Below are 106,401 nucleotides of genomic sequence, written 5' to 3'. Positions count from 1 at the left end.
GGCGTCCGGCACGGGTACGGCGTCGCGCCGCACGTGCCCGCCGGGCGCCCGGGCGCAGTGGTCCGCGGTCCCCGGCCCGGCGGTATCGCCCCCCGGGGGCGGCCGTCCGGCACCAGCAGGTCCGCGATCTCCAGCACGTGGTGTCCGGCCATCGCCGGCAGGCAGGTGCCGTGGGCCGGGCCGATGGCCGAGGCCCACTCGGCCGGGATGGCGGAGACGCCCCGGCCCGCGCCGGCCAGGGCACCGGCCACCGCCGCCGTGGTGTCGGCGTCGCGGCCCATGTTCACGGCCGTGAGCACCGCGTCCGTGAAGTCCCCGTCGGCCGCCGCGTACGCGCCGAAGGCGAGGGCGACCGCCTCGGGAGCGAGGTCGGTCCAGGGGTAGCCGCCGATGACCACCGCGGAGCGGACCGCGCGTTCGCCGAGGTGGGCCGCCGTCATCGCGCGGCGCAGACAGCGGGCCGTCCAGGAGTCCTCCGGGACGGCGGCCAGGGCCGAGGCCACGACCGCGACGGCCGGGGCCCCCGTCATCGCCGCCGCGACACCCGCGGCCACCGCCTGGCCGCCGTAGATGCCCTCGCCGTCGTGGCTGACCGAGCCGTCCACCGCCACCAGCCGGGCCGCCTCGGCGGGACGGCCGGCCGCGAACACGCCGTGGGGCGCGGCCCGCATGGCCAGCCCGTCGCTCCAGGCGTGGCGGTGCTGGGCGGAGATGGGGGCGGCCAGCCCCCGGCGCAGGTTCTCCAGGGTGCCGCGCTCGCTGAAGCCCGCGCCCCGGAACGGGCCCTCCTCCCGGTCCGCGATCCACTCGTGCCAGGCCGCCTCCACGTGGGCCGCGGTGAGCGCGGAGCCGTGCCGGGCCAGCAGCAGCCCCGAGAAGATCGCGTACTCCGTGTCGTCCGTGCCGGACGGCCGCTCCGTCACGTATCCCGTGATGCGGCCCCAGCGGGCGCGGATCTCGGAGGGCTTCATGTTCTCGGCCGGCGCCCCGAGGGCGTCCCCGACGGCCAGACCGAGCAACGCGCCGCGCGCCCGGTCGCGGAGCCCGGCGGCGTCCCCCGGGGCGGGGGCCGAGGGAATGCAGGCGGTGGATGCCATGCGGCCTCTCCTCTCAGGCGGCGCCCGAAGAGGCGCACAGCCCTTTGCGGAACTGTCCCCGGTCCGGCTCGCCGCGCAGCCTCACACGGCCCAGCGTCACCCGGTCGACATATGTGCAGTCAAGATCACGGATGAGCGCCGGAGGGCAAAAGCGCAGGTAAGCACAGCCTTTCCTTGCTGGCGAGGCGGAAATGACCGGCGTACATTCGGTGTTGTCGAAAAGTAGAACTCGTCCAAAAAGACCTGCTGGGGGACCCGTGGCCATCATCGAGACCGAGGCGTCGCTGCACGAGGCGCACCGCGACAACCACACGCACCGCGACGTGAACGGCGGCTGGCTGCGCCCCGCCGTCTTCGGCGCCATGGACGGCCTGGTCTCCAACCTCGCCCTGATGACCGGCGTCGCCGGCGGGGCGGCCGGCCAGCAGACCATCGTGCTCAGCGGCCTCGCCGGCCTCGCCGCCGGCGCCTTCTCCATGGCCGCCGGCGAGTACACCTCCGTCGCCTCGCAGCGCGAACTCGTCGAGGCCGAGCTGGACGTGGAGCGCCGGGAGCTGAGGAAGCACCCGCAGGACGAGGAGGCCGAGCTGGCCGCCCTCTACGAGGCGCGGGGCGTCGAGCCCGCCCTCGCCCGCGAGGTCGCCCGGCAGCTGTCCCGCGACCCCGAGCAGGCCCTGGAGATACACGCCCGCGAGGAGCTGGGCATCGACCCCGGCGACCTGCCGTCGCCGCTGGTCGCGGCCGTGTCGTCGTTCGGTTCGTTCGCCCTGGGCGCCCTGCTGCCCGTCCTGCCCTTCCTGCTCGGCGCCGGTGCGCTGTGGCCCGCCGTGCTGCTGGCGCTGGCCGGCCTGTTCCTGTGCGGTGCGGTGGTGGCCAAGGTGACGGCGCGCAGCTGGTGGTACAGCGGACTGCGCCAGCTCGTGCTCGGTGGCGCGGCGGCCGGTGTGACGTACGCCCTGGGCAGCCTGTTCGGAACGGCCGTAGGATGACCTGGCTCGAACTTATGCGTCAGACCGCATAAGTAGTCGTTACTCACTGGTTTCGAGTGTGTGGCCATCGGGCATGAGCCGTAAGCGCCGCGGGCAACGACGCCCGGCGCGCATGCGCGGAGAGGGCGGCGACGCCCCCTCCGCCCCCGGGCCGACGGGCAACGATCTGTTCGTCACGGCCCCCGCCCCCTTCTGTCGTCGGGATCCGGTACCCCGCCGAGACCCTTCGATGTCCGCATGGTGGAACGGAGTATCCCGGTTAACGAGAATCGTTCCATCATGTAACCTGCATCAAATTTTGCACCCACGCAGAGGGCCAACGTCGTCCCTCGGCACTTGCCCCATGCCACCTGACGACGACGGGAGAGCCGATGCGTACGCCGCGCCAGCCGTCCCAGCACTCCGCGAATGGCCAGAACCGGTCCTTCATGGATGCTCGCCCTGCTGCGCAGGGTATGTACGACCCCCGCAACGAGCACGACGCCTGCGGCGTCGGCTTCGTCGCCACCCTCACGGGCGAGGCGTCCCACACCCTGGTCGACCAGGCCCTCACCGTGCTGCGCAACCTCGAGCACCGCGGTGCCACCGGCTCCGAGCCCGACTCGGGCGACGGCGCGGGCATCCTCTCGCAGGTGCCGGACGCCTTCTTCCGCGAGGTGGCCGGATTCGACCTGCCCGAGGCCGGGGCGTACGCCGTCGGCATCGCCTTCCTGCCGGTCGAGGGGACCGAGGACGCCGCCACGCGGATCGAGGCGATCGCCGCCGAGGAGGGCCTCACCGTCCTCGGCTGGCGCGAGGTCCCGGTCGCCCCGCAGATGCTCGGCGCCACCGCCCGCTCGACCATGCCGGTCTTCCGTCAGATCTTCGTGACCGACGGCGCCTCGCAGGGCATCGCCCTCGACCGCCGTGCCTTCGCGCTGCGCAAGCGCGCCGAGCGCGAGGTCGGCGTCTACTTCCCGTCGCTGTCCGCGCGGACCATCGTCTACAAGGGCATGCTGACCACCGGCCAGCTGGAGCCCTTCTTCCCGGACCTGTCCGACCGCCGCTTCGCCTCCGCGATCGCGCTCGTGCACTCCCGCTTCTCCACGAACACCTTCCCGTCGTGGCCGCTCGCCCACCCGTACCGCTTCGTCGCGCACAACGGCGAGATCAACACGGTCAAGGGCAACCGCAACTGGATGGTCGCCCGCGAGTCCCAGCTCGCCTCCGACCTGTTCGGCTCCGCCGACCACGGACACGACGGCTCGTCCTCGGACCTGGAGCGGCTCTTCCCGATCTGTACGCCGGACGCCTCCGACTCCGCCTCCTTCGACGAGGTCCTGGAGCTGCTGCACCTCGGCGGGCGCTCGCTGCCGCACTCCGTGCTGATGATGATCCCGGAGGCGTGGGAGAACCACGACTCCATGGACCCGGCCCGGCGCGCCTTCTACCAGTTCCACTCCACGATGATGGAGCCCTGGGACGGTCCCGCCTGCGTCACCTTCACCGACGGCACCCAGGTCGGCGCCGTCCTCGACCGCAACGGTCTGCGCCCCGGCCGCTACTGGGTGACCGACGACGGCCTCGTCGTCCTCGGCTCCGAGGTCGGCGTCCTCGACATCGACCCGGCGAAGGTCGTCCGCAAGGGCCGCCTCCAGCCCGGCCGGATGTTCCTCGTGGACACCGCCGAGCACCGCATCATCGAGGACGACGAGATCAAGGCCGCCCTCGCGGCGGAGAAGCCGTACGCCGAGTGGCTCGAGGCCGGCGAGATCGAGCTGTCCGACCTGCCCGAGCGCGAGCACATCGTGCACACCCACGCCTCGGTCACCCGCCGCCAGCAGACCTTCGGGTACACCGAGGAGGAGCTGCGCGTCATCCTCGCGCCGATGGCCAAGGCCGGCGCCGAGCCGATCGGCTCCATGGGCACCGACTCGCCGATCGCCGCGCTGTCCGAGCGCCCCCGGCTGCTCTTCGACTACTTCACCCAGCTCTTCGCGCAGGTCACCAACCCGCCGCTGGACGCGATCCGCGAGGAACTGGTCACCTCCCTGCGCAGCTCGCTGGGCCCGCAGGGCAACCTGCTGGACCCGACGGCCGCCTCCTGCCGCAGCGTGTCCCTGCCCTTCCCGGTCATCGACAACGACGAGCTGGCCAAGCTCATCCACATCAACGCCGACGGCGACATGCCCGGCTTCAAGGCCGCGACCCTCTCCGGCCTGTACCGGGTGAGCGGCGGCGGCGACGCGCTGGCCGCGCGCATCGAGGAGATCTGCGCCGAGGCCGACGCCGCCATCGGCAACGGCGCCCGCCTGATCGTCCTGTCGGACCGCCACTCGGACGCCGAGCACGCCCCGATCCCGTCGCTGCTGCTCACCGCGGCCGTCCACCACCACCTCATCCGCACCAAGCAGCGCACCCAGGTGGGCCTGCTGGTCGAGGCCGGTGACGTCCGCGAGGTCCACCACGTCGCGCTGCTCATCGGCTACGGTGCCGCCGCCGTCAACCCGTACCTGGCGATGGAGTCCGTCGAGGACCTGGTCCGCGCCGGCACCTTCCTGCCCGGCATCGAGACCGAGCAGGCCATCCGCAACCTGATCTACGCCCTCGGCAAGGGTGTCCTGAAGGTCATGTCCAAGATGGGCATCTCCACCGTCGCCTCCTACCGCGGTGCCCAGGTCTTCGAGGCCGTCGGCCTCGACGAGGGCTTCGTGGAGAAGTACTTCAACGGCACCGCCACCAAGATCGGCGGCGTCGGCATCGACGTGATCGCCCAGGAGGTCGCCGCCCGCCACGCCAAGGCCTACCCGGCCAGCGGCATCGCGCCCGCGCACCGGGCGCTGGAGATCGGCGGCGAGTACCAGTGGCGCCGCGAGGGCGAGCCGCACCTGTTCGACCCGGAGACGGTCTTCCGCCTCCAGCACTCCACCCGCTCGGGCAAGTACGACATCTTCAAGAAGTACACCGACCGCGTGAACGAGCAGTCCGAGCGGCTGATGACGCTGCGCGGCCTGTTCGGCTTCAAGAGCGACCGGCAGCCGATCCCCGTCGACGAGGTCGAGCCCGTCTCCGAGATCGTCAAGCGCTTCTCCACCGGCGCCATGTCGTACGGCTCCATCTCCCAGGAGGCGCACGAGACGCTCGCCATCGCCATGAACCAGCTGGGCGGCAAGTCCAACACCGGTGAGGGCGGCGAGGACCCGGAGCGCCTGTACGACCCGGCCCGCCGTTCCTCGATCAAGCAGGTCGCCTCCGGCCGCTTCGGCGTCACCAGCGAGTACCTGGTCAACGCGGACGACATCCAGATCAAGATGGCCCAGGGCGCCAAGCCCGGCGAGGGCGGCCAGCTGCCCGGCCACAAGGTCTACCCGTGGGTGGCGAAGACCCGGCACTCGACGCCGGGCGTGGGGCTCATCTCCCCGCCGCCGCACCACGACATCTACTCCATCGAGGACCTCGCCCAGCTGATCCACGACCTGAAGAACGCCAACCCCCAGGCGCGCATTCACGTCAAGCTGGTCTCCGAGGTCGGCGTCGGCACGGTCGCCGCCGGTGTGTCGAAGGCGCACGCGGACGTCGTGCTGATCTCCGGCCACGACGGCGGCACCGGCGCCTCCCCGCTCACCTCGCTCAAGCACGCGGGCGGCCCCTGGGAGCTCGGCCTCGCCGAGACCCAGCAGACCCTGCTGCTCAACGGCCTGCGCGACCGGATCGTCGTCCAGACCGACGGCCAGCTCAAGACCGGCCGCGACGTCGTCATCGCCGCACTGCTCGGCGCCGAGGAGTTCGGTTTCGCGACCGCGCCGCTCGTCGTCTCCGGCTGCGTCATGATGCGCGTCTGCCACCTGGACACCTGCCCCGTCGGCATCGCCACCCAGAACCCGGTGCTGCGCGAGCGGTTCTCCGGCAAGGCCGAGTACATCGTGAACTTCTTCAAGTTCATCGCCGAAGAGGTCCGCGAGATCCTCGCCGAGCTGGGCTTCCGCTCCATCGAGGAGGCCGTCGGCCACGCCGAGGCCCTCGACGTCACCCGCGCCGTGAACCACTGGAAGGCGCAGGGCCTCGACCTGGCCCCGCTCTTCCACGTGCCCGAACTGCCCGAGGGCGCCGTGCGCCACCGGGCCGTCGGCCAGGACCACGGCCTGGAGAAGGCCCTCGACAACCAGCTGATCAAGCTCGCCTCGGACGCGCTGGGCGCCACGGACGCCACCGACGCCGCACCGGTGCGCGCCCAGGTCGCCATCCGCAACATCAACCGCACGGTCGGCACCATGCTCGGCCACGAGGTGACCAAGAAGTTCGGCGGCGCGGGCCTGCCCGACGACACCATCGACATCACCTTCACCGGCTCCGCCGGCCAGTCCTTCGGCGCCTTCGTCCCCCGCGGCGTCACGCTGCGCCTGGAGGGCGACGCCAACGACTACGTCGGCAAGGGCCTGTCCGGCGGCCGGATCGTCGTCCGCCCCGACCGGGGCGCCGACCACCTCGCCGAGTACAGCGTCATCGCCGGCAACACCATCGGCTACGGCGCCACCGGCGGCGAGATGTTCCTGCGCGGCAAGGTCGGCGAGCGCTTCTGCGTCCGCAACTCCGGCGCGCTCGTCGTCTCCGAGGGCGTCGGCGACCACGGCTGCGAGTACATGACCGGCGGCCACGCGGTCGTCCTCGGCGAGACCGGGCGCAACTTCGCGGCCGGCATGTCCGGCGGCGTCGCCTACGTGATCGACCTCGACCGGGACAACGTCAACGCCGGCAACCTCGACGCCGTCGAGACGCCGGACGACACGGACAAGGAGTGGCTGCACGACGTCGTGCGCCGCCACGCCGAGGAGACCGGGTCCACGGTCGCCCAGAAGCTGCTCGCCGACTGGCCGGCCGCCGCGGAGCGCTTCAGCAAGATCATTCCCCGTACGTACAAGGCAGTGCTCGCCGCCAAGGACGCCGCCGAGCGAGCCGGTCTCTCCGAGACCGAGATCACCGAGAAGATGATGGAGGCGGCGACCAATGGCTGATCCCAAGGGCTTCCTGAACCACGGGCGCGAGGTCGCCAAGACCCGGCCCGTCGAGGAACGCGTCAAGGACTGGAACGAGGTCTACGTCCCCGGCTCCCTGCTGCCGATCATCAGCAAGCAGGCCAGCCGGTGCATGGACTGCGGCATCCCGTTCTGCCACAACGGCTGCCCGCTCGGGAACCTGATCCCCGAGTGGAACGACTACGCCTACCGCGAGGACTGGGCGGCGGCGCAGGAACGCCTGCACGCCACCAACAACTTCCCGGAGTTCACCGGCCGCCTGTGCCCGGCCCCGTGCGAGTCGGCGTGCGTGCTCGGCATCAACCAGCCGCCGGTCACCATCAAGAACGTCGAGGTCTCGATCATCGACAAGGCGTGGGAGACCGGGGACGTCGCCCCGCAGATCCCCGAGCGCCTGTCCGGCAAGACCGTCGCCGTCATCGGCTCGGGCCCCGCGGGCCTGGCCGCCGCCCAGCAGCTCACCCGGGCCGGCCACACCGTCGCCGTCTACGAGCGCGCGGACCGCATCGGCGGCCTGCTGCGCTACGGCATCCCCGAGTTCAAGATGGAGAAGCGGCACATCAACCGCCGCATCGAGCAGATGCGCGCGGAGGGCACCCGCTTCCGCACCGGCGTCGAGATCGGCCGCGACCTCAAGGCCACCGACCTGAAGAAGCGCTACGACGCCGTCGTCATCGCCGCCGGCGCCACCACCGCCCGCGACCTGCCGGTCCCCGGCCGGGAACTCAAGGGCATCCACCAGGCCATGGAGTACCTGCCGCTGGCCAACAAGGTCCAGGAGGGCGACTTCGTGACGCCCCCGATCACGGCCGAGGGCAAGCACGTCGTCGTCATCGGCGGCGGCGACACCGGCGCCGACTGCGTGGGCACCGCCCACCGCCAGGGCGCGGCCTCCGTCACCCAGCTGGAGATCATGCCCCGGCCGGGCGAGGAGCGGAACCCGGTCTCGCAGCCGTGGCCGACCTTCCCGATGCTCTACAAGGTGACGAGCGCCCACGAGGAGGGCGGCGAGCGGGTCTACTCCGTCTCCACCACCCACTTCGAGGGCGACGAGGACGGCAACGTCCAGTGGCTGCACATGAGCGAGGTCGAGTTCGTCGACGGCAGGCTGACCCCGAAGCCGGGCACCGAGCGCAAGATCCCCGCCCAGTTGGTCACCCTCGCCATGGGCTTCACCGGCACCGACCGGGAGAACGGCCTGGTCGACCAGTTCGGCCTGGAGCTCGACGAACGCGGTAACATCGCCCGGGACGCCGACTTCCAGACCAATGTGCCGGGTGTGTTCGTCGCCGGTGACGCCGGCCGCGGCCAGTCGCTCATCGTCTGGGCGATCGCCGAGGGCCGCTCCGCCGCACGCGGCGCGGACCGCTTCCTGACCGGAGCCAGCGACCTGCCGGCCCCGATCCGCCCGACGGACCGCGCACTGGCGGTCTGACGGCCGGAACAGCCTCACAGTCGTCCCGCACAAAGGCGTGCGGAACACTGATGGCGCCTGCCCCGTCCCCGACCGGACCATGGGCAGGCGCCGTCGCATGCTCAGGGCAGCTTGTAGGTGTCCCCGTACATCTCCCACACCAGCGGCGTCCTCAGGTCCAGGTTCCCGGCCTTCAGGAACCGGCGCTGGGCCGTGTCGACGCGGGAGGTGTCGATGTCCGGCCGCTTGGCCAGCATCGCCTCGCGCCGGACGTCGAGGAACGCGTCCAGGTAGGCCTTCTCGGACCCGCCGTCGGCCGGCGTCTTCGCCTTCTTCATCGCACGCTCGCGCAGGCTGTAGAAGCCGTCCGCGTCGCTGTCGGGGCCGTGGAAGACCATCGCGTCGAAGTAGACGAACTGACCCAGCGTGCCGAGCCCGTCCAGCTTGGCCAGGCGCACCGACGGCTGGAAGTAGACCCGGTCGCGCTCCTCCTCCTGCGCCTTGCGGAACGCGGGGAGCCTCGCCTCCGCCTCCCAGGCGGCCGTGAAACCGGGATCGAGGCCCTCGTGGGAGTCGGTGCCGTCGACCTCGCGCAGGGCCGGCAGGTACTTCGCCAGACCGTTGTCCGGGTGGTCCTCGGTGTAGTGCTCGACCAGGGCGAGTAGATCGTGGGTGCCGGTGCAGAAACCGATGATCCCCGCGGTGTAGCCGTCACCCTGCCCGAGATCCTCGATGGTGCCGTAGGCGCTGCGCCAGTCGGTCGTCGAGTTCTCGGCGCTGGACACCAGCTGCTGCGCCAGCTCCTTCTTCGCCGGGGCGGCCAGCCCCGGCGGCAGGTCGGCGATCAGCTCGTCGTCCGCCTCCCGCTCCTGCTCGGCCCGGCTCTTGGCGTCCTCGCGGGCCGACTGGGCGGCGGCCACCGGCGGAGCGACCGGGGCGTCGGCCGAGTCCGTCGGCATGAGGAAGTACACCCCCGTGGCGATCACGGGGACGGCCGCGAGAAGCAGCACACCGGCACGTTTCACTGGGGAATACCTCCACCTGTCATTTCCGATACCTTGACCGCCGCCGACACCGCCAGCAGCACCACCACGCCCGCGCACGCACCCGCCTGCACCAGCGTCCGGCGCCCGTCACGGGGCGCGTACGCGAACGCCGCGGCCACCGCCCCGCCCACCAGCAGGCCGCCCAGATGGCCCTGCCACGAGGTCAGCCCGGCGGAGACCAGCAGCCACAGCAGCAGGAACGCCAGGAAACGGTTGACCGGCGCCATGTCGGCGCCCAGCCGCCGCGCCAGGACGTAGTACGCGGCCCCGAGACCGAAGATCGCGCCCGACGCGCCGACCGACGACCGGGCGGGGTCGGACAGGAGCAGCTCCAGGACGGAACCGCCGAGCGCCGCCAGCACGTACAGGACGGCGTACCGGATCCGGCCGAGCACCGGCTCCACCACCCGGCCCAGCTGCCACAGGCCGGCCATGTTCAGCACGATGTGCAGGAGGCCGAACGTGCCCTCGGTGGGCTCCAGGTGCAGGAAGGCGCTGGTGAGCATCCGCTCCCACTCGCCGGCGACGACACCCTCGGCGCGGAAGTCCCCGGGGAACACGCTCTGGTAGACGTAGTGGCCCCCGTCCGGCCCGACCAGGCGCGCGCCGACCATCGAGAACCGGTCCACGATCTCCGGCCGCACCAGCTCACCCAGGTACGCGAGGACGTTCAGCGCGATCAGGGCGCAGGTCACGACGGGCGTCGCCGAGACCCGCCCGCCGGCGATCGTCCGGGCCCGGCGGACCGACCGCGCGCCCTCCTTCACGCACTCCGGGCAGTGGTGGCCCACCGCGGCCTCGTGCATGCAGTCGGGACAGATGAAACGGTCGCAGCGGGTGCAGCGGACACGACACTCGACCGCGGGATGGCGGTAGCAGGTGGTGACGGTGGATTCGGGATCCACGGCCGGCTCCTCGGGACGGGCGGACGGTGAGCCGGTGGGGGCGGCGGCGAACAAAATATCGAAACACTGTGGACGGGCTGAGAGGCGGGGTCCGCCGTGACGCACGCCCGGCAGCCGGCCGCCGCCGCACCCGAGGGAGTCCGCACGGCCGCGACCAGTCCCACCACGGCGCGGGAGACCGCGCCCGCACCCGACGCCCCGCGCCCGCACCGGACGCCCCGCGTCCGCCTACGTGTCGCACTCCAGCACCGTCCGGCACAACCCGCAGCGCGCCCGCACCCGCCCCCGCACCGGCACCCCGATCCGCTGGTGGCACGTCGGGCAGGGGAACGACACCCGCAGCGGCCCGCGCGCATCCGGCAGGAAGGAGTACGGGGCGTCCGTCACGGGAGCGGCGTGCGGATCCAGCGCGTGCCGCCGGTCCCGGGCGTAACGGCGGCGCCCCGCCCACCCGGCCGCCGTCAGCGGCGGCTGCTGCTCGTCCCGGCGGGCCCGCGCCATGCCCTTGACGTACGCCGTGCAGGCCTGCGGACTGGTGAACCACACCTCCGGGTCCTCCCCGAACAACAGCGCCCGCTTCGCGAGCACGTACCCGAACTCCTCCGGCGTCAGGTACCCCAGCTTCTGCGACGACACCGCGTCCTCCCGGTACGCGTCCAGCAGCAGCCACCCCGCACCCAGGTACGCCGCCGCCGTGTCCGTGAGGATCTCGTTGTCCCGCGTCCCCGGGAAGGACAGGTCCAGGCGGTGCAGGTACACGTGCATCACCTCGTGGGCGAGGGCCGCGCCGATGTCCCGGCGATGGGTACGGAAGCGGTCGTTCAGTTCCACGAAGTACTCCGGGCCCGCCGCCAGCTCGACATGGGCCGCATGCGTCATCTCCCGGAAGGAGACGATCACCCGGGCGTCCGGCAGACGGTAGTGACGCACCAGCTCGTGGGCCACCCGCTGCGCCCCCAGGTACAGGTCGTCCGTGTCGCAGAACGCCACGTCGGCCGGGGCCACACTGGCCGAGAACGTCTGGACGGTGCCGTACGACAGGCGCCTGTACAGCGCCGTGACGGCGGCCCGCACCGTCTCCAGGTGCGGAAAGCCGTGCTCGACCGGTCCGCCGTTCGCCACGCCCGCACCCCCAAGACGCCTGACCCTGACTCCACTGTACGAGCCGCGTCCCGGCGCCGGGCCGCTCACGGCCTGAGACGGTGTGCGGCGGCCGGCGGGTCGCCCGTAGGGTGATCGCCCATGACCACCAGCAACACCGGTACCGGTACCGCCGACCACGCCGTCCGCGAGGAGCTGGCCCGGCTGCGGGACAGCATCGACAACATCGACGCGGCCGTCGTCCACATGCTCGCCGAGCGCTTCAAGTGCACCCAGCAGGTCGGCCACCTCAAGGCCCGCCACCAGCTGCCGCCCGCCGACCCCGCCCGCGAGGCCCAGCAGATCGCCCGGCTGCGCGCCCTCGCCGAGAGCGCCAAGCTGGACCCGGCGTTCGCGGAGAAGTTCCTGAACTTCATCATCGCCGAGGTCATCCACCACCACGAACGCATCGCGGAGGACGCGGACAACGGGGCCGGCTGAGCCGCCGCACCCGGTCGCGGGCGGTCGTGCCTCCCCCTCCGGGGAGGCACCCGGCGACACCGGGCCGCGCGTCCCACCCCGGCCCACACCCACCCCGGACGCCTCGCAACCGGCGCAGCGGCCCGGGGCGCGCGCAGGCGGGTGGCCGCCCCGGCGCGGACCGGACATACCCCGCGTACCGGTCCGCCCCTGTGCCCCGCCCACCGCATCAGGCAGCATGGCCTGCATGTCCGTACTCACGCGCGACGAAGCGCAGACCCGTGCCCGACTCCTCGACGTCCACCACTACACGATCGACCTCGATCTGACCCGTGGCGACGAGACCTTCGACTCCCGCACCGTCATCCGGTTCACCGTCCGCGCCGAGACGGGCACCACGGACACCTTCGTCGAGCTGAAGCCCGCCGAACTGCGCTCCGTCACCCTCGACGGCAGCCCCCTCGACCCGGACGCCCTGGACGGCAACCGCCTCCCCCTGAAGGGCCTCACCGCCGGCGAGCACGAACTGCGCGTCGACGCCGCCATGCGCTACTCCCGCACCGGCGAGGGCATGCACCGCTTCACCGACCCCAGCGACGGCGAGACCTACGTCTACACCCAGCTGTTCCTCGACGACGTCCAGCGCGTCTTCGCCGCCTTCGACCAGCCCGACCTCAAGGCCGTCTTCGACCTCACCGTCACCGCCCCCGAAGGCTGGACCGTCCTCGCCAACGGCATCACCGAACACACCGGCGACGGCCGCTGGAAGGCCGCCACCACCCCCCTGATCTCCACCTACCTCGTCGCCGTCGCCGCCGGCCCCTGGCACTCCGTACGCACCGAACACCACGGCCTGCCCTTCGGCATCCACTGCCGCCGCTCCCTCGCCCCCTACCTGGACGCCGACACCGACGAACTCCTCGAGATCACCCGGCAGTGTTTCGACCGCTTCCACGAGAAGTTCGAGGAGCCCTACCCCTTCGACTCCTACGACCAGGCGTTCGTCCCCGAGTTCAACGCCGGCGCCATGGAGAACCCCGGCCTCGTCACCTTCCGCGACGAGTTCGTCTACCGTTCCGCCGTCACCGACACCGAACGCCAGACCCGCGCCATGGTCATCGCCCACGAGATGGCCCACATGTGGTTCGGCGACCTCGTCACCCTGCGCTGGTGGGACGACATCTGGCTCAACGAGTCCTTCGCCGAGTACATGGGCTACCAGATCTGCGGCGAGGCCACCCGCTTCACCGACACCTGGACCGACTTCGGCGTCGCCCGCAAGGCCTGGGGCTACGACGCCGACCAGCGGCCCACCACCCACCCCGTCGCCCCCGAGAACGTCGACGACACCGCCTCCGCCCTGCTCAACTTCGACGGCATCTCCTACGCCAAGGGCGCCTCCGCGCTCCGCCAACTCGTCGCCTGGCTCGGCGAGAAGGACTTCCTCGCCGGCATCAACACCCACTTCGCCCGGCACAAGTTCGGCAACGCCGCCCTCGCCGACTTCATCGACTCCCTCGCCTCCGCCACCGAACGCGACGTCCACGCCTGGGCCGACGCCTGGCTGCGCACCACCGGCGTCGACACCCTCAGCGCCTCCGTCGACGCCGTCCCCGGCCAGTGGACCCTCGCCCTGGACCGTGCCGGGAGCCGCCCCCACCGGGTGACCGTCGGCGTGTACGACCGGGATCTCAGCGACGGACGCACCCTCACCCTGCGCGAGCGGTACGAGACCGACGTGCCCCTCGTCGAACCGGCCCCCCGCCCCGGCACCCGCCCGGCCCTGGTCGTCCCCAACGACCTCGACCTGACCTATGCCAAGATCCGTCTCGACGAGACCTCCCTGGAGACCGTCCTCCGCGGCCTGTCCGGCATCCCCGACGCGCTCACCCGCGCCATCGTCTGGAACAGCCTGCGCGACATGGTCCGCGACGGCGAACTGGCCCCTACCGACTACCTGGCCACCGCCGGCGCCCACCTGCCCGAGGAGACCGACCTCGCCCTGGCGCAGGGCGTCCTCGCCTTCGCGGCCGGGCACATCGCCGACCGGTATCTGCGGCCGGAGGAGCGGCCGGCCGCCCTGACCGCCCTCACCTCGCTGTGTCGGGACGTCATCCGCCGCACCGAGGACGGCGACAACCCCGGCCTGCGACTGATCGCCGTACGCCACTTCATCGACGTCGCCGCGCACCCCGACACCATCGCCGCCTGGCTCGCCGACGGCACCGTCCCCGGCGGACCCGAACTCGACCCCGAACTGCGCTGGCGCATCCTCGCCCGCCTCGCCGTGCTCGGCGCCGTCGACGAGGACGCCATCGCCGCCGAACTCGACCGCGACCCCAGCGCCACCGGCCAGGAAGGCGCCGCACGCTGCCGGGCCGCCCTGCCCCACGAGGACGCCAAGGCCCGCGCCTGGGACGCCATGTTCGGCTCCGACGACCTGTCCAACTACCTGTTCACCGCCACCGCCCAGGGCTTCTGGCAGCCCGAACAGGCCGACCTGGTACGGCCGTACGTCGACCGGTACTTCCAGGACGCGCCCGCCGTCGCGGCCCGCCGCGGCCCCGCCATCGCCGACGCCGCCGGCCGCCACGCGTTCCCCGCGCACGCCGTCGACCCCGACACCCTGCGGCTCGGCGAGGCGTGCCTGGACGACGCCGACCCCGCCCCGGCACTGCGCCGCAGGCTCGCCGACCACCTCGACGACCTCGCCCGCGCCCTGCGCGTCCGCGGAACCCAGGCAGGCTGACCCACGGCACGCGGCCGGCCCCGGACACCACCGGAGCCGGCCGCACCGCCGCCCGACACGCCACCATCCACCGAAGTACCCCCTTTCGGGTTCTGATCGCCGGGCTTCCCGGGCACGGGCACACATCCGCGTACACCCTGTAATTCCGTGTGATCCCGTCCCCGCGCCCGGAGGACAGCCCATGGGCATGCCGCCCCTCGCCTCGGGCCCGCACGGCCCCGACGCCCTGCGCCCCCTGTGCGACACCGTGCTCGACGCCCTGCACGCCGGCACCGCCGCACGCGGCGGACCACTGCCCGCCGGCGGCCCCGACGCCGTCACCGCCGGCATCCGGGACGCCCTCGGCGAGATCCTGCCCGACCAGGGCGACCCCGAGGCACTCCGCGTCCTCGTCACCGCACTCGCCGAAGGCGCCGCCGACCCCGCCCACCCCCTGTGCGCCGCCCACCTGCACGGCCCACCCCTCGCCGTCGCCGTCGCCGCCGACCTCGCCGCGAGCGCCCTCAACCCCTCCCTCGACTCCTGGGACCAGGCACCCGCCGCCACCGCCCTGGAAACCCTCGTCACCCGCGCCCTCGCCCGGCAGGCCGGCGCCGCCGACGCCCTCGTCACCACCGGCGGCACCGAATCCAACCAACTCGCCGTCCTCCTGGCCCGCGAGACCCACGGTCCCGGCCTCCGGATCCTCCACGGCACCAACGCCCACCACTCCCTGCCCCGCGCCGCCTGGCTCCTCGGCCTGCCCGAACCCGTCCCCCTCCCCACCCCCGCCGGCACCCTCGACCCCACCGCCCTCGACGAGGCCCTCACCACCCTCCCCGGCCCCCACCTCGTCACCGCCACCGCCGGCACCACCGACGCCGGCCTCATCGACCCCCTGCCCGAGATCGCCGCCCGCTGCGCCGCCCACGGCGCCCGCCTGCACATCGACGCCGCCTACGGCGCGGGCCTCCTCTTCAGCGACCGGCACCGCGACCGCCTCACCGGCCTCGACGCCGCCGACACCCTCACCCTCGACCTGCACAAACTCGGCTGGCAACCCATCGCCGCCGGACTCCTCGCCGTCAAGAACCCCGACGACCTCACCGCACTCCAACAGCACACCGACTACCTCAACGCCGACGACGACACCGACGCCGGACTCCCCGACCTCCTCGCCCGCTCCCCGCGCACCAGCCGCCGGCCCGACATCCTCAAGATCGCCGTCACCCTCAAGACCCTCGGCCGCACCGGCCTCGGCGCCCTCGTCGACGACGTCTGCGCCCACGCCCACGCATTCGCCGCCCTCGTCGACGACCACCCCGGCTTCACCCTGCACGCCGAGCCCACCATCAGCACGGTCCTGTTCCGGCCCGCACACGCCACCGACACCACCGTCGCCGCCGTACGCCGCGACCTGCTCACCACCGGCCGCGCCGTCCTCGGCCGCGCCCGCGCCGACGGCCGGCTCTGGCTCAAGGCGACCTTCCTCAACCCCCACACCCGGGCCGACGACCTGGCCCGCCTCCTCACCCTGGTGGAAGGACACACCCCACGATGAACACCCCCACGACGAACACCCCCACCCACCACACCCCCGACACACCCCGCGACCTCGTCGGCATCGGCATCGGCCCCTTCAACCTCTCCCTCGCCGCGCTCGCCGACCCGCTCCCCGCACTCGACGCCGTCTTCTACGACCAGCGCCCCGCCTTCCACTGGCACCCCGGCCAGCTCATCGACGGCGCCCGCATCCAGGTCCCCTTCCTCGCCGACCTCGTCACCCTGGTCGACCCCGCCAGCCCCTGGACCTTCCTCAACCACCTCCGGGCCCGCGAACGCCTCTTCCCCTTCTACTTCGCCGAACGCTTCCACATCCAGCGCGCCGAATACGACGCCTACTGCCGCTGGGTGGCCGAACACCTCCCCACCCTCCGCTTCCACCACCAGGTCGACGCCGTGCGCTGGAACCCCGAACGGAAACTCTTCGAAGTCGACCACACCCGACTCGACGCCGACGGAGAAGCCGAAGCCCTCGGCCGCACCCACACCCGCAACGTCGTCCTCGGCATCGGCACCGAACCCCACGTCCCCGCCCCGCTCCGCCCCCTCGTCGACGCCCCAGACGCCCCCGTGATCCACTCCGCCGACTACCTCGACCACCGCGACGCGCTCCTCGCCGCCGACCACATCACCGTCATCGGCACCGGCCAGTCCGGCGCGGAGATCTTCCTCGACCTGCTCCGCCACCGCCCCGCCGGCCGCGAACGCCTCCACTGGCTCGGCCGCACCGACGCCTTCGCCCCCATGGAGTACTCCAAACTCGGCCTGGAGCACTTCACCCCCGACCACACCCGCTACTTCCACGCCCTGCCCGAGCCCGTCCGCGACCGCCTCGTCGCCGCCCAATGGCAACTCCACAAAGGCATCGATGCCGACACCAGCGCCGCCATCCACGACGAGCTCTACCGCCGCACCCTCGACGGCGGCTGGCCCGACACCGTCCTCACCCCCGGCGTCCGCGTCCGCACCGCCGGCCGCCTCGCCGCCACCCGGATCGAACTCCACCTCGAACACACCCGGCAGAACACCCGGTCCCGCCTCACCACCGGTGCCGTCGTCCTCGCCACCGGCTACCGCGAACGCCCCCTCGACCACATCCTCGCCGGCCTCGACCCCTACCTGCGCCGCGACAACCGCCGACGCCCCCGCATCGACGAACGCTTCCGCCTCCTCCTCGACCCCACCGTCACCGGCAACGTCTACGTCCAGAACGCCGAGACCCACACCCACGGCGTCGGCGCCCCCGACCTCGGCCTCGCCGCCTGGCGCAGCGCCACCATCCTCAACGACCTCACCGGCCAGGAGCCCTACCCCCTGCCGACCCGGACCGCCTTCACCACCTTCGGCCTGGAACGCCAACGGCCCCAGATCCCCTCCGCACGCCACCACCGGGAACTCGTCCCCCTGGCGGAAGGAACCTGAGGCCGCGAACGCCGTCAGCGCATCAGAACACCGGCGTACCGTCCCGCGTCAACACCCAGTCCACCGAGGCGAAGTCCTTCGGGTCCAGCACACCCTTCGCCGTCACCCACTCGGCGATCCGCGTACGGATCTCCGTCGACTCCGACCACAGCTCCTTCGCCGACGCCACGTGCGGGAACGCACCCCCGCCATTGGCCCGGTAGTTGTTCACCGCCAGCACGAACTGCTGCGCGTCGTCCAACGGAACACCCCGGTACGCCAGGTTCCTGATCCGCGAACCGGCCGCCTGCGCGACGTCGATCTCGTACGTCAGCCCCGACACGTAGTCGTAGTTGTAGTCCGGACGACCGTTCGCGTTCGTCAGCTTCTCCACGTCCACCGGCACACCCGCCGCCGTCTGCACGTAGTACTCCGCCGAGAACTCCAGGTACGCCCGCAGCTGCGCCCCCGTCATCAGCTTCGCCACCAGCGTGTTGTCGTACACGTACAGGCTCGACAGGTCCCGGATCGTCACCTCGCCGGCCGGGATCTCCGACGTCCGCGAGAACGGCGACGCCTGCGCCAGCACCGGCAACGACGCGTACTGCGTACCCGCCAGCGCCTGACGGACCACGTCCTCCTGGACCTTGGTGATCAGATCGATGATCGGCGCGTCCTTGTACCGCGCCTCCACCGTCGTCAACGTCTCGGTGGCCGTCCCGACCACCTGGTTGACGTACGCCACGACCTTCGCGTGCTCGTCCGCCAGGAGCCTGCCGATCCGCGGATCGTCCTCCACCGTGCCGGAGTCGCGCAGCGACGCCCGCACCGACTCGACGTGCCACCGGCCCCGCTCGAAGACCAGATCGAAGTCGAACACGGTGAGCCGCTCGGCGAAGCACAGCGGCTCCGACAGCACCACCGTCCTGCCCGTCGCCTCGTTGACGACCTTCAGCTCCGGGATCTCCACGTGCGCGTGCCCCACGAGGATCGCGTCGATGCCCGGCACCTGCCGGGCCACGTTCGCCGCCGCGTTCTCCACGTACGGCACCTGGTCACCGTACGACGACGTACCCGACGAACCGGAGTGCGCCGACACCACCACCACGTCCGCACCCATCGAACGCAGCTTCGGCACCCACTTCGCCGCCTGCTCCTCCAACCCCGGGAACGCCAGCTTCCCCTGCACGTACGCCTTGTCCCAGATCGCGATGCCCGGGTTGGTCAGCCCCAGCACCGCCACCTTCACCGGCGGCGCGCCCTTCACCCGGAACGTCTTCATGAAGTACGGCGGGAAGGCGGGCTTCAGCGTCTTCGCGTCCACCGCGTTCGCACCCAGCAGCGGGAAGTCGCACTGCTCCTCGAACTTCCGCAGCGTCTCGATGCCGTAGTTGAACTCGTGGTTGCCGAGAGCCACCGCGTCGTACCCGATCGCGTTCATCGCCTGCGCCATCGGGTGGACCGGACCCCCCTTCGCGGTGATCGGGTCCACCTTCGCGTAGTAGTACGTCAGCGGCGTGCCCTGGATGGTGTCACCCGCGTCCAGCAGCAGGGTGTTGTGCCGGCCGCGCTCCTCACGGATCCGGTTCACCAGCGTCGAGATCCGGGCCAGACCCTGGGCGTTGCCCGCCGCGTCCGTGTACTCCGCGTCCTTGAAGTAGTCCCAGTTGAAGACGTGCCCGTGCAGGTCGGTCGTACCGAGCACTGTCAGCGCGTACCGCTTCGGCTTCTTGTGGCCCCGCTGCGTCCCGGCGACCCCGGCGGCCCCGGCGGCCCCGGCGGCCTCGGCGGACGGGACCGCCGCCGCACCGGCCAGCGCGACACCCGCCCCCGTCACGGCGGATCTGCTGAGGAACTTCCGGCGGTCCAACGACATGCTGACTCTCCTTGCGGACGACACGACACACCATCAACAACGCGCGTAGATTCTGTCCTGAACACGTCGCCTGTCAACAGTGGCCGGCGAGGCGGAGGCCGCGCACACACCCGAAGGGCGAAAGAAAGAGCGACCGCGGAATGCTCATCGGAGCACCCCGCCGCACAATTCGGCACTTGTCAACAAGCCTTCACCCAAAGGTGGTTGGACAGTCATGTGCGTCCAATTCGCTACCGATCGGTAACTCATAGGCTCGCCCCATGCGCCGAGCGAAAATCGTCTGCACCCTAGGACCCGCCACCGACTCCTACGACCAGATCAAAGGCCTCGTCGACGCCGGAATGGACGTCGCCCGTTTCAACTTCAGCCACGGCACCCACACCGAACACGAAAAGCGATACCACCACGTCCGAAAAGCCTCCGACGAGACCGGCCACAGCGTCGGCACCCTCGCCGACCTCCAAGGACCGAAGATCCGACTCGGCCACTTCACCGAAGGCCCCGTACTCCTCGAACGCGGCGACACCTTCACCATCACCGTCGAAGAAGGCACCGACGGCGACCGCCACACCTGCGGCACCACCTACGCCGGCCTCGCCACCGACGTCACCCCCGGCGAACGCATCCTCGTCGACGACGGCAAGGTCTGCCTCGAAGTCACCGACATCGACGGCCCCCGCGTCCACACCACGGTGATCGAAGGCGGCATGGTCTCCGACCACAAAGGCCTCAACCTCCCCGGCGTCTCCGTCTCCGTCCCCGCCCTCTCCAAGAAGGACGAGGACGACCTCCGCTGGGCCCTGCGCACCGGCTTCGACGCCATCGCCCTCTCCTTCGTCCGCAGTGGACGCGACATCACCGACGTCCACCGCATCATGGACGAAGAAGGCCGCCGCCTCCCCGTCATCGCCAAGATCGAAAAACCCCAGGCCGTCGAGAACATCGAGGACATCGTCGCCGCCTTCGACGGCATCATGGTCGCCCGAGGCGACCTCGGCGTCGAAATGCCCCTCGAACAGGTCCCGATCGTCCAGAAGCGCGCCATCAAACTGGCCAAGCGCAACGCCAAGCCGGTCATCGTCGCCACCCAGATGCTCGACTCGATGATCGACAACGCCCGTCCGACCCGCGCCGAGGCCTCCGACGTCGCCAACGCCGTCATCGACGGCACCGACGCCGTGATGCTCTCCGGCGAGACCAGCGTCGGCAAGCACGCGACCGACACGGTGCGCACGATGGCCCGCATCGTCGAGGCCGCGGAGGAGGACATCCTCGCCAAGGGCCTGCCCCCGCTGACCGACCGCAACAAGCCCCGCACCCAGGGCGGCGCCGTCGCCCGCGCGGCCGCGGAGATCGGCGACTTCCTCGGCGCGAAGTTCCTCGTCGCCTTCACCCAGTCGGGCGACACCGCCCGCCGCCTCTCCCGCTACCGCTCACCCATCCCGCTCCTCGCCTTCACCCCCGAACCGGCGACCCGCTCCCAGCTGAACCTGACCTGGGGCGTGGAGACGTTCCTCGGCCCGCACGTGGACTCCACGGACGCGATGGTCGACCAGGTGGACGAACTCCTGACGGAGTACGGCCGCTGCCGGAAGGGCGACGTCGTGATCATCACGGCCGGCTCCCCGCCGGGGGTGTCGGGCACGACCAACCTGGTCCGGGTCCACCGCATCGGCGAGGACGACAGCCCGAAGTAGTCAGTACTTCGGACCGACGTGGGCGTCCATCAGGGCTACGGAGGCTTTGCGGGCGACGGAGATGTGGAAAGGCGTGCCATTGCGCCTGCATTGGCTCCACTCGACGCCGAGACTGTCAAGGGTCGCGGTGTAGGGGCCGCGGATATCGGCGGGCACATGGGTGAAGAAGTACCGCGGATACTCATAGCGCTGCGCTCGCCGTTCACGATCCTCGTGGTCCAGTTGGTGATACGGCAGCCGTCGGAGTGGACTGGTCCGCGGATGAGTTCCCAGGGGTATGTACCGACGATCCGCTGCTGTCAGGGCTCGAGCGCGATCCGACGGTCGTACTTCTCGCCGGGGCCGTGCTGAGGGAAGACTTGGGTCAGTGCTGTGAGTAGCCGGTCACCGCGACGCACCCCTGCCTCTGGGCGTTGTGCACGCTCACACCAGGGCGTACCGCGACGATGGCGGCTTGGCACTGCTGAAGCAGTCCAGGCCACGCATCCGCGCAGGCGGTACGGAGGTGGCAGCCAGTGCGAGGGTGTGCGCTGATGCAGCCGTCCCCTAGGTACAGGCCGAGGAGGTGCGCGTACGCCCGGTCGTCGGCAGGCGGTCCCGGATCTTGCGGTGCCATGCGCGGTGACGGCGCCAGGCGTCCTTGCCACGAGCGTGAGCGCTTGCTTGCGTGTGCTCACGTCGTACATGCGAACACTGTGCGCGACCAACCGTGACTCTGGGCAGCGAAAAGTGGAGGACCACGCGAACGTGATCCTCCACTTGAGGTGCCGGGTGCGGGATTCGAACCCGCACGCCCTTTCAGGCAATCGCTTTTGAGGCGATCATGTCTACCCTTCCATCAACCCGGCGACATGGCTGATCGGAGTGTACCGGTTCACCGCAGTCAGCCGCAGCTAGGTAGGCTCTGAGAAGCAGTACCGCCTGCCCCGGAACAAGGAGCGCCCACGTGACCGCCCCCGAGTCGCCCCAGCCCGCTGACGTGCCCGAAGACGACGAGTCGCACGTGCCTCCGCTGACGACCCGTGTCGTCATCGCCGAGGACGAGGCGCTCATCCGGCTGGATCTCAAAGAGATGCTGGAGGAGGAGGGGTACTCCGTCGTCGGTGAGGCCGGTGACGGGGAGCAGGCCGTGGAGCTGGCCCGGGAGCACAGGCCCGACCTCGTGATCCTCGATGTGAAGATGCCCAAGCTGGACGGTATCTCCGCGGCCGAGAAGATCGCCGAGGAGAGTATCGCGCCGGTGCTGATGCTGACCGCGTTCTCGCAGCGCGACCTCGTGGAGCGGGCGCGGGACGCCGGGGCGATGGCGTATCTGGTGAAGCCGTTCAGCAAGAGTGACGTCGTTCCGGCGATCGAGATGGCCGTTTCGCGGTTCACGGAGCTGAAGGCGCTGGAGAAGGAGGTCGCGGACCTCTCGCAGCGGCTGGAGACGCGGAAGCTGGTGGACAGGGCGAAGTCGGTGCTGCAGACGCAGTACGGATTGACGGAGCCGGCCGCGTTCCGGTGGATCCAGAAGACGTCGATGGACCGGCGGATGTCGATGCAGCAGGTGGCCGAGGCGGTCATCCAGGACGCCGAGGAGAAGAAGGCGTCCAAGGGCTGACGCCCGGTACCTGACGAGGCCCGTGTTCCCTGTGCGGTGGGGGGCGCGGGCTTCGTCGTGTGGTTCGCACCGTTCCTGCACAGAACCGTCCGTCGCTGGAGTGGCGTCCTGTTCTAGGGTGCCGCCAGTCGTCGGAGTGGGGGAGGAGTTGTGGAGCAGGCAGGGACGGTGCTCGCCGGGCGTATCGCGGAGCGGCGGGCCGGGGTCGGGGATCCGCGGGCGTTGGTGGGCGAGATGCGGAGATCGGTGCTGCTGGTTCCGCTGGTCGACGGTGGTCTGTGGAGTGCGCGGTCGGGTGGGGTGCGGTGGGTGTGTGCCTTCACCGACGAGGCCGCGTTGGCGCGTTTCGCCCTGTTGCACGTGCCGGGTGGGCGGTCCGTGGACCATGCCGCTCTGCTCGGTGCCCGCATCGTCGACGAGGTCGTGCCGTCGTTGGGTGAGCCGGCGGGGCTCGCGGTGGACATCGCGACGGAGGGCGGGGCGATGTTCTTCCCACCGGTCGTCGGCATCGTGCCGGATCGGGCTGCGGTCGACACGGGTGAGGGGGTGCGGGCGTGAGCGGGGGCGGGCCGGATCTGCAGTTCGACAAGGCCGCGGTCGCGAAGTTCACCAAGGGGCTGGGTGCCACGATCGACCAGCTCGGTGAGATCGGTGACTCCACGGGCTCGGTGATGGGCAAGGGTTTCTCCGAGTTGGCGATGACCGGTATGGAGGCCGGGCACCACGGTCTGTCGACCGACTTCGAGGATTTCTGTGAGCGCTGGGAGTGGGGCGTGCGCGCCCTGGTCCACGACGCCAGTGAGATCGCCAACCGGCTGGGTCTGGCCGCGGGTACGCAGTGGGAGCACGACCAGTACGTCGAGGGTGCGCTGAAGGTCGGTGTGAACTCGGTGATGGGCGGTAATCCGCATGCGTCGGAGGAGGAGATCACCCAGCAGGGCTGGGGTGACGTGTTCACGCCGGATTATCTGGATCCGGACTGGAGTGCGCAGTCGTTCGAGCGGGCGGGGCAGGACATCTCGCAGACGTGGAAGGACACCGGTCGCACCGTTCTGACCGAGGGTGAGGGCGGGCGTCGGGTGGATCTGCTCAACCAGGCGCTCGGGATCTCGGACGATCGGTTCGACCGGGCGTTGGACGACACGTTCGGTCCGTCGCCGCAGGAGCGTGCGCAGCAGCAGGCGCGGCAGGGTGAGTCCGGGGGGAGCTGAGCGTGGGTATCGGTGGTTTCATCAGCGACATCACTCCGGACTCGGTGGAGAACGCCGTCGAGGACGGTGTCGAGTGGGTCGGCAACCGGGTCGAGGACGCCGGCAACTGGACGGCGGACCGGCTGGACGACGTCGGCTGGGAGTCCGGTGCGGACTGGGTGCGGGAGCAGTCCCGTTCGGTGGCGAACCGGATGGGTGCCGAGGTCGACGAGATGGATCTCGGGCAGACCGAGGACAAGACGAAGCTGGTGTACGGCAGTGTGTCGAAGATCCGGTCGACCGCTGAGCGGTTGCGGGGGTTCCAGTCGTCGTTCGACAGCGTGGGTGACGGGCTGAAGGGCCTGGATTCCTCGGAGTTGAAGGGCAAGGCGGCGGAGACGCTGCGGAAGGTGGTGGGTTCCCAGCCGCCGAAGTGGTTCAAGGGCGCCGACGCGTGCGAGGAGGCGGCTGCCGCGTTGGAGGCGTTCGCCACGACGGTGGAGTGGGCGCAGGGGCAGGCGCAGGCGGCGATCGACAAGTGGAAGGAGGGCGTCAAGGCGTCGGAGGAGGCGGCGGACGCTCATCGCAAGAAGGTCGACGACTACAACAAGGCCGTCGACCGTTACCACGCGCAGGCTCCGGACAAGCGGGATCCGTCCACGTTGCCGCCGTGCCCGGCGCCGACGTTCGACGATCCGGGCAAGGCGTTGATGAAGGAGGCGCAGGATCTGCTGGCGGAGGCGCGCAAGCAGCGCAACACCGCTGCGGAGGCTGCGCGCGGTGCGGTGCGTGCGGCTCGTGACAAGGCGCCGGAGAAGCCGTCGTACGCGGATCAGCTGGGTGGTGGTCTGCAGGAGGCGCGGATCATCGGTGATCATGTCGGTGGCGGCATCATCAAGGGCACCGCGGGGATCGTGAATTTCGTCCGCAGTGTCAATCCGATGGATCCGTACAACCTGACGCATCCGGCGGAGTACGCGACGTCGTTGAACAGTCTGGCGGCGGGGTTGGTGGTGGCGGCCAACGATCCGGTCGGTACGGGTAAGCAGATGGTCGGCGACTTCATGAAGGACCCGGCGGAGGGGTTCGGTCGTCTGATCCCGGATCTGGCGTTGACCGCGGCCACGGGGGGTGGCGGTGCGGCGGTGAAGGGGGTGCGGGTCGCGGAGGAGGCGGCCGATGCGGCGCGGTTGCGGCGGTTGGTGGACGATGCGCCGGAGGGCACGCACAACCGTCCGGACGGTGAGCGTGTCACGGACGGCACGGATCCGGTGGATCTCGCCTCGGGGCGGATGTTCCTGTCGCAGACGGATGTGGTGGTGGCCGGCATCCTGCCGTTGACGTTCACCCGGCGTACGGAGTCCGGTTGTACGGCGGGCCGGTTCATGGGTGTGTCGTGGACGTCGACGGTCGACGAACGGGTCGTGGTGGATCCGGTGGGTGTCGTCCACGTCACTGCCGACGGTCTGCTGATCACGTATCCGCATCCGGTGCCCGGGGTTCCGACGCGTCCCGTGTCGGGGGTGGGGCGGACGTCGTTGGCGCGTGAGGTCGACGGTGATTACACCGTCACCGATCTCGATACGGGTGTGGTGCGCCGTTTCGCCGCTCCGGTGGGTGTGGAACCGGGTGGTGACGCCACCTGTTGGCTGTCCCGTGTCACCGAGCGCAACGGCCATGCGGTGGACGTCGACCGGGCCGAGGACGGTCTGCCGCTGGCTCTGGTGCATTCGGCGGGTCACGAGGTGAGGGTGACGTGTGCCGAGGGCCGGGTCGTGGCCCTGTCCCTGGTGGGGGCGGGTGAGGGCGGCGCGGATCTGGTGCTGATGCGGTACGGCTACGAGGACGGCAATCTCACGGCCGTCACGAAGCCGTCCGGTGCCACGACCACGTTCGTCTACGACGAACGCCGCCGGGTGGTCGCCTGGGTCGACTCGAACGGGAGTCGTTACGACTACGCGTACGACGATCGTGACCGTGTCGTCGCCGAGGGCGGCGAGGCGGGTCACGTGCAGATCGCGCTGGCCTATACCGAGCCGGACCCGGAGACGGGTCACCGTACGACGACGTTGACGACGGCGGACGGTGCGGTCACCCGTCACCTCGTCGACCGTCGGTGCCGGGTGGTCGCCACCACCGATCCGCTGGGGCACACCGTTCGTTTCGGTTACGACGCTCGTGGCAATCTGCTGTCCCGTACGGATCCGCTCGGCCGGACGACCTCCTTCGCGTACGACGAGGACGGTCGGTTGGTCACCGTCACTCATCCCGACGGCAGTGAGCTGCGGGCCGAGCGGGGGCCGTTGGGGTTGCCGACGAGGCTCGTCGGGCCGGATGGCGCCGGCTGGTCGCAGGAGTTCGACGAGCGGGGCAACCGGACCGCTGTCACCGATCCCGCCGGGAACACCACGCGTCTCGTCCACGACGGGGCCGGTCGTCTGGTCTCCGTCACCGATCCGCTGGGTGCCACCACGGTCGTGCGGTGCGATGCCGCCGGGCGTCCGGTGAGGGTCACCGATCCCGCCGGGGGTGTCACCCGTATCGAGCGGGACGCGTTCGGCCGGGAGACGTGTGTCGTGGATCCGGTCGGTGGTGTCACCCGCTTCTCGTGGACTGCCGAGGGTCTGCTCGCCGCCCGGACCGGGCCCGACGGTTCCGGTGAGTCGTGGACTTACGACGGTGAGGGCAACTGTCTGACCCGGACCGATCCGGCCGGGGGTGTCACGCGGTTCGAGTACACCCACTTCGATCTGCTCGCCGCTCGTACCGGGCCCGACGGCGCCCGTTACGAGTTCGAGCACGATGCCGGGCTCCGGCTCACCCGGGTGACCTCGCCGCAGGGGCTGACCTGGGACTACGGGTACGACGCCGCGGGGCGGCTGGTGTCCGAGACGGACTTCGACGACCGTACGGTCGCCTACCGCCTGGATGCTGCGGGGCAGCTCGTGTCCCGGTCCGACCACCTCGGCGGGACCGTCGCGTACGAGTACGACGAACTCGGCAGGATGGTCCGCAAGGACGCGGGGGGCCGGGTCACCTCCTACCTCTACGACCGGGCGGGGCGGTTGGTCCAGGCGTCCGGTCCGGACGGTGAGCTGGTGCGCCGTTACGACCGGCGTGGTCTGCTCAGGACCGAGCTCGTCGACGGCAGGGCCCTGGATCTCGCCTACGACGCTGCCGGTCGCCGGGTGCGTCGGGTCACGCCGACGGGTCTGGTCACCACCTACGCCTATGACGCCGCCGGGCGTCCGGAGCGGGTGAGGGCCGGGGGGCAGGAGATCTCGTTCACCCACGACGAGGCCGGGCGGGAGCTGGAGCGCGTCTTCGGTGGTTTCCTCGCCCTGTCCTCGGCCTGGGACGAGGCCGGGCGGCTGGTCGCCCAGGACCTCACCGCCGGTGAGCGCGTCCTCAACAGCCGCACCTACGCCTACCGTGCCGACGGTCATCTCACCTCGGTCGAGGACCGGTTGGCCGGTGCCCGCAGTTTCGAACTCGACCCGCTCGGCAGGGTCACCGCCGTCCATGCGCGGGGCTGGACCGAGCGGTACGCCTATGACGCCTCGGGCAACCAGACCGAGGCGTCCTGGCCCTCCTCCCACCCCGGTCACGAGGCCACCGGTTCACGTGCCTACGTGGGCACCAGGATCGCCCGGGCCGGCGGTGTCCGCTTCGAGCACGACGCCCTCGGCCGGGTCGTCCTGCGCCGGAAGACCCGTCTGTCGCGCAGGCCCGACACGTGGCGCTACGAGTGGGACGCCGAGGACCGCCTCAGTGCGGTGACCACTCCCGACGGCACTCGGTGGCGCTACCGTTACGACCCGCTGGGCCGCCGCACCGCCAAGCAGCGGCTGGCGGCGGACGGTGAGACGGTCGTCGAGGAGGTCCGGTTCAGCTGGGACGGCATGACCCTGTGCGAACAGACCACGGTCGCCGAGACCGTGCCGAACCCGGTCGTCCTCACCTGGGACCACCGCGGTCTCGTGCCGATCGCCCAGACGGAACGCATCCTCACGCCGGACGCCCGTCAGGAAGAGGTCGACCGGCGCTTCTTCGCCATCGCCACCGACCTGATCGGCGCGCCCACCGAACTGGTCGACGAGTCCGGCGAGATCGTCTGGCGCACCCGCACCACGCTCTGGGGCACCACCGCCTGGGCGCGGTCCAGCAGCGCCTACACCCCGCTGCGCTTCCCGGGTCAGTACTACGATCCCGAGACCGGGCTGCACTACAACCTCTTCCGCCACTACGACCCGGAGACCGGGCGGTACACGGCCCCCGATCCGCTGGGGGTCGTTCCGGCGCCGAACCCGGTGACCTACGTCGACAACCCGTACAGTGCCGCGGACCCGCTCGGGCTCTCGCCGTATCCCCGGCGGCTCACCTACGAGGAGGCGTCGCAGAGGGCCAACCAGGCGCTCTCCGACAAGCTGGACGAGATGCACGAGACGATGTCCCGGAGCAAGATCAGGGAGTACGCGATGGGGTCGGCCGGTGTCGACGTGCGCACCGGCGAGGTCGCGGTGGGGCTGAAGAAGACCGGGGCCGGTGACTTCTGTGCGGAGGACCTGGTCCGGGACGAACTCGTCGGTAAGGGGGCGAGGCCGGAAGATATCATCTACAGCGTGCCTTTGAGGCCTCTGAAACGGGTGCCGGAAGCGGTGTGCGTGCGATGCGAAGGTCGCACTCTGCGCGAGCAGTTCGCACCGGGAACGACGTGGGAGAGTGACCTGCAGTGATCTTCTCGCAGACCTGGGACTGGGATTCCCTGGAGACGCTGAGTGTTCCGGCGGCCGAGCTTCCGGCGCATCTCGAGCGCCTGGTCGGGCAGGATCCCGACGAGCGGTCCCGCGCCGGTCGGCTTCTGTACTGCGAGGTCGCCAACCAGGGGCATCTGTACAGTGCCGCCGCGCCCTGTGTCGACGCGCTGACGCACCTGGCCCGGACGGGTACGCCGTTGACGCCGCAGGCCGTGAGCCTCCTCGAGTCGATCCTGAACGCCCGCAACGCGTCCGCGCGCGCCGGGCTGGAGGGCGGGTCCGTCGACGTCGCGGACTACAGCAGGGGCGAGATCCTGGCGGCACTGCCCGAGCTGCTGGGCCACGCGGACGGGTCGGATGCCGAGTATTTCCGTGAGGTCTGCTATCTGATCCCCCAGTTGGCCGATTCCTCCGACGAGGTGGTCGGTTTCCTGCGGAAGTCCGTCTCGACGCTCGAGGGGGAGCTGCGCCGAGTGGCCTCCGAGGCGCTGGAGGAGGCCGAAGAGGTGGTGGAGGAAGGGCACATGCCGTAGTGCCACCGCTCGCGGCGCCCGGTGACGACGTGGCATCGGTGCGAGAACGCGTGGCCGGCGACGCGTGAGGGCCGCCACCGGGGTGCGGTGGCGGCCCTCGTGTGCCGGGTGCCGTCGGTTCAGTCCTCGCCGAGGTAGGCCTTGCGGACCGACTCGTCGTGGAGGAGGTCCTGTCCGGTGCCGGAGAGGACGATCTTGCCGACCTCCATGACGTGGGCGTGGTCGGCGAGGGACAGGGCGGCCTGTGCGTTCTGTTCGATGAGCAGGATGGTGGTGCCCTGGGACTTCAGTTCGGCGATGGTCGCCATGATCTTCTGCATCATGATCGGCGAGAGGCCCATGGAGGGTTCGTCGAGCATGAGCAGTTTGGGCCGGGACATCAGTGCCCGTCCCATGGCGAGCATCTGCTGCTCGCCGCCGGAGAGGGTGCCCGCGGCCTGTTTGTGGCGTTCCCCGAGGATGGGGAAGAGGTCGTAGGCGCGCTGGATGTCCTTCTCGATGCCCTCCTTGTCGTTGCGGAGGTAGGCGCCGAGGCGGAGGTTGTCCTCGATGGTCATGCGGGGGAAGATGTGCCGTCCCTCGGGGGAGTGGGCGAGCCCCAGCGAGACGATCTTGTGGGCGGGGATCTTCCGCAGTGACCGGCCGTCGAACCTGATGTGGCCGGAGACCGGCTGGAGCAGTCCGGACAGTGTCCTGAGGGTGGTGGTCTTGCCGGCTCCGTTGGTGCCGATGAGGGTGACGACCTGGCCCGCGTCGACCGTGAACGAGATGCCCTTGACGGCTTCGATCTTGCCGTAGGCGACCCTGAGGTCCTCGACCTCCAGCAGTGCGGTCACTTGTCGTCCCCTTCTGTGGTGCTGTGCGCTTCGGCGGCCTCGACCTCGGCGGCCTCGTCCTGGCCGGGTGCGCCTTCGAAGGGGGTGCCGAGGTAGGCGGCGATGACGCGTTCGTCGGCCTGGACGACTTCGGCGGGTCCTTCGACGATCTTCTCGCCCTGGACGAGCACGGCGACCCGGTCGCAGAGGTTCATGATGAAGCGGATGTCGTGCTCGATGACGAGGATGGCGATGCCCTTGTCCCGGATGGCGAAGATGAGTTCTTCGGCGGCGCGGGTCTCCTGGGGGTTCATGCCCGCGGTGGGCTCGTCGAGGAGGAGCAGGCCGGGTTCGCTGGCGAGGGCCCGGGCGATCTCGAGCTTGCGCTGTTCGCCGTAGGGCAGGTTGCGGGCGAGGTGGTCGGCCTTGGCGGCGAGTCCGGTGAACTCCAGGAGTTCCATGGCGCGTTCGCGGGACGCCTCTTCGGCCCTCTTGAAGCCGGGCAGGCGCAGCAGGGCCGACCAGAGGCCTTCCTTGGTGCGGGTGTGCCGTCCGACGAGCACGTTCTCCAGGACGGTCATGTTGGCGAAGAGCCGGATGTTCTGGAAGGTGCGGGCGATGCCGGCCTGGGTGACCAGGTGCGGTTTGGGCGGCAGGACGGTGCCCTTGTACTCGACCTTGCCCTCGGTGGGGACGTACAGGCCGGTGAGGCAGTTGAAGAAGGTGGTCTTGCCGGCGCCGTTGGGTCCGATGAGGCCGACGATCTCGCCGCTGTTGACGGTGAGGTCGACGGAGCGGACGGCGGTGAGGCCGCCGAAGCGCATGGTGACGCCGCTGGCGTCGAGGACCGTGGTGGCGGTGGGTGCGGTGGTGGTGGTCATGGTGGTCACGCCCCTGCCTTCGCGACGCCGGTCGCGCCGTCGGGGAGCGGCTTGTCGTCCGGTACGTCGAGCTGTCCGGTGTCGTGGAACTCGAGCTGCTTCCTGCGGTCGGCGACCAGTCCTTCGGGGCGGAAGCGCATGAGGAGCATGAGGGCGGCACCGAAGAGGAGCAGCTGGTATTCCGCCATGAACTGGAGTTTGGCCGGGATGAGGTAGAGCAGTGCGGCGCCGATGAGCGGGCCGCTGATGGTGCCCATGCCGCCGAGGATGACGGCGGCGAGCAGGAAGGCCGAGTTGGGCGGCACGGAGCCGGCGAACTGGTACTGCTCGGGGGTGACGCTGTAGGAGACGTGGGACTGCACGGTGCCGGCGAGGCCGGCCAGGCAGGCGCCGAGGGCGAAGGCGAGGAGCTTGAGGCGGAAGCCGTTGATGCCCATGGCGGTGGCGGCGGTCTCGTCCTCGCGGATGGCGACCCAGGCGCGTCCGATGCGGGATTCCGCGGAGCGGCGGAAGACCATGACGACGACGGCCGTGAACAGCAGCATCAGCAGGTAGTAGTTGCCGGAGCGGGTGAGCTCGTGGCCGAGGACGTCGTGCGGCACTCCGAGGTTGAACCCGAGGATCTCCAGGTCGGGGATGTTCGGGATGCCGTTGGAGCCGTTGGTGACGTCGGGTCCGCTGTTGCCGTTCAGGTTGTTCATGGTGATGCGGAAGATCTCACCGAAGCCGAGCGTCACGATGGCGAGGTAGTCGCCGCGCAGGCGCAGGGTCGGGGCGCCGATCACCACGCCGAAGACCAGCGAGGCGAGGGCGCCGGTGAGGACGGCCGCCCAGAACGGGAAGTGCACGCCGATGCTCGACTGCGGGGAGCCGGAGACCAGGGCGGCGGCGTAGGCGCCGACGCCGAGGAAGGCGACGTAGCCGAGGTCGAGGAGGCCGGCGAGGCCGACCACGACGTTGAGGCCCAGGGCGACGGTGGCGAAGATCAGGATGTTCGCGCCGATGAGGGCGAACTGTTCGTTGCTCTGGGTGAAGGGGAAGCAGATCGCCGTGGCGAAGGCGGCCGCGAGGGTGACGTTGCGGTGCTTGGCGGTGAGGTCCGAGAGCTGCTTGAGGAGTCCTGCGCGGGTGACGGCGGTGAATCCGAACGCGGCGATGACGAGGAAGCCGATGAAGAGTTCGGAGTACTCGGTGCCGATGCCGTACGCGAAGACGTACAGGCCGACGCCGAAGCCGGCGGCGATGATCAGGATCTCGGCCCAGGAGGGGAGGTTCCCGGCGCGGCGGGGTTCGGGGGCGGTGAGGGCGTGGCGGATCCGGCCCCAGAGGCCCGGGGTCGGTTCGTCCTCGTCGTAGGGCTGGTCGGCCGGGAGGCCGAGGGCGCCAACGACGGCGACGAGGGCTCCGCCGCCGGAGACCCATGCGCCGGGTTCGAGGTTGACGAGACCGCCGAGTTCCTGGCTGATGGCGCCCAGGGCGTACCCGGTGGTGCCGAGGACGCCGAGGGCGCTCAGCAGGACGGGGCTGTTGGTGCCGCCGGGGGTGAGCCAGCCCAGGCCGCGGATGCCGTATCCGGAGAGGACGAACAGCAGGGTCAGGGCGGATCCGACGAGGGTGAGGACCTGCAGGCCGCCGGGGTAGCCGGTGACGGTCAGGTCGCCGGGGAACTCGTCGGTCCAGGTCCAGGCGAGGAAGGTGCCGGCGAGGGCGAGGGCCGAGCCGGCGAGGGTGGTCGCGCGGGCCGCGGCGGCGGGCAGCGGGACGATCGGAGTGGCGGTGGTCACCTTGGTGGTGTCCGTGGTCTTGTCGGTGGGAGTTTTGGTGGTCATGGGTATCACGCCCGATCCGCGACGCGTTCGCCGAGCAGGCCCTGTGGCCTGAAGAGCAGGACGAGGATGAGCAGGGCGAACGCCCACACGTCCTTCCATGCGCCGCCGCCGAAGAGGTCCATGCCGGGGACGTTGGCGATGTAGCCGGTGGCGAGGGCCTCGGCGACGCCGAGGACGATGCCGCCGAGCATGGCGCCGTAGATGTTGCCGATGCCGCCGAGCACGGCGGCGGTGAAGGCCTTGAGGCCCATCAGGAAGCCCATCCGGAAGCCGACCTGACCGTTCTTCAGGCCGTAGGCGACGGCGGCGATCGCGGCGAAGGCGGCACCGATGGCGAAGGCCATGACGATGATGCGGTCGGTGTTGACGCCCATGAGTTTGGCCGTGTCGGGGTCCTGGGCGGTGGCCTGCATGCCGCGGCCGGAGCGGGTCTTGGAGACGAAGAGGCCGAGGGCGACCATGCACAGGGGGGCGGCGATGAGGACGAACAGGTCACCGCGCTGGATGGTGGCGCCGAAGAGGTCGATGGGCTCGCCCTGGAACTGCGGGAAGGAACGGTCCTTCTTCGCCTCGGGGTACCACATCCACACGATCTGCTGGAGGACGATGGACAGGCCGATGGCGGTGATCAGGGGTGCCAGTCGCGGTGCGCCGCGCAGGGGCCGGTAGGCGAAGCGTTCCGCCGCGGTGGCGAAGGCGACCGAGACGACGACACCGCCGAGGATCATGAGGGGGACGGCGGCGCCGAGGGCGAAACCGTCGGGGAGTATGAGGAAGACGGTGAGGGCCCCGAAGCCCCCGACCATGAAGATCTCGCCGTGGGCGAAGTTGATGAGCTGGACGATGCCGTAGACCATCGTGTAGCCGATCGCGATGAGTCCGTACATCGCGCCGAGGATGAGTCCATTGGCCAGCTGTTGCGGCAGTTCGTGCACCGCAGGGCCTCCGTGGAGTGGTTCGGATACGGCGCCGCGCGGGAGCGCTGGTGGGCGCTCCCGCGCGGCCTGGATCAATGTGTGAGGGGTGTCCTGTCGTGCGTCCCCTTGCTCAGTCCAACTTGGGGGAGGCGCTGTACTCGGGCGCCCATGCGCTGCCCTTGACCTTGTACGCGGTCATCAGGGTGTTCGTGGTGTCACCGAACTCGTCGAAGGAGATGGTGCCGGTGACGCCGTCGAACTTGACCTTGCTCATGGCGTCCAGGACGTCCTTGCGGGCGTCGGAGGGGAGCTTGCCGTCGTTGCCGTCGACCGAGAGCTTGACGGCCTCGATGATGGACCAGGTGGCGTCGTAGGTGAGGCCGCCGTAGGCCTCGTACGCGTCCTCGAAGCCCTCGGCCTTGTAGTTCTCGATGAACTCCTTGGCGGAGGGGAGCTGCTCGACGGGCTTGCCGACGGAGGTGGCGAGGTCGTTCTCGGCCTTCTTGTTCAGCTTCGGGAACTCGGCAGAGTAGATGCCGTCGCCGCCCATGAGCGGGATGTTCTGGCCGCTGTCCTTGAGCTGCTGGCTCAGGGGGGCGGCGGCGGGGTACTCGCCGCCGTAGTAGAGGGCTTCGGCGCCGGTCTTCCTGATCTTGGCGACGACGGCGTTGAAGTCGCGGTCCTCGGGGTTGATGTGGTCGGTGCCGACGATCTTGCCGCCGAGCTTGGTGAAGTTCGTCTTGAAGGAGGCGGCGAGGCCGGCGCCGTAGGTCTTCTGGTCGTCGATCAGGTAGACCTTCTTCTTGCCGGCCTTGTTGTAGAGGTAGTCGGCGGCGAAGGCGCCCTGGACCTCGTCGGTGGTGGCGGTGCGGAAGAAGGTCTTGAACTGGCGGACGGAGTTGCCGGTCTTCCAGCCGTCGCCCTGGGTCAGTTCGGTACCGGTGTTGGCCGGGGACACCTGGACCAGGCCGGCGTCGTTGAACGGCTTCTGCATCTGCTGGGAGACGCTGGAGTTCAGCGGGCCGACGACGCCCAGGACGTCCTTGTCGCTGATGAACTTCTGGGCGTTCTGCTGACCGACGGAGGGCTGGGCCTGGTCGTCGAGGGCCTCGAGCTCGAACTCGACGCCCTTGACGTACTCCTTCTTGTTGGCCGTCTTCACCGCCAGCTCGGCGGAGTTGCGCATGCCGAGGCCGAGGGCCGAGAGGTCGCCGGTCAGCGGAGCGTCGATGCCGATCACGACAGTGGTCTTGTCGCCGCCGCCACTGCCGTTGCTGCTGTCGTCGTCGCGCGAGCCGCATGCGGTGAGCGTGAGCGATCCCGCCGCGAGTGCCGCGGTGAGGGCGATGAGCGAACGTTGACGCACGATCCAGTCCTTTCCCCTGACGGTCGCTTCCGGGTGGAAACGGCCGAGTCGAGCGCTGGGCCGAAATGAGAATCGGGCGGCGCGGTGACTGGCCGTGACTCTAAGCGTGTGCAGGGAACGTGGAGGAGGGTCTGGCCAAGGCTGTGACTCTCTTGTTATGACACGACGTATTGCAGAGCGGTACCGAGTGGGGGGAAGGGCGGAATTCTCGCCGTTTTGCCCTGTCCGGATGATGAGAAACCGCAGGACCCGGCATGGTGTGTTCAGGTGTATCGGGGGCTTTGGTGATGACCTGACTTTGTTGCCGAGGGCGACGGGCGGGGCCCGGGGAGGGGGGCCTGTCCCGTGTGTCGCAAGGGGGAGCCGCGCGTCGACATTGCGTGCGTATTACGTAGAGTTACATTCGGGAAAGAGGTTCGGCGCACCCGTCGCTTTCCGGTAATCCGCCTCGTGCGGGAGCGCGACGATCTTGTGGTGGATCCGGCGGCGGGACTTCTTTTGTCCGGAAAGAGGGGTGTGGGGTGGGGGCGGCGGAGAGGGTCGCGCGAGGCCGATTTATTCGTGTAATGGCCACCGGAATACGGAGTTCCGGTAAACCCGATCATGAATCCCAGGTTCCGGATTTATGATTCGGGGGCTGTGGCCTGCGGTTTCGAAGAAGTGGATCAAGGTGACCCGGCCGGACCACCGCGACGGTGCCGGTCGCCGGACCGTCCTGCGCACGGCCGCCGCGGACGGTCGGACACCCCCGCCCCGCCCGGGAGCCGCCCCGCCCCTGCCCTCGCACGCCGGGAGACCCGCCGGCCCGGAGGGGGCGGTGCGGTGCGGGGCCGTCATGCCCCTCGCACCGCACCGCCCGCGGGATCAGCCCGCGCCGCCCACGCCCTCCGCGTCCTTCGGGGTCACGTCGCGCAGCAGGCAGGTCAGCCGCGCGGTGCACACCCGCCGGTCCGCCTCGTCGGTGATGACGACCTCGTACGTCGCCGTGGACCGCCCCCGGTGCACCGGCGTGGCCACCCCGGTGACCAGTCCGGAACGCGCGCCGCGGTGGTGGGTGCAGTTGAGGTCGACGCCGACGGCGATCTTGGAGGCGCCGCCGTGCAGCATCGACCCCACCGATCCCAGCGTCTCGGCCAGCACGGCGGAGGCGCCGCCGTGCAGCAGCCCGTAGGGCTGGGTGTTGCCCTCCACCGGCATCGTCCCGACGACCCGCTCGGCCGAGGCCTCCAGGATCTGCACGCCCATGCGCGTGCCCAGGTGGCCCGCGGAGAACAGTGCCTGCAGGTCGACTCCGAGAGCTGCGTACTCGTCGATGACCTCTTGCGGGAACTTCACGTGGTGCTGCTCTCCCATGGGGCCCGGCTCCGTTCGTCGTGATCACTACGGCAGACCGCGCGGGGCGCGCCGCCGGCCGGGCGGCGCGCCGTGCCGCGCTGTCGCTGAGCGAACGCTCAGTCGGTAGCGGATTGTTCCAGACGCACCACGACGGACTTGCTGGCCGGGGTGTTGCTGGTGTCCGCGGTGGCGTCGAGCGGCACCAGGACGTTGGTCTCCGGGTAGTAGGCGGCGGCGCAGCCCCGGGCCGTCGGGTAGTGCACGACGCGGAAACCGGGCGCCCGGCGCTCCACCCCGTCCGTCCACTCGCTGACGAGGTCGACGTAGGAGCCGTCCCGCACGCCCAGCCCCGCGGCGTCCTCGGGGTTGACCAGGACGACCCGGCGGCCGTTCCTGATGCCCCGGTAGCGGTCGTCCAGACCGTAGATCGTGGTGTTGTACTGGTCGTGCGAGCGCAGCGTCTGCAGCAGCAGCCGGCCCTCGGGCAGTTCGGGGTACTCGACCGGCGCGGCGGTGAAGTTGGCCTTTCCGGTGGCCGTCGGGAAACGGCGCTCGTCGCGCGGGGCGTGGGGGAGGGCGAAGCCGCCGGGGCGGGCCACGCGCGCGTTGAAGTCCTCGAAACCGGGGATCACGCGCCCGATGCGGTCGCGGATCGTCGCGTAGTCCTTCTCGAACTCCTCCCACGGCACCCTGCTGCCGGCGCCGAGCACCCGGCGCGCCAGCCGGCACACGATGGCCGGCTCGGACAACAGATGCCGGCTCGCGGGCTCGAGCCGGCCCCGCGAGGCGTGCACCATGCCCATCGAGTCCTCGACGGTGACGAACTGCTCGCCCCCGCCCTGGAGATCGCGCTCGGTGCGGCCCAGCGTCGGCAGGATCAGGGCCCGCGCGCCCGTGACGGCGTGCGAGCGGTTCAGCTTCGTCGACACGTGCACGGTGAGACGGGCGCGGCGCATCGCCGCCTCGGTGACCTCCGTGTCGGGGGACGCGGAGACGAAGTTGCCGCCCATGGCGAAGAAGACCTTCGCCTCGCCGTCGCGCAGCGCGCGGATGGCCCGTACGACGTCGTAGCCGTGCTCGCGGGGCGGGGCGAAGCCGAACTCCTTCTCCAGGGCGTCCAGGAACGCGGGCGCGGGACGCTCGAAGATGCCCATCGTGCGGTCGCCCTGCACGTTGGAGTGGCCGCGCACCGGGCAGACGCCCGCACCCGGACGGCCGATGTTGCCGCGCAGCAGGAGGAAGTTCACGACCTCGCGGATGGTGGGCACCGAGTGCTTGTGCTGGGTCAGGCCCATCGCCCAGCACACGATGGTGCGCTTCGAGGCGAGGACCAGGCGCAGCGCCTCCTCGATCTCCGCGCGGGTCAGGCCGGTCGCCGCGAGCGTCTCCTCCCAGTCGGCGCCGCGCGCGGCCTCGGCGAACTCCTCGAAGCCGTGCGTGTGTTCCCGGACGAACGCCTCGTCGACCCCGCCCTCGGTCTGGAGGACCAGCTTGTTGAGGAGCCGGAACAGGGCCTGGTCGCCACCGAGGCGGATCTGCAGGAACAGGTCGGTGAGGGCGGCCCCGGTGGTGAGCCCCTTCGGTGTCTGCGGGTTCTTGAAGCGCTCCAGGCCGGCCTCGGGCAGCGGGTTGACGCTGATGATCTTCGCGCCGTTCTCCTTGGCCTTCTCCAGCGCGGAGAGCATGCGCGGGTGGTTGGTGCCCGGGTTCTGGCCGGCCACGATGATCAGGTCGGCCCGGTGGAGGTCCTCCAGCAGGACACTGCCCTTGCCGATGCCGATGGTCTCGGTCAGGGCCGAACCGGACGACTCGTGGCACATGTTGGAGCAGTCCGGCAGGTTGTTGGTGCCCAGCTCGCGGGCGAAGAGCTGGTAGAGGAACGCCGCCTCGTTGCTGGTGCGCCCGGAGGTGTAGAAGACCGCCTCGTCGGGCGAGCCCAGGGCGGCGATCTCCTCCGCGACGATGTCGAACGCGCGCTCCCAGGTGACCGGCTCGTAGTGGTCGCCGCCCTCCGGGAGGTACACGGGATGCGTGAGCCGCCCCTGCTGACCCAGCCAGTAGCCGCTGCGGGTCGCGAGGTCGGCCACGGAGTGCGCGGCGAAGAACTCCGGGGTGACCCGCCTCAGGGTGGCCTCCTCGGCCACGGCCTTCGCGCCGTTCTCGCAGAACTCCGCCTTGTGCCGGTGCTCCGGCTCCGGCCAGGCGCAGCCCGGGCAGTCGAAGCCGTCCTTCTGGTTGACGCTCAGCAGCGTCAGCGCGGTCCGCCGCACGCCCATCTGCCGCTGCGCGACGCGCAGGGTGTGGCCGATGGCCGGAACGCCCGCCGCCGCGTGCTGGACCTCGGTGACCCGCGGTGCGTCCTGAACCGGATCACCCTTGGGCGGCTTCGTGGCCATCGCGCGCTCCTTCGCCTGCACGTGTGAGGTACGTCTCCGATCCTCGCACGCGCCGCCGACACCGACGGAGACCGGGCGGGAAAGGGGCGGGGGCGGTGGCCGCGGCGGGCGCGGTTCCGCGGCCGCCGGGCGGTGACGCGTCCGAGGAGCGCGGGGACCCGTACGACCGGCCACGGCGCGCCCGCACCCCACGACGGCGGACGCCGACGGCGCGGGCGGGACCGAGTGTCGGTGGGCCGTGGCAGGATCGGGGATGTGGCAGACACAGCATCGAAGAAGACCGAGACCCCCACCGGCGGCAGCCGCCCGCGCCTGATGCTCATGGACGGGCACTCGCTGGCGTACCGCGCGTTCTTCGCGCTGCCCGCGGAGAACTTCACGACCGCGACGGGCCAGCCGACCAACGCGATCTACGGTTTCGCGTCGATGCTGGCCAACACGCTGCGCGACGAGGCGCCCACCCACTTCGCGGTGGCGTTCGACGTCTCCCGCAGGACGTGGCGCTCCGAGGAGTTCACGGAGTACAAGGCGAACCGTTCCAAGACGCCGGACGAGTTCAAGGGCCAGGTCGAGCTGATCGGCGAGCTGCTCGACGCGATGCGCGTGCCCCGCTTCGCCGTCGAGGGCTTCGAGGCGGACGACGTCATCGCCACGCTCGCCACCGAGGCCGAGGCCGAGGGCTTCGAGGTGCTGATCGTCACCGGCGACCGGGACTCGTTCCAGCTGGTCAGCGAGAACACCACGGTGCTGTACCCGACCAAGGGCGTCTCCGAGCTCACCCGGTTCACCCCGGAGAAGGTCGTCGAGAAGTACGGACTGACGCCCGCCCAGTACCCCGACTTCGCCGCCCTGCGCGGCGACCCGTCGGACAACCTGCCGGGCATCCCGGGCGTCGGTGAGAAGACGGCCGCGAAGTGGATCAACCAGTTCGGGTCCTTCGCGGAACTGGTCGAGCGCGTCGACGAGGTCAAGGGCAAGGCCGGGCAGAACCTGCGCGACCACCTGGAGTCCGTGAAGCTCAACCGCCGGCTCACCGAGCTGGAGCGGCGGGTCGAGCTGCCGAAGAAGGTCACCGAGCTGGAGCGGCCGGCGTACGACCGCAAGGGTGTCGCGATGATCCTGGACACCCTGGAGATCCGCAACCCCTCGCTGCGCGAGCGGCTCTTCGCCGTCGACCCGGGCGGTGAGGAGGCCGAGGCGACTCCGGTCGTGGCGGACGGTGTGGAACTGGACGGCACGGTACTGGGCACCGGCGAACTGGCCGGCTGGCTCGGCGAGCACGGCACGCGGCCCCTCGGCGTCGCCACGGTCGACAGCTGGGCGCTGGGCACCGGCTCGGTCGCCGAGGTCGCGCTGGCCGCGTCCGACGGGAAGGCCGCCTGGTTCGACCCGTCCGAGCTGGACGAGGCCGACGAGAGGGCGTTCGCGCAGTGGCTGTCCGACGCGGACCGGCCGAAGGTCCTCCACAACGCCAAGGGTGCGATGCGTGTCTTCGCCGAGCACGGCTGGAGCGTCGCCGGCGTCTCCATGGACACCGCGCTCGCCGCCTACCTGGTCAAGCCGGGCCGCCGGTCCTTCGACCTGGACGCGCTCTCCCTGGAGTACCTGCACCGCGAGCTGTCCCCGGCGGCCGCGGCCGACGGCCAGCTGGCCTTCGGCGCGGACGAAGCCGCCGAGGCCGAGGCGCTCATGGTGCAGGCTCGCGCCGTCCTCGACCTGGGCGAGGCCTTCGAGGACCGCCTGGCGGAGGTCGGCGCCGCGGACCTGCTGCGTGACATGGAGCTGCCGACGTCCGCCCTGCTGGCCCGCATGGAGCGGCACGGCATCGCCGCCGACCGGGAGCACCTGCGGACCATGGAGCAGATGTTCGCGGGCGCGGTCCAGCAGGCCGTGAAGGAGGCCCACGCGGCGGCCGGACGCGAGTTCAACCTGGGCTCGCCCAAGCAGCTCCAGGAAGTCCTCTTCGGCGAGCTGAACCTGCCGAAGACGAAGAGGACCAAGACCGGCTACACCACGGACGCCGACGCCCTGGCGTGGCTGGCGACGCAGACGGAGAACGAACTGCCGGTGATCATGCTCCGGCACCGTGAGCAGGCCAAGCTGCGCGTCACCGTCGAGGGCCTGATCAAGACGATCGCCGCGGACGGCCGCATCCACACCACGTTCAACCAGACGGTCGCCGCGACGGGCCGCCTCTCCTCGACCGACCCGAACCTGCAGAACATCCCGGTCCGCACCGACGAGGGCCGGGCGATCCGCCGCGGCTTCGTCGTCGGCGAGGGCTTCGAGTCCCTGATGACGGCGGACTACAGCCAGATCGAGCTGCGCGTGATGGCCCACCTGTCCGAGGACGCGGGCCTGATCGAGGCGTTCACCTCCGGTGAGGACCTGCACACCACGGCCGCCGCGCAGGTGTTCTCCGTCGAACGGTCCGCGGTGGACGCGGAGATGCGCCGCAAGATCAAGGCGATGTCCTACGGCCTGGCGTACGGCCTGTCGGCCTTCGGCCTCTCCCAGCAGCTGAACATCGAGGCGGCCGAGGCCCGGGGCCTGATGGACGCCTACTTCGAGCGGTTCGGCGGAGTCCGGGACTATCTGCGCCGGGTCGTCGAGGAGGCCAGGGCCACCGGCTACACGGCCACGCTCTTCGGCCGCCGCCGTTACCTGCCCGACCTCAACAGCGACAACCGCCAGCGCCGTGAGGCGGCCGAGCGGATGGCGCTGAACGCCCCGATCCAGGGCACGGCGGCCGACATCGTCAAGATCGCCATGCTCAACGTGGACAAGGCGCTGCGCGAGGCCGGGCTCGGCTCCCGCATGCTGCTCCAGGTCCACGACGAAATCGTCCTGGAGATCGCCCCCGGCGAGCGGGCGGCGGCGGAGGAGCTGGTCCGCCGCGAAATGGCCGCCGCCGTCGACCTCAGGGTCCCCCTGGGCGTCTCCGTGGGCTCGGGGCCGGACTGGGAGTCGGCAGCGCACTAGGCACGGCGATCGGGCCGGGCCGGCTCCGGGCACCGGTGCCGCGCGGCCGACGACAACGCCGCGGACGCGCGTGCCGGAGCTCGCGGCCTCGGCGGGATCCGGACGCCGCCCCCGGCCCCCCTGGCCTCCGGCGGTGGTGCCGCAGGGCCCCTCACGGCACGTCATGAGCGTGCCGACCCCACCGGCGGCGTCCCACCGGCGCTCGGCGCCGTCGGTGGCTGGTGCCCGGCCGTCGGTGCCGGCCCGCGCCCGGTTCCCCCGCCGCACACCGGGACGTTCCGCCGCCCGCAGCCGCCCGGCCCCTTCCGCCGGCCGGGACGGCCTGCGGCGTCCCGTGCCCGCGGCGCATCCCGGCGGCCCGGCGGCGTACGCACCCGACCGGACGGCGCCCGCGGGACCCCGTGCCGCGGGCACGCACCCGCCCGTCCGGCCGGGGCGGCACCACGCCTGCGTCCCGGCGCCGTCGGTGCCCAGGGAGCGCCGGTTCACACGCCCCACCGGCCCCCGAGAACCCCGTCACTCAGGTGGCCCCCGCGGAAAAGCCCCCGCCCCCCGTCTCCCCCGAGGATGCGGGCATGGGTATACGCATGCTCCACCACCGGACGACACCGGCACGGGCAAGCACAGACGGACCCGCCCGCGTGCCACTCCTCCCGGTCCCGGTCTTCGCGCCGGGCGCAAGCACCGGCCGCATCCCCACCACCGTCGCGACGGCCCTGCGCCGCACGGCGGCAGGTCTCCGCCGCGTACTCGCCCGCCGGGACCCCGCCGCCGCGACCCCGCGCGAGACTCCCGCCTGGCGCCTGTGGGCCGACCTGGCCCGCGGCTACCTGGCGCTCGCCCTCACCCTGCTGCCACGGCCACGCCCCGCCCACACCTTCACCGTGTTCACCGCGACCGCCGACACCCCCGGTGCGCGACCCGGCGGTCCGGCTCCGCACCGACGTCTCCCGGGCTTCGGGGAGCGGGGACCGGACGCCACACCCTGACCCCCACGGCACACAGCAGCAGCCCCGGTACGAGCCCCGCGCCCGCCCCGAAGCACACCGTCGGGACGATCTCCCAGGGCTTGGCCACCGACCCTTGGTACTCCCACCACCGGGTCGTCCGCTGCACCACCCCGGCCAGCGCACAGCCGCCGAGCACCGCCCCGGCCCACCACCGGTCCCGCGCCGAGAGCACCGGGACGCCCGGCGGACCGGCCGGGGCCCGCCCGCGCAGCGCCCGCGCCACGAACACGGCGATCACCACCGCGGCCACCGCGGAACCGCCGTACTGCAGGTACCAGTACAGCGGCGAGCCCGCGATCTCCCGTCCCAGCACGGGGAACACCCGCATCCCCCACCGGTCGAGATGTGTGAACGCGTCCCACACCACGTGCGTCAGCGCGCCCAGCGCCGCCGACACGTACCACCGCACCACCAGGGACGGTCGCACGCGCGCGCGTGGCGCCCCGCAGCGCAGCAGAGCGGCGACGCGCCCCTGCCGGGACCGCGGCAGCAGCGCCACCAACGGCTCGCGCACCAGGAGCCACAGCCCCACCAGCACCCAGGCGATGAGCACATCGACCGAGAAGACCCCCGCGAACGAGTGCGTCACGTCCCCGAATTCCATCGCTCCGGACAGCAGACTCGCCGCGTAATAGGTCATGTCGGGTGAGAACGACCCCGCGATCAGCACGGCCGGCGCCAGGCGCCCCCGACCGGATCCGTCGCCGCGCACGGCGGGCAGCACGGCCGCCGCATGGCTGAGGGTGAAAGGCAACACGTCTCCTCGTATGGCCAAGTGGTGAATATCGGGCACGAACGGGTGCCCGCGCAAAGCAAGTTGCCGTAGGGTCGCCTGCGGCGCCGTACTGGTCGAACAGACGACCGTCGTGTCCGGAAAGTTGTGGCGCGACCCTCGGCTCGGGCGAGCGCCACCACGGGGCCGGCACGGCGCGAGCACCACAGCCGAAGACAGCCGAAGACAGACGGAGACGGACGACGCAGACGGACGCGCGGACGTCCGGGGGAGGGGCCACTCTATGGCGGCGCAGTTCGACAGGAGACTCCGCAAGGCGGCGGTCACCACCACCGTCGCGGCGGTCGCGGTCGCGGCCCTGTCCGCGTCCCAGGCTCCCGACGTGACGGCGGACGGCAACGGCAGACGGACCACCGCCGACAGCATGCCGTCGCCCTCCGCGGCCTCCGACGACAGCGCCACCGGCAACTCGCCGTACTACACGGACCTGCCGCCGCTCAACAGCCCGAGCCCCGCACCCACCGTCGGCACCCCCGTGTCCCGGGGCCCCGCCGAGGCGGGCATCCCCGCGACCGTCCTCGACGCCTACAGGAAGGCCGAGTCGGCGCTGCGCGAGGCCAAGCCCGGCTGCAACCTCCCGTGGCAACTCCTCGCCGCCATCGGCAATGTGGAGTCCGGCCAGGCCCGCGGCGGCCGTGTCGACGCCGACGGCACCACCATCGGCCGGATCATCGGCCCGCAGCTCGACGGCAACGGCTTCGCGCTCATCAAGGACACCGACGGCGGCGCCTACGACGGCAACAGCAGCTACGACAACGCCGTCGGCCCCATGCAGTTCATCCCGTCCACCTGGGCCTGGGCGGGCCGCGACGGCAACGGTGACGGCGCGAAGGACCCCAACAACGTCTACGACGCCGCCCTCGCCGCCGGTCACTACCTGTGCCGCAACGGCTGGGACCTGTCCGTCCAGGCGGACCTCGACCGCGCGATCCTCAGCTACAACAACTCGCAGGACTACCTGCGCACGGTCCTGTCCTGGCTGGAGTACTACCGCAAGGGCACCCACGAGGTCCCGGACGGCACCGGCACCCTGCCGGTCGGCCGCAGCGACGACGGCTCCGCCGTGACCGGGCCGAGCCCGTCTCCCGGAGTCACCGGCGCCCCCGGCCGGCCCACGGCACCGTCCACGGCACCGCAGAAGCCCGGCACGTCGACGCAGGCCCCGGGCGGCTCGACCGGCCCCGCCGAGCCCACGTCGCCCGGCACCGGTTCACCCAGCCCCACCCCGCCGCCGACGACGACGCCGCCCACCCCCACCGACACGGTGGACCACCTGGAGAACGCCGGCGCCTCCGGCCTCACCGCCACCGCGGGCGACGCGTTCGACGGGCGGATCAGCACCCGCGCCGAGACGAAGAGCGGCGAGGCCGTCGCCAAGGTCCGGATCCGCTTCACGATCCTCGGGGACACGGACGCCGCCTTCGCCGGCGGCGAGCAGGTCGCCACCGTCGTCACCGGCAGCACCGGAGTGGCCGTGGCACCCGCGCTCCGGGCCGGTGAGAAGACCGGCGCGTTCACGGTCCGGGCCACCGTCGTCGGCCGCATGGTCGCCGGTCTCGACTACCGGGCCACCGTCACCGAGCGCGTCGCCGACGCCCTCACCCGCACCGGCGAGACGGTGCTCACCTGCACCGCGGGCGGCGAGTTCGCGGACCGGGTCGAGGTGAGGGCGACGTACAAGGGCGCCGTCGCGGACAAGGTCGCCGTCACCGCCACGCTCGTCATGTCGGCGGCCGACCCGGCCGAGAACGACAAGGGCCCCTACTTCAAGGACGCCGACGGCAAGGCCGTCCGCACCCTGAGCGGCCTGACGACCGACGCCGAGGGCCGGCTGACGCTGCCGAAGCTGTACGCGGACGACACCGCCGGCACGTTCGTGCTGCGCCTCACCACCGCGGGCGGTGCCACGCTCGACGTCCAGCTGGAGGTGACGAAGGCCGAGACCGAGCCGTCACCGAGCCCGTCCACCGGGTCGTCCCCCGACGCCTCGCCGAGTCCCTCCGCCGAACCGTCGACCGGACCCACCGCGTAGGCGTCCGCAGGACCGGGCGCCGAGGTCGCCCCGCCGCCGCCCGCGACGGGGCGCCCTCGGCCCGGCGGCCGTGCGGCGGCGGGAGCCGTCACGACCCGGACGCGGACTCCCGCCCGAGTCGCGCCTTCGTGTGCCGCGTCGGCTCGGCCGTGGCCGGGTCCTCGGGCCACGGATGCTTCGGGTAGCGGCCGCGCAGCTCCGCCCGTACGCCCTTGTAGCCGTCCTTCCAGAAGGAGGCCAGGTCGGCCGTGACCGCGGCCGGCCGGCCGGCGGGGGAGAGGAGGTGGACGAGCAGCGGCACCCCGGCGATCTCCGGCGACCGCTCCAGCCCGAACACCTCCTGCACCTTCACCGCGAGGACGGGCTGCCCGGGATCGCCGTAGTCGATCCGGATCCTGGAACCGCTGGGCACGGTGATCCGCTCCGGGGCGAGTTCGTCCAGCCGCGCCGCCTCGCCCGACGCCCAGGGCAGCAATCGCGTCAGCGCCTGCCCGGCGTCGATCCGCGCCAGGTCGGCCCGCCGCCGGGCCCGGCCGAGCTCCGGCTCCAGCCACTCGTCCACGCGCGCGTGGAGCGCGTCGTCCGAGACGTCCGGCCAGGGCTCGCCCAGGCGGCGCCGCAGGAACGCGAGCCGTTGCCGCAGCACCCGCGCATCGGCCGACCAGTGCAGCAGTCCGAGCCCTTCCCGCCGCAGCCCCTCCAGCAGCGCGTCCCGTACGAGGCCGGGTCCGGCGTCGGCGGGCGGCCCCACCGACAGTTCGACGGCGCCGAGCCGCTCGACCCGCCGGGCCACCACGTCACCGCCGGCCCAGTGGACCTCGTCCCGCTCCGTCAGCAGGGCACCCGCCGCCAGCCGTGCCGTCGCCTCGTCGACGACCGCGCCGAGCCGCACGCGCGCGTGCCCCCTGCCCACCGGCCGGTCGGCCACGGCCACGGCGATCCACGGCGCCCCGCGCAGCCCGGACCCCTCCGGCAGCTCCGCCCGCGTTCCGGACACCATCAGGTACGAACCACCGTCCTTCCTGGCCACCCGCTCGGGGAACGCCAGCGCGGCCACGAGCCCCACGACCTCGTCCTCCGACTTGCCGAGGGCCGCCTCCCCCCTGCCCGCGGCGGCGTCCGCCCCGCCGGGCACACCGAGTCGCGCGGCGGCGCCCCCCTCCCCGTCGACGGGCGCGCCGGACCGCGCGGCGGCCCGCAGACGTCGTACCTCCGTCCGCCACCGCGCTCCGTAGGCGTCACCCCCGCGCCGGGCCGCCCGCAGCGCGGACGCCAGGTCGTCCCCGTACTCCCGCGGCGGCTCCTCGCCGAGCAGCGCGACCACCTCCGCCACCGCGTCCGAGGCGCCCGCGTCGAGCAGCGCCCGCCCCAGGCGGGGATGCACCCCCAGCCGCGACAGCCGTACGCCCCGCTCCGTGGCCCGCCCGGCCGCGTCCACCGCGCCCACGGCCGTCAGCACCGACCGCGCCGCCGCCATCGCCCCGCCCGGCGGCGGATCCAGCAGCGCCAGCCCGGTCGCGTCCGGATCGCCCCAGCACGCCGCCTGGAGGGCGAACGCCGTCAGGTCGGCCACCTTGATCTCCGGCGCCGGGAAGGCCGGCAGCCTGGCGTCCTCCGCCTCCGCCCAGCAGCGGTACACCGCGCCCGGCGCCTCACGTCCCGCCCGCCCGGCCCGCTGTCGTGCCGCCGCGCGCGAGGCCCGTACCGTCGTCAGCGCGCTCAGGCCGCGCGCGTGGTCCACACGCGGTTCGCGTGCCAGCCCCGCGTCCACCACCACCCGCACGCCCGGCACGGTCAGCGACGACTCCGCCACCGAGGTCGCCAGCACCACCCGGCGCCGCGAACCGGGGGACAGCACCGCGTCCTGCACGGCGGCCGGCGCCCGCCCGTGCACCTGGAGCACCTCCACGTCCCCCGGCCCGGACAGCTGCCCAGCCACCCGGGCGATCTCCCCGACGCCCGGCAGGAAGCACAGCACGTCCCCGTCCCGCTCGGCCAGCGCCCGCCGCACCACCGAGGCCACGTGGGAGAGCAGCGCCGGGTCGACCCGCATCCCGTGCGGCGGCCGGACCGGGCGGGCGGGCGGCGCCCACACCACCTCCACGGGGTACGACACGCCGTGCGCCTCGACGACCGGCGCCCCGCCCAGCAGCCGGGCCCAGCCCTCCGCGTCGGTCGTCGCGGACGCGGCCACCAGCCGCAGCTCCGGCCGCAGCGCCTGCCGCACGTCCCACAGGAACGCCACCGTCGTGTCCGCGTCCAGATGCCGTTCGTGGCACTCGTCGAGCACGACCGCGTCGACGCCGGCCAGCTCCTGGTCCCGCTGGAGCCGCTGCAACAGGACACCGGTGGTGACGACCTCCACGCGCGTGTGCCGCCCGACCACCCGCTCGCCGCGCACGGTGTACCCGACGCTCGCGCCGGGCGTCTCGCCCAGCAGCCACGCCATCCGCCGGGCCGCCGCCCGTGCCGCGATCCGCCGGGGCTCGGCCACGACCACGCGCCGCGCGGGCCCCTCGCCGAGCAGGCCGGCCAGCGCGAGCGGCACCAGCGTCGTCTTGCCGGTGCCGGGCGGCGCGACCAGCACCGCGGTGCCGTGTCCCTCCAGGGCGTCGTGCAGAGCGGGCAGGGCACCGCGTACGGGCAGCGCCTCCAGGGCGTCGTAACGGATCACGCCCCCAGTGTCGTACGCCGGTGGAACCGCCCTCCACGCGCGCGTGCCCGGCGCGGGCGGGTCAGTCGCGCTCGCACACGAAGATCGCCGTGCCGGGGATCAGGTGCCCGCGCAGCGGGGACCAGCCGCCCCACTCCGAGGTGTTCCAGTCCGGCCACTCCGGCTCCACCAGGTCCACCAGCCGGAACCCCGACGTGACGACGTCCCGGACCCGGTCGCCGAGCGTCCTGTGGTGCTCGACGTACACCGCGACGCCCTCCTCGTCCTGCTCGACGTACGGCGTGCGGTCGAAGTACGAGGCGGACACCGACAGGCCCTCGGGGCCCGGCTCGTCCGGGAAGGCCCAGCGCAGCGGGTGCGTGACGGAGAAGACGAAGCGGCCCCCGGGCCGCAGCACCCGGCGCACCTCCCGCAGCACCAGCCGCGGATCGGCGACGAACGGCAGCGCCCCGTACGCCGAGCAGGCCAGGTCGAAGGAGCCGTCCGCGAAGGGCAGCACGGCGGCGTCGGCGCAGACCAGCGGGAACGACCCGCCGATGCGCAGCGCGTGCTGGAGCTGGCGGTGGGAGAGGTCCAGGGCCACCGGACGCGCGCCCTGACCGGCCAGCCAGCGCGCGCACTGGGCGGCGCCTGCGCCGATCTCCAGGACGTCCTTGCCCTTCAGCTCCTCCGTCGGGCCGAGCAGCTCGGCCTCCACCTCGTCCAGCCCCTCGGGGCACCACACGAAGCGGTCGTCGCCGAGGAAGGTGCCGTGTTCGGTCTGGTACTCGTCCGCGTTCCGGTCCCACCAGCCGCGATTGGCGCGGGCGCTCTCCGTGACACCGGCGGCACGCCGGGTGGCCTCGGGTTCGGTCTCTCCGGCTTCGGACACTACGGGCTCTTGGATGACCGGCTCCCTCGTACTAGTCTGCGGCTCTTCCGGCCGGGCCCGTCCCGGGCGTCGCGCACGGGACTCCAGGAGTTCCGCGCGGCCCCGAAAGGCGGTTCTTGTGCCGGATATAGGGCGATCCGCCCCGGGTGGGCGGCTTCGCGCATTGACCATGCCCGGCCGCCCCCGTATGCTACAAGTTGCGCTGCGGGCCTGCGCACCTCAGACGTAGCAGGTCGCGCTCGCATCTGTTGTATGTCCCCTCGGTTCTCGAGGCGTCGCCAGTGATTTTCGGTGACGCTTACTTGGCTGTCCGGCTTCTGCAGAGCGAAACGGGCTCCCGGCGTAAGCAGTACCTACGACTTCAATGTCCGTACCGGAGCCCTTTCCCACATGACGAGCAGCACCGAGACCACCGCCACCACCCCGCAGGTTGCGGTCAACGACATCGGTAACGAGGAAGCCTTCCTCGCCGCGATCGACGAGACGATCAAGTACTTCAACGACGGCGACATCGTCGACGGCGTCATCGTGAAGGTCGACCGGGACGAGGTCCTGCTCGACATCGGTTACAAGACCGAAGGTGTCATCCCGAGCCGCGAGCTCTCGATCAAGCACGATGTCGACCCCAACGAGGTCGTCGCCGTCGGTGACGAGATCGAGGCCCTCGTCCTCCAGAAGGAGGACAAGGAAGGCCGCCTGATCCTCTCGAAGAAGCGCGCCCAGTACGAGCGGGCCTGGGGCACGATCGAGAAGATCAAGGAAGAGGACGGCATCGTCACCGGTACCGTCATCGAGGTCGTCAAGGGTGGTCTCATCCTCGACATCGGCCTCCGTGGCTTCCTGCCGGCCTCCCTCGTCGAGATGCGCCGCGTCCGCGACCTCCAGCCCTACGTGGGCAAGGAGCTCGAGGCGAAGATCATCGAGCTGGACAAGAACCGCAACAACGTGGTCCTGTCCCGCCGTGCCTGGCTGGAGCAGACCCAGTCCGAGGTCCGCCAGACGTTCCTCACCACCCTCCAGAAGGGTCAGGTCCGTTCCGGCGTCGTCTCCTCGATCGTCAACTTCGGTGCCTTCGTGGACCTGGGTGGCGTCGACGGTCTGGTCCACGTCTCCGAGCTGTCCTGGAAGCACATCGACCACCCGTCCGAGGTCGTCGAGGTCGGCCAGGAGGTCACCGTCGAGGTCCTCGACGTCGACATGGACCGCGAGCGCGTCTCCCTGTCGCTGAAGGCGACCCAGGAAGACCCGTGGCAGCAGTTCGCCCGCACCCACCAGATCGGCCAGGTCGTGCCCGGCAAGGTCACGAAGCTGGTTCCGTTCGGTGCGTTCGTCCGCGTCGACGAGGGCATCGAGGGTCTGGTCCACATCTCCGAGCTGGCCGAGCGCCACGTGGAGATCCCGGAGCAGGTCGTCCAGGTCAACGACGAGATCTTCGTCAAGGTCATCGACATCGACCTCGAGCGTCGCCGCATCAGCCTCTCGCTGAAGCAGGCCAACGAGGCCTTCGGTGCCGACCCGTCGGCGGTCGAGTTCGACCCGACCCTGTACGGCATGGCCGCGTCCTACGACGACCAGGGCAACTACATCTACCCCGAGGGCTTCGACCCCGAGACCAACGACTGGCTCGAGGGCTACGAGGCTCAGCGCGAGGCCTGGGAGACCCAGTACGCCGAGGCGCAGCAGCGCTTCGAGCAGCACCAGGCGCAGGTCATCAAGTCCCGCGAGGCGGACGAGAAGGCCGCTGCCGAGGGTGGCGACACCGCGGGTGCGGCTCCGGCCGCGTCCGGTGGCGGCTCGTACTCCTCCGAGGGTGGCGACAACTCCGGCGCCCTGGCGTCGGACGAGGCGCTCGCCGCGCTCCGCGAGAAGCTGGCCGGCGGCCAGAGCTGACACGCGGGCCGCTGAGGCCTGACCGTTGACACCGAGGGCCGTACCTTTCGAGGTACGGCCCTTCGGTGTTGCCCCGGTGACGCCCCCGCTGTCAAGATCACAGCGCCCCGCACCGGGAATGCCCGTCCCCGCGGGGGCGTTGTGACGTACGGACACCAGGAGGGGAGCGGTCACTGTGCTTGATCCGCAGGGTTTGTACGCGTGGGAGCCGAAGGGCCTGGCCGTGGTCGACACGGCACTCGCCCAGGAGTCGGCCGGGCTGGTCATGCTCTACCACTTCGACGGTTACATCGACGCCGGCGAGACCGGCGACCAGATCGTCGACCAGGTGCTCGACTCGCTTCCCCACCAGGTCGTCGCCCGCTTCGACCACGACCGGCTCGTGGACTACCGGGCCCGCCGCCCGCTGTTGACCTTCAAGCGCGACACCTGGACCGACTACGAGGAGCCCACCATCGAGGTGCGGCTCGTCCAGGACGCCACCGGAGCGCCCTTCCTGCTGCTGTCGGGCCCCGAACCGGACGTCGAGTGGGAGCGCTTCGCCGCCGCCGTGCGGCAGATCGTCGAGCGGCTCGGCGTCCGCCTCTCGGTCAACTTCCACGGCATCCCCATGGGCGTCCCGCACACCCGCCCCGTCGGCATCACCCCGCACGGCAACCGCACCGACCTCGTCCCGGGCCACCGCAGCCCCTTCGAGGAGGCACAGGTCCCCGGCAGCGCCGAGGCGCTCGTCGAGTACCGGCTCATGCAGGCCGGCCACGAGGTCCTGGGCGTCGCCGCGCACGTGCCGCACTACATCGCCCGCTCCGCCTACCCGGACGCGGCACTGACCGTCCTGGAGGCCATCACGGCGGCGACCGGACTGGTCCTGCCCGGCGTCGCGCACTCCCTGCGCACGGAGGCGCACCGCACCCAGACCGAGATCGACCGGCAGATCCAGGAGGGCGACGAGGAACTCACCGCGCTCGTCCAGGGACTGGAGCACCAGTACGACGCCGCCGCGGGCGCCCAGACCCGGGGCAACATGCTCGCCGAGCCGGTCGAGATCCCGTCGGCGGACGAGATCGGACGCGAGTTCGAACGGTTCCTGGCCGAGCGGGAGGGCGAGGGCTGACGTCCGGCGGCGCCCCGTCCGGGGCGCCGTCACCGGCAGGCCCTAAGCTTCCGCTCATGCTGACAGTGGGCCTGACCGGCGGGATCGGCGCCGGCAAGAGCGAGGTGTCGCGGCTGCTCGTCGAGTGCGGGGCCGTACTGATCGACGCCGACCGGATCGCGCGCGAGGTCGTCGCACCGGGGACCCCGGGGCTCGCGGCGGTCGTGGAGGCGTTCGGCGAGGACGTGCTCGCCGGCGACGGCGGCCTGGACCGGCCCAGGCTGGGCTCGATCGTGTTCGCCGACCCGGAGAAGCTGGCCGCGCTCAACGCGATCGTGCACCCCCTGGTCGGCGCCCGCTCCCGCGAACTCGAGCAGTCCGCGCCCGAGGACGCCGTCGTCGTCCACGACGTCCCGCTGCTCACCGAGAACGGCCTGGCACCGCTGTACGACGTCGTGATCGTCGTCGACGCCGACCCGGCCACCCAGCTCGACCGGCTGGTGCGGCTGCGGGGCATGACCGAGCAGGACGCACGCGCGCGCATGGCCGCCCAGGCGACGCGCGGACAGCGCCGGGAGATCGCCGACATCGTCGTCGACAACGACGTACCGCTGGAGGAACTCCGGCACCGCGTGGAAGAGGTGTGGGCGGAGCTGACCCGCAGGGCGCACGCGAAGCGGACGGGTGGCCCGGCGAGCGCCCTGCCGCCCCGGCCGGCCCAGGAATAGCGGCCCGGGAGCGGGCGTTGACCCCTTCCAGCGAGGGAAGGACTCTGCCGTGCCCGAGACCAGCGGTTCGACCGGACGGACCCCGGAGACGGACGTCATCGACTTCCGCGCCGCCGAGCAACTGCTCGCCGCGCGGGATCCGCGGGGCGCGGTGAAGCTCCTCGACCACGTCATCGCCGCGCACCCCGAGAGCACCGCGGCACGACTGCTGCGCGCCCGTGCCTTCTTCGCGGCGGCGCAGCTCAGACCGGCCGAGCTGGAGTTCACCATCGTCCTGGAACGCGAGCCGGACAACGCGTTCGCGCACTTCGCGCTGGCCCGCACCTTCGAGCGCCGGGGCTGCCCCGACCAGGCCAGACGCCACTTCCGGCTGGCGGCGGCCCTGGATCCGAATCCGGAGTACCTGCAGCAGGCGCGGTTCGACGCCTGATCCTGCGGGCGCGTGTCCGGGACCCGGTCCTCGGGCGTCCGGCGGGCGTCGCTACGGACCGCCGGGCGGCCCCGGCTTCCCCGAGGGCGGCGGGCCGTTCCGTATGCGGTGCTCCGGCGGCCGGTACGGCGGGACGTCCGGACCGGGCTGGTAGTGCGGGCCCTGGCGGATGTGCCGGAGGACCACGGTCAGGTCGGCCGTGATGATCAGCCACAGCACCCCGAAGGCCGCGGCCCAGCCGGGCCGCCCGGTGAGCGCGAAGACGGCCGTCCCGAAGATCGTCCAGACCTCACCCCACACGCACAGCCAGAGACGCGCCCGCAGGGCACTGCGCGCGGTTGCCGGTTCACTGCCCGTACGCATGGCGACGACCACTCCTGTCGGAAAACGTACTCCCGGAACGCCGGTCGGGAAAACGAGCCCGGCCGTGGCGGCGACCGCCGGGCGTTCACTCGACCGGGTGAACCGGTCACGGAGGGGAACAGCTGTGCGGATGCGGTCCGTTGGACGGGCATGGAGCTGGGAATGCGAGAGGGACACCGGGGGACAGGGCCTGGGGCCATCACTCCGGACGGTTGCGCGGTCGAGCTCTACGCCCGGCTGCCCGTGGGCGCCGAGCCCGACATCGTGGCCGCGGCCGTGCCCGCGGGCGCGCGCATCCTGGAGCTGGGCAGCGGGGCGGGCCGCATGACCCGGCCGCTGCTGGAGCGCGGGTTCGCCGTCACGGCGGTCGACGAGTCCGCCGAGATGCTGGAGCACGTGCGCGGGGCACGGACGATATGCGGCCCGATCGAACACCTCGACCTGGGCGAGACGTTCGACGCGGTGATGCTGGCGTCGTTCCTCGTCCACACCGGGGACGTCGAGGTGAGAAGGGGGCTGCTGAGCGCGTGCGCCCGGCATGTCGCGGAGGGCGGCTGCGTACTGATCCAGCGGGAGGGCGAGGACTACCACACCGACGTGCCGCGCGAGCGGGTGGACCCCGGCGGCTTCACCGTGCGGATCGTGTCGGCGGAGCCGGTCGGGGACGGCGTCGACTCGGTCCACGTGGAGTACGAGTTCCCGGACGCGGTCTGGACGCAGACCTTCCGAGCCCGGCCGCTGACCGCGGAGCAGTTCGAGGAGGCGCTCGCGGAGGCGGGACTGAGGGTGGACCGGTGTCTCACCGAGGACGGGACATGGGTGCGGGCGGTCCCCGTGGGCCGGGGCCGGGAAACGACGCCGGAGCGAAGACGGGACGGAGGACGGTGATCACGGCGGAGAGCGATGAGTTCCGGGACGAGGAGCGGTCCACCTTCCCGACAGCAGCACGGACCGCTCAGCCCGGGAGAACCCATGACCGAGACCACCGCCACCACCTCCGTCACCTCCGCCCCCGCCGTCACCCCCGCGCTCTCCGCCACGGCGGCCCGCGGGCGCGGTGCCCGGATCGCCCTGCGCGGGGTGCAGGTGGTCCTCGCGCTGTTCTTCGCCGTCGCGAGCGCCCTGCCGAAGCTGATCGCCCACGCGTCGGCGGCCGGGACCTTCGACGAGATGGGCTGGGGCAATGCCGGCATGTATACCATCGGCGTCCTCGAACTGGCCGGAGCGATCGCCCTGTTGGTGCCGGTGCTCCAGTCGGTGGCGGCGACGGCGCTGAGCGGGCTGATGGTGGGCGCGTTCGTCGTCCAGCTCGCCTGCTTCGACGGGGAGAACGCGGCGACGCCGCTCATCCTGATGGTCCCGCTGCTGCTCGTGGCCTGGGCCCGCCGGGGGCACAACGCGGAGCTGCTCCGGCTGATCCGCAGGTGACCGGTCCGCGGGCGGTCCCGATCCGTACGCGGCCGTCATCGTCCCGCCCCCGGATCCGGTCCGGGGGCGGGGTCCGTCGTCTCAGTGGCCCTCCGGGCGGCCCAGGCCCTCCAGGCCGCGCAGGCGTTCCAGCTCGCGCCGGTCCCGCTTGGTCGGGCGTCCGGCGCCGCGGTCACGGATGCCGGCCGGGGCGACGGCCTCCCGGGGCGGGGGCGGCGGGGAGTTGTCGATGTAGCACTGGACGGCGACCGGGGCTCCGACCCGCTTGCGGATCAGCCGTTTCACGACGACGATCCGCTCCCTGCCCTCGTGCCGCAGGCGCACCTCGTCGCCGACACGCAGGGAGTGCGCGGGCTTCACGCGCTCGCCGTTCACCCGGACGTGACCGCCCCGGCAGGCGGTCGCACCGAGGGAACGGGTCTTGATCAGGCGGACGGCCCAGATCCAGCTGTCGACCCGGACGCTCTCGCCGTGCTGCGGCCCGGCGGCCTCGGCGGCGGCGATCGCGGCGGCGGTCTTCGGGTCCGGGACGTGGCCGGCGGCCTTCGCCTCGGCGGGGTCCGGTACGGCGGTCGTCTCGCCGTTTCTGCCTTCGTCATGCTCGGAAGCCATGCCCCGACCTTAGTCGCCCGGCCTCCGCGGAGGGGATCGGATATCGGCGGGACGGGGACGCAGGGACGCGGAGCGCAGGGACGCGGAGCGCCGGGTGCCGTGCCGAACGGCAGGCGGCGGCGCGGTGATCCCCGGTTGGCGGCGCGGTGATCCCCGGGCGTCGGCGCGGTGGCCCGGTGGTCTTACGGCGGTGGCCCGTGGTCTTACGGCGGTGGCCCGTGGTCTTACGGTGGGGGACATGGACACCAGCGGCCTCGTCGGACTCGACCAGCGGATCGCGGGGTGCCGGGCCTGTCCGCGACTGGTCGCCTGGCGGGAGGAGGTGGCCCGCACCAAGCGGGCGGCCTTCGCCGACTGGACGTACTGGGGCCGCCCGGTGCCCGGCTTCGGCCCGCCGGACGCGCGCCTGCTGATCGTCGGGCTCGCCCCCGCGGCCCACGGCGGCAACCGTACCGGCCGGATGTTCACCGGCGACCGCTCCGGTGACGTGCTGTACCGGGCGCTGTACGACGTGGGGCTCGCGTCCCGGCCCACCGCGGTCTCCGCCGACGACGGCCTGGAACTGCACGGCGTGCGCGTCACCTCCCCGGTGCACTGCGCCCCGCCCGCCAACAAACCCACCCCCGCGGAGCGCGACACCTGCCGCCCGTGGCTCGTCCAGGAACTGGGCCTGCTGCGGCCGACGCTGCGCGCCGTGGTCGTCCTCGGCGCCTTCGGGTGGCAGGCCGCGCTGCCCGCGTTCGCCGCGGCCGGCTGGACCGTGCCCCGGCCCCGCCCCGCCTTCGCGCACGGCGCCCACGTCACGCTGCACACCCCCGACGGCCCCGACCTGCACCTCTTCGGCTGCTTCCACGTCAGCCAGCGCAACACCTTCACCGGCCGGCTCACCCCCGAGATGCTCCGGGACGTACTGCGCACCGCGGCGGGAGCGGCGGGGCTGCCCACGGAACAAAGGAGATGAACGGCCGGGACGCCCGGCGTTACGGTGATCCGATGGGCACGAGGGGCAGGTATCCGGAGATCGAACCGTACGACCACGGCATGCTCGACGTGGGGGACGGCAACCACATCTACTGGGAGACCTGCGGCAACCCGCACGGCAAGCCCGCGGTGGTGCTGCACGGCGGCCCCGGGTCCCGCGCGACCCCGGGCCTCAGACGCTACTTCGACCCGGACGCCTACCGGATCGTGCTGCTCGACCAGCGGGGCGCCGGACGGTCGGTGCCGCCCGCGAGCGACCACACCACCGACATGAGCGTGAACACGACCGCCCACGTCATGGCGGACCTGGAGCGACTGCGCGCCCACCTGGGCATCGAGCGGTGGCTGGTGTGGGGCGTGTCGTGGGGGTCGGCCCTGGCGCTGCGGTACGCACAGACCCACCCGGGCGTCGTGTCCGAACTCGTCCTGACCGGAGTCGCGACCGGCTCGAACCCCGAGGTGGACCTGCTCACCCGGGGACTGGGGAGCATCTTCCCGGAGGCCCACGAGCGGTTCCTCGCCGAGCTGCCCGCCGACGAGCGCGACGGCAACCTGGCCGCCGCCTACAGCCGGCTGCTGGAGTCACCCGACCCGGCCGTGCGGGAGCGGGCCGCGCGGGCCTGGACCGACTGGGAGACGGCGATCATCCCCGCGCCGCCGGGCTCGGTCGCGCGTTTCCAGGACCCGGTGTTCCGCCTGGGCTTCGCCCGCACCGTCACGCACTACTGGGGCAACGACCACTTCCTCGGCGACGGCAACGACGAGGGCGTGGTCCTGCGGGACGCGCACCTGCTCAAAGGCATCCCCGGCACCCTGGTGCAGGGCAGCCTCGACTTCGGCAACCTCCTCGGCATCGTCTGGCGGCTCCACCACGCCTGGCCGGACAGCGAACTGGTGGTCGTCGACGAGGCGGGACACGACGCCGGAGCGGACGGCGACACCGCACTGGTGGCGGCGACCGACAAGTACGCCCGCTCCCGCCCCTGACCACACCGCACCCCCGGGAGCCCGTCGCAGTGCCCTCCCTCACGGACCAGGAATTCCTCGACACGACCGCCGACCGGCTCGCCGCCCTGCCCACGGTCCGGGCCGTCGCCCTCGGCGGATCCCGGGCCCAGGGCACCCACCGGCCCGACAGCGACTGGGACCTGGCCGTCTACTACCGGGGCGCCTTCGACCCGGACGACCTCCGTGCCCTCGGCTGGCCGGGGGAGGTCTCCGACATCGGAGCGTGGGGCGGCGGCGTCTTCAACGGCGGCGCCTGGCTGACGATCGACGAGCGCCGGGTCGACGTGCACTACCGCGACCTCGACGTGGTCGAGCGCGAGACGGCGGAGGCGGGCCGCTTCGGCGTGGAGCCGCTGATGTTCCACCTGGCGGGCATCCCGACGTACCTGGTGGTCGCGGAGCTCGCCGTCAACGAGGTGCTGCGTGGAGAACTGCCCCGCCCCGCCTACCCGGACGCCCTCCGCGCCACCGCCCCCGAGCGCTGGTACGGCACGGCCACGGCCGGCCTCGCCTACGCCAAGACCGGTCATGCCCCCAGGGGAGCACTGACCCAGGTCGTCGGCGCGATCGCCCTCGCCGCCACCCAGACGGCCCACGCGGTGCTGGCGGCACGCGGACAGTGGGTCACCAACGAGAAGGGACTCGTCGAGCGGGCGGGGCTGGGCGGGATCGACGCGCTCCTGACGCGTCCGACGGCGGACCCGCGGTCCCTGACGGCGGCGCTCACGCGGGCCGAGGAGCTGCTGCGCGCGGCCATGGAGGCGGCCCGGCACGGCTAGGAAGGAGAAAGACCCCCCCACCAGGACAGGAGAAGGCACCTCCGCCAGGACAGGAGACGCCCGCCCCGCCCGGCCGGCCCCGTCATCTGCCCGAAATACGCCCGTTTCCGGTCCATCAAAAACGGCCCGTACCCTTGACAGCGCACGTCACAGCCCGGCCACCGTCGCCCGAAGGCTCACCCTCGCCCTCGACCAGCCGACAGGAGCCCCGCGCCCCGTGCCCCGCCCCGCCGCCCTCGCGCTTCCGCCCTGGCTCGCCCACACCCTGAGTGCCCAGCGCGGCCCCGTGCCCTGGAGCGCGGTCACGCGGGGCGCGCTGGCCGGCGGGCCGCTGCTGCTCGCCGCCCTGCTCGCCGGGCGGACCTCCCTCGGTGTCGTCGCCGCCGTCGCCGCCATGCTGGCCGGCCTCAACGACCGGCCGGGCAGCCGCCGCACGTCCGTCCGCCGGATCGGCGTGCCCGCGCTCGCGGGGGCGGCCGGGCTGTCGGCCGGCATCGTCGCGGGGCAGCACCTCGGCCCCGTCCCGCTGACCCTGGCGCTGACCGTGCTCGGGCTGGTCGCCGGAGGCATCAGCGCCGTCGGCGCCGTCGGATCCGGGACCGGGACGCAGATGCTGGTCACCACGGCCGTGGGCGCCGGCATGCCGCTGCCCGACCCGGGGTGGCAGAGCGTCCTCGCCTTCCTCGCCGGCGCCGGATGGCTGCTCGCCCTGCGGCTGCTCCTGCCCACACCCGGCTCCCTCACCGGCGACGTGCGCCTCGACTTCCGCTTCGACGGGGAGCGCGCGGCCGTCGCCGCCGTGTACGACGCCGTCGCCGCGCTGCTGGAGGCCGCCGGCACCGAACACGCCGGCGTCCGCCGCGCCGCGCTCACCGCCGCCCTCGACCACGCGCAGGACGCGCTCGCCGGACCCCGGCTGCGACGCCACCCCTCCTCCGCGGCCGAGCGGCGGCTGCACGCGCAGTACGCCGCCGCGCTGCCCCTCGGCGAGGCCGCGACCGCGCTCGCCTGGGCGGAGCACCCCGTGCCCGCGCGGGCCGCCGAAGGGCCCCGGCGACTCGCCGCGGCCGTCCGCGGCAACACCCACCCCGGGCCGTTGCCCGCCCCCGCCCGCACCGAACCGGCCCTGCGCGCCCTCGACGACGCCCTCCTGCACGCCGCGGAGGCCTTCGACCGGGGCAGCGGCCGGGACCTGCACACCCGCAACCGGTCGTTCGCCTCCGTGACGCGCACCGTCCTCGGCGTCGGCGGCCGGGAGTACGGGCTGCGCCTCGGTCTGTGCTTCGGAGCCGGCGTGGCCGTCGCCCAGGTCCTGCACCACGGCCACTGGTACGGCGCGCACCAGCACTGGTACTGGCTGCCCGCCACCGTGGTCTTCCTGGTCAAGCCCGACCTCGGGCCGCTCGCGTCCAGGGTGCTGTGCCGGGCGGCCGGAACCGTCCTCGGGGCACTCGTCTTCGCCGGGTTCGCCGCCGTACTGCCCCGACCGGAGGGACTCGTCGCGCTCGTCGCCGTCAGCGGCGCCCTCGTGCCCGTCGCCACCCGGCACTTCGCCGCCCAGACCGCCGTCGTCACCGTCCTCGTCCTCGCGCTGGTCATGACCGGCGGCGAACCCCAGGCCGCGCTCAGCCGCATCGGGGAGACCCTGCTGGCCTGCGCGATCGTGCTGATCGTCGGGCATCTGCCGATGCCGGGACAGCGCGGTGGCACGGTCCGCGCCCGACTGGAGGCGGCGGACGGCGCCGCGCACGCCTACCTCGCCCACGTCCTGAGCGAGTCCGACGACCGCGCCGCCCGGTGGCGGCTGCGCCGGGAGGCCTACCGCACCCTCGCCGAGGCCCGTACCGCCGTCGCCCTCGCCGCCGCCGAGCTGCCGACGCTCGCCCGGCACTCCGCGGGCGCCGACGAGGTCGCCGCCGTCCTGGAACGGCTCGTCGACACCACCACCGCGTGCGCCGTGCACCTCGACGACAGCGGCCGTCTCGCACCCCGGCACACCGAACGGCTCACCGAGCTGCGGGACGAGCTGACCGTGCGGCGCGAACGCGCGGGACTGCGCCTGCCGGAGCTGCCGGCCGCCGGGTAGCGCTCATGCAGGGTCGCCGAGCCGCCGGGTCGCCGAGCCGCCGGGCCTTCGTGAATCCGCGGCGCCGGTCCGGGAAAAACCCGCCGCGCTGCGATGAGTTCCCCTCCCGCCACCGGTCAGCACCCCGACGGACCGCTGCACAGGAGGAGCTGGAGCCCATGTCGCTTCCCGAGATCGCCTCGCGCGAGGACTGGCGCGCGGCGCGCGCGGCCCTGCTGGCCAAGGAGAAGGCGGCCACACGCGCCCGGGACGCGCTCAACGCCGAGCGGCGCGGACTGCCGATGGTGGAGGTCGACAAGGAGTACGTCTTCGAGGGCGGCGGCGGCAAGGCCTCCCTGCTCGACCTCTTCGAGGGGCGCGACCAGCTCATCGTCCACCACTTCATGTTCGCCCCCGAGTGGGACGCCGGCTGCCGCGGCTGCTCCGCGTTCCTGGACCAGATCGGGCACCTCGCGCACCTGCGCGCACGCGGTACGTCCTTCGCGGCGGTGTCCCGGGCGCCGTACCCGAAGATCCTGCCGTTCAAGGCACGGATGGGCTGGACGCTGCCCTGGTACTCGTCCTGCGTCAGCGACTTCAACACCGACTTCGAGGTGACCCTCGAACGCGAGGGCGAACTCACCGAGCGGCCGGGACTCAGCTGCTTCCTGCGGGACCGCGACCGGGTCTTCCACACCTACTCGACGTACGGACGCGGCCTCGACGGGCTCGGGTCGACCACCAGTCTCCTCGACCTCACCGCGCTGGGCCGGCGGGAGCCGTGGGAACGACCGGAGGGGCGGGCGTCGGCTCTCGGGGCGCCCGTGGGCGGTGAGGGCATCCGGTACCACGACGAGTACGAGGACTGACACGCACCGTGGCGAAAGGATCCGAACAGCTGAGACGGCGCTCACACTTTGCGGTGAACGGGTGTCGACTTGGTCTCAGTACCGTCACTTCGCGAGGCGTTCACTCCATGGTTGGCGTTTGACTCTACGAGTACAGCGCTACATGGAGGTGCAGGGTGAACGGGCGAACGGTGCTCGAACGCTTCCCCGCCGGTGGCCCGCGCGGGTCCTGGCCCGCGGAGGAGTTCGCGCAGGCGCGGCGTCTGGAGGGCCTGCCCGCCGAGGTCGTCATGGACCTCGCCACGGACATGTTCCTGGTCGTCGTCCGCGGCGGCGAGCCCGCCGGTGACGCGGCCGCGTGACACGGCCGCGTGACACGGCCCGCGGGCGCCGGGCGAACGGGCGCCGAGGTGTGAGGGGAGGGTGCCGGGGCTACGCGGTCACCGGGCGTGACCACGTCGGCGTCGTGCCCGTCAGGCGGCACAGGGCCAGGTAGAGCGGGATGGGCGGGGTGTAGGGGACCGTGCCGTCCGGCCGGTGTATCAGACCGGGAACGCCCGGGGCGTCGGGAACGACCGCGCCGGTGGCGTACCGGGCCGGGGCGGGCCACTCCAGGGCGTAGTCGGAGTCGGACGGGACGATCCACCACCAGTGCGCCTCGTCGGCGTAGACGCACCCCACGCGCGGCAGCCGGGGCATCACCAGCGGGCCGAAGCGCGCGGGCACCGCCACCGCGTCGCAGCCGAGCGGGGCCGTCATGCCGTCCGGCACGAGCAGTCGCCGGGGCGTTCCGGACTCGTGCAGCGCGCGCTGCAGACGGACCAGGGTGTCCAGGCCGAGCGGGCGACTGCCGGACGGAGCCCTCATAGCCATGCGGTCCCCGTTCCGCGGTGTGCTTCCCGGTGGTGTTCCTCCGCCTCGCCCGCGTCGCCGACGGTGTCGGTGGACCGGGGCTTGGGGCGGGCGCCCCAGCCCAGGTCGCCGCGGGGACCGGACGGGTCGCGCGGCGCGTCGGCCCGGCGCGGCAGTTCGGCCCAGACCAGCAGTCCGGGCCCGTGCTCGTGGGCTCCCCAGGCGTCGCACAGGGCGTCGACGAGGAGGAGCCCCCTGCCGTGCTCGTCGTCGGGCCGCTGCCCGTCCGACGGGTGCGGCTGGCCGGGCGCGCAGCCCTCGTCGCGCACGGCTATGCGCACCAGCTCGTCGTCGTCGTGCAGCTCGCAGACGATGTGCCGGCTCGCGGTGTGCACGATCGCGTTGGTCACCAGTTCGGAGACCACCAGGGCCGCGGTGTCACAGGTGTCCTCGCACACCGACCAGCCGTTCAGCCGGGCGCGCGTCAGGTGTCTGGCCTGCGCGGGAGAGCCCGGGTGCGCGGCCAGCTCGAAACGGAACCGGCGCTCGGCAGCGGCGGCCCCCGCGGGGCCGGCTCCCATGGTGGCGCCGAGGCTCACGGGGGCCTCGGCGGCGTCTGTTCCTAAGGGCGCGGACGGAATCACGCTTGCCACTATCGCCCCGCCGGGAACACTTGGCAAGTGTCACTCTGAAAAGTGCAGAGTGCTGTGTGACGGTCTGGAAGGGCGTGGCACACTGCTTCGCAACAGCACGTCGAGCGGCGCCACTTCAGATCACCGAGGGTCTGCCCAGACTTTCGAATGGGTCTTCGAATGGCGCCGCCGGGCTGTCCGCGCACATCGCGGCCGGCTCGTCGATGATCACGGGGTCCCCGGACCGGGGACCCCGTGATCACGGGACTGTTCAGGACTCTTCGTGGAGGTGGGGCGGTGAGCGAGCCGCGGTCCGCGCCGACGGTCGGCCAGGTCGTCCTCGGCCGGCGCCTGCTGGACCTGCGCGAACGCGCGGGGCTCAAGCGGGAGGAAGCCGCCCGTGTCCTGCGCGTGGCCCCCGCGACCGTGCGCCGCATGGAGACGGCCGAGGTCGCCCTCAAGATCCCGTACCTCCAGTTGCTGCTGAAGGCCTACGGCGTCGGGGACGAGGAGGCGGAGGTCTTCGTCCAGCTGGCCGAGGACGCGAACAGGCCCGGGTGGTGGCAGCGCTTCCACGACATCCTCCCGGGCTGGTTCTCCATGTACGTCAGCCTGGAGGGCGCGGCCTCGCTGATCCGCTCCTACGAGCCGCACTTCGTCCCCGGGCTGCTGCAGACCGAGGACTACGCGCGCGGGGTCCTGCGCTCGGGCGCCATCGGCCAGACCCGGCCCGACGACATCGAGCGCCACGTCGCCCTGCGCATGCAGCGCCAGGAACTGCTCATCCGCGAGGACGCGCCCCGGCTGTGGGTCGTCATGGACGAGACCGCGCTGCGCCGCCCGGTCGGCGGCCCGGAGGTGATGCGTGCCCAGATCGACAGACTGCTCGACGCCACGGAGCTGTCCAACGTGACGCTGCAGATCGCCCCGTTCGAGAACGGGCCGCACCCCGGCACGTACGGGCCCTTCGTGCTGTTCCGATTCGCCGTGCCGGAACTTCCCGACATGGTCTACAGCGAGTACCTGACCGGCGCCGTCTACCTCGACGCGCGCGCCGAGGTGGCGACCCACCTCGAGGTCATGGACCGCATGGCGGCGCAGGCCGCCACGGCACATCGCACGAAGGAGATCCTCCGGGATCTCCGCAAGGAGCTGTGAATGAACCGCACCAAGCCCCAGCCGTCGCCACGCGGCCGCGCCGAACGCATCTACAACGGCATGCCCGCCCGCGAGCTGGGCAGCGAGGGCTGGCACAAACCGTGGAGCGGCGGCAACGGCGGCAACTGCCTGGAGGCGATGAAGCTCGCCGACGGCCGGATCGCCGTACGCCAGTCCACCGACCCCGACGGGCCGGCGCTGATCTACACCTCCGCCGAGATGACGGCCTTCATCGAAGGGGCGAAGGCGGGAGAGGCGGACTTCCTGCTGTCCTGAAGCACGCGCTGTTGTTGATGTTTGTTCTTAAGCTGTTCAGCACTGAGCCGATCACCGATTGCTGCGAAAACTTCACACCTTGGAGCGCGCCATGACCGGGCAGCACCACGCCGGCATCGACACGAGCAGGCCGCACCCCGCGCGGATGTACGACTGGTACCTCGGCGGTAAGGACAACTACCCGATCGACGAGGAGATGGGCCGCCAGATGCTCGCCCTCGACCCGAGGGTGCCGGTGATGGCGCGGGTCAACCGCGCCTTCATGCACCGGGCCACGCGCTGGCTGGCCGGCCACGGCGTACGGCAGTTCCTGGACGTCGGCACCGGCATCCCCACCGAGCCCAACCTCCACCAGATCGCCCAGGAGACCGCGCCCGACTCGCGCGTCGTCTACTGCGACAACGACCCGATCGTGCTGGCCCACGCGGCGGCCCTGCTGCGCGGCACGCCCGAGGGCGCGACCGAGTACCTCCAGGCCGACGTGCGGGACCCCGACGCCGTCCTGGACGGTGCCAGGAAGATCCTGGACCTCGACCGGCCCGTGGCGCTGTCGCTGGTCGCGCTGCTGCACTTCGTCTCCGACGAGGACGGGGCGCACGACCTGGTCGGCCGGCTGCTGTCCGCGCTGCCCTCGGGCAGCTACCTGGTGATGACCCACGCGACCGCGGACTTCACGCCCGAGGAGTCGCGGGCGGCCACCGAGAAGCTCAGGGCCGCCGGCGTCACCCTGGCCCTGCGCTCACGCGCGGAGTTCGCCCGCTTCTTCGACGGTCTGGAACTGGTCGAACCGGGCATCGAGGTGCCCCACCTGTGGCACCCGGAGCTGGGCGAGCCGGTCGCCGGGCAGGACGACGGGGTCGTCCCGGGCTACGGGGCGGTGGCCCGCAAGCCGTGACCGCGGGCAAGGCCGGTCCCGCCGGGGAGGAGGGTCCGGCCGCGGTTCAGACCGTCATCGGACGGTCGTACGGGCCGATCGGCGCCGGCAGGCGCGTGCTGCCGCCCGACAGGTGGCGGTCGACGGCGGCCGCCACCGCCCGCCCCTCGGCGATCGCCCACACGACGAGCGACTGCCCGCGGGCGGCGTCCCCCGCGGCGAACACCCCGGGGACGTTGGTGGCGAAGTCCCGGCCGCGGGCGATCGTGCCCCGCGGGTCCAGCCCCAGCCCCAGCCCGTCGACGAGCCCGTCCGTCCGGTCGGGGCCCGAGAAGCCGAGGGCGAGCAGCACCAGGTCGGCGGGGAGCGTCCGCTCGGTGCCGGGCAGCGGACGGCGTCCGGCGTCCACCCCGACCAGGTGCAGCGAGCGCACGTGCCCCTGCGCGTCGCCGGTGAGGCGGAGCGTGGACGCCGCGAACAGCCGCGCGTCCGCGTCGGCCGCAGGCGCCGAGCGCAGGTGGCGCGCCTCCTCGTGCGCGGCCGACAGCCGGTAGAGCCTCGGATACGTCGGCCAGGGCTCGGCCTCCTCGTCGCGGGCCGCGCCCGGCCGGGTGTAGATGTCCAACTGGGTCACGGACGCGGCCCCTTCCCGTACCGCCGTGCCGAGGCAGTCCGCGCCGGTGTCACCGCCGCCGACGATGACGACGTGCTTGCCGGCGGCGGACAGCGGGGAGGTCTTCAGATCTCCCTCGCACACCCGGTTGGCCAGCGGCAGGTACTCCATCGCCTGGTGCACCCCGGCCAGCTCCCGGCCCGGCACGGGCAGTTCGCGCCAGGCGGTCGCCCCCGTGGCGATCACGACCGCGTCGTAGCGGGCCCGCAGCTCCGCGGCGTCGGCGTCCCGCCCGACCGCCGTCGACGTACGGAACCTGGTCCCCTCGGCCCGCATCTGGTCGATGCGGCGCTCCAGGTGACGCTTCTCCATCTTGAACGCGGGGATGCCGTACCGCAGGAGTCCGCCGATCCGGTCGTCCCGCTCGTAGACGGCGACCGTGTGTCCGGCCCGGGTCAGCTGCTGGGCGGCCGCGAGGCCGGTGGGCCCCGACCCGATCACCGCCACGGTCCGCCCGGACAGCCGGTCCGGCGGACGCGGGGGAGTGAAGCCCTCCTCCCAGGCCCTGTCGGCGATGGCGCACTCGACGTTCTTGATGGTGACCGCAGGCTGGTCGATGGCGAGCACACACCCCGCCTCGCACGGTGCCGGACACAACCGGCCCGTGAACTCGGGGAAGTTGTTCGTGGCGTGCAGCCGGTCGCTCGCCGCCCGCCAGTCCGCGCGGGCGACCAGGTCGTTCCACTCGGGGATCAGATTGCCGAGCGGACAGGCGTCGTGGCAGAAGGGGACACCGCAGTCCATGCACCGGTCGGCCTGCGGACCGACGAGGGGGAGCAGCGCGCCCGGAACGTACACCTCGTCCCAGTCCCGCACCCGTTCCCCGACCGGCCTGCGGGGCCATTCCTCGCGGGGCGTGGTCATGAATCCCTTGGGATCGGCCATGGCCGTCTCCCTTGCGTGCGGGGTGGCTGGCCGGGCGTCGCCGGGCAACGCTCTCCCGCTCACGATACGTCCCCCCGCGGCCGCCCGCAGGGCGCCGGCCCTCAGGCGAGGGCCAGCACGTACGCCACCGCCGCCGCGGCCGAGGCACCCGTACGGACGTGGTTCCACGCGGTCCACTCGCGCACGTACGAGGACCAGCGGCCGGCCGCCTCCGCCGAGCCCGGCTCCAGTTGGAGCAGCGCCGCGTTGCGCGGCACGTTGGCGGCCACGGTGACCCCGAACGACCCGAACAGGTACAGCGCGCTGCCCAGCAGCAACTCCACCGCGCCCTCGTCCGGCCACCGCACGAACGTCACCACCGCGATCACCGCGGAGACCACCGTCGTCCCGAGGAGGACGAGCATGAACGCCGGGCGCACCGCGGCCGTGTTGATGGCGTTCATCGCCGCGACGCCCTGCGCGGGCGGCAGCGCGGCGAGGCCCCGCATGACGAACGTCGAGAAGGCGCAGAAGACCCCGGCCGCCAGGCCGGTCCCGAGCACGCCCAGCACCGCCAGTACGAAGTACGCCCCGTCGATCATGTCGTGTCCGCTCCCGCCCGTCGGGACGGTGCCCCTTCGGCACCGCCTTCCTGCGACCACCCCCCAGTCAACCTCCCGTACGGGCCCGGTGGCCATGGCCGAGCGGCGCGGGACCGCACGCGGGCGTCCGGGAGGGCCCCCACGCGTGGGGGACGGCCGACGGCGCATCATAGGCACGTGCGACTGGAAGCGATCACCTGGGACCGGCTCGGCGACCGGCTCGCCGAGCGCCTGCTCGACCTGACGCCGGCCGACGGCAGCCCCTGGCCGCGCGTCGCCTTCGACGGCGCGCCGGCCGCCCGCCCCGGCGAACTCGCCGAACGGGTCGGTGAGGCGCTGCGCCTGCGCGGCCGTCCCTCCCTCGTCGTCGGGACGGAGGGCTTCCTGCGTCCCGCCTCCCTCCGCCTGGAGTACGGACGCCAGGACGTCGAGGCCTACTACAACGGCTGGCACGACATCGGTGCCCTGTGGCGCGAGGTCTTCGATCCTCTCGGTCCCGGCGGCGACGGACGGGTGCTGCCCGACCTGTGGGACCCGGTGACCGACCGGGCCACCCGCAGCCCCTACGTCCGTCTCCCGGCCGGCGGCGTGCTGCTGCTGCACGGTCCCTTCCTGCTGCGTCACTGGTTCCCCCTCGATCTCGGTGTCCACCTCGTCCTCACCCCCGGCGCCCTGCGCCGCCGTACCCCCGAGACCGAGCACTGGACCCTCCCGGCCTTCGACCGCTACGCCGAGGAGGCCGACCCCGCCGGGACCGCCGACGTCCTGGTGCGCGCCGACGACCCCCGTCACCCGGCATGGAGCGGCTGACCGGACGGCTCCGTCGTCAGAGCCAGCCGTTGCGCCGGAAGCCGCGGTACAGCACCAGACAGGCGACGGAGATGACGCCCAGCACCAGGCCGTAGCCGTACCGCCAGCCCAGTTCCGGCATGTGGTCGAAGTTCATGCCGTACACCCCGCAGACCATCGTGGGCACGGCGACGATGGCGGCCCAGGCGGTGATCTTCCGCATGTCCTCGTTCTGCGCGACCGTCACCTGGGCGAGGTGCGCCTGCAGGATGGAGTTGAGGAGCTCGTCGAACGCGGCGATCTGCTCCATGGCCCGCAGCAGGTGATCGGACACGTCGCGGAAGTAGGCCTGTATCTCCGGGGCGACCGCCCGGGCCGGCCTGGTGGCCAGCTCCTCCAGCGGACGGCCGAGGGGCACCACGGCCCGCTTCAGTTCGAGGAGTTCGCGCTTGAGCTGGTAGATCCGGCCCGGGTCGACCCGCGCGCCGTTCTCCGCGAACACGTCGGTCTCGACCCGGTCGATGTCCGACTGCACCGCTTCGATGACGGTCAGGAAGTCGTCGACCACGTGGTCGGCGATCGCGTGCAGCACGGCCGACGGCCCCTTGGCGAGCTGTCCGGGATCGGTCTCGAGCTCCTCGCGCAACGGGCCGAGCGAGCCGTGCCGGCCGTGCCGCACGGTGATCACGAAGTCCTCGCCGACGAACACCATGATCTCCCCGGTGTTCACCACCTCGCTGGTGGCCGTGAGTTTTTCGTGCTCGACGTAGCAGACCGTCTTGAACACGGCGAAGAGCGTGTCGCCGTACCGCTCCACCTTCGGGCGCTGATGGGCCTCGATCGCGTCCTCGACCGCCAGCGGGTGCAGACGGAAGAGCTCCGCGACGCCCGCGAACTCCCGGGCCGTCGGCTCGTGCAGACCCAGCCAGAGGAAACCGTCGCCGTGCTCCCGCATCCGCCGCACGGCGTCGACCGGCTCGCCGCCCGCGGGGGTGCGGACACCGTCCCGGTAGGTCACGCAGTTCACCACCGAGGAGCCCAGCGGAGAACGGGCCGGGTGGCTCAGGTCGACACGCGGATGCCGACGGGTCAGTCGCGCCACTCTGCGGAGGCCGCCGACCCCACCGAGAGTCGTCACCTTCCGCAGGTTCCCCGCCATCGACATCCCGATCTCCTCGCGTGGGTCTCCTCGCGTCGCGCTCCCCGCGCCGCGCCAGTCTGCCAGCTTCGCGCGAGCGGCGTACGAGCCTGTGGAAACGGGAGATTCCGCTTTGTTCCCGCCTGTGGACGGCGCCTTCCGCCCCGTTTCCCGCGGTGCTCCGCCTCCTGCGGCCCTCCGCCTTCCGCGGCGCCGGGACCCGTCGCGCCGGAGCGTCGCCCTCCTCCGGCAAGCCCGGCAACTGGGATGATCGGGGCATGACGCGAACCGATGGGTACCTCCTCGACAACCGGCAGGCCGAGGCGGCGGAGCGCTTCGACGCCTTCGCCACCCTCTTCGACCCCACGACGTTCCGGCATCTCGAAGCGCTCGGCGTCGGTCCCGGCTGGCGTTGCTGGGAGGTCGGGGCCGGCGGCACGTCCGTGGTGTCCTGGCTGGCCCGGAAGGTGGGGCCGACCGGCAGGGTGGTCGCGACCGACATCGACACCTCGCGGGTCGCCCCGGCAGCCCGCCCGCCGGTCGAGGTCCGCGTCCACGACGTGGCCGCGGAGGAACCTCCCGGGGAGGGCTTCGACCTGGTGCACGCCCGCCTCGTTCTCGTCCACGTCCCCGACCGGGAACGGGCGTTGCGCTCGATGGTCGAGGCCCTGCGGCCGGGCGGCCGCCTGCTCGTCGAGGACGCCGATCCCGCGCTGCAACCCCTGCTCTGCCCCGACGAGCACGGTCCGGAGCAGCAGCTGGCGAACCGGCTGCGGCACGGCTTCCGCGAACTGCTCTCCCGCCGTGGCGCAGACTTGTCCTACGGGCGCAGGCTGCCGCGTCTGCTGCGGGAGAGCGGCCTGCGCCGCGTGGAGGCGGACGCCTACTTCCCGGTCACCTCGCCCGCGTGCGCCGCCCTGGAGTCCGCGACGGTCCGGCAGATCCGCGAGCAGCTGGTCGCCGCCGGCGTGGCCACGGACGAGGACATCGACCGGCACCTCGCCAACGTCGCGTCCGGCAGCATGGACCTGGCGACGGCACCGATGATCTCGGCGTGGGGGCGCAAGGCGTAGGCGCGGCGGCGCGTCCACGACGCCGCTCCGCGTCCGCCGGCCGGGTGTGCCGCGGGCAGCCCGCCCACTCGAACGGACGGCACGGCACGGCGCGACGCGCGCACAACGGCGCGTCCGGGCGCGGTGTGCACGTCCCGACGGGCCCGCCGGTCAGCGGTCGCCCCCGGCTCGCGGAGGCCTTCCGCCCACCCGTTCGACCGCCACCGCTCCCGCCCGGCACCCCTTTGCCGTCGCGTCCTCGGGCGTCGCGCCCGCGACCATCGCGGCGAGGAACGCGCCCGTGAAGGCGTCACCCGCGCCCGTACTGTCCCGCTCGGACGCCGGGACGGCGGGGACCCGTGCGCGCACGGCACCGGACCGGGCCACCAGGGCTCCCTCGGCGCCCTGCTTGGCGATCACCAGTGGGACGTGCCGGCTCAGCTCGGCCGCGGCGTCCGCGGTGTCGGACAGCCCGGTGAGCAGGCGGGCCTCGTCACGGCTGGGCAGCAGGACGTCCACCCCCTCGACCAGCTTCAGGAAACGGTCGACGCCCAGCACCGTCAGGAAGCCCGTCGATGCCGGGTCCATGCTCACCGGCACGTTCCGCGCGCGTGCCGCGGCCAGCGCGACCGTCACCAGGGCGCGGCTCGGCTCCGAGAAGAGGAGGTACCCCGACAGGTGCAGTCGCGCGACCCCGTCGAGCAGCGTGTCCGACCAGTCACCGGGCTCCAGTCGCAGCGACGCCCCGCTGTCCGTCAGGAACGTCCGTTCGGCCGAGGCGCCCGTGTCGACCAGGCAGACCACCGTCGCCGTCGGCGCCGACCGGTCGACGACCAGAAGGGGCCGCACCCCGTGCGCCAGCAGTTCCCGCTCGTGCCAGGCCGCCTCGTCCGTGCCGACCCGCCCCAGCAGCCGTACGTCCCCGCACCCCCCGTACGCGGCCCAGCAGGCCACGTTGGCCCCCGCCCCGCCGGGCAGCCGCCGGATCGAGGCGGTCGTGTCCGTGCCGGTGGCCAGCGGTTCCCGGTGCCGGGCGACGACGTCCGTGACGACGTCCCCGACGACCAGCAGCGTGCCGCCCGCTGCGGCGTTCACGCCCCGGCCCACGCCGCCGCGACACGTGCCGCCAGCCGCACGTTGCCACGCACCGCCGCCAGATTCGCGCTCAGCGACGCCCCGTCGGTGTGCCGTACCAGGTGGTCCAGCAGGAACGGGGTGACCGCCTGGCCCGTGACCCCCTCCTCCTCGCACGCGCGCAGCGCGTCGGCCAGCACCCGTGCGTGCAGCGCGGGGTCGAGCTGCTCCTCCGGGGGGACGGGGTTGGCGACGACGAGCGCCGACTCCGGCCCACCGAGCGCGTCCTGCGCCCGCATGACCGCCGCCACCTGCTCCGGGGTGCGCAGCGTCCAGTCCACCGGATGCCCCGAGTCGGACAGGTAGAAGCCGGGGAAGCGGTCCGTGCCGTACCCGGCCACCGCGACCCCCAGCGTCTCCAGCCGCTGCAGGGTCGCGGGCACGTCGAGGACGGACTTCACCCCCGCGCACACCACCGTGATCCGGGTGCGTGCCAGCAGCCCGAGATCGGCCGACTCGTCCTGCGTCACGGTCCACTCCCGGTGCACGCCGCCGAGCCCGCCGGTCGCGAAGACGCGCACCCCCGCCCGGGCGGCCAGCAGGGCGGTCGCCGACACCGTGGTCGCCCCGCTCGCCCCGGTCGCCAGCGCGAGCGGCAGATCGCGGTGGCCCAGTTTGCGGATGCCGTCCTCGTTCGCGATCCGCTCCAGCTGGTCCTTGTCCAGGCCGACACGGGGCCGCCCGTCCAGCACGGCGATCGTCGCCGGTACGCCGCCCTCCTGCCGTACGGCCTCCTCCAGCTCCCGTGCCACCAGCAGGTTCCGCGGGCGTGGCAGTCCGTGCGCGATGATCGTGGACTCCAGGGCCACCACGGGGCGATGCGCGTCGAGCGCCTCCCGCACCTCTTCCGACACCACCAGCATCACGGGCCCGCCTCCCCAGTCCGTCGGTTCTCCTTCATCTCTGGCGGCCGGGAGGCCGGGTCAAACCACGGACAGCGGCGCGAGTCAGAACAGCGGCTCGGGCAGCACGCCCTCCAGCGCGAGCAGCCGGCGCTTGGTGTCCAGACCGCCGCCGAACCCGCCGATGCCGCCGTCGCTCCCCACGACCCGGTGGCACGGCACGACGACCGGCAGCGGGTTGGCGCCCATCGCCGCGCCCACCGCCTGGGCGGCCCTGGGCAGGCCCACGCGTTCGGCCAGATCGCCGTAGCCGACGACCGAGCCGTAGGGCACGCCGGTCGCCAGTTCCCGCAGCACCTGCCGGTTGAACCCCGATGTCAACGACCAGTCCAGCGGCAGGTCGAAGTCCTGCCGGTCACCCGCGAAGTACGCCCGCACCTGCCGTATCGCCTCGGCCGGCAGCGGGGAGCCGGGCGCCTCGACGGGCCGGGTGCCCAGCCGGGACGCGAGCCGCTCGAGCGCCCGGTCGCGCACGGTGTCCGTGGCGTGGAACACGACGTTGACCAGGCCGTCGCCGGTCGCGGCCAGCAGCAACGGACCGATGTCGGTGTCGACGACGGCCCACACCACCTGCTGCTCGTACCGCCCGTGGCTGTCCATGCGTCCACCGTACGGCCCGCCACCGACAACGCCCGGGGCCGTCGTGCGCGGACGTCCCGCCCCGGGCGTGGCGGGGTCACCGACCGGAGGAGTCCGCCGCCTCCTCCACCGCGTCCCGCACCACGTCGGGCTTGTTGGTGATGATGCCGTCCACCTCGTACCCGGCGACCCGCCGGGCGACGGCCGGGTCGTCGACCGTCCAGGTGAAGACCTCCATGGCCCTGCCGTGCGGTCCGGCGAGGGCGTGGACGGAGGCGACGTAGTCCCGCGAGAGCGAGCCGTGGGACGGGTTGATCTGGTCGGTGAACCTCGCGTACTCGGGCAGGTCCGCCACGGCCGGGGTGCCGAGGAAACCGGTCTTGACGGCCGGCTTGAGGTCGTGGACGGTCCGGATGCTGTCCGCGTCGAAGCTCTGCACGATCAGTCGGCCGGCCACGTGCCGCCGGTCGAGCCAGCCCTCGTTGGCGAGGACCTTGAGGGTCTGCCGCTCGATCCCCGGGTAGAGCGCCGGGCTCTTGAGCTCCAGCAGCAGCTTCTGGTGGTGGAGGTCCACACGGTGCACGTACTGCTCCAGGGTCGGCACGCGCGCGCCCGCGTACTCGGCGCCGAACCAGCTCCCCGCGTCCAGCCGGGCGATCTCGGCGGCGGTGAAGTCCTTCACCTTCCAGGGCGCGCGGTCGGGGAAGACCTCCTCGACGTCGGTGGTGCGCTGCAGGCTCTCGTCGTGCATGACGACGAGCTCGCCGTCCTTGGTGCGCTGGACGTCGTTCTCCACCCAGCGGATGCCCAGCTCGGCCGCCTTGTCGACGGCGGCCAGCGTGTTCTCCGGCGCGTAGGCGGAGGCGCCCCGGTGGGCGACGACCGTCGGCGCGTCGTCACTGCCCCGGGTGTCTGCGTGAGAACCGGGAGCCGTGAGGGCGACCCCTACGAGCGCGGTGGTCAGGACGGCGGCTGCGCGCGCGTGCATGCGTACTCCTCGCGTCGAGCGTTCACGGACGGCACCACTGTGACAGCAGAGGGTCAACGGGAGACGGGCGCGGAATGGCCACAGGCTGAATGAAGCCGCTCGACTCCGCTCACCGGGGCCGCACATCTGGGGCAGGGCCGTGTTTCTTTGCGGGAGAATCGTTCGACCATTCCGGTGGGGGTCGTACTCTCTACTCTCTGCCTCGGCCCTGACCGTTCGCACGGTCCTGGGAAGGGAGCGCATCAGGGCATTCCGGGACGTAGTAGGCGGAAAGGCAGCCGCGTATGCAAGGCACGGTCGACGGATTCAGTTACGGACTCGTCACACCGCTGGTGGCCTTCCTCATGGCCTGCCTCGGCGGTGCCCTCGGGCTGCGCTGCACCACCAGATCCACGCTGGTCACCCGGCCGTGGCGCTCCGGATGGCTCGCCCTCGGTGCGACGGCGACCGGCTCCGGGGTGTGGACCATGCACTTCGTGGCGATGATGGGCTTCACGATCGAGGACACGCCGATCCGCTACGACTGGGGGATGACGTTCGCGAGTCTGGCGGTCGCCATCGTCATGGTGGGCGTGGGGATCTTCATCGCCGGCCACCGGGACGCTCGGGGAACGGCCCTGTTCACCGGAGGTACCGTCACCGGCCTGGGCATCGCCTCGATGCACTACCTGGGAATGGCCGGTATGCGGCTGGACGGACAGCTGGAGTACAACACGCTCACCGTGACCGCGTCCGTCGTCATCGCGATGGCCGCCGCCACCGCGGCCCTGTGGGCGGCCGGGCAGGCCCGGGGACTCCTCTGGAGCGTGGGCGCGAGCCTCGTGATGGGCCTCGCCGTCACCGGCATGCACTACACCGGCATGGCCGCGCTCGACGTCCACCTGCACGGCACGTCCGATCCCTCCTCCGGCGGCTCGCCGGCCGAGCTGCTCGGCCCCATGCTGATCGGCCCCCTCGCCTTCCTCCTCCTCGCCGGCGTCGTGATGCTGTTCGACCCGCTGATGGTCATGGGGAAGCCGGCCGGGGTGCCCGTCGAGCGTAAACCGGGCGTCCCCGCGCACCCCGGGCTCCCGCCGCGGGCCCACCGCCCGGCACACCACCCCGCGCGTCCCACGCGCCGCCACCTCGCCCACCGGCGCCCCCGCACCCCGCAGAACCGCTGATCCGGACCGGTTGTCAGTGCGGAGCCGTACGGTGGAACCCATGCGGCCCGTTTCCCAGATCGAACGCACGGTGGCGCCCTTCGAGGTCGTCAGCCCCTACCAGCCGAGCGGTGACCAGCCGGCGGCCATCGCCGACCTCGCCCGGCGCATCGAAGCAGGCGAGAAGGACGTCGTGCTGCTCGGCGCGACCGGCACCGGCAAGTCCGCCACCACCGCGTGGATGATCGAGAAGCTCCAGCGCCCCACCCTCGTGATGGCGCCGAACAAAACACTCGCCGCCCAGCTGGCGAACGAGTTCCGCGAGCTGCTGCCGAACAACGCCGTCGAGTACTTCGTCTCGTACTACGACTACTACCAGCCCGAGGCCTACGTCCCGCAGTCGGACACCTACATCGAGAAGGACTCCTCGATCAACGAGGAGGTGGAGCGCCTGCGCCACTCCGCGACCAACTCGCTGCTCACCCGCCGCGACGTCGTCGTGGTCGCCTCCGTCTCCTGCATCTACGGTCTCGGCACCCCGCAGGAGTACGTCGACCGCATGGTCCCCCTCCGCGTCGGCGACGAGCACGACCGGGACGAGCTGCTGCGCCGCTTCGTGGACATCCAGTACACGCGCAACGACATGGCCTTCACCCGCGGCACCTTCCGCGTGCGCGGCGACACCATCGAGATCTTCCCGGTCTACGAGGAGCTCGCCGTCCGCATCGAGATGTTCGGCGACGAGATCGAGGCGCTGTCCACGCTCCACCCCGTCACCGGCGAGATCATCAGCGACGACCAGCAGCTGTACGTCTTCCCGGCCTCCCACTACGTCGCGGGCCCCGAGCGCCTGGAGCGCGCGGTCAACGACATCGAGAAGGAACTGGCCGAGCGCCTCGCCGAGCTGGAGAAGCAGGGCAAGCTCCTGGAGGCCCAGCGGCTGCGGATGCGCACGACGTACGACCTCGAGATGCTCCGCCAGATCGGCAGCTGCTCGGGCGTCGAGAACTACTCGATGCACTTCGACGGCCGCTCGCCCGGTTCACCGCCCAACACCCTGCTGGACTACTTCCCGGACGACTTCCTGCTCGTCATCGACGAGTCGCACGTCACCGTGCCGCAGATCGGCGCCATGTACGAGGGCGACGCCTCCCGCAAGCGGACCCTGGTCGACCACGGTTTCCGGCTGCCCTCCGCGCTCGACAACCGTCCGCTGAAGTGGGAGGAGTTCCAGGAGCGCATCGGGCAGACCGTCTACCTGTCGGCGACCCCCGGCGCCTACGAACTCTCCCGCTCGGACGGCGCCGTCGAACAGATCATCCGCCCCACCGGCCTCGTCGACCCGGAGGTCGTGGTCAAGCCCACCGAGGGCCAGATCGACGACCTGGTGCACGAGATCCGCAAGCGGACCGAGAAGGACGAGCGCGTCCTCGTCACCACGCTCACCAAGAAGATGGCCGAGGACCTCACCGACTACTTCCTGGAGCTCGGCATCCAGGTCCGCTACCTGCACAGCGACGTCGACACGCTGCGCCGCGTGGAACTGCTGCGCGAGCTGCGCGCCGGCGAGTACGACGTCCTGGTCGGCATCAACCTCCTGCGCGAGGGCCTCGACCTGCCCGAGGTCTCCCTGGTGGCGATCCTCGACGCCGACAAGGAGGGCTTCCTGCGCTCCGGCACCTCCCTGATCCAGACCATCGGCCGCGCGGCGCGCAACGTCTCCGGCCAGGTCCACATGTACGCCGACAAGATCACCCCGGCGATGGAGAAGGCCATCGACGAGACCAACCGCCGCCGGGAGAAGCAGATCGCCTACAACAAGGCGAACGGCATCGATCCGCAGCCCCTCCGCAAGAAGATCAACGACATCGTCGCGCAGATCGTCCGCGAGGACGTCGACACCGAGCAGCTCCTCGGATCGGGCTACCGCCAGCCGAGGGACGGCAAGGGCGCCAAGACCCCCGTGCCCTCCCTCGGCGGCAAGGCGGCCGCCGGTGCCAGGGCGGCCAAGGGCAGGAAGACCGAGACGGTGCCCACCGACCGTCCCGCGGCGGAGCTCGCCGAGCAGATCGAGGACCTCACCACCCGCATGCGGGCCGCCGCCGCGGACCTGCAGTTCGAGATCGCCGCCCGACTGCGCGACGAGGTCTCCGAGATGAAGAAGGAACTGCGCCAGATGAAGGAGGCCGGCCTGGCCTGACGGCCCGTCCGGCACGCGGTGTGTTGCAAGACCGACACAAAGTGTGGACCTGGGTACGGCACTGTCGGTGGCTCTGCGTAGGGTTCTGGTCAACCGCGGGCGCCGCGGCAACAGGGGACAGTTCGTAGAGGGGAATCAGCGCGTGACCGTCAACATGACCAAGGGTCAGGCCATCAGTCTGCAGAAGAACGACGGCGGCAGCCTGACGTCGGTGCGCATGGGTCTCGGCTGGCAGGCGGCTCCCCGGCGCGGCCTGTTCGGCTCGCGCACCCGGGAGATCGACCTCGACGCCTCCGCCGTCCTGTTCGCCGACAAGCAGCCGGTCGACGTCGTCTTCTTCCGCCATCTGGTGAGCGACGACGGCTCGGTGCGCCACACCGGGGACAACCTGGTCGGCGGTGTCGGCCAGGGCGGCGACGACGAGGCGATCCTCGTCGACCTGCAGCGCGTCCCGGTCCACATCGACCAGATCGTCTTCACCGTGAACTCCTTCACGGGCCAGACGTTCCAGGAGGTGCAGAACGCGTTCTGCCGCCTGGTGGACGAGACCAACGGCCAGGAGCTCGCCCGCTACACACTGGCCGGCGGCGGCGCCTTCACGGCCCAGATCATGGCCAAGGTGCACCGGGCGGGACAGGGCTGGTCGATGACCGCCCTCGGTTCCCCGGCCAACGGCCGCACCTTCCAGGACCTGATGCCGGCGATCCTGCCGGTCCTGTAGGGCGGGACACCGACCCGGCCCGTTCCGTCAGGGACGGGCGGGCGGTTCAGCACACATCACGAGTGGCGCACGGGTGACACAGGGGGAACGACGATGACGGCCGAGCTGGTACGGGGGCAGAACCACCCGCTTCCCCAGGCCCGTCTGGAGATCCGGGTCTCGGCCGGCACGCCGGTGGTGGCCGCGGCCACGCTCGGCGACGAGAACGGGACGGTCCACGGGGCCGAGTGGGTGGCCCATCCGGGCACGCCCGCGCTGCCCGGACTGGAGGTCTCCCGGCAGGCAGCCGCCGACCACCGGCTCGCGGTGGACCTGGACGCCGTTCCGGACGCCGTGCACCGGGTCAGTGTGCTGCTCGCCCTGGCCGCGGCCGACGCGGCGGGCCCGTTCCGCTTCGGCGCCGTCGCCGCTCCCTTCGTCGCCGTCACCGGCCTCGACGGCACCGAGGTCGCCAGCTACACCATCACCGGCCTGGAGGCCGAGTCGGCCGTCGTCGCGCTGGAGCTCTACCGCCGGCAGGGCGCCTGGAAGGTGCGGGCCGTCGGCCAGGGCTACGCGGGCGGTCTCGCCGAACTCCTCGCCGACCAGGGCCTGCCGCAGGCCCACCGGCTCGCCGGCACGGTCCAGGAGGCGGTGGCCGGTGGCCTGGCCCGCTCGGTGCCGGCCCCCTCGCCGCAGACGGCGGACGGCGACCGTGCCCGGCAGACCGCCGCCCCGGCGCTCGGCCCGGACCACGGAGCGGGCGCGCCCCAGGGCACGCCCGCCCCCGTACCGGCGGCGTCCCCGTACGGCCCCCAGGGTGCCGGCGGCCCGCAGACGTCCGGCGGTCCGCAGACGTCCGGCGGTCCGATCGACTACAGCCACCCGCGCCGACAGCACGCGGCTCCGCCCGTGCCCGCGCCGACCGCGCCCCCGGCCGCACCCGGTCAGCCCGCACAGCCCGTCGCGGGCGATGCCACCGGCTGGTCGATGGACGAGCGGCTGTACAACCAGGTGTGGGGCATGTTCGAGGACCTGGCCCGCACCGCGGCCGCGTACCGCAGCGCCGTCGACTTCGCCGAGTCGCGCATGGAGAAGGAGATCGACCAGGCCCTGTCCGACCCGCGCAGCCGGATCGGCGGGCAGGGCGACGCCGCGCGCGAGGCCGCACGCACCCGCCACGCTCAGCTCGTGGCCCAGGCGAGGGAAGCCCTCGACCGGGACGTCGCCCAGCTCGCCGCCGAGGCGGCGGTCGTCGAGCCCGCCCTGCCGGCGGCCTACGCGCGCTGGGACAACCCCGTCTGGCACGCCTATCGCGTGCCCATGGAGATCCCCATGGCGGTGCGCCTGGGCGACCTCCGGCTGCCCGAGGCCGACCGGATACGCATACCGATGCTCGTCCGGCTGCCGCTGGAGCGCGGCCTGTGGATCGACAGCGGGCGTTCCGGCTCACTCGACGGTTCGTTCGCCGACTCCCACGAGAGGGGACGCCTGGCCCTGGAGGCGGCGGTCGCGCACGCGGCCCGGCTGCTCGCCGTCTACCCCGCGGGCGAGTTCACCGTCCACGTCATCGACCCGTCCGGAGCGGGGACGCAGGCCCTGGCACCGCTGGTGCAGAGCGGAGTGCTCGCCGCCCCGCCGGCCCTGGGCGCCGCGGGGACGGCCGACGTGCTCGCCCGGCTCACCCAGCGCGTCGACCTGGTGCAGATGGCGCTGCGGGGAGGCGCCGCCGACGCGCTGCCGCCCGGTCTCGACACGTCCCAGCAGCTCCTGATCGTCAACGACTTCCCGCACGGCTTCGACGACCGGGCCGTGAACCAGCTGCGCTACCTCGCGGACGAGGGCCCGGCGGTCGGTGTGCACCTGATGCTGGTCGCCGACCGCGAGGAGTCCGCGGGTTACGGACCGCTGCTCGACCCGCTGTGGCGTTCGCTGCTGCGCCTGACCCCGGTGGCCGACGACCATCTGGCCGACCCGTGGGTCGGCCACGCCTGGACGTACGAGCCCTCGCTCGTGCCGCCCGGCAGCCAGGTGCTCCAGCAGGTGCTCACCATGGTCGCCGCGGCCCGGCACTCGTGGAACCGGTGAGTCGAAGCTCGCACCAAGGTCTCGTAAAGCCATGCTGACCTGGCATTTTGGCTTTTCCTTTACCCTCCTCTTTACCTTTCCTTGGTGATGGGGGTACTGTTTTTCGTACGGAGGGGAGTACTCCCTGCCAACTGCGGCGTACCCGTCAATACGGATCAGGCCAGATCCCGGGGCGTCGGCCCGTGGGCTCCGGACGCGCTTCGCGCACCGGATGCCCGGGGTGGAAGAGACCTCCGGCAGCGACGACGCTGACATCTGCCGTGTGACGTACTGCCGGAGGCGTAAGTGGAAGTTTCCATGACCCTGTGGGTCCTGACCATCGTGGGCCTCGCCGCCCTCATCGCGGTCGATTTCTTCATCGGCCGCAAGCCGCACGACGTGTCGATCAAGGAAGCCGGGATCTGGACGGTCGTCTGGATCGCGCTGGCGGGCCTCTTCGGACTCGGGCTCCTCGTCTTCGGCGGTGGCCAGCCCGCCGGCGAGTTCTTCGCGGGCTTCATCACCGAGAAGTCCCTGAGCGTCGACAACCTCTTCGTCTTCGTCCTGATCATGGCGAAGTTCGCGGTGCCCACGCAGTACCAGCAGCGAGTACTCCTCGTCGGTGTCCTCATAGCCCTGGTCCTCAGGGCCATCTTCATCGCCGCCGGTGCCGCGATCCTCGCCAGCTTCTCGTGGGTGTTCTACCTCTTCGGCGCCTTCCTGATCTGGACCGCCTGGAAGCTCATCCAGGAGGCCCGGGCCGACGAGGAGGACGAGGAGTTCGAGGAGAACAAGCTGCTCAAGGCCGCCGAGCGCCGGTTCGGTGTCGCCGACCGGTACCACGGCACCAAGCTGTGGATCGAGGAGAACGGCAAGCGCATCATGACCCCGATGTTGGTCGTGATGCTCGCGATCGGCACCACCGATGTCCTCTTCGCGCTCGACTCCATCCCGGCGATCTTCGGCCTGACCCAGGACCCGTACATCGTGTTCACGGCCAACGCGTTCGCCCTGATGGGTCTGCGGCAGCTGTACTTCCTCATCGGCGGACTGTTGAGGAAGCTGGTCCACCTCTCGTACGGCCTGTCGATCATCCTGGGCTTCATCGGCGTGAAGCTGGTGCTGCACGCCCTGCACGAGTCCGGGGTCCACGTCCCCGAGATCAGCATTCCGGTCTCGCTCGGCGTGATCTGCTCGGTGCTGATCGTCACCACGATCACCAGCCTCCGGACCTCCCGGAAGCAGGCGGAAGCGACGGCCGCCCAGGACGCGTCGAAGCAGGACATCGACGCCTGACCCGGGTGCGCCCGCCCGTCGGGCGCGCAGGCTGCTACCACCGGGAGCGGCGAGCGGCGCAGAGCCGTCCGCCGCTTCCGGCGTCGCGGCGCCGGCCGGGAGAGGTGGCCCTGAGCGCGGGGCCCGGCCGACGACGTTCCCCGTCCGTGTGACCGGGAGTGCGGAGGCCGTTCGCCTCTGCGACGATCGCTGCATGATCACTCGGCCCAGGGCGCTCCTCGCACAGTGGACGACCGTCACGCCCGTGGTCGCGGTCGTGCTGCTGGGCCTCACCTGGGGACGCGACCTCCCCGGTGTGGTCGTGGCGCTGCTGACCGTCGTGCTCGCGCTGTCCGTCCTGGCGGCCGTGCACCACGCCGAGGTGGTCGCCCACCGGGTCGGTGAGCCCTTCGGCTCCCTCGTGCTCGCCATCGCCGTCACCGTCATCGAAGTCGCCCTCATCGTGACGCTGATGGCGGACGGCGGCGACAAGAGCGCGACCCTCGCCCGGGACACCGTCTTCGCGGCCGTGATGATCACCTGCAACGGCGTCGTCGGGCTCAGCCTGCTCGTCGCCTCCCTGCGCCACGGCACGGCGGTGTTCAACCCGGAGGGCACCGGCGCCGCCCTCGCCACGGTGGCGACCCTGGCCACGCTCAGCCTGGTGCTGCCGACGTTCACGACCAGCGCGCCGGGCCCGGAGTTCTCCACCGTCCAGCTGACCTTCGCGGCGCTGTCCTCACTGATCCTCTACGGGCTGTTCATCACGACCCTGACCGTACGGCACCGCGACTACTTCCTCCCGATCACCCGGCAGGGCGAGGTGATCACCGTGGAGGACCACGCGAACGCGCCGTCGGCCCGCACCGCGCTGGTCAGCCTGGGCCTGCTGGCGCTGGCTCTGATCGGCGTCGTCGGGCTGGCGAAAGGGGTGTCACCCACCATCGAGGACGGGGTGGAAGCCGCGGGGCTCCATCACGCCGTGGTCGGCGTGATCATCGCCCTGCTGGTCCTCCTCCCCGAGACCATCGCCGCCCTGCGCACCGCCCGCCGGGACCGGGTACAGACCAGCCTGAATCTCGCGCTCGGGTCCGCGATGGCCAGCATCGGACTGACCATCCCGGCCGTCGCCCTGGCCTCCGTCTGGCTCTCCGGGCCGCTGGTCCTGGGCCTCGGCCCCACCCACATGGTGCTGCTCGCGCTGACGGTCGTGGTGGCCTCCCTGACGGTCGTGCCGGGGCGTGCCACACCGCTGCAGGGTGGCGTCCACCTGGTGCTGTTCGCGGCGTACCTGGAACTCGCGATCAACCCCTAGCCGGCGAGGAGCCCCGGCACGCGGACCGGTGCGTGGATCAGTACGTGACGACGATCCGCCGGGCGGGGCCGTCGACGCGGACGTGTCCGCCGTACGGGACGACGACCTGCGGATCGGTGTGGCCGAGGTCCACGTCGAAGACGATCGTGGCCTCGGGAGCGTAGGTCCGCATCGCGCGCAGCACCGCCTCCCGCTGCTCCGCCGCGTAACGGGCACCCTCCTCGAGGCCGTGGGGACGCTCGAAGGACCACGTCTTCGGGCGGCCCATCAGCAGGGCGGAGAAACGCCCGAGCAGGCCGCGCTCGCCCATGGCGCGCAGCGTCCGGAAGACCTCCGTGGAGCTCGGCAGTTCCTCCGAGGTCTCCAGGAACAGCACACCCCCGTCGTACTCGGCCGGATCCCGCGCGATCTCGCGGTCGGCCATCAGCAGTCCGCCGAGGATCTCCAGACAGCCGCCCCAGCTGCGCCCCTCGACCACCCGGTCGGCATGGACCCAGGACCAGCCCGAACCGGGCCGGGACCCCGGTTCCGTCTCGAAGGTCGCGGGGTCGGCCCAGTCCCGGTCCACGTCGTTCCAGCGCTCGGCGGGCCGCAGTTCGTACGGGCCCGAGGTGAACAGCGCTGCCCGCAGGGACTCGGCGGTCTGCGGGTGCATGGCACCGGAACGGCCCAGCTCGCACATCACGCTCGCGCCGTGGTAGGCGACGACTCCCGTGTTGCGCAGGAAGGCGAGCAGGTTCGTGTTGTCGCTCCACCCGAAGAACGGCTTCGGGTTGGCCCGCAGCAACTCCCGGTCCAGGTGCGGCAGGACGGTGATCTGGTCGTCGCCGCCGATCGACGCGAACACGGCCTTGATATCCGGGTCGGCGAAGGCCCCGTGGATGTCGTCGGCCCGTTCGCGCGGTGTCGAGCCCATCTTCCGGGTGGCCGGGTACTCGACCGGTTCCAGGCCGAACTCCTTGCGCAGCCGCTCCAGGCCCAACTCGTAGGGGAGCGGGAACAGCCCGGGCAGTCCCGACGCGGGGGATATGACCGCGACGCGGTCTCCTGGCGAGGGCTTGGGCGGATAGACGATCATCGGCATGCGGGGAGGATACGGGCGGCCGTGTCGCCGACGCACCGTGATAAACCGGGGCGAGCGCCGGTCGGCCAAGGACCGCCGCACCTCGAACGGACCGGAGGAAACCGTGCCCCGCACCCTGGCCAACGCCCCGATCATGATCCTCAACGGGCCCAACCTGAACCTGCTCGGCCAGCGCCAGCCGGAGATCTACGGCTCCGACACGCTCGCCGACGTCGAGGCCCTGTGCGTCAAGGCCGCCGCGGCACACGGCGGCACGGTGGACTTCCGCCAGTCCAACCACGAGGGCGAACTGGTCGACTGGATCCACGAGGCACGGCTGAACCACTGCGGGATGGTGATCAACCCCGCCGCCTACTCGCACACGTCCGTCGCGATCCTGGACGCGCTCAACACCTGTGACGGGCTGCCGGTGGTGGAGGTCCACATCTCCAACATCCACCAGCGCGAGCCGTTCCGGCATCACTCCTACGTGTCGCAGCGGGCCGACGGCGTGATCGCGGGATGCGGTGTGCAGGGATACGTGTTCGGCGTGGAGCGGATCGCGGCACTGGCCGGGGCGGGACAGGCCGCCACCTGACGAGCCGGGGCCGCCGGCCGAGGGCGCAGGGAACGGAAGACCGGCGGCCCGTGCCGCCCGGGAGCCGTCGTCCTGGGCGGGGCAGCCCCCCAGTGGACCGCCCCGTCCCCGCGGGACGACAGCGCGCATGGGGTGTCGCTGCGGGCGAACGCATCACACGGGGCGCATACGGGGGCGCTCACCACCCGCGCGCGTGCCACTCCGGCAGGTGGGGGCGCTCCGCGCCCAGCGTGGTGTCGTTGCCGTGTCCCGGGTAGACCCACGTCTCGTCCGGGAGGACGTCGAAGACCTTGGTCTCGACGTCGTGCATCAGGCTTGCGAACGCCTCGGGGTCCTTGTGCGTGTTGCCCACACCGCCCGGGAAGAGGCAGTCCCCGGTGAACACGTGCGGATGTCCGTGCGGGTCGTCGTAGACGAGGACGATCGAGCCCGGCGTGTGCCCGACCAGGTGGCGCGCGGTGAGTTCCACCTGCCCCACCCGGATGGTGTCGCCGTCGTCGACCGGTACGTCGGTGGGCACGGGGATGCCCTCGGCGTCGTGCCGGCCGGCGTAGGTCCGGGCGCCGGTGGCCGCGACGACCTCGGCCAGCGCCTGCCAGTGGTCGCCGTGCCGGTGGGTGGTGACGACGGAGGCGATGCCGTCGTCACCGATGGTGCCGAGCAACGCGTGCGCGTCGTTCGCGGCGTCGATCAGCAATTGCTCGTCGGTGGCCCGGCAGCGCAGCAGATAGGCGTTGTTGTCCATCGGGCCGACCGCGAGCTTGGTGATCATCAGGTCCTTGAGCTCGTGCACCTGGGCGGGGCCGCCGACCCGCACCTCTCCGCTGTAGGTCATGACGGCCAGCCTAGCGCCGGGAGGCGGTCCGCAACCGCCTCCCCCGGCTACAGCGGCGGCAGGGCGGGCAGCGTGCCCCCGTCCACGGTCAGCGCGGACCCCTCGCGCCGCCCGGCGAGCCAGCCCAGCAGGTCGGCGGGGGCCCCGGCGACGGTGATCTCCCGTCCGCCCTCCTCGCGGCCCGTGCGCCACGCGCGCGTGCCGTCCGTGAGGTGCGTGGGCGGCACGTCCGGGTGCCCGGTGAAGCGGGCCGCCAGGAACGCGATCTCACGCTCGGTGAACTCCTCCGGGAGGTCCTCCAGCTCGTAGCCGATCCCGAGGTCCACGTGGTGCAGCTCCACCTCGACCCAGCGCCGGAACGGCACCCGGGACGCCGAGTCGGTGACCCCGTTGCGCAGCGCGACCGTGCGCGACCAGTCGGCGGGGACGGCGCCCGCCGCCTGGAAGCGGGCCGCGCTCTCGCGCAGGTCCGCGAGCTGTGCCTCGGGAGGACGCGGGGCGTCGCGCTCGATGTCGGCGTCGCGGGCCTCGGCGGACACGTACATGGGGCGGCCTTCGAGAACGTTCACGAGGGCGTCCGCGTTGCGGGCGAGGTGGGCGAGGACGTGACCGCGGGTCCAGCCGGGGAGCCGTGACTGGTCCGTCACGCCCGCGTTGTCCAGTTTGCCGACCGCGAGCAGCAGTCGCTCGGTGGCGTCCCGTACAGACGCCAGGTCACGCGCGTGATCAATCATGCCGTCGACCTTAGACCGCGCCACTCCTTCGGGTGAAGGATGCGGACGATCCCCGAAAATCGAATGCACGTGCTATATGGTCGAGTGCGGCGTCGGGCATGCTGGGGAGTCGGGGTTTGTTGACAACCGGTGAATCGACCGGCGTTGTCAGTGGCTCCCCCTAGTCTGAGGAAGACGGGGGCCCCGCCCCTGTCACTTCTCTCAAGAAAGGTGCGGACCGGCGTGGCCGACCGTCTCATCGTCCGTGGCGCGCGCGAGCACAATCTGAAGAACGTCTCGCTCGACCTGCCTCGTGACTCGCTCATCGTCTTCACGGGCCTGTCCGGGTCGGGTAAGTCCTCCCTGGCCTTCGACACGATCTTCGCGGAGGGCCAGCGGCGCTACGTGGAGTCGCTCTCCTCGTACGCCCGGCAGTTCCTCGGCCAGATGGACAAGCCGGACGTCGACTTCATCGAAGGCCTCTCCCCGGCGGTCTCCATCGACCAGAAGTCGACCTCGCGCAACCCGCGCTCCACGGTCGGCACCATCACCGAGGTCTACGACTACCTGCGCCTGCTCTTCGCCCGCATCGGCAAGCCGCACTGTCCCGAGTGCGGCCGGCCCATCTCGCGCCAGTCGCCGCAGGCCATCGTCGACAAGGTCCTGGAGCTGCCGGAGGGCAGCCGCTTCCAGGTGCTGTCGCCGCTGGTGCGCGAGCGCAAGGGCGAGTTCGTCGACCTCTTCGCCGACCTGCAGACCAAGGGCTACTCCCGCGCGCGGGTGGACGGCGAGACCGTCCAGCTCTCCAACCCGCCCACGCTGAAGAAGCAGGAGAAGCACACCATCGAGGTGGTCGTCGACCGCCTCACCGTGAAGGACTCCGCCAAGCGCCGCCTCACCGACTCCGTGGAGACCGCGCTCGGCCTGTCCGGCGGCATGGTCGTGCTCGACTTCGTCGACCTCCCCGAGGACGACCCCGAGCGCGAGCGCATGTACTCGGAGCACCTGTACTGCCCGTACGACGACCTGTCCTTCGAGGAGCTGGAGCCCCGCTCCTTCTCCTTCAACTCGCCCTTCGGCGCCTGCCCCGACTGCTCGGGCATCGGCACGCGCATGGAGGTCGACCCGGAGCTGATCGTCCCGGACCCGGACAAGTCCCTGGACGAGGGCGCCATCCACCCCTGGTCGCACGGGCACACCAAGGACTACTTCGCCCGCCTCATCGGCGCCCTCGCGGACGCGCTGGGCTTCCGTACGGACATCCCGTTCGCGGGACTGCCGCTGCGTGCCCGCAAGGCCCTGCTGAACGGGCACAAGACGCAGGTCGAGGTCCGCTACCGCAACCGGTACGGGCGCGAACGCCGCTACACCACGGCCTTCGAGGGCGCCGTCCCCTTCGTCAAGCGCCGGCACAGCGAGTCCGAGAGCGACGCCAGCCGCGAGCGCTTCGAGGGCTACATGCGCGAGGTGCCCTGCCCCACCTGTGAGGGCACCCGCCTGAAGCCGCTCGTCCTCGCGGTCACCGTCATGGGCAAGTCGATCGCCGAGGTCTCGGCGATGTCCATCAGCGACTGCGCCGACTTCCTGGGCGAGCTGAAGCTCAGCGACCGGGACAAGAAGATCGCCGAGCGCGTGCTGAAGGAGGTCAACGAGCGGCTGCGCTTCCTGGTCGACGTCGGCCTGGACTACCTCTCGCTGAACCGCGCGGCCGGCACGCTCTCCGGCGGCGAGGCCCAGCGCATCCGCCTGGCCACCCAGATCGGCTCCGGACTCGTCGGCGTGCTGTACGTCCTCGACGAGCCGTCCATCGGCCTGCACCAGCGCGACAACCACCGGCTGATCGAGACCCTCGTCCGGCTCCGCGACATGGGCAACACGCTCATCGTCGTCGAGCACGACGAGGACACCATCAAGGTCGCCGACTGGATCGTCGACATCGGCCCCGGCGCCGGCGAACACGGCGGCAAGGTGGTGCACAGCGGCTCCGTCAAGGAGCTGCTCGACAACGCCGAGTCGCAGACCGGCCTGTACCTGTCGGGCAAGAAGGCCATCCCGCTGCCCGAGGTGCGGCGTCCGCGCGACCCGTCCCGGCAGCTCACCGTGCACGGCGCCCGCGAGAACAACCTGCAGGACATCGACGTGTCCTTCCCGCTGGGTGTCTTCACCGCGGTGACCGGCGTCTCCGGCTCCGGCAAGTCGACGCTGGTCAACGACATCCTCTACACGCACCTCGCGCGGGAACTGAACGGTGCCCGCAGCGTGCCCGGGCGGCACACGCGGGTGGACGGCGACGACCTCGTCGACAAGGTCGTCCACGTCGACCAGTCGCCCATCGGCCGCACCCCGCGGTCCAACCCGGCGACGTACACCGGCGTCTTCGACCACATCCGCAAGCTGTTCGCCGAGACGACGGAGGCGAAGGTCCGCGGCTACATGCCCGGCCGGTTCTCCTTCAACGTCAAGGGCGGCCGCTGCGAGAACTGCGCGGGCGACGGCACGATCAAGATCGAGATGAACTTCCTCCCGGACGTCTACGTCCCGTGCGAGGTCTGCCACGGTGCCCGGTACAACCGGGAGACCCTGGAGGTCCACTACAAGGGCAAGTCCATCGCCGACGTCCTGAACATGCCGATCGAGGAGGCGACCGACTTCTTCGAGGCGGTTCCCGCGATCGCCCGGCACATGAAGACGCTCAAGGACGTCGGCCTCGGCTACGTCAGGCTCGGCCAGTCCGCGACCACCCTGTCCGGCGGTGAGGCACAGCGCGTGAAGCTCGCCAGCGAGCTGCAGCGCCGCTCCACCGGCCGCACGGTCTACGTCCTGGACGAGCCGACCACCGGCCTGCACTTCGAGGACATCAGCAAGCTGCTCACCGTTCTGTCCGGCCTGGTCGACAAGGGCAACACGGTCATCGTCATCGAGCACAACCTCGACGTGATCAAGACCGCCGACTGGGTCGTCGACATGGGGCCCGAAGGCGGCGCCGGCGGTGGCCTGGTGGTCGCCGAAGGCACACCCGAGCAGGTCGCCGGCGTTCCGGCCAGCCACACCGGCAAGTTCCTCAGGGACATCCTCGGCGCCGACCGGGTCAGTGACGCGATCCCGGCGCAGGCCACGCGCAAGGCGGCGAAGACGGTGGCGGCCAAGGCCACCGCCAGGAAGACGGCCACCGGGAAGATCGGCACCGCCGCGGCGAAGAAGGCCGGGACCGCCAGGACCGCCGCGAAGAAGACGACGCGGTCGCGCAAGGCCTGACGAGCCCGGCGTGCCGGGGCCCGGCGTCCACGCGCAGGGCCCCGGCACGGACGCGCCGTGCCCCACGGAAGAACCCGTGGGGCACGGCGCGTCCGCGCATCCGGAAGCTCGCCCGCCGCCCGCCGCCCGCCGCCCGCCGCCCGCCGCGATGCCGCACCGGGCCACCTGACGGGCGCAGCCCGGTGCCCTGCGGGCCGTACGGCCGGCCGGTCGAGGCCCGCCGGTCCTCAGAGAGCCACCTCGTGGGCGTACGGAGGTTCCGCGCCCGCGCGTGAACAGGTGACCGCCGCCGCGCGGGCGGCGAAATGGAGCAGGTCGGTCCAGCCGTCGGACCCCAGTGCGGCCACCGCGTGCCCGGTGAGCGCGTCCCGCACCGCGAGGCCGTGCAGCAGGGCCGCGTTCACCGTGTCGCCCGCGCCGATGGTGTCCACCACCTCGATCCGTTCGCCCGGCACCGTGTACTCGCCCCCGTCACGGGTGAACGCCGTCAGCCCCTCACCGCCGCGGGTGATCACCACCGCCGCCGGACCGGCCGCCAGCCACTCCCGGGGGGTGCCGCCGAGCCACTCGGCGTCCTCCGCGGACAGTTTCAGCAGCGACACCGACGGCAGCCAGCTCTTGAACCGGGCCCGGTAGGCGTCCGGGTCCGGGATCAGCCCCGCCCGGACGTTCGGGTCGAGCGCCGTGAACACGCCCCGCGCGGCCGTCTCGCGCAGCAGCTCCTCGTACGCGCTCGCCCCGGGCTCCAGCACCAGCGAACAGGTGCCGAAGGACACTGCCCGGGTGCCCGGTGGCAGCGCGGACGGCACCGTGAACAGCCGGTCCGCGGTGCCCTCCACGTAGAAGGAGTACGCGGCCGAGCCGTCCGCGCCGACCGTGGCCACGGCGAGCGTCGTCGGCTCGGCCCCGCGCTGCACCGGCGACACGTCCACGCCGGTCTCGCGGAGCCGGTCCAGCAGCGCCTCGCCGAAGGCGTCGTAGGACACCCGGGAGCAGAAGGCGGCGGGGGAGCCGAGGCGGCCCAGCGCGACGGCGGTGTTGTACGGGCCGCCGCCGAGCGCCGGGCGCAGCGCGGCGAGGGCGCCCGTGCCCTGCGGTACCAGGTCGATCAGTGCCTCACCGGCGACGACGATCACGGGAGGGTCCTTTCGTGGGCCTGTTCGGAGGCTTGCCGGGGCTGCTCGGGGCAGCCGCACGAGGTGCGGTGGACGAAGGCGCAGGGCAGTCGCACGGTCCTGGCCGGCCGGTCCGGCGCGGCGAGCCGCTCCAGCAGCAGCCGGACGGCCTGGGCGCCGACCTCCTTGCCGGGCTGCGCGACGGCGGTCAGGCGCGGTGCGAACAGGTCCGCCCAGGCGAAGTCGTCGAAGCAGCACAGCGCGAGATCGCCGGGCACGGACAGGCCGCGGTCCCGCAGGGCGCGCAGCGCGCCGATGGTCATCGCGTTGTTGGCGGTGACCAGCGCGGTGGGCGGCGCCGCGAGGGACAGCAGGGCCGCCGTGGCCCGCTCGCCCCCGGCCGCACCGGAGTCCCCGTGCACCACCAGCCGCTCGTCGTACGGCAGCCCGGCGGCGGTGAGACCGTCCCGGTACCCGGCGATCCGCTCGCGCGTCGTGCTGAACCCCGCCCGGCCCGCGACCAGGCCGATGCGGCGATGGCCGAGCCCGGCGAGGTGGCCGACCAGCCCGGTGGTGGGACCGGCGCTCTCCGCGCACACCTGGTCGAAGCGGGGACCGCCCTTCTCCGGCGCGTCGACGACCCGGTCGAGGAGCACGGCGGGCACCCGGTGGCGTGCCAGGTAGGCGAGGAGCGCGCCCGGATCGGCGGAGGGGGCGACGATCACGCCGTCCACGCGCCGCTCGTGCAGCAGCCGCACGACCGTGAGTTCGTGCCCGGGGTCGTCGTGCGGGTCGGCGATGAGCAGGCTGTAGCCGTGCTCCAGGGCCTCGGCCTCGACGCCCTGGAGGATCTCCGTGAAGTAGGGATTGCTGATCGCCGACACCGCGAGCCCGAGGGAACGGGTCCGGGAGGTCACCAGGGAGCGGGCGAGGGTGTTCGGGGTGTAGCCGAGCTCCTCGACGGCGTCCAGCACCGCCTGACGGGTGTGCGGCAGCACGGGACGGGTGCCGTTGAGGACGTGCGAGACCGTCGCCACGGAGACCCCGGCGCTCCGCGCGACGTCGGCCATGGTCGCCATCCGAGCGTCCTCTTCCCTGGTGTGTCCCTCGTACGCGCCGTACGCGCCGTACGCGCCGTACGCGCCGTACGCGCCGTACGCGCCGTACGCGCCGTACGTCCCTCGCGCCGCCTGGTGTGCTGCCCGTCGTGCTGCCGGGGAGCGTAACCCGTCCCACGCTCGGCGTAAACGCTTGCGCAAGCGTTTACGTCAGGGAGAGCGATCAGGTCTCCTCACGGCGACCCACCCGGCCGGGCGTCCGACGCCGCCGGATATCGTCGCCCTGCACACCCCCGACCAGTGGAGATCCCCATGCCCGGCCGCCCCGCCCCGAGCCGTCGTACCGTCCTGCGCTCGGCGGCCCTCACGCCCGTCGTCGGGCTCGGTTCGGCCGCCTGTTCACCGGGCGACGACGGTGCGGCCGCACAGCCGACCGCACCCGTCGACCTCGGGGCGGACGGCGAGGTGGCCAAGGGCACCGTCAAGCTCTACCGGGACCAGAACGTGGTGGTGAGCCGTGCGGACGACGGTTCCATGAAGGCCTACAGCACGATCTGCACGCACGCGGGGTGCCCCATCAGGAAGCTGGAGGGGACCAAGCTCGTCTGCCCCTGCCACGGCAGCGAGTTCGACGCCCGCACCGGCGAGGTGCTGCACGCACCGGCGACCGTGGCGCTCGTGGAACTGCGCGTCGACGTGCGGCAGGGCCGGATCGTCGCGAGCCCCGAGGCCTGACCGCGTACGGGCCGGCGGCGCCCGCTCACTCCCAGTCCCAGGCGATCCCCAGCATGCCCGGCCGCACCCGCGCCTCGACGAGGTGCACCGAGTGGTGCGGTCCGCTCATGGCCAGGTCCCGCAGGCCGCCGCGCGGCGCCGCCGCCGAGTGCTGCGCGAACCGCCGGCAGCGCACGGGCGTGGCCGCCGCGTCGAACCCCACCTGGAGCGCGTACTGCCCGCCCGCCGCGCCGAACGCGCGGACGTACTCGTGCGACACGCCCGCGGTGCCGTCCTCGACGCCGTAGCGGAAGAGATAGGTGTCCCCGGCCCGCAGGCGGGTGCCGAAGAGCAGTTCCGTCACCAGCACACCGGTGTCGTGGTGGGTGCGGACGCGCCCCGTGCGGCAGTTCTCCAGCGCGTGGACGGTCATCCGCGCGGGGGCGCACCCCGGGTCGCCGTGGTGGACGGCGACGAAGCGGTCGACGCCGTCCCGGTGGGCGCGGACGATGTGGTGCGACTCGCGCCCCGCCAGCTCGCGCCGGGCTCCGATCCGGACCCGTTCGTGGTGCCCGAGGGTGTGCAGCCCGTCGTCCGCGGACGGCCGGCCGAGTTCGCCCAGCAGCCGGTGCAGGACGCCCGAGGCCTCCTCCCGGGCCCGGTAGGAACGCACCGGGGGCCGCTGTGCCGACGCCTGCTCGCCGGTCTCGGCGAGCAGGCGTATCAGCGACTCCTCGGGCAGCTGGAGTATCTCCTCCAGAGCTCGCACGGCCCGCAGCGACTCCGGCCGCTGCGGCCGCCGGGCGCCCTGCTGCCAGTAGCTCAGGCTCGTGACGCCCACCCTCACCCCGTGCCGCGACAGATGGTGCTGGACGCGCTGCAACGGCAGTCCGCGGGCGGCGATCGCGGCGCGCAGGGCGACGTGGAACGGGCCGCCGCGCAACGCCGAGTCGAGTGCCGCGGTGCCGGCGCCCGAGGTGACGACGTCCGCGATGTCGGCGTCCGCGTGCTGTGTGGCGTGCGGCATGCAGGGGCCTTTCTGTGAATGTTCACAACGGCTGGTCGGGCCGTTCGGCGTGGATCCGCCGGGGCCCGCCCCCGGTCGCGGCGCAGGGGAGGTCCTCACATCCGTACGCCGCGGCTTCAGGGCCCCGAGTTCCCCCGCATTGAAGCGTGTCGGTCCGGTCCCGACAACACCTGGAGCCGGTCCGCGGCGCACACCTGGCCGAGAACGCACCGGTCCGCCTCCCGGGGGCCACCGGGCGTGACCGACCGGCCCCGGACGGTCCCCGGGCGGTCCCCGGACGGCCTCCCGCGAGGCCGGGCCGCGGGTTGTCCACAGGCGGCCGTGTCCGTCGTCCACAGCCCGCCGGACTGTCGGTCCCCGCCAGTAGGGTGTGAGTCATGGCCGACCCCTCCAGCTACCGCCCCAGGCCGGGAGAGATCCCGGACTCCCCGGGGGTGTACAGGTTCCGTGACGAGCACCGTCGGGTGATCTACGTCGGGAAGGCGAAGAGCCTGCGCCAGCGCCTGGCGAACTACTTCCAGGACCTGGCGAACCTCCACCCCCGCACCCGCAGCATGGTCACCACCGCCGCGTCGGTGGAGTGGACGGTGGTGTCCACGGAGGTCGAGGCCCTGCAGCTGGAGTACTCCTGGATCAAGGAGTACGACCCCCGCTTCAACGTCAAGTACCGCGACGACAAGAGCTACCCCTACCTCGCGGTGACGATGAACGAGGAGTTCCCGCGCGTGCAGGTGATGCGCGGCCACAAGAAGAAGGGCGTGCGCTACTTCGGGCCGTACACGCACGCGTGGGCGATCCGCGACACGGTCGACCTCCTGCTGCGCGTCTTCCCGGTGCGCACCTGCTCGGCCGGTGTCTTCAGGAACGCCGCCCGCACCGGCCGCCCCTGCCTGCTCGGCTACATCGGCAAGTGCACCGCGCCGTGCGTCGAGCGGATCTCCGCAGAGGACCACCGGGAGCTCGCGGAGGAGTTCTGCGACTTCATGGCCGGCCGCACGGGCACGTATCTGCGCCGCCTGGAGAAGCAGATGGCCGAGGCGGCCGAGGACATGGAGTACGAGCGGGCGGCCCGTCTGCGCGACGACATCGGGGCCCTGAAGAAGGCCATGGAGAAGAGCGCGGTCGTGCTCGCCGACGCCACCGACGCCGACCTGATCGCCGTCGCCGAGGACGAGCTGGAGGCGGCCGTCCAGATCTTCCACGTCCGCGGCGGGCGCGTGCGCGGGCAGCGCGGCTGGGTCACCGACAAGGTGGAGGACATCACCACCGGCGCCCTCGTCGAGCACGCCCTCCAGCAGCTCTACGGCGAGGAGAAGGGCGACGCCGTCCCCAAGGAGGTCCTGGTCCCGGCCCTGCCCGAGCCCGTCGAGCCGGTGCAGCAGTGGCTCACCGACCGCCGCGGCTCGGGCGTGTCGCTGCGCGTCCCGCAGCGCGGCGACAAGAAGGCGCTCATGGAGACCGTCCGGCGCAACGCCCAGCAGGCGCTCGTGCTGCACAAGACCAAGCGTGCCTCCGACCTGACCACGCGCTCGCGCGCCCTGGAGGAGATCGCCGACGCCCTCGGCCTGGACAGCGCCCCGCTCCGGATCGAGTGCTACGACATCTCCCACCTCCAGGGCGACGACGTGGTGGCCTCCATGGTCGTCTTCGAGGACGGACTGGCCCGCAAGAGCGAATACCGCCGTTTCCAGATCAAGGGATTCAGCGGTCAGGACGACGTCCGTTCCATGCACGAGGTCATCACCCGCCGCTTCCGGCGCTACCTCGCCGAGAAGGAGCGGACCGGCGAGTGGGCGGACGCGGACGGCGAGGAGCTTCCCGACGGCGAGACCCTCAAGGACGAGGACGGCCGCCCCAAGCGCTTCGCCTACCCGCCCCAGCTCGTCGTCGTCGACGGCGGGCAGCCGCAGGTCGCGGCGGCCCAGCGGGCCCTGGACGAGCTCGGCATCGACGACATCGCCGTCTGCGGCCTCGCCAAGCGGCTGGAGGAGGTCTGGCTGCCCCGCGAGGACGACCCGGTCGTGCTGCCCCGCACCAGCGAGGGCCTGTACCTGCTCCAGCGGGTCCGCGACGAGGCCCACCGGTTCGCGATCACCTATCAGCGCACCAGACGCGCCAAGCGCTTCCGGTCGAGCCCCCTGGACGACGTGCCCGGCCTGGGGGAGACCCGCAGGCAGGCGCTGATCAAGCACTTCGGTTCGGTGAAGAAGCTCCGGTCGGCGACGGTCGACCAGATCTGCGAGGTACCCGGCATAGGCCGCAAGACGGCCGAGACGGTCGCCGTGGCCCTCGCCCGGGCGACCCCGGCCGCGCCCGCCGTGAACACGGCGACCGGAGAGATCATGGAAGACGACGACGGGGTACCCGGGACGACGGAGGATGTCCCGGGGGAGCCCGTGCCCGCGGGCACCCCGGACGAACGACGGGGGCAGGAGAGATGACCGAGCACGACGCACAGCCCGCAACGGGACGAGAACAGACCCATGCCACGGCCGGAGGGGGAGCGGACCCGCAGACGGCCCGTCCCGACGGACGCCAGGACAACGGAGCACAGGTGAGTACGGCCAAGGAAACAGCCGGGGCGCACGAGGCGGCCATCCCCGAGCTGGTGATCATCTCCGGCATGTCCGGGGCCGGCCGTTCGACGGCCGCCAAGTGCCTGGAGGACCTCGGCTGGTTCGTCGTCGACAACCTGCCGCCGGCGCTGATCCCCACCATGGTGGAGCTGGGCGCCCGCTCGCAGGGCAACGTGGCGCGGATCGCGGTCGTCGTGGACGTCCGCGGCCGGCGCTTCTTCGACAACCTGCGCGAGTCCCTCGCCGACCTCGACGCCCGCGGCGTCACCCGGCGGATCGTCTTCCTGGAGTCCTCCGAAGAGGCACTGGTGCGCCGCTTCGAGTCGGTGCGCCGCCCGCACCCCCTCCAGGGCGACGGCCGCATCGTCGACGGCATCGCCGCCGAGCGGGAACTGCTGCGCGAGCTGCGCGGCGACGCCGACCTGGTGATCGACACCTCCAGCCTCAACGTGCACGAGCTGCGCGCCAAGATGGACGCCCAGTTCGCCGGCGAGGAGGAGCCCGAGCTGCGGGCCACCGTCATGTCCTTCGGCTTCAAGTACGGCCTGCCGGTCGACGCCGACCTGGTCGTGGACATGCGCTTCCTGCCCAACCCGCACTGGGTCCCGGAGCTGCGCCCGTTCACCGGCCTGAACGAGGAGGTGTCGTCGTACGTCCTCAACCAGCCGGGGGCCAAGGAGTTCCTCGACCGCTATGCCGAGCTGCTCCAGCTGATCGCCGCGGGCTACCGTCGTGAGGGCAAGCGCTATGTGACCGTCGCCGTCGGCTGCACCGGCGGCAAGCACCGGTCCGTGGCCGTGTCGGAGAAGCTCGCCGCCCGGCTCGCCGCCGAGGGCGTGGAGACGGTGGTCGTCCACCGGGACATGGGACGGGAATGACACGACGTACTCCGCGGCTGAGCAGGCTGCGCCGGGTGATGCCCGAGGGGCGCGGCGGCAGATCCGCCGACGCCCGCGCCGCCCGGCCCGAGCAGACGCGCGGCGGCAAGCCGCGCCGCCGGGGCACCCAGCCCAAGGTCGTCGCCCTCGGCGGCGGCATGGGCCTGTCCGCCTCGCTCGCCGCACTGCGCCGAATCACCGGCGACCTCACCGCCGTCGTCACCGTGGCCGACGACGGCGGTTCCAGCGGGCGGCTCCGCGACGAGCTGGGCGTCCTGCCGCCCGGCGACCTGCGCAAGGCGCTCGCCGCGTTGTGCGGCGACGACGACTGGGGCCAGACCTGGGCCCGCGTCATCCAGCACCGCTTTCAGTCCCAGGGCGACCTGCACGAGCACGCGGTCGGCAATCTGCTGATCGTCGCCCTGTGGGAGCAGCTCGGCGACCACGTCCAGGCCCTCGACCTGGTCGGCAAGCTGCTCGGCGCGCACGGACGCGTGCTGCCCATGTCCGCCGTCCCGCTGGAGCTCCAGGCCCTGGTCAAGGGCCACGACCCGGACCGCCCGGAGGACGTCGACACCGTACGGGGACAGGCCACCGTCGCCCTGACCCCCGGCGAGGTGCAGTCCGTGCACCTGGTGCCGAACGACCCGCCCGCCGTCCCCGAGGCGGTCGAGGCCGTCCTGGACGCGGACTGGGTGGTGCTCGGCCCCGGCTCCTGGTTCTCCTCGGTCATCCCGCACCTGCTCGTGCCCGACCTGCTGGACGCGCTGGTCGAGACGAAGGCGCGCCGGGTGCTCTCCTTGAACCTCGCCCCGCAGCCCGGAGAAACCGAGGGCTTCTCCCCGCAGCGTCATTTGGAGGTTTTGGGACGACACGCCCCTAAACTCGCCCTGGACGTGGTGCTGGCCGACGAGGCCGCCGTGCCCGACCGTGACTCGCTCACCGACGCCGCGAAACGGTTCGGCGCCGCGGTCGAACTGGCTCCGGTCGCCCGGACCGACGGGACCCCGAGGCACGACCCGGAGCTGCTGGCCGCCGCGTACGACCGTATTTTTCGGATGCATGGAAGGATCGGCCCATGGCGATGACGGCAGCGGTGAAGGATGAGATCTCCCGGCTCCCCGTCACCCGGACCTGCTGCAGGAAGGCGGAGGTCTCCGCCGTTCTGCGGTTCGCCGGCGGCCTTCACCTGGTGAGCGGGCGCATCGTGATCGAGGCGGAGCTGGACACCGCGATGGCGGCCCGCCGGCTCAAGCGGGACATCCTGGAGATCTTCGGGCACAGCTCCGAGCTGATCGTGATGGCGCCGGGCGGGCTGCGCCGCGGCTCGCGCTACGTCGTACGGGTGGTCGCTGGCGGTGACCAGCTGGCCCGGCAGACCGGTCTGGTGGACGGCCGGGGCCGGCCGATCCGCGGCCTGCCGCCGCAGGTGGTCTCGGGGGCCACCTGCGACGCCGAGGCCGCCTGGCGCGGGGCCTTCCTGGCGCACGGCTCGCTCACCGAGCCCGGCCGTTCCTCCTCCCTGGAGGTGACCTGCCCGGGCCCCGAGGCCGCCCTCGCCCTGGTCGGCGCCGCTCGCCGGCTGTCGATCGCCGCCAAGGCCCGTGAGGTGCGCGGCGTGGACCGGGTCGTCGTCCGCGACGGCGACGCGATCGGCGCGCTGCTCACCCGGCTCGGCGCCCACGAGTCGGTGCTGGCCTGGGAGGAGCGGAGGATGCGCCGCGAGGTGCGGGCCACCGCCAACCGCCTCGCCAACTTCGACGACGCCAACCTGCGTCGTTCGGCCCGCGCGGCCGTCGCCGCCGGCGCCCGGGTCCAGCGGGCCCTGGAGATCCTCGCCGACGACGTGCCCGAGCACCTCGCCGCCGCCGGCCGACTGCGCATGGAACACAAGCAGGCCTCCCTGGAGGAGCTGGGCGCCCTCGCCGACCCGCCGCTGACCAAGGACGCCGTCGCCGGCCGCATCCGCCGCCTGCTGGCCATGGCCGACAAGCGGGCCTCGGACCTCGGCATCCCGGGCACGGAGGCCAACCTCGGCGAGGAGCTCGCCGACAACCTCGTCGGCTGACGGGAGGCGGGGCGACGGCCCCCCGCCCGCACCGACCGCCCGCACCGACCGCCCGCACCGACCGCCCGCACACGTACGGGCCCTTCCGCACACGGACAGACCCTCCGCACGCGTACGGGACCCTCCCCGCACGAGCCGTCGGACAGTCGGTGCCGGCGCCCGCTCGGGTGACCGGCACCGGCTTCCGCGTGTCCTTACCGCGCTCTTGACTCGATCATGAGGTGTCATGAGCCTGGCATCTGTTCGCTGCTGTGGCGGACCCACGCTAGGGGGGTTCATGAGACGAAGAGCGAGATCGATCCTCGCTGTCGGCGCGCTCCTGATCGGCGGAGCGAGCTTCGCACCCATCGCCCAGGCACGACCCGCGGATCCGGGGACCCCGGACGCGGACGAAGTGAAGGTCTTCCGCGCCGACGTCACCCAGGAGCAGGTACCCCTGCTGCTGGCCGCCGGCCAGGACGGCCACGAACTCGGCGAGCAGGTTCCCGACGAGGGAACGGCCGCCGTCGAGGTCTACCTCACCGACCGGCAGGCCGAGAAGCTGGAGAAGAAGGGCGTCGACCTCACCGAGCACACCCTCTCCACCCGGACCGAGGAACGCGTCGAGGCCGCGGCCGACGGCGTCTTCCGCCCCTACAGCGGCAGCGGCGGCCTCCGGGAGGAGATCCTCCGCACCGCCCGGCAGAACCCCGGCCTCACCAAGGTCGTCTCCATCGGCAAGACGGTCAGGGGCCAGGACATCCTGGCGCTCAAGCTCACCAAGAACGCCAAGAAGTCGAAGGACGGCTCCAGGCCCTCCGTCCTCTACATGTCCAACCAGCACGCGCGCGAGTGGATCACCCCGGAGATGACCCGGCGGCTGATGCACCACTACCTGGACAACTACGCGAAGGACCGGCGGATCAAGAAGATCGTCGACTCCACCGAACTGTGGTTCGTCCTGTCGGCCAACCCCGACGGCTACGACTACACCTTCCAGGACCCCGCCAACCGCCTGTGGCGCAAGAACCTGCGCGACGTCAACGGCGACGGTGTCATCGGCACCGGCGACGGCGTCGACCTCAACCGCAACTTCGCCTACAAGTGGGGCTACGACGACGAGGGCTCGTCCCCCAACCCCACCAGCGAGACCTACCGCGGCGCGAGCCCGGGCTCCGAGCCCGAGACCAAGGCGCTGGACGCCTTCGAAAAGCGCATCGGCTTCACCTACGGCATCAACTACCACTCCGCCGCCGAACTGCTCCTCTACGGCGTCGGCTGGCAGGTGGCCACGAACACCCCGGACGACGTCCTGTACAAGGCGCTCGCCGGCACGCCGGACAACTCCGCGATCCCCGGCTACCACCCACAGGTCTCCTCGGAGCTGTACACCACCAACGGCGAGGCGGACGGCCACGCGGCCAACGTCAACGGCATGGCGATGTTCACCCCCGAGATGTCGACCTGTCAGACCGCGTCCGACCTGGACCCCGACGACCAGTGGAACGCGCGGGACTGCCGGTCGGGCTTCAACTTCCCGGACGACGAGAAGCTGATCCAGCAGGAGTTCGCCAAGAACGTCCCGTTCGCGCTCTCCGTCGCCGAGACCGCCGCCCACCCGGACCGGCCGTCCTCCTCGGTGGGCCTGGACGCCGCCGACTTCACCCCGGCCCCCTTCACCACGTCGTACTCGCGCGGCGCCGACCAGGAGGTCTCGGTCGTCGTCCGCAAGGCGGTGCGCGACAAGGAGCTGAAGTACCGCGTCAACGGCGGACGCGTCCTCGACATGGCGCTGAAGCCGTGGCAGGGCGGCGAGACGTACGGCGGTGAGGACAACCTCTACTTCGACGAGTACCGGGCCGAGGTCAAGGACGGCGCCCCGGGCGACAGGGTCGAGGTCTGGTTCACCGGCGAGACGCGCCAGGGCAAGAAGGTCTCCAGCGAGCACTTCACGTACACGGTCGCCGAGCGGCCCCGCGCGGACGTCCTCGTCGTCGCCGAGGAGGGCGCGAAGGCCACGCAGACGCAGACGTACGTGGACGCGCTCGAGGCCGGCGGCGAGCGGGCCGCCGTGTGGGACGTCGCCACCCAGGGCGCTCCCGACGCGCTCGGCGTCCTCGGCCACTTCGACACCGTCGTCCACTACACCGGCGCGGCGACCCCGGGCAACGCCACCCAGCTCCAGCTGCGCGCCTTCCTCAACGAGGGCGGCCGGCTGATCGAGGCGGGCGAGCGGGCCGGCGGCAGCGTCGACCTCGGCGACGGCACCCCGTCCGACGACTTCAGCCAGTACTACCTGGGCGCCTACACCCGCACGTCGACCTCCGGCGCCACCGGATTCACCGGTTCCGGCAAGCTCGCCGGAACCGACGGAGCGCTCGGCGCCGCCCCGGGCAATCCGCTGGACACCGCCGGGACCTACAGCGTGACCTCGGACGAGCTGGACCCCGCGACCTACCCGCAGTTCGCGAGCGCGGGCGCCGGCGAGTTCGCCGGCACGGTGAACCCGTACGGGCCCTACGCCGGTGACTGGATGGTCGCCGCCGTCCACACCGACGACGCCTACAAGCGCCTCACCCGCACCGTCGACCTCACCGGTGTCACCGCCGCCGACCGGCCCACGCTGCGCACCCAGCTGCTGTGGGACACCGAGCGCGGCTACGACCACGCCCTGGTCGAGGCCCACGTCACCGGCGCCGACGACTGGACCACGCTGCCCGAGGCGAACGGCGCCACCGGCACCGCCGTGCCCACCGAGTGCGAGGCCGGGTTCTACATCAGCGACCACCCCTGGCTGGAGCACTACCTGACCCAGTCCGAGGACGGCTGCGCCGCGACCGGCACGACCGGGCAGTGGAACAGCCTCACCGGTTCCTCCGGCGGCTGGCGGCAGGTGGAGTTCGACCTGAGCGCCTACGCCGGCAAGTCCGTCGAGCTGTCCCTCGCCTACGTCACCGACCCCGGCACCGGCGGACGCGGCGTCCTCGCCGACGAGGCCTCGCTGGTCACCGGCTCCACGGCGACCGGCACCGAGGGCTTCGAGACCTCGCTCGGCGCCTGGCGGGTCACCGGGCCGCCCGCGGGCAGCCCCGCCGTCCTGAAGGACTGGACCCGCACCGGCACCCTGTTCCAGACCTACGGCGCGGTCACCACCGACGACACCGTGCTGCTGGGCTTCGGCCTGGAGCACCTCGCCGCGCCGGCCGACCGGGCCGCGCTCGTGCGACAGGCGCTGCGTGCCCTGGACGAGTGACGACGCGGTCCCCGGGAACCGACCACGTGTAGCGAAAACGGGTGATCGGTCCCCGGACCCGGACGGTCCGTACCCCTACTGGCGGGTACGGACCGTCGTGCCGGGTATGGGGCGTCTCGATGTCACCCCGGCCGCCTCGGAGAGGTAGGGTCGGAGGTGGTCGGGGACATCCCAAATACAGCTCGCCGGCACATCGGGCCGGCGTACCAACGAGGAGATCGGTTCGTGACGATCCGCGTAGGCATCAACGGCTTTGGCCGCATCGGTCGTAACTACTTCCGCGCGCTGCTGGAGCAGGGTGCAGACATCGAGATCGTGGCTGTCAACGACCTGGGTGACACCGCGACCACCGCCCACCTGCTGAAGTACGACACCATCCTCGGGCGCCTCCCGTACGAGGTCTCGCACACCGAGGACACCATCACCGTCGGCGACAAGACCATCAAGGTCCTCGCCGAGCGCAACCCCGCCGACATCCCGTGGGGCGAGCTGGGCGTCGACGTCGTGATCGAGTCGACCGGCATCTTCACGAAGAAGGCCGACGCCGAGAAGCACATCGCGGGCGGCGCGAAGAAGGTCCTCATCTCGGCCCCGGCCAAGGACGAGGACGTCACCATCGTGATGGGCGTCAACCAGGACAAGTACGACCCGGCGAACCACCACGTCATCTCCAACGCCTCCTGCACCACCAACTGCGTGGCGCCGATGGCCAAGGTCCTCGACGAGAACTTCGGCATCGTCAAGGGCCTGATGACGACGGTCCACGCGTACACGAACGACCAGCGCATCCTGGACTTCCCGCACAAGGACCTGCGCCGCGCCCGTGCCGCCGCGGAGAACATCATCCCGACCACCACGGGTGCCGCCAAGGCCACCGCGCTGGTCCTGCCGCAGCTCAAGGGCAAGCTGGACGGCATCGCGATGCGCGTCCCGGTCCCCACCGGCTCGGTCACCGACCTCGTCCTCGAGCTGTCCCGCGAGGTCACCAAGGAAGAGATCAACGCCGCCTTCCAGAAGGCCGCCGAGGGCGAGCTGAAGGGCATCATCGAGTACACCGAGGACCCGATCGTCTCCTCGGACATCGTCAACGCCCCGGCGTCCTGCACCTTCGACTCGTCCCTGACCATGGTCCAGGACGGCAAGAACGTGAAGGTCATCGGCTGGTACGACAACGAGTGGGGCTACTCCAACCGCCTCGTCGACCTCACGGTCTTCGTCGGCAACCAGCTCTGATCGACTCAGACCCAAGCGGCACCTCGAATGCGGTGGCAGGGCTCGGGCAGCGCAACGTCGCGCTGCCCGGGCCCTGCGTCGCGTCCGCAGCGACCAGCCCTCGTAGGATCACGAGCGAGCACGAGAACCCAGGAGCCCCCTGCATGAAGACGATCGACGAACTGCTCTCCGAAGGCGTCGCGGGCAAGCGCGTCTTCGTCCGCGCCGACCTCAACGTGCCGCTGGACGGCACCACCATCACCGACGACGGCCGCATCCGCGCCGTGCTGCCCACCGTCAAGGCCCTGGCCGACGCGGGCGCGCGCGTGATCGTCGCCTCGCACCTGGGCCGCCCCAAGGGCGCCCCGGACCCGGCCTTCTCCCTCGCCCCGGCCGCCGCCCGCCTCGGTGAACTGCTCGGCGCCGACGTCGCCTTCGCCGAGGACACGGTCGGCCCCTCCGCCGAGTCCGCGGTGGCCGGCCTCACCGACGGCCAGGTGGCCGTCGTCGAGAACCTGCGCTTCAACGCCGGAGAGACCAGCAAGGACGACGCCGAGCGCGCCGCCTTCGCCGACAGGCTGGCCGGCCTCGCGGACGTCTACGTCGGCGACGGCTTCGGCGCCGTGCACCGCAAGCACGCCTCGGTCTTCGACCTGCCCAAGCGGCTCCCGCACTACGCCGGGTACCTCATCGCCACCGAGGTCGGCGTCCTGAATAAGCTCACCGACGACGTCCAGCGCCCCTACGTGGTCGCGCTCGGCGGCGCCAAGGTCTCCGACAAGCTCGCCGTCATCGACCAGCTGCTCGGCAAGGCCGACCGGCTCCTCATCGGCGGCGGCATGGCGTACACCTTCCTCAAGGCCAAGGGGTACGAGGTCGGCATCTCCCTCCTCCAGGAGGACCAGATCCCGGCCGTCAAGGAGTACATCGAGCGCGCGGAGAAGAACGGTGTCGAGCTGGTCCTCCCCGTCGACGTCCTGGTCTCGCGGGAGTTCCCGGACCTGAAGACCAAGGCCCCGGCCAACCCCACCACCGTCGCCGCGGACGCCATCCCGGCCGACCAGGAGGGTCTGGACATCGGTCCCGAGACCCGCAAGCTCTACGCCTCGAAGCTCGTCGACGCGGCCACCGTCTTCTGGAACGGCCCCATGGGCGTCTTCGAGCACCCCGACTACGCCGAGGGCACCAAGGCGGTCGCCCAGGCCCTCGTCGACGCCCCGGGCTTCACCGTGGTCGGCGGCGGCGACTCCGCCGCGGCCGTGCGTACGCTCGGCTTCGACGAAAAGGCATTCGGCCACATCTCTACCGGCGGCGGCGCCTCCCTCGAATACCTCGAGGGCAAGACGCTCCCCGGCCTCGCCGCACTGGAGGACTGACCCCGATGACCACCCGCACGCCGCTGATGGCGGGCAACTGGAAGATGAACCTCAACCACCTCGAGGCCATCGCCCACGTCCAGAAGCTCGCCTTCGCCCTCGCGGACAAGGACTACGACGCCGTCGAGGTCGCCGTCCTGGTCCCCTTCACCGACCTGCGCTCGGTGCAGACCCTGGTCGAGCACGACAAGCTCAAGATCAAGTACGGCGCCCAGGACGTCTCCGCCCACGACGGCGGCGCCTACACCGGCGAGATCTCCGGCCCGATGCTCGCCAAGCTGCGCTGCACCTACGTCGCGATCGGTCACTCCGAGCGCCGGCAGTACCACGCGGAGTCGGACGAGCTGGTCAACGCCAAGGTCAGGGCCGCCTACAAGCACGGTCTGACCCCGATCCTGTGCGTCGGCGAGGAGCTGGAGGTCCGCGAGGCGGGCAACCACGTCGCCCACACCCTCGCCCAGGTCGAGGGCGGCCTCAAGGACGTCCCGGCCGAGCAGGCCGAGACGGTCGTGATCGCCTACGAGCCCGTCTGGGCCATCGGCACCGGCAAGGTCTGCGGCGCCGAGGACGCCCAGGAGGTCTGCGCGGCCGTCCGCGGCAAGATCGCCGAGCTGTACTCGCAGGAGCTGGCCGACAAGGTCCGCATCCAGTACGGCGGCTCCGTCAAGTCCGGGAACGTCGCCGAGATCATGGCGCAGCCCGACATCGACGGCGCCCTGGTCGGCGGCGCCTCGCTGGACCCGGACGAGTTCGTCAAGATCGTCCGTTTCCGCGATCAGTAGACCCGCCGGTGAGTAGGCGGTAGCGACGATACGTCGTACCCTTGCGGGGGCATGGTGGCCTGTTGCCACCGTGCCCCCGTCGTCCGTCAGAATCCGAGGAAGTTGGTCCAGCCGTGGTTTTGGGGTTCTCGATCGCCCTGATCGTCTTCAGCCTGCTGCTGATGCTGCTGGTGCTGATGCACAAGGGAAAGGGCGGCGGCCTCTCCGACATGTTCGGTGGCGGCATGCAGTCGTCCGTCGGCGGCTCCTCGGTCGCCGAGCGCAACCTCGACCGGATCACCGTGGTGGTCGGTGTGCTGTGGTTCGCGTGCATCATCGTGCTCGCCATGCTGATGAAGGCCAACAACTGACCTGCCCGGCACGCACTGCGCACGTAAGGCCCCATGTCCGGTACGCGCCCCGAGGCGCGGCCTATCATGGGGCCTGCGTCCGAGTGCGGGAGCTTGTAACTCCAACCACTGGACGCGCGTTGGGCCTTACGTAGACTGAGGCGCTCGCAGCGAAGCGAAACGCCGACTCGCTTCGCGGCACCATCACGCAGGGAGTTACACCGTGGCAAGTGGCAACGCGATCCGGGGAAGCCGGGTCGGGGCGGGGCCGATGGGCGAGGCCGAGCGTGGCGAGTCCGCGCCGCGCCTGCGCATCTCCTTCTGGTGCTCCAACGGACACGAGACGCAGCCGAGCTTCGCGAGCGACGCACAGGTCCCCGAGACCTGGGACTGCCCGCGCTGCGGTTTCCCCGCCGGACAGGACCGGGACAACCCGCCGGACCCGCCGCGCACCGAGCCCTACAAGACGCACCTGGCGTACGTCCGCGAACGCCGCAGCGACGCGGACGGCGAGGCGATCCTCGCCGAGGCGCTCGCCAAGCTGCGGGGCGAGATCTAGCACAGCGGTACAGCGGTCCGTCGTCGGCCGCTTCCCGTCTCCTTTCCGTCGTCCGCCCCTTCGGCTTTCCGTCCCTTCGGCTTTCCTTCTCCTTCGACCGTCCCCACCGCTGATCAATTAGGTTGGAAACAGCCGGGACAGCTGGGACACAAGGAAGAAGGCTGAAGTCCGACATGAACGCAGACGGCCGTACCAGGCTCGACCAGACGCCCGAATGGACCGCGCTGGCGGCGCACCGCGAGGAACTCGGCGAGGTGCGGCTGCGCGACCTGTTCACCGCCGATCCCGGACGCGGCACCGGA

At 71.9% G+C, this 106,401-nt stretch carries 83 protein-coding genes, 1 tRNA gene and 1 pseudogene; 51 read left to right on the top strand and 34 right to left on the bottom strand.

What is annotated here, in order from left to right; translation table 11 throughout:
- Positions 1-1,097, bottom strand: a 1,097-nt coding sequence (locus JHAT_RS15510) for an ADP-ribosylglycohydrolase family protein (protein ID WP_253195502.1), incomplete at its 3' end; no start/stop codon positions are given.
- Positions 1,098-1,354: 257 nt separating this feature from the next.
- On the opposite strand from JHAT_RS15510, the gene JHAT_RS15505 reads away from it, so the two are divergent.
- The 3 genes from JHAT_RS15505 to JHAT_RS15495 all read left to right on the top strand — a co-directional run bounded on the left by JHAT_RS15505 (position 1,355) and on the right by JHAT_RS15495 (position 8,533).
- Complete coding sequence (locus JHAT_RS15505) at positions 1,355-2,086, top strand: VIT1/CCC1 transporter family protein (protein ID WP_077798757.1); 732 nt, start codon at positions 1,355-1,357, stop codon at positions 2,084-2,086.
- Positions 2,087-2,457: 371 nt separating this feature from the next.
- Complete coding sequence (gene gltB, locus JHAT_RS15500; RefSeq protein WP_171990903.1) at positions 2,458-7,077, top strand: glutamate synthase large subunit; 4,620 nt, start codon at positions 2,458-2,460, stop codon at positions 7,075-7,077.
- Positions 7,070-8,533 (top strand): glutamate synthase subunit beta, encoded by a 1,464-nt coding sequence (locus JHAT_RS15495; RefSeq protein WP_077798756.1) that lies wholly within the window; start codon positions 7,070-7,072, stop codon positions 8,531-8,533. Before gltB ends, JHAT_RS15495 begins: the two co-directional genes overlap by 8 nt.
- A gap of 101 nt (positions 8,534-8,634) precedes the next feature.
- Here JHAT_RS15495 and JHAT_RS15490 read toward each other — a convergent pair whose 3' ends face one another.
- The 3 genes from JHAT_RS15490 to JHAT_RS15480 all read right to left on the bottom strand — a co-directional run bounded on the left by JHAT_RS15490 (position 8,635) and on the right by JHAT_RS15480 (position 11,585).
- Complete coding sequence (locus JHAT_RS15490) at positions 8,635-9,537, bottom strand: chitosanase (RefSeq protein WP_077798755.1); 903 nt, start codon at positions 9,535-9,537, stop codon at positions 8,635-8,637.
- Positions 9,534-10,463: a rhomboid family intramembrane serine protease gene (locus JHAT_RS15485; RefSeq protein ID WP_077798754.1), complete on the bottom strand. Its 930-nt coding sequence runs from the start codon at positions 10,461-10,463 to the stop codon at positions 9,534-9,536. Before JHAT_RS15485 ends, JHAT_RS15490 begins: the two co-directional genes overlap by 4 nt.
- A gap of 228 nt (positions 10,464-10,691) precedes the next feature.
- Positions 10,692-11,585: a hypothetical protein gene (locus JHAT_RS15480; RefSeq protein WP_077798753.1), complete on the bottom strand. Its 894-nt coding sequence runs from the start codon at positions 11,583-11,585 to the stop codon at positions 10,692-10,694.
- 120 nt (positions 11,586-11,705) lie between these two features.
- Here JHAT_RS15480 and JHAT_RS15475 point away from each other — a divergent pair, with 120 nt between their 5' ends.
- The 4 genes from JHAT_RS15475 to JHAT_RS15460 all read left to right on the top strand — a co-directional run bounded on the left by JHAT_RS15475 (position 11,706) and on the right by JHAT_RS15460 (position 17,736).
- On the top strand, positions 11,706-12,044 hold the full coding sequence (locus tag JHAT_RS15475; RefSeq protein WP_077798752.1) for a chorismate mutase: 339 nt from the start codon (positions 11,706-11,708) through the stop codon (positions 12,042-12,044).
- 217 nt (positions 12,045-12,261) lie between these two features.
- The gene (gene pepN, locus JHAT_RS15470) at positions 12,262-14,772 is read left to right on the top strand and encodes an aminopeptidase N (RefSeq protein WP_077798751.1); all 2,511 of its coding nucleotides are present in this window, start codon (positions 12,262-12,264) and stop codon (positions 14,770-14,772) included.
- Positions 14,773-14,953: 181 nt separating this feature from the next.
- On the top strand, positions 14,954-16,312 hold the full coding sequence (locus tag JHAT_RS15465; protein WP_077798750.1) for an aminotransferase class V-fold PLP-dependent enzyme: 1,359 nt from the start codon (positions 14,954-14,956) through the stop codon (positions 16,310-16,312).
- Complete coding sequence (locus tag JHAT_RS15460) at positions 16,309-17,736, top strand: lysine N(6)-hydroxylase/L-ornithine N(5)-oxygenase family protein (RefSeq protein WP_077798749.1); 1,428 nt, start codon at positions 16,309-16,311, stop codon at positions 17,734-17,736. Before JHAT_RS15465 ends, JHAT_RS15460 begins: the two co-directional genes overlap by 4 nt.
- 22 nt (positions 17,737-17,758) lie before the next feature.
- Here the strand turns inward: JHAT_RS15460 and JHAT_RS15455 are convergent, their stop codons facing one another.
- Complete coding sequence (locus JHAT_RS15455; protein WP_077798748.1) at positions 17,759-19,591, bottom strand: bifunctional UDP-sugar hydrolase/5'-nucleotidase; 1,833 nt, start codon at positions 19,589-19,591, stop codon at positions 17,759-17,761.
- A 260-nt stretch (positions 19,592-19,851) separates the two neighbouring features.
- Between JHAT_RS15455 and pyk the strand changes: the two genes are divergently transcribed.
- Positions 19,852-21,288 carry a pyruvate kinase gene (gene pyk, locus JHAT_RS15450; protein ID WP_077798747.1) on the top strand — a complete coding sequence of 479 codons (1,437 nt, stop codon included), beginning with the start codon at positions 19,852-19,854 and terminating at the stop codon, positions 21,286-21,288.
- Here the strand turns inward: pyk and JHAT_RS35290 are convergent.
- Positions 21,289-21,940 (bottom strand): annotated as a pseudogene (locus JHAT_RS35290) (transcriptional regulator); the annotation flags it as partial.
- 113 nt (positions 21,941-22,053) lie between these two features.
- A tRNA-Leu gene (locus tag JHAT_RS15440) sits at positions 22,054-22,136 on the bottom strand.
- A gap of 98 nt (positions 22,137-22,234) precedes the next feature.
- Here JHAT_RS15440 and JHAT_RS15435 point away from each other — a divergent pair.
- The 5 genes from JHAT_RS15435 (at position 22,235) to JHAT_RS15415 (ending at position 29,371) form a co-directional block, all read left to right on the top strand.
- Entirely contained in the window at positions 22,235-22,891 is a 657-nt protein-coding gene (locus tag JHAT_RS15435; protein WP_077798746.1) for an ANTAR domain-containing response regulator, read from the top strand.
- Positions 22,892-23,041: 150 nt separating this feature from the next.
- Positions 23,042-23,449 (top strand): hypothetical protein, encoded by a 408-nt coding sequence (locus JHAT_RS15430; protein WP_077798745.1) that lies wholly within the window; start codon positions 23,042-23,044, stop codon positions 23,447-23,449.
- Positions 23,446-24,102, top strand: coding sequence for a hypothetical protein (locus JHAT_RS15425; protein WP_077798744.1), 657 nt, complete (start codon positions 23,446-23,448; stop codon positions 24,100-24,102). The genes JHAT_RS15430 and JHAT_RS15425 overlap by 4 nt, the downstream gene beginning before the upstream one ends.
- 2 nt (positions 24,103-24,104) lie before the next feature.
- Positions 24,105-28,817 (top strand): putative T7SS-secreted protein, encoded by a 4,713-nt coding sequence (locus tag JHAT_RS15420; RefSeq protein ID WP_077798743.1) that lies wholly within the window; start codon positions 24,105-24,107, stop codon positions 28,815-28,817.
- The gene (locus JHAT_RS15415) at positions 28,814-29,371 is read left to right on the top strand and encodes a hypothetical protein (protein WP_077798742.1); all 558 of its coding nucleotides are present in this window, start codon (positions 28,814-28,816) and stop codon (positions 29,369-29,371) included. Before JHAT_RS15420 ends, JHAT_RS15415 begins: the two co-directional genes overlap by 4 nt.
- A gap of 119 nt (positions 29,372-29,490) precedes the next feature.
- Here the strand turns inward: JHAT_RS15415 and JHAT_RS15410 are convergent, their stop codons facing one another.
- The 7 genes from JHAT_RS15410 to JHAT_RS15380 form a co-directional block, all read right to left on the bottom strand.
- Complete coding sequence (locus JHAT_RS15410) at positions 29,491-30,207, bottom strand: ABC transporter ATP-binding protein (RefSeq protein WP_077798741.1); 717 nt, start codon at positions 30,205-30,207, stop codon at positions 29,491-29,493.
- Entirely contained in the window at positions 30,204-31,076 is an 873-nt protein-coding gene (locus JHAT_RS15405; RefSeq protein WP_107481934.1) for an ABC transporter ATP-binding protein, read from the bottom strand. The genes JHAT_RS15410 and JHAT_RS15405 overlap by 4 nt, the downstream gene beginning before the upstream one ends.
- A complete protein-coding gene (locus tag JHAT_RS15400; RefSeq protein ID WP_077798740.1) occupies positions 31,073-32,896 on the bottom strand; it encodes a branched-chain amino acid ABC transporter permease in 1,824 nt (607 codons plus the stop codon). Before JHAT_RS15400 ends, JHAT_RS15405 begins: the two co-directional genes overlap by 4 nt.
- A 5-nt stretch (positions 32,897-32,901) precedes the next feature.
- Positions 32,902-33,831, bottom strand: coding sequence for a branched-chain amino acid ABC transporter permease (locus tag JHAT_RS15395; protein ID WP_077798739.1), 930 nt, complete (start codon positions 33,829-33,831; stop codon positions 32,902-32,904).
- A gap of 112 nt (positions 33,832-33,943) precedes the next feature.
- The gene (locus JHAT_RS15390) at positions 33,944-35,179 is read right to left on the bottom strand and encodes a branched-chain amino acid ABC transporter substrate-binding protein (RefSeq protein WP_077798738.1); all 1,236 of its coding nucleotides are present in this window, start codon (positions 35,177-35,179) and stop codon (positions 33,944-33,946) included.
- 864 nt (positions 35,180-36,043) lie between these two features.
- Positions 36,044-36,532 carry a PaaI family thioesterase gene (locus JHAT_RS15385; protein WP_077798737.1) on the bottom strand — a complete coding sequence of 163 codons (489 nt, stop codon included), beginning with the start codon at positions 36,530-36,532 and terminating at the stop codon, positions 36,044-36,046.
- A gap of 98 nt (positions 36,533-36,630) precedes the next feature.
- Complete coding sequence (locus JHAT_RS15380; RefSeq protein ID WP_077798736.1) at positions 36,631-38,910, bottom strand: FdhF/YdeP family oxidoreductase; 2,280 nt, start codon at positions 38,908-38,910, stop codon at positions 36,631-36,633.
- Positions 38,911-39,165: 255 nt separating this feature from the next.
- Between JHAT_RS15380 and polA the strand changes: the two genes are divergently transcribed.
- Positions 39,166-41,892, top strand: a complete 2,727-nt coding sequence (polA, locus tag JHAT_RS15375) for a DNA polymerase I (protein ID WP_077798735.1) — start codon at positions 39,166-39,168, stop codon at positions 41,890-41,892.
- Positions 41,893-42,780: 888 nt separating this feature from the next.
- On the opposite strand, the gene JHAT_RS15365 is transcribed toward polA, so the two are convergent.
- Positions 42,781-43,656: a DUF4184 family protein gene (locus tag JHAT_RS15365; RefSeq protein ID WP_077798762.1), complete on the bottom strand. Its 876-nt coding sequence runs from the start codon at positions 43,654-43,656 to the stop codon at positions 42,781-42,783.
- A 262-nt stretch (positions 43,657-43,918) separates the two neighbouring features.
- On the opposite strand from JHAT_RS15365, the gene JHAT_RS15360 reads away from it, so the two are divergent.
- The gene (locus JHAT_RS15360) at positions 43,919-45,727 is read left to right on the top strand and encodes a lytic transglycosylase domain-containing protein (RefSeq protein ID WP_077798733.1); all 1,809 of its coding nucleotides are present in this window, start codon (positions 43,919-43,921) and stop codon (positions 45,725-45,727) included.
- Positions 45,728-45,815: 88 nt separating this feature from the next.
- Here JHAT_RS15360 and hrpB read toward each other — a convergent pair whose 3' ends face one another.
- Positions 45,816-48,401 (bottom strand): ATP-dependent helicase HrpB, encoded by a 2,586-nt coding sequence (gene hrpB, locus JHAT_RS15355; protein ID WP_077798732.1) that lies wholly within the window; start codon positions 48,399-48,401, stop codon positions 45,816-45,818.
- 61 nt (positions 48,402-48,462) lie between these two features.
- Positions 48,463-49,272: a class I SAM-dependent methyltransferase gene (locus JHAT_RS15350; RefSeq protein WP_107481933.1), complete on the bottom strand. Its 810-nt coding sequence runs from the start codon at positions 49,270-49,272 to the stop codon at positions 48,463-48,465.
- Between the two features lie 390 nt (positions 49,273-49,662).
- Between JHAT_RS15350 and rpsA the strand changes: the two genes are divergently transcribed.
- From rpsA to JHAT_RS15325, 4 genes are all read left to right on the top strand, one after another.
- Positions 49,663-51,162, top strand: coding sequence for a 30S ribosomal protein S1 (rpsA, locus tag JHAT_RS15340; protein WP_077798730.1), 1,500 nt, complete (start codon positions 49,663-49,665; stop codon positions 51,160-51,162).
- A gap of 175 nt (positions 51,163-51,337) precedes the next feature.
- Positions 51,338-52,276 carry a PAC2 family protein gene (locus tag JHAT_RS15335; RefSeq protein ID WP_077798729.1) on the top strand — a complete coding sequence of 313 codons (939 nt, stop codon included), beginning with the start codon at positions 51,338-51,340 and terminating at the stop codon, positions 52,274-52,276.
- Positions 52,277-52,332: 56 nt separating this feature from the next.
- Positions 52,333-52,983 (top strand): dephospho-CoA kinase, encoded by a 651-nt coding sequence (gene coaE, locus JHAT_RS15330; RefSeq protein WP_077798728.1) that lies wholly within the window; start codon positions 52,333-52,335, stop codon positions 52,981-52,983.
- 49 nt (positions 52,984-53,032) lie between these two features.
- Complete coding sequence (locus JHAT_RS15325) at positions 53,033-53,413, top strand: tetratricopeptide repeat protein (protein ID WP_077798727.1); 381 nt, start codon at positions 53,033-53,035, stop codon at positions 53,411-53,413.
- Positions 53,414-53,464: 51 nt separating this feature from the next.
- On the opposite strand, the gene JHAT_RS15320 is transcribed toward JHAT_RS15325, so the two are convergent.
- Positions 53,465-53,776 (bottom strand): DUF6343 family protein, encoded by a 312-nt coding sequence (locus JHAT_RS15320; RefSeq protein ID WP_171990902.1) that lies wholly within the window; start codon positions 53,774-53,776, stop codon positions 53,465-53,467.
- A 162-nt stretch (positions 53,777-53,938) separates the two neighbouring features.
- Here JHAT_RS15320 and JHAT_RS15315 point away from each other — a divergent pair, with 162 nt between their 5' ends.
- Both JHAT_RS15315 and JHAT_RS15310 read left to right on the top strand, forming a co-directional pair.
- Positions 53,939-54,664, top strand: coding sequence for a bifunctional 2-polyprenyl-6-hydroxyphenol methylase/3-demethylubiquinol 3-O-methyltransferase UbiG (locus tag JHAT_RS15315; RefSeq protein ID WP_077798725.1), 726 nt, complete (start codon positions 53,939-53,941; stop codon positions 54,662-54,664).
- Positions 54,665-54,748: 84 nt separating this feature from the next.
- Positions 54,749-55,204, top strand: a complete 456-nt coding sequence (locus JHAT_RS15310) for a DoxX family protein (RefSeq protein WP_077798724.1) — start codon at positions 54,749-54,751, stop codon at positions 55,202-55,204.
- Between the two features lie 81 nt (positions 55,205-55,285).
- Here JHAT_RS15310 and JHAT_RS15305 read toward each other — a convergent pair whose 3' ends face one another.
- On the bottom strand, positions 55,286-55,816 hold the full coding sequence (locus tag JHAT_RS15305; protein ID WP_077798723.1) for an RNA-binding S4 domain-containing protein: 531 nt from the start codon (positions 55,814-55,816) through the stop codon (positions 55,286-55,288).
- A 238-nt stretch (positions 55,817-56,054) separates the two neighbouring features.
- Between JHAT_RS15305 and JHAT_RS15300 the strand changes: the two genes are divergently transcribed.
- From JHAT_RS15300 to JHAT_RS15275, 6 genes are all read left to right on the top strand, one after another.
- Positions 56,055-56,777, top strand: coding sequence for a uracil-DNA glycosylase (locus JHAT_RS15300; RefSeq protein WP_077798722.1), 723 nt, complete (start codon positions 56,055-56,057; stop codon positions 56,775-56,777).
- Positions 56,778-56,809: 32 nt separating this feature from the next.
- Positions 56,810-57,784: a prolyl aminopeptidase gene (pip, locus tag JHAT_RS15295; RefSeq protein WP_077798761.1), complete on the top strand. Its 975-nt coding sequence runs from the start codon at positions 56,810-56,812 to the stop codon at positions 57,782-57,784.
- A 29-nt stretch (positions 57,785-57,813) separates the two neighbouring features.
- Entirely contained in the window at positions 57,814-58,584 is a 771-nt protein-coding gene (locus JHAT_RS15290; RefSeq protein WP_077798721.1) for a nucleotidyltransferase domain-containing protein, read from the top strand.
- 217 nt (positions 58,585-58,801) lie between these two features.
- The gene (locus tag JHAT_RS15285) at positions 58,802-60,670 is read left to right on the top strand and encodes an FUSC family protein (RefSeq protein ID WP_077798720.1); all 1,869 of its coding nucleotides are present in this window, start codon (positions 58,802-58,804) and stop codon (positions 60,668-60,670) included.
- Between the two features lie 158 nt (positions 60,671-60,828).
- Positions 60,829-61,518, top strand: coding sequence for a DUF899 domain-containing protein (locus JHAT_RS15280; protein ID WP_077798719.1), 690 nt, complete (start codon positions 60,829-60,831; stop codon positions 61,516-61,518).
- Positions 61,519-61,673: 155 nt separating this feature from the next.
- Entirely contained in the window at positions 61,674-61,859 is a 186-nt protein-coding gene (locus JHAT_RS15275) for a hypothetical protein (RefSeq protein ID WP_077798718.1), read from the top strand.
- A gap of 70 nt (positions 61,860-61,929) precedes the next feature.
- Here the strand turns inward: JHAT_RS15275 and JHAT_RS15270 are convergent, their stop codons facing one another.
- Positions 61,930-62,364, bottom strand: a complete 435-nt coding sequence (locus JHAT_RS15270; protein ID WP_077798717.1) for a hypothetical protein — start codon at positions 62,362-62,364, stop codon at positions 61,930-61,932.
- On the bottom strand, positions 62,361-63,002 hold the full coding sequence (locus JHAT_RS15265; protein WP_077798716.1) for an ATP-binding protein: 642 nt from the start codon (positions 63,000-63,002) through the stop codon (positions 62,361-62,363). Before JHAT_RS15265 ends, JHAT_RS15270 begins: the two co-directional genes overlap by 4 nt.
- A gap of 276 nt (positions 63,003-63,278) precedes the next feature.
- Here JHAT_RS15265 and JHAT_RS15260 point away from each other — a divergent pair, with 276 nt between their 5' ends.
- The 3 genes from JHAT_RS15260 (at position 63,279) to JHAT_RS15250 (ending at position 65,310) form a co-directional block, all read left to right on the top strand.
- A complete protein-coding gene (locus tag JHAT_RS15260) occupies positions 63,279-64,139 on the top strand; it encodes a helix-turn-helix transcriptional regulator (RefSeq protein WP_077798715.1) in 861 nt (286 codons plus the stop codon).
- Positions 64,140-64,415 carry a DUF397 domain-containing protein gene (locus JHAT_RS15255; RefSeq protein WP_077798714.1) on the top strand — a complete coding sequence of 92 codons (276 nt, stop codon included), beginning with the start codon at positions 64,140-64,142 and terminating at the stop codon, positions 64,413-64,415.
- Between the two features lie 91 nt (positions 64,416-64,506).
- Positions 64,507-65,310 carry an SAM-dependent methyltransferase gene (locus JHAT_RS15250; protein ID WP_077798713.1) on the top strand — a complete coding sequence of 268 codons (804 nt, stop codon included), beginning with the start codon at positions 64,507-64,509 and terminating at the stop codon, positions 65,308-65,310.
- Between the two features lie 46 nt (positions 65,311-65,356).
- Here the strand turns inward: JHAT_RS15250 and JHAT_RS15245 are convergent, their stop codons facing one another.
- Both JHAT_RS15245 and JHAT_RS15240 read right to left on the bottom strand, forming a co-directional pair.
- Positions 65,357-66,847: a glutamate synthase subunit beta gene (locus JHAT_RS15245; RefSeq protein WP_077798712.1), complete on the bottom strand. Its 1,491-nt coding sequence runs from the start codon at positions 66,845-66,847 to the stop codon at positions 65,357-65,359.
- A 101-nt stretch (positions 66,848-66,948) separates the two neighbouring features.
- Positions 66,949-67,428, bottom strand: a complete 480-nt coding sequence (locus JHAT_RS15240; RefSeq protein ID WP_077798711.1) for a DUF1772 domain-containing protein — start codon at positions 67,426-67,428, stop codon at positions 66,949-66,951.
- A gap of 177 nt (positions 67,429-67,605) precedes the next feature.
- Here JHAT_RS15240 and JHAT_RS15235 point away from each other — a divergent pair, with 177 nt between their 5' ends.
- The gene (locus JHAT_RS15235) at positions 67,606-68,238 is read left to right on the top strand and encodes a uridine kinase (protein ID WP_077798710.1); all 633 of its coding nucleotides are present in this window, start codon (positions 67,606-67,608) and stop codon (positions 68,236-68,238) included.
- A 16-nt stretch (positions 68,239-68,254) separates the two neighbouring features.
- On the opposite strand, the gene JHAT_RS15230 is transcribed toward JHAT_RS15235, so the two are convergent.
- Positions 68,255-69,382 (bottom strand): magnesium and cobalt transport protein CorA, encoded by a 1,128-nt coding sequence (locus JHAT_RS15230; RefSeq protein ID WP_077798709.1) that lies wholly within the window; start codon positions 69,380-69,382, stop codon positions 68,255-68,257.
- Positions 69,383-69,633: 251 nt separating this feature from the next.
- On the opposite strand from JHAT_RS15230, the gene JHAT_RS15225 reads away from it, so the two are divergent.
- Positions 69,634-70,428, top strand: coding sequence for a methyltransferase domain-containing protein (locus JHAT_RS15225; protein ID WP_077798708.1), 795 nt, complete (start codon positions 69,634-69,636; stop codon positions 70,426-70,428).
- A 150-nt stretch (positions 70,429-70,578) separates the two neighbouring features.
- On the opposite strand, the gene JHAT_RS15220 is transcribed toward JHAT_RS15225, so the two are convergent.
- From JHAT_RS15220 to JHAT_RS15205, 4 genes are all read right to left on the bottom strand, one after another.
- Positions 70,579-71,502, bottom strand: a complete 924-nt coding sequence (locus tag JHAT_RS15220; protein WP_077798760.1) for a carbohydrate kinase family protein — start codon at positions 71,500-71,502, stop codon at positions 70,579-70,581.
- The gene (locus tag JHAT_RS15215; protein ID WP_077798707.1) at positions 71,499-72,404 is read right to left on the bottom strand and encodes a pseudouridine-5'-phosphate glycosidase; all 906 of its coding nucleotides are present in this window, start codon (positions 72,402-72,404) and stop codon (positions 71,499-71,501) included. The genes JHAT_RS15220 and JHAT_RS15215 overlap by 4 nt, the downstream gene beginning before the upstream one ends.
- 84 nt (positions 72,405-72,488) lie before the next feature.
- On the bottom strand, positions 72,489-73,043 hold the full coding sequence (locus JHAT_RS15210) for a methylated-DNA--[protein]-cysteine S-methyltransferase (RefSeq protein WP_077798706.1): 555 nt from the start codon (positions 73,041-73,043) through the stop codon (positions 72,489-72,491).
- 76 nt (positions 73,044-73,119) lie between these two features.
- On the bottom strand, positions 73,120-74,010 hold the full coding sequence (locus JHAT_RS15205) for a glycerophosphodiester phosphodiesterase family protein (protein WP_077798705.1): 891 nt from the start codon (positions 74,008-74,010) through the stop codon (positions 73,120-73,122).
- A gap of 284 nt (positions 74,011-74,294) precedes the next feature.
- On the opposite strand from JHAT_RS15205, the gene JHAT_RS15200 reads away from it, so the two are divergent.
- From JHAT_RS15200 to JHAT_RS15175, 6 genes are all read left to right on the top strand, one after another.
- Positions 74,295-75,173, top strand: coding sequence for an MHYT domain-containing protein (locus tag JHAT_RS15200; protein WP_077798704.1), 879 nt, complete (start codon positions 74,295-74,297; stop codon positions 75,171-75,173).
- A gap of 40 nt (positions 75,174-75,213) precedes the next feature.
- Positions 75,214-77,352 (top strand): excinuclease ABC subunit UvrB, encoded by a 2,139-nt coding sequence (gene uvrB, locus JHAT_RS15195; RefSeq protein WP_077798759.1) that lies wholly within the window; start codon positions 75,214-75,216, stop codon positions 77,350-77,352.
- 142 nt (positions 77,353-77,494) lie between these two features.
- On the top strand, positions 77,495-78,073 hold the full coding sequence (locus JHAT_RS15190) for a TerD family protein (RefSeq protein WP_077798703.1): 579 nt from the start codon (positions 77,495-77,497) through the stop codon (positions 78,071-78,073).
- 93 nt (positions 78,074-78,166) lie between these two features.
- On the top strand, positions 78,167-80,140 hold the full coding sequence (locus JHAT_RS15185) for a TerD family protein (RefSeq protein WP_077798702.1): 1,974 nt from the start codon (positions 78,167-78,169) through the stop codon (positions 80,138-80,140).
- A gap of 285 nt (positions 80,141-80,425) precedes the next feature.
- Complete coding sequence (locus JHAT_RS15180; protein WP_077798701.1) at positions 80,426-81,415, top strand: TerC/Alx family metal homeostasis membrane protein; 990 nt, start codon at positions 80,426-80,428, stop codon at positions 81,413-81,415.
- A gap of 193 nt (positions 81,416-81,608) precedes the next feature.
- Positions 81,609-82,709 (top strand): calcium:proton antiporter, encoded by a 1,101-nt coding sequence (locus JHAT_RS15175; protein WP_077798700.1) that lies wholly within the window; start codon positions 81,609-81,611, stop codon positions 82,707-82,709.
- 37 nt (positions 82,710-82,746) lie between these two features.
- Here the strand turns inward: JHAT_RS15175 and JHAT_RS15170 are convergent, their stop codons facing one another.
- Entirely contained in the window at positions 82,747-83,793 is a 1,047-nt protein-coding gene (locus tag JHAT_RS15170; RefSeq protein ID WP_077798699.1) for a S66 peptidase family protein, read from the bottom strand.
- 103 nt (positions 83,794-83,896) lie between these two features.
- Between JHAT_RS15170 and aroQ the strand changes: the two genes are divergently transcribed.
- Positions 83,897-84,370 carry a type II 3-dehydroquinate dehydratase gene (gene aroQ / locus JHAT_RS15165; RefSeq protein ID WP_077798758.1) on the top strand — a complete coding sequence of 158 codons (474 nt, stop codon included), beginning with the start codon at positions 83,897-83,899 and terminating at the stop codon, positions 84,368-84,370.
- Between the two features lie 178 nt (positions 84,371-84,548).
- Here aroQ and JHAT_RS15160 read toward each other — a convergent pair whose 3' ends face one another.
- Both JHAT_RS15160 and JHAT_RS15155 read right to left on the bottom strand, forming a co-directional pair.
- The gene (locus JHAT_RS15160) at positions 84,549-85,205 is read right to left on the bottom strand and encodes an MBL fold metallo-hydrolase (RefSeq protein ID WP_077798698.1); all 657 of its coding nucleotides are present in this window, start codon (positions 85,203-85,205) and stop codon (positions 84,549-84,551) included.
- A 47-nt stretch (positions 85,206-85,252) separates the two neighbouring features.
- Entirely contained in the window at positions 85,253-85,939 is a 687-nt protein-coding gene (locus JHAT_RS15155) for a maleylpyruvate isomerase family mycothiol-dependent enzyme (RefSeq protein WP_077798697.1), read from the bottom strand.
- Between the two features lie 222 nt (positions 85,940-86,161).
- On the opposite strand from JHAT_RS15155, the gene uvrA reads away from it, so the two are divergent.
- Positions 86,162-89,173 (top strand): excinuclease ABC subunit UvrA, encoded by a 3,012-nt coding sequence (gene uvrA / locus JHAT_RS15150; protein ID WP_077798696.1) that lies wholly within the window; start codon positions 86,162-86,164, stop codon positions 89,171-89,173.
- Between the two features lie 227 nt (positions 89,174-89,400).
- On the opposite strand, the gene JHAT_RS15145 is transcribed toward uvrA, so the two are convergent.
- A complete protein-coding gene (locus JHAT_RS15145) occupies positions 89,401-90,309 on the bottom strand; it encodes a carbohydrate kinase (RefSeq protein WP_077798695.1) in 909 nt (302 codons plus the stop codon).
- On the bottom strand, positions 90,306-91,367 hold the full coding sequence (locus JHAT_RS15140) for a LacI family DNA-binding transcriptional regulator (protein WP_077798694.1): 1,062 nt from the start codon (positions 91,365-91,367) through the stop codon (positions 90,306-90,308). The genes JHAT_RS15145 and JHAT_RS15140 overlap by 4 nt, the downstream gene beginning before the upstream one ends.
- Before the next feature lie 291 nt (positions 91,368-91,658).
- On the opposite strand from JHAT_RS15140, the gene JHAT_RS15135 reads away from it, so the two are divergent.
- Positions 91,659-92,081 carry a Rieske (2Fe-2S) protein gene (locus JHAT_RS15135; protein ID WP_077798693.1) on the top strand — a complete coding sequence of 141 codons (423 nt, stop codon included), beginning with the start codon at positions 91,659-91,661 and terminating at the stop codon, positions 92,079-92,081.
- 25 nt (positions 92,082-92,106) lie between these two features.
- Here JHAT_RS15135 and JHAT_RS15130 read toward each other — a convergent pair whose 3' ends face one another.
- The gene (locus JHAT_RS15130; protein ID WP_077798692.1) at positions 92,107-93,087 is read right to left on the bottom strand and encodes a hypothetical protein; all 981 of its coding nucleotides are present in this window, start codon (positions 93,085-93,087) and stop codon (positions 92,107-92,109) included.
- Between the two features lie 377 nt (positions 93,088-93,464).
- Between JHAT_RS15130 and uvrC the strand changes: the two genes are divergently transcribed.
- The 10 genes from uvrC to JHAT_RS15080 all read left to right on the top strand — a co-directional run bounded on the left by uvrC (position 93,465) and on the right by JHAT_RS15080 (position 106,099).
- Complete coding sequence (gene uvrC / locus JHAT_RS15125) at positions 93,465-95,528, top strand: excinuclease ABC subunit UvrC (RefSeq protein ID WP_077798691.1); 2,064 nt, start codon at positions 93,465-93,467, stop codon at positions 95,526-95,528.
- Entirely contained in the window at positions 95,525-96,541 is a 1,017-nt protein-coding gene (gene rapZ / locus JHAT_RS15120) for an RNase adapter RapZ (RefSeq protein ID WP_077798690.1), read from the top strand. Before uvrC ends, rapZ begins: the two co-directional genes overlap by 4 nt.
- On the top strand, positions 96,538-97,629 hold the full coding sequence (gene yvcK / locus JHAT_RS15115; protein WP_077798689.1) for a uridine diphosphate-N-acetylglucosamine-binding protein YvcK: 1,092 nt from the start codon (positions 96,538-96,540) through the stop codon (positions 97,627-97,629). The genes rapZ and yvcK overlap by 4 nt, the downstream gene beginning before the upstream one ends.
- The gene (gene whiA / locus JHAT_RS15110; RefSeq protein WP_077798688.1) at positions 97,620-98,609 is read left to right on the top strand and encodes a DNA-binding protein WhiA; all 990 of its coding nucleotides are present in this window, start codon (positions 97,620-97,622) and stop codon (positions 98,607-98,609) included. Before yvcK ends, whiA begins: the two co-directional genes overlap by 10 nt.
- 277 nt (positions 98,610-98,886) lie before the next feature.
- A complete protein-coding gene (locus JHAT_RS15105) occupies positions 98,887-101,841 on the top strand; it encodes a M14 family metallopeptidase (protein WP_077798687.1) in 2,955 nt (984 codons plus the stop codon).
- Positions 101,842-102,066: 225 nt separating this feature from the next.
- Entirely contained in the window at positions 102,067-103,074 is a 1,008-nt protein-coding gene (gene gap, locus JHAT_RS15100) for a type I glyceraldehyde-3-phosphate dehydrogenase (RefSeq protein WP_077798686.1), read from the top strand.
- Positions 103,075-103,217: 143 nt separating this feature from the next.
- Complete coding sequence (locus JHAT_RS15095) at positions 103,218-104,429, top strand: phosphoglycerate kinase (protein WP_077798685.1); 1,212 nt, start codon at positions 103,218-103,220, stop codon at positions 104,427-104,429.
- A gap of 5 nt (positions 104,430-104,434) precedes the next feature.
- Positions 104,435-105,211, top strand: coding sequence for a triose-phosphate isomerase (gene tpiA, locus JHAT_RS15090; protein WP_077798684.1), 777 nt, complete (start codon positions 104,435-104,437; stop codon positions 105,209-105,211).
- 113 nt (positions 105,212-105,324) lie between these two features.
- Positions 105,325-105,561 (top strand): preprotein translocase subunit SecG, encoded by a 237-nt coding sequence (gene secG / locus JHAT_RS15085; protein ID WP_077798683.1) that lies wholly within the window; start codon positions 105,325-105,327, stop codon positions 105,559-105,561.
- Positions 105,562-105,811: 250 nt separating this feature from the next.
- A complete protein-coding gene (locus JHAT_RS15080; RefSeq protein ID WP_007448238.1) occupies positions 105,812-106,099 on the top strand; it encodes an RNA polymerase-binding protein RbpA in 288 nt (95 codons plus the stop codon).
- The last annotated feature ends 302 nt before the right edge of the window (positions 106,100-106,401 follow it).

The sequence above is a fragment of the Streptomyces sp. JHA26 genome, assembly GCF_002005565.1.
GTDB lineage: Bacteria > Actinomycetota > Actinomycetes > Streptomycetales > Streptomycetaceae > Streptomyces.
This window is presented reverse-complemented; position numbering and strand designations above follow the sequence as displayed.

Excerpts from the sequence above, each read along its gene's own strand:
- gltB (WP_171990903.1), top strand. The coding sequence starts at position 2,458 with ATGCGTACGCCGCGCCAGCCGTCCCAGCACTCCGCGAATGGCCAGAAC.
- JHAT_RS15495 (WP_077798756.1), top strand. The coding sequence starts at position 7,070 with ATGGCTGATCCCAAGGGCTTCCTGAACCACGGGCGCGAGGTCGCCAAG.
- JHAT_RS15475 (WP_077798752.1), top strand. The coding sequence starts at position 11,706 with ATGACCACCAGCAACACCGGTACCGGTACCGCCGACCACGCCGTCCGC.
- pepN (WP_077798751.1), top strand. The coding sequence starts at position 12,262 with ATGGCCTGCATGTCCGTACTCACGCGCGACGAAGCGCAGACCCGTGCC.
- JHAT_RS15465 (WP_077798750.1), top strand. The coding sequence starts at position 14,954 with ATGGGCATGCCGCCCCTCGCCTCGGGCCCGCACGGCCCCGACGCCCTG.
- JHAT_RS15460 (WP_077798749.1), top strand. The coding sequence starts at position 16,309 with ATGAACACCCCCACGACGAACACCCCCACCCACCACACCCCCGACACA.
- JHAT_RS15455 (WP_077798748.1), bottom strand. The coding sequence starts at position 19,591 with ATGTCGTTGGACCGCCGGAAGTTCCTCAGCAGATCCGCCGTGACGGGG.
- pyk (WP_077798747.1), top strand. The coding sequence starts at position 19,852 with ATGCGCCGAGCGAAAATCGTCTGCACCCTAGGACCCGCCACCGACTCC.
- JHAT_RS15400 (WP_077798740.1), bottom strand. The coding sequence starts at position 32,896 with ATGACCACCAAAACTCCCACCGACAAGACCACGGACACCACCAAGGTG.
- JHAT_RS15385 (WP_077798737.1), bottom strand. The coding sequence starts at position 36,532 with ATGGGAGAGCAGCACCACGTGAAGTTCCCGCAAGAGGTCATCGACGAG.
- JHAT_RS15380 (WP_077798736.1), bottom strand. The coding sequence starts at position 38,910 with ATGGCCACGAAGCCGCCCAAGGGTGATCCGGTTCAGGACGCACCGCGG.
- JHAT_RS15360 (WP_077798733.1), top strand. The coding sequence starts at position 43,919 with ATGGCGGCGCAGTTCGACAGGAGACTCCGCAAGGCGGCGGTCACCACC.
- rpsA (WP_077798730.1), top strand. The coding sequence starts at position 49,663 with ATGACGAGCAGCACCGAGACCACCGCCACCACCCCGCAGGTTGCGGTC.
- coaE (WP_077798728.1), top strand. The coding sequence starts at position 52,333 with ATGCTGACAGTGGGCCTGACCGGCGGGATCGGCGCCGGCAAGAGCGAG.
- JHAT_RS15320 (WP_171990902.1), bottom strand. The coding sequence starts at position 53,776 with ATGCGTACGGGCAGTGAACCGGCAACCGCGCGCAGTGCCCTGCGGGCG.
- JHAT_RS15315 (WP_077798725.1), top strand. The coding sequence starts at position 53,939 with ATGCGAGAGGGACACCGGGGGACAGGGCCTGGGGCCATCACTCCGGAC.
- JHAT_RS15310 (WP_077798724.1), top strand. The coding sequence starts at position 54,749 with ATGACCGAGACCACCGCCACCACCTCCGTCACCTCCGCCCCCGCCGTC.
- JHAT_RS15305 (WP_077798723.1), bottom strand. The coding sequence starts at position 55,816 with ATGGCTTCCGAGCATGACGAAGGCAGAAACGGCGAGACGACCGCCGTA.
- JHAT_RS15300 (WP_077798722.1), top strand. The coding sequence starts at position 56,055 with ATGGACACCAGCGGCCTCGTCGGACTCGACCAGCGGATCGCGGGGTGC.
- pip (WP_077798761.1), top strand. The coding sequence starts at position 56,810 with ATGGGCACGAGGGGCAGGTATCCGGAGATCGAACCGTACGACCACGGC.
- JHAT_RS15280 (WP_077798719.1), top strand. The coding sequence starts at position 60,829 with ATGTCGCTTCCCGAGATCGCCTCGCGCGAGGACTGGCGCGCGGCGCGC.
- JHAT_RS15270 (WP_077798717.1), bottom strand. The coding sequence starts at position 62,364 with ATGAGGGCTCCGTCCGGCAGTCGCCCGCTCGGCCTGGACACCCTGGTC.
- JHAT_RS15255 (WP_077798714.1), top strand. The coding sequence starts at position 64,140 with ATGAACCGCACCAAGCCCCAGCCGTCGCCACGCGGCCGCGCCGAACGC.
- JHAT_RS15250 (WP_077798713.1), top strand. The coding sequence starts at position 64,507 with ATGACCGGGCAGCACCACGCCGGCATCGACACGAGCAGGCCGCACCCC.
- JHAT_RS15245 (WP_077798712.1), bottom strand. The coding sequence starts at position 66,847 with ATGGCCGATCCCAAGGGATTCATGACCACGCCCCGCGAGGAATGGCCC.
- JHAT_RS15240 (WP_077798711.1), bottom strand. The coding sequence starts at position 67,428 with ATGATCGACGGGGCGTACTTCGTACTGGCGGTGCTGGGCGTGCTCGGG.
- JHAT_RS15230 (WP_077798709.1), bottom strand. The coding sequence starts at position 69,382 with ATGTCGATGGCGGGGAACCTGCGGAAGGTGACGACTCTCGGTGGGGTC.
- JHAT_RS15225 (WP_077798708.1), top strand. The coding sequence starts at position 69,634 with ATGACGCGAACCGATGGGTACCTCCTCGACAACCGGCAGGCCGAGGCG.
- JHAT_RS15215 (WP_077798707.1), bottom strand. The coding sequence starts at position 72,404 with ATGCTGGTGGTGTCGGAAGAGGTGCGGGAGGCGCTCGACGCGCATCGC.
- JHAT_RS15210 (WP_077798706.1), bottom strand. The coding sequence starts at position 73,043 with ATGGACAGCCACGGGCGGTACGAGCAGCAGGTGGTGTGGGCCGTCGTC.
- JHAT_RS15205 (WP_077798705.1), bottom strand. The coding sequence starts at position 74,010 with ATGCACGCGCGCGCAGCCGCCGTCCTGACCACCGCGCTCGTAGGGGTC.
- JHAT_RS15200 (WP_077798704.1), top strand. The coding sequence starts at position 74,295 with ATGCAAGGCACGGTCGACGGATTCAGTTACGGACTCGTCACACCGCTG.
- uvrB (WP_077798759.1), top strand. The coding sequence starts at position 75,214 with ATGCGGCCCGTTTCCCAGATCGAACGCACGGTGGCGCCCTTCGAGGTC.
- JHAT_RS15185 (WP_077798702.1), top strand. The coding sequence starts at position 78,167 with ATGACGGCCGAGCTGGTACGGGGGCAGAACCACCCGCTTCCCCAGGCC.
- JHAT_RS15175 (WP_077798700.1), top strand. The coding sequence starts at position 81,609 with ATGATCACTCGGCCCAGGGCGCTCCTCGCACAGTGGACGACCGTCACG.
- JHAT_RS15170 (WP_077798699.1), bottom strand. The coding sequence starts at position 83,793 with ATGCCGATGATCGTCTATCCGCCCAAGCCCTCGCCAGGAGACCGCGTC.
- JHAT_RS15160 (WP_077798698.1), bottom strand. The coding sequence starts at position 85,205 with ATGACCTACAGCGGAGAGGTGCGGGTCGGCGGCCCCGCCCAGGTGCAC.
- JHAT_RS15155 (WP_077798697.1), bottom strand. The coding sequence starts at position 85,939 with ATGATTGATCACGCGCGTGACCTGGCGTCTGTACGGGACGCCACCGAG.
- JHAT_RS15140 (WP_077798694.1), bottom strand. The coding sequence starts at position 91,367 with ATGGCGACCATGGCCGACGTCGCGCGGAGCGCCGGGGTCTCCGTGGCG.
- JHAT_RS15135 (WP_077798693.1), top strand. The coding sequence starts at position 91,659 with ATGCCCGGCCGCCCCGCCCCGAGCCGTCGTACCGTCCTGCGCTCGGCG.
- JHAT_RS15130 (WP_077798692.1), bottom strand. The coding sequence starts at position 93,087 with ATGCCGCACGCCACACAGCACGCGGACGCCGACATCGCGGACGTCGTC.
- uvrC (WP_077798691.1), top strand. The coding sequence starts at position 93,465 with ATGGCCGACCCCTCCAGCTACCGCCCCAGGCCGGGAGAGATCCCGGAC.
- rapZ (WP_077798690.1), top strand. The coding sequence starts at position 95,525 with ATGACCGAGCACGACGCACAGCCCGCAACGGGACGAGAACAGACCCAT.
- yvcK (WP_077798689.1), top strand. The coding sequence starts at position 96,538 with ATGACACGACGTACTCCGCGGCTGAGCAGGCTGCGCCGGGTGATGCCC.
- whiA (WP_077798688.1), top strand. The coding sequence starts at position 97,620 with ATGGCGATGACGGCAGCGGTGAAGGATGAGATCTCCCGGCTCCCCGTC.
- JHAT_RS15105 (WP_077798687.1), top strand. The coding sequence starts at position 98,887 with ATGAGACGAAGAGCGAGATCGATCCTCGCTGTCGGCGCGCTCCTGATC.
- JHAT_RS15095 (WP_077798685.1), top strand. The coding sequence starts at position 103,218 with ATGAAGACGATCGACGAACTGCTCTCCGAAGGCGTCGCGGGCAAGCGC.
- tpiA (WP_077798684.1), top strand. The coding sequence starts at position 104,435 with ATGACCACCCGCACGCCGCTGATGGCGGGCAACTGGAAGATGAACCTC.
- JHAT_RS15080 (WP_007448238.1), top strand. The coding sequence starts at position 105,812 with ATGGGCGAGGCCGAGCGTGGCGAGTCCGCGCCGCGCCTGCGCATCTCC.